The organism is Rhodococcus sp. NCIMB 12038 (assembly GCF_002165735.1).
Classification (GTDB): Bacteria; Actinomycetota; Actinomycetes; order Mycobacteriales; family Mycobacteriaceae; genus Rhodococcus_F.
Map to the genome: position 1 here is coordinate 57,672 of NZ_NHML01000017.1, position 113,968 is coordinate 171,639.

At 68.4% G+C, this 113,968-nt stretch carries 111 protein-coding genes and 1 pseudogene (2 of these 112 only partly in view); 68 read left to right on the plus strand and 44 right to left on the minus strand.

Features of this window, described 5'->3' with window-relative positions; genetic code table 11:
• The 4 genes in view from CA951_RS25315 to CA951_RS25330 are tightly spaced (at most 13 nt apart) and all read left to right on the plus strand, a layout consistent with a single transcriptional unit that may run on beyond the window.
• On the plus strand, nucleotides 1-140 hold the end of the coding sequence (locus CA951_RS25315) for a hypothetical protein (RefSeq protein WP_087559455.1). The gene continues 343 nt to the left of window position 1, outside the view; the window shows 140 of its 483 coding nt (coding positions 344-483); its start codon lies off the left edge, out of view; the stop codon is at nucleotides 138-140.
• Complete coding sequence (locus tag CA951_RS25320; protein WP_087559456.1) at nucleotides 137-1,093, plus strand: MoxR family ATPase; 957 nt, start codon at nucleotides 137-139, stop codon at nucleotides 1,091-1,093. Before CA951_RS25315 ends, CA951_RS25320 begins: the two co-directional genes overlap by 4 nt.
• A 13-nt stretch (nucleotides 1,094-1,106) precedes the next feature.
• Nucleotides 1,107-2,351 (plus strand): DUF58 domain-containing protein, encoded by a 1,245-nt coding sequence (locus CA951_RS25325; protein ID WP_087559457.1) that lies wholly within the window; start codon nucleotides 1,107-1,109, stop codon nucleotides 2,349-2,351.
• Entirely contained in the window at nucleotides 2,348-2,680 is a 333-nt protein-coding gene (locus CA951_RS25330; RefSeq protein WP_087559458.1) for a hypothetical protein, read from the plus strand. Before CA951_RS25325 ends, CA951_RS25330 begins: the two co-directional genes overlap by 4 nt.
• Here the strand turns inward: CA951_RS25330 and CA951_RS25335 are convergent.
• From CA951_RS25335 to kstD, 3 genes are all read right to left on the minus strand, one after another.
• On the minus strand, nucleotides 2,659-3,159 hold the full coding sequence (locus tag CA951_RS25335) for a C40 family peptidase (RefSeq protein WP_012691616.1): 501 nt from the start codon (nucleotides 3,157-3,159) through the stop codon (nucleotides 2,659-2,661). The two genes, CA951_RS25330 and CA951_RS25335, sit on opposite strands and share 22 nt — an antisense overlap.
• A gap of 198 nt (nucleotides 3,160-3,357) precedes the next feature.
• On the minus strand, nucleotides 3,358-4,224 hold the full coding sequence (locus tag CA951_RS25340) for a MaoC/PaaZ C-terminal domain-containing protein (protein WP_087559460.1): 867 nt from the start codon (nucleotides 4,222-4,224) through the stop codon (nucleotides 3,358-3,360).
• Nucleotides 4,214-5,932: a 3-oxosteroid 1-dehydrogenase gene (kstD, locus tag CA951_RS25345; RefSeq protein WP_087559608.1), complete on the minus strand. Its 1,719-nt coding sequence runs from the start codon at nucleotides 5,930-5,932 to the stop codon at nucleotides 4,214-4,216. Before kstD ends, CA951_RS25340 begins: the two co-directional genes overlap by 11 nt.
• A gap of 147 nt (nucleotides 5,933-6,079) precedes the next feature.
• Here kstD and CA951_RS25350 point away from each other — a divergent pair, with 147 nt between their 5' ends.
• From CA951_RS25350 to dmpG, 3 genes are read left to right on the plus strand one after another with little or no spacing between them, the layout of a single operon-like run.
• Nucleotides 6,080-6,865 carry a 2-keto-4-pentenoate hydratase gene (locus CA951_RS25350; protein ID WP_087559461.1) on the plus strand — a complete coding sequence of 262 codons (786 nt, stop codon included), beginning with the start codon at nucleotides 6,080-6,082 and terminating at the stop codon, nucleotides 6,863-6,865.
• Nucleotides 6,866-6,875: 10 nt separating this feature from the next.
• A complete protein-coding gene (locus CA951_RS25355) occupies nucleotides 6,876-7,778 on the plus strand; it encodes an acetaldehyde dehydrogenase (acetylating) (RefSeq protein WP_087559462.1) in 903 nt (300 codons plus the stop codon).
• A gap of 44 nt (nucleotides 7,779-7,822) precedes the next feature.
• Nucleotides 7,823-8,842: a 4-hydroxy-2-oxovalerate aldolase gene (dmpG, locus tag CA951_RS25360; protein WP_087559463.1), complete on the plus strand. Its 1,020-nt coding sequence runs from the start codon at nucleotides 7,823-7,825 to the stop codon at nucleotides 8,840-8,842.
• Nucleotides 8,843-8,881: 39 nt separating this feature from the next.
• Here dmpG and CA951_RS25365 read toward each other — a convergent pair whose 3' ends face one another.
• From CA951_RS25365 to CA951_RS25375, 3 genes are all read right to left on the minus strand, one after another.
• Nucleotides 8,882-9,259 (minus strand): VOC family protein, encoded by a 378-nt coding sequence (locus CA951_RS25365; RefSeq protein WP_087559464.1) that lies wholly within the window; start codon nucleotides 9,257-9,259, stop codon nucleotides 8,882-8,884.
• Nucleotides 9,260-9,399: 140 nt separating this feature from the next.
• A complete protein-coding gene (locus tag CA951_RS25370; RefSeq protein WP_087559465.1) occupies nucleotides 9,400-9,747 on the minus strand; it encodes a hypothetical protein in 348 nt (115 codons plus the stop codon).
• Between the two features lie 2 nt (nucleotides 9,748-9,749).
• Nucleotides 9,750-10,934 carry a Rieske 2Fe-2S domain-containing protein gene (locus tag CA951_RS25375; protein WP_087559466.1) on the minus strand — a complete coding sequence of 395 codons (1,185 nt, stop codon included), beginning with the start codon at nucleotides 10,932-10,934 and terminating at the stop codon, nucleotides 9,750-9,752.
• 190 nt (nucleotides 10,935-11,124) lie between these two features.
• On the opposite strand from CA951_RS25375, the gene hsaA reads away from it, so the two are divergent.
• The 4 genes from hsaA to hsaB are packed head-to-tail and all read left to right on the plus strand — an operon-like array spanning nucleotide 11,125 to nucleotide 14,673.
• A complete protein-coding gene (gene hsaA, locus CA951_RS25380; protein ID WP_087559467.1) occupies nucleotides 11,125-12,300 on the plus strand; it encodes a 3-hydroxy-9,10-secoandrosta-1,3,5(10)-triene-9,17-dione monooxygenase oxygenase subunit in 1,176 nt (391 codons plus the stop codon).
• 8 nt (nucleotides 12,301-12,308) lie between these two features.
• On the plus strand, nucleotides 12,309-13,187 hold the full coding sequence (gene hsaD, locus CA951_RS25385) for a 4,5:9,10-diseco-3-hydroxy-5,9,17-trioxoandrosta-1(10),2-diene-4-oate hydrolase (protein WP_087559468.1): 879 nt from the start codon (nucleotides 12,309-12,311) through the stop codon (nucleotides 13,185-13,187).
• Nucleotides 13,187-14,089, plus strand: coding sequence for an iron-dependent extradiol dioxygenase HsaC (gene hsaC, locus CA951_RS25390; protein ID WP_087559469.1), 903 nt, complete (start codon nucleotides 13,187-13,189; stop codon nucleotides 14,087-14,089). The genes hsaD and hsaC overlap by 1 nt, the downstream gene beginning before the upstream one ends.
• Complete coding sequence (hsaB, locus tag CA951_RS25395; protein ID WP_087559470.1) at nucleotides 14,086-14,673, plus strand: 3-hydroxy-9,10-secoandrosta-1,3,5(10)-triene-9,17-dione monooxygenase reductase subunit; 588 nt, start codon at nucleotides 14,086-14,088, stop codon at nucleotides 14,671-14,673. The genes hsaC and hsaB overlap by 4 nt, the downstream gene beginning before the upstream one ends.
• 7 nt (nucleotides 14,674-14,680) lie before the next feature.
• Here hsaB and CA951_RS25400 read toward each other — a convergent pair whose 3' ends face one another.
• Entirely contained in the window at nucleotides 14,681-16,129 is a 1,449-nt protein-coding gene (locus tag CA951_RS25400; protein WP_087559471.1) for an NAD-dependent succinate-semialdehyde dehydrogenase, read from the minus strand.
• A 115-nt stretch (nucleotides 16,130-16,244) separates the two neighbouring features.
• Between CA951_RS25400 and CA951_RS25405 the strand changes: the two genes are divergently transcribed.
• From CA951_RS25405 to CA951_RS25415, 3 genes are all read left to right on the plus strand, one after another.
• Nucleotides 16,245-17,486 carry an aspartate aminotransferase family protein gene (locus tag CA951_RS25405; RefSeq protein ID WP_087559472.1) on the plus strand — a complete coding sequence of 414 codons (1,242 nt, stop codon included), beginning with the start codon at nucleotides 16,245-16,247 and terminating at the stop codon, nucleotides 17,484-17,486.
• Between the two features lie 69 nt (nucleotides 17,487-17,555).
• Nucleotides 17,556-18,050, plus strand: coding sequence for a DUF3830 family protein (locus CA951_RS25410; RefSeq protein WP_087559473.1), 495 nt, complete (start codon nucleotides 17,556-17,558; stop codon nucleotides 18,048-18,050).
• 3 nt (nucleotides 18,051-18,053) lie between these two features.
• Entirely contained in the window at nucleotides 18,054-18,875 is an 822-nt protein-coding gene (locus CA951_RS25415; RefSeq protein ID WP_087559474.1) for a PhzF family phenazine biosynthesis protein, read from the plus strand.
• A gap of 19 nt (nucleotides 18,876-18,894) precedes the next feature.
• Here CA951_RS25415 and CA951_RS25420 read toward each other — a convergent pair whose 3' ends face one another.
• The 9 genes from CA951_RS25420 to iolC form a co-directional block, all read right to left on the minus strand.
• Entirely contained in the window at nucleotides 18,895-20,055 is a 1,161-nt protein-coding gene (locus tag CA951_RS25420) for an iron-containing alcohol dehydrogenase (protein WP_087559475.1), read from the minus strand.
• A gap of 12 nt (nucleotides 20,056-20,067) precedes the next feature.
• Nucleotides 20,068-21,573 carry a CoA-acylating methylmalonate-semialdehyde dehydrogenase gene (locus tag CA951_RS25425; RefSeq protein WP_087559476.1) on the minus strand — a complete coding sequence of 502 codons (1,506 nt, stop codon included), beginning with the start codon at nucleotides 21,571-21,573 and terminating at the stop codon, nucleotides 20,068-20,070.
• Between the two features lie 11 nt (nucleotides 21,574-21,584).
• Nucleotides 21,585-22,457 carry a sugar phosphate isomerase/epimerase family protein gene (locus tag CA951_RS25430; RefSeq protein WP_087559477.1) on the minus strand — a complete coding sequence of 291 codons (873 nt, stop codon included), beginning with the start codon at nucleotides 22,455-22,457 and terminating at the stop codon, nucleotides 21,585-21,587.
• A gap of 5 nt (nucleotides 22,458-22,462) precedes the next feature.
• A complete protein-coding gene (locus CA951_RS25435) occupies nucleotides 22,463-23,530 on the minus strand; it encodes a Gfo/Idh/MocA family protein (RefSeq protein ID WP_087559478.1) in 1,068 nt (355 codons plus the stop codon).
• A 26-nt stretch (nucleotides 23,531-23,556) separates the two neighbouring features.
• Nucleotides 23,557-24,462 carry a sugar phosphate isomerase/epimerase gene (locus CA951_RS25440; protein WP_072947093.1) on the minus strand — a complete coding sequence of 302 codons (906 nt, stop codon included), beginning with the start codon at nucleotides 24,460-24,462 and terminating at the stop codon, nucleotides 23,557-23,559.
• A 35-nt stretch (nucleotides 24,463-24,497) separates the two neighbouring features.
• Nucleotides 24,498-26,456 carry a 3D-(3,5/4)-trihydroxycyclohexane-1,2-dione acylhydrolase (decyclizing) gene (iolD, locus tag CA951_RS25445; protein WP_179220304.1) on the minus strand — a complete coding sequence of 653 codons (1,959 nt, stop codon included), beginning with the start codon at nucleotides 26,454-26,456 and terminating at the stop codon, nucleotides 24,498-24,500.
• Nucleotides 26,453-27,349 carry a 5-deoxy-glucuronate isomerase gene (iolB, locus tag CA951_RS25450; protein WP_087559479.1) on the minus strand — a complete coding sequence of 299 codons (897 nt, stop codon included), beginning with the start codon at nucleotides 27,347-27,349 and terminating at the stop codon, nucleotides 26,453-26,455. The genes iolD and iolB overlap by 4 nt, the downstream gene beginning before the upstream one ends.
• Nucleotides 27,350-27,370: 21 nt before the next feature.
• Entirely contained in the window at nucleotides 27,371-28,270 is a 900-nt protein-coding gene (locus CA951_RS25455) for an aldolase (RefSeq protein ID WP_087559480.1), read from the minus strand.
• Complete coding sequence (iolC, locus tag CA951_RS25460; RefSeq protein ID WP_087559481.1) at nucleotides 28,263-29,252, minus strand: 5-dehydro-2-deoxygluconokinase; 990 nt, start codon at nucleotides 29,250-29,252, stop codon at nucleotides 28,263-28,265. Before iolC ends, CA951_RS25455 begins: the two co-directional genes overlap by 8 nt.
• Before the next feature lie 203 nt (nucleotides 29,253-29,455).
• Here iolC and CA951_RS25465 point away from each other — a divergent pair, with 203 nt between their 5' ends.
• The 5 genes from CA951_RS25465 (at nucleotide 29,456) to CA951_RS25485 (ending at nucleotide 34,798) form a co-directional block, all read left to right on the plus strand.
• Nucleotides 29,456-30,193, plus strand: a complete 738-nt coding sequence (locus CA951_RS25465) for a GntR family transcriptional regulator (RefSeq protein WP_072947097.1) — start codon at nucleotides 29,456-29,458, stop codon at nucleotides 30,191-30,193.
• Nucleotides 30,194-30,224: 31 nt separating this feature from the next.
• On the plus strand, nucleotides 30,225-31,586 hold the full coding sequence (locus CA951_RS25470) for an MFS transporter (RefSeq protein ID WP_087559482.1): 1,362 nt from the start codon (nucleotides 30,225-30,227) through the stop codon (nucleotides 31,584-31,586).
• 187 nt (nucleotides 31,587-31,773) lie between these two features.
• Nucleotides 31,774-32,772: a substrate-binding domain-containing protein gene (locus tag CA951_RS25475; RefSeq protein WP_087559483.1), complete on the plus strand. Its 999-nt coding sequence runs from the start codon at nucleotides 31,774-31,776 to the stop codon at nucleotides 32,770-32,772.
• 146 nt (nucleotides 32,773-32,918) lie between these two features.
• Complete coding sequence (locus tag CA951_RS25480; RefSeq protein ID WP_087559484.1) at nucleotides 32,919-33,977, plus strand: ABC transporter permease; 1,059 nt, start codon at nucleotides 32,919-32,921, stop codon at nucleotides 33,975-33,977.
• A 5-nt stretch (nucleotides 33,978-33,982) separates the two neighbouring features.
• Nucleotides 33,983-34,798, plus strand: a complete 816-nt coding sequence (locus tag CA951_RS25485) for an ATP-binding cassette domain-containing protein (RefSeq protein ID WP_087559485.1) — start codon at nucleotides 33,983-33,985, stop codon at nucleotides 34,796-34,798.
• 61 nt (nucleotides 34,799-34,859) lie between these two features.
• Here the strand turns inward: CA951_RS25485 and CA951_RS25490 are convergent, their stop codons facing one another.
• Together CA951_RS25490 and CA951_RS25495 are read right to left on the minus strand one after the other, a co-directional pair.
• Nucleotides 34,860-36,260: an MFS transporter gene (locus CA951_RS25490; protein WP_087559486.1), complete on the minus strand. Its 1,401-nt coding sequence runs from the start codon at nucleotides 36,258-36,260 to the stop codon at nucleotides 34,860-34,862.
• Between the two features lie 123 nt (nucleotides 36,261-36,383).
• Nucleotides 36,384-37,061: a TetR family transcriptional regulator gene (locus tag CA951_RS25495; RefSeq protein WP_087559487.1), complete on the minus strand. Its 678-nt coding sequence runs from the start codon at nucleotides 37,059-37,061 to the stop codon at nucleotides 36,384-36,386.
• Nucleotides 37,062-37,171: 110 nt separating this feature from the next.
• Between CA951_RS25495 and CA951_RS25500 the strand changes: the two genes are divergently transcribed.
• Nucleotides 37,172-38,086, plus strand: coding sequence for a shikimate dehydrogenase (locus CA951_RS25500; protein WP_087559488.1), 915 nt, complete (start codon nucleotides 37,172-37,174; stop codon nucleotides 38,084-38,086).
• Nucleotides 38,087-38,121: 35 nt separating this feature from the next.
• Nucleotides 38,122-38,613, plus strand: a complete 492-nt coding sequence (locus tag CA951_RS25505; protein WP_087559610.1) for a metallophosphoesterase — start codon at nucleotides 38,122-38,124, stop codon at nucleotides 38,611-38,613.
• A 73-nt stretch (nucleotides 38,614-38,686) separates the two neighbouring features.
• Here CA951_RS25505 and CA951_RS25510 read toward each other — a convergent pair whose 3' ends face one another.
• The 6 genes from CA951_RS25510 to pcaH are packed head-to-tail and all read right to left on the minus strand — an operon-like array spanning nucleotide 38,687 to nucleotide 44,653.
• Nucleotides 38,687-39,898 (minus strand): acetyl-CoA C-acetyltransferase, encoded by a 1,212-nt coding sequence (locus CA951_RS25510; RefSeq protein ID WP_087559489.1) that lies wholly within the window; start codon nucleotides 39,896-39,898, stop codon nucleotides 38,687-38,689.
• A 34-nt stretch (nucleotides 39,899-39,932) separates the two neighbouring features.
• Nucleotides 39,933-40,730, minus strand: a complete 798-nt coding sequence (locus CA951_RS25515; protein WP_087559490.1) for an IclR family transcriptional regulator — start codon at nucleotides 40,728-40,730, stop codon at nucleotides 39,933-39,935.
• Nucleotides 40,727-41,920 (minus strand): 3-oxoadipate enol-lactonase, encoded by a 1,194-nt coding sequence (gene pcaD, locus CA951_RS25520; protein WP_087559491.1) that lies wholly within the window; start codon nucleotides 41,918-41,920, stop codon nucleotides 40,727-40,729. Before pcaD ends, CA951_RS25515 begins: the two co-directional genes overlap by 4 nt.
• On the minus strand, nucleotides 41,917-43,269 hold the full coding sequence (gene pcaB, locus CA951_RS25525; protein WP_087559492.1) for a 3-carboxy-cis,cis-muconate cycloisomerase: 1,353 nt from the start codon (nucleotides 43,267-43,269) through the stop codon (nucleotides 41,917-41,919). The genes pcaD and pcaB overlap by 4 nt, the downstream gene beginning before the upstream one ends.
• Before the next feature lie 29 nt (nucleotides 43,270-43,298).
• Nucleotides 43,299-43,940: a protocatechuate 3,4-dioxygenase subunit alpha gene (gene pcaG, locus CA951_RS25530; RefSeq protein ID WP_087559493.1), complete on the minus strand. Its 642-nt coding sequence runs from the start codon at nucleotides 43,938-43,940 to the stop codon at nucleotides 43,299-43,301.
• Nucleotides 43,940-44,653: a protocatechuate 3,4-dioxygenase subunit beta gene (gene pcaH, locus CA951_RS25535; protein WP_087559494.1), complete on the minus strand. Its 714-nt coding sequence runs from the start codon at nucleotides 44,651-44,653 to the stop codon at nucleotides 43,940-43,942. Before pcaH ends, pcaG begins: the two co-directional genes overlap by 1 nt.
• Nucleotides 44,654-44,805: 152 nt before the next feature.
• On the opposite strand from pcaH, the gene CA951_RS25540 reads away from it, so the two are divergent.
• The 5 genes from CA951_RS25540 to CA951_RS25560 all read left to right on the plus strand — a co-directional run bounded on the left by CA951_RS25540 (nucleotide 44,806) and on the right by CA951_RS25560 (nucleotide 50,079).
• Nucleotides 44,806-45,555 (plus strand): CoA transferase subunit A, encoded by a 750-nt coding sequence (locus CA951_RS25540; RefSeq protein ID WP_087559495.1) that lies wholly within the window; start codon nucleotides 44,806-44,808, stop codon nucleotides 45,553-45,555.
• On the plus strand, nucleotides 45,552-46,193 hold the full coding sequence (locus CA951_RS25545; RefSeq protein ID WP_087559496.1) for a 3-oxoacid CoA-transferase subunit B: 642 nt from the start codon (nucleotides 45,552-45,554) through the stop codon (nucleotides 46,191-46,193). Before CA951_RS25540 ends, CA951_RS25545 begins: the two co-directional genes overlap by 4 nt.
• A gap of 89 nt (nucleotides 46,194-46,282) precedes the next feature.
• Complete coding sequence (locus CA951_RS25550; RefSeq protein WP_087559611.1) at nucleotides 46,283-46,906, plus strand: GNAT family N-acetyltransferase; 624 nt, start codon at nucleotides 46,283-46,285, stop codon at nucleotides 46,904-46,906.
• A 62-nt stretch (nucleotides 46,907-46,968) separates the two neighbouring features.
• Entirely contained in the window at nucleotides 46,969-47,982 is a 1,014-nt protein-coding gene (locus CA951_RS25555) for an iron-siderophore ABC transporter substrate-binding protein (RefSeq protein ID WP_087559497.1), read from the plus strand.
• A gap of 48 nt (nucleotides 47,983-48,030) precedes the next feature.
• On the plus strand, nucleotides 48,031-50,079 hold the full coding sequence (locus CA951_RS25560) for a prolyl oligopeptidase family serine peptidase (protein ID WP_087559498.1): 2,049 nt from the start codon (nucleotides 48,031-48,033) through the stop codon (nucleotides 50,077-50,079).
• A gap of 30 nt (nucleotides 50,080-50,109) precedes the next feature.
• Here the strand turns inward: CA951_RS25560 and CA951_RS25565 are convergent, their stop codons facing one another.
• Together CA951_RS25565 and CA951_RS25570 are read right to left on the minus strand one after the other, a co-directional pair.
• Entirely contained in the window at nucleotides 50,110-50,370 is a 261-nt protein-coding gene (locus CA951_RS25565) for a WhiB family transcriptional regulator (protein WP_087559499.1), read from the minus strand.
• A gap of 63 nt (nucleotides 50,371-50,433) precedes the next feature.
• Entirely contained in the window at nucleotides 50,434-50,787 is a 354-nt protein-coding gene (locus CA951_RS25570) for an HNH endonuclease (protein ID WP_087559500.1), read from the minus strand.
• A 417-nt stretch (nucleotides 50,788-51,204) separates the two neighbouring features.
• Here CA951_RS25570 and mihF point away from each other — a divergent pair, with 417 nt between their 5' ends.
• The 12 genes from mihF (at nucleotide 51,205) to proB (ending at nucleotide 64,874) form a co-directional block, all read left to right on the plus strand.
• On the plus strand, nucleotides 51,205-51,516 hold the full coding sequence (gene mihF, locus CA951_RS25575; protein WP_005248100.1) for an integration host factor, actinobacterial type: 312 nt from the start codon (nucleotides 51,205-51,207) through the stop codon (nucleotides 51,514-51,516).
• Between the two features lie 152 nt (nucleotides 51,517-51,668).
• The gene (locus CA951_RS25580; protein ID WP_087559501.1) at nucleotides 51,669-52,136 is read left to right on the plus strand and encodes an SRPBCC family protein; all 468 of its coding nucleotides are present in this window, start codon (nucleotides 51,669-51,671) and stop codon (nucleotides 52,134-52,136) included.
• 245 nt (nucleotides 52,137-52,381) lie between these two features.
• A complete protein-coding gene (locus CA951_RS25585; RefSeq protein WP_009474026.1) occupies nucleotides 52,382-52,534 on the plus strand; it encodes a hypothetical protein in 153 nt (50 codons plus the stop codon).
• A gap of 56 nt (nucleotides 52,535-52,590) precedes the next feature.
• Nucleotides 52,591-55,299: a valine--tRNA ligase gene (locus CA951_RS25590; protein WP_087559503.1), complete on the plus strand. Its 2,709-nt coding sequence runs from the start codon at nucleotides 52,591-52,593 to the stop codon at nucleotides 55,297-55,299.
• Nucleotides 55,296-56,723 carry a folylpolyglutamate synthase/dihydrofolate synthase family protein gene (locus tag CA951_RS25595; RefSeq protein ID WP_087559504.1) on the plus strand — a complete coding sequence of 476 codons (1,428 nt, stop codon included), beginning with the start codon at nucleotides 55,296-55,298 and terminating at the stop codon, nucleotides 56,721-56,723. The genes CA951_RS25590 and CA951_RS25595 overlap by 4 nt, the downstream gene beginning before the upstream one ends.
• Complete coding sequence (locus tag CA951_RS25600) at nucleotides 56,720-57,130, plus strand: DUF4233 domain-containing protein (RefSeq protein WP_087559505.1); 411 nt, start codon at nucleotides 56,720-56,722, stop codon at nucleotides 57,128-57,130. The genes CA951_RS25595 and CA951_RS25600 overlap by 4 nt, the downstream gene beginning before the upstream one ends.
• Before the next feature lie 18 nt (nucleotides 57,131-57,148).
• Nucleotides 57,149-57,568, plus strand: a complete 420-nt coding sequence (gene ndk / locus CA951_RS25605; RefSeq protein WP_087559506.1) for a nucleoside-diphosphate kinase — start codon at nucleotides 57,149-57,151, stop codon at nucleotides 57,566-57,568.
• Nucleotides 57,569-58,026: 458 nt separating this feature from the next.
• Nucleotides 58,027-61,335: a translation initiation factor IF-2 N-terminal domain-containing protein gene (locus CA951_RS25610; RefSeq protein ID WP_087559507.1), complete on the plus strand. Its 3,309-nt coding sequence runs from the start codon at nucleotides 58,027-58,029 to the stop codon at nucleotides 61,333-61,335.
• Between the two features lie 206 nt (nucleotides 61,336-61,541).
• Nucleotides 61,542-61,853: a 50S ribosomal protein L21 gene (rplU, locus tag CA951_RS25615; protein WP_005248081.1), complete on the plus strand. Its 312-nt coding sequence runs from the start codon at nucleotides 61,542-61,544 to the stop codon at nucleotides 61,851-61,853.
• Between the two features lie 42 nt (nucleotides 61,854-61,895).
• Nucleotides 61,896-62,159: a 50S ribosomal protein L27 gene (gene rpmA, locus CA951_RS25620; RefSeq protein WP_012688267.1), complete on the plus strand. Its 264-nt coding sequence runs from the start codon at nucleotides 61,896-61,898 to the stop codon at nucleotides 62,157-62,159.
• A 157-nt stretch (nucleotides 62,160-62,316) separates the two neighbouring features.
• Nucleotides 62,317-63,777: a GTPase ObgE gene (gene obgE, locus CA951_RS25625; protein ID WP_087559508.1), complete on the plus strand. Its 1,461-nt coding sequence runs from the start codon at nucleotides 62,317-62,319 to the stop codon at nucleotides 63,775-63,777.
• A complete protein-coding gene (proB, locus tag CA951_RS25630; protein WP_087559509.1) occupies nucleotides 63,774-64,874 on the plus strand; it encodes a glutamate 5-kinase in 1,101 nt (366 codons plus the stop codon). Before obgE ends, proB begins: the two co-directional genes overlap by 4 nt.
• 3 nt (nucleotides 64,875-64,877) lie before the next feature.
• Here proB and CA951_RS25635 read toward each other — a convergent pair whose 3' ends face one another.
• The 9 genes from CA951_RS25635 to CA951_RS25675 all read right to left on the minus strand — a co-directional run bounded on the left by CA951_RS25635 (nucleotide 64,878) and on the right by CA951_RS25675 (nucleotide 74,886).
• Nucleotides 64,878-65,705: an NAD-dependent protein deacetylase gene (locus CA951_RS25635; protein ID WP_087559510.1), complete on the minus strand. Its 828-nt coding sequence runs from the start codon at nucleotides 65,703-65,705 to the stop codon at nucleotides 64,878-64,880.
• A gap of 21 nt (nucleotides 65,706-65,726) precedes the next feature.
• Nucleotides 65,727-66,662, minus strand: coding sequence for a D-isomer specific 2-hydroxyacid dehydrogenase family protein (locus CA951_RS25640; protein WP_087559511.1), 936 nt, complete (start codon nucleotides 66,660-66,662; stop codon nucleotides 65,727-65,729).
• 9 nt (nucleotides 66,663-66,671) lie between these two features.
• The gene (locus CA951_RS25645) at nucleotides 66,672-67,070 is read right to left on the minus strand and encodes an ectoine synthase (protein ID WP_087559512.1); all 399 of its coding nucleotides are present in this window, start codon (nucleotides 67,068-67,070) and stop codon (nucleotides 66,672-66,674) included.
• A gap of 19 nt (nucleotides 67,071-67,089) precedes the next feature.
• Complete coding sequence (ectB, locus tag CA951_RS25650) at nucleotides 67,090-68,352, minus strand: diaminobutyrate--2-oxoglutarate transaminase (protein ID WP_087559513.1); 1,263 nt, start codon at nucleotides 68,350-68,352, stop codon at nucleotides 67,090-67,092.
• A gap of 27 nt (nucleotides 68,353-68,379) precedes the next feature.
• Nucleotides 68,380-68,892, minus strand: coding sequence for a diaminobutyrate acetyltransferase (gene ectA / locus CA951_RS25655; RefSeq protein ID WP_009474013.1), 513 nt, complete (start codon nucleotides 68,890-68,892; stop codon nucleotides 68,380-68,382).
• Between the two features lie 151 nt (nucleotides 68,893-69,043).
• Complete coding sequence (locus tag CA951_RS25660; RefSeq protein WP_087559514.1) at nucleotides 69,044-71,143, minus strand: ATP-dependent DNA helicase RecQ; 2,100 nt, start codon at nucleotides 71,141-71,143, stop codon at nucleotides 69,044-69,046.
• Between the two features lie 56 nt (nucleotides 71,144-71,199).
• The gene (locus CA951_RS25665; RefSeq protein WP_087559515.1) at nucleotides 71,200-72,066 is read right to left on the minus strand and encodes a ribokinase; all 867 of its coding nucleotides are present in this window, start codon (nucleotides 72,064-72,066) and stop codon (nucleotides 71,200-71,202) included.
• A 9-nt stretch (nucleotides 72,067-72,075) separates the two neighbouring features.
• Complete coding sequence (locus tag CA951_RS25670; protein ID WP_087559516.1) at nucleotides 72,076-73,542, minus strand: MFS transporter; 1,467 nt, start codon at nucleotides 73,540-73,542, stop codon at nucleotides 72,076-72,078.
• Nucleotides 73,543-73,785: 243 nt separating this feature from the next.
• Entirely contained in the window at nucleotides 73,786-74,886 is a 1,101-nt protein-coding gene (locus CA951_RS25675) for an NADH:flavin oxidoreductase/NADH oxidase (protein ID WP_087559517.1), read from the minus strand.
• A gap of 140 nt (nucleotides 74,887-75,026) precedes the next feature.
• On the opposite strand from CA951_RS25675, the gene CA951_RS25680 reads away from it, so the two are divergent.
• The 12 genes from CA951_RS25680 to CA951_RS43520 all read left to right on the plus strand — a co-directional run bounded on the left by CA951_RS25680 (nucleotide 75,027) and on the right by CA951_RS43520 (nucleotide 86,111).
• Nucleotides 75,027-76,307 (plus strand): glutamate-5-semialdehyde dehydrogenase, encoded by a 1,281-nt coding sequence (locus tag CA951_RS25680; RefSeq protein WP_087559612.1) that lies wholly within the window; start codon nucleotides 75,027-75,029, stop codon nucleotides 76,305-76,307.
• Nucleotides 76,308-76,353: 46 nt separating this feature from the next.
• Entirely contained in the window at nucleotides 76,354-77,235 is an 882-nt protein-coding gene (locus CA951_RS25685; protein WP_072946578.1) for a MoxR family ATPase, read from the plus strand.
• A gap of 10 nt (nucleotides 77,236-77,245) precedes the next feature.
• The gene (locus CA951_RS25690; RefSeq protein ID WP_087559518.1) at nucleotides 77,246-78,706 is read left to right on the plus strand and encodes a VWA domain-containing protein; all 1,461 of its coding nucleotides are present in this window, start codon (nucleotides 77,246-77,248) and stop codon (nucleotides 78,704-78,706) included.
• Nucleotides 78,707-78,725: 19 nt separating this feature from the next.
• On the plus strand, nucleotides 78,726-79,421 hold the full coding sequence (gene nadD / locus CA951_RS25695) for a nicotinate-nucleotide adenylyltransferase (RefSeq protein ID WP_087559519.1): 696 nt from the start codon (nucleotides 78,726-78,728) through the stop codon (nucleotides 79,419-79,421).
• A gap of 34 nt (nucleotides 79,422-79,455) precedes the next feature.
• The gene (gene rsfS / locus CA951_RS25700; RefSeq protein WP_087559520.1) at nucleotides 79,456-79,902 is read left to right on the plus strand and encodes a ribosome silencing factor; all 447 of its coding nucleotides are present in this window, start codon (nucleotides 79,456-79,458) and stop codon (nucleotides 79,900-79,902) included.
• Entirely contained in the window at nucleotides 79,899-80,558 is a 660-nt protein-coding gene (locus CA951_RS25705) for a histidine phosphatase family protein (protein WP_087559521.1), read from the plus strand. The genes rsfS and CA951_RS25705 overlap by 4 nt, the downstream gene beginning before the upstream one ends.
• Complete coding sequence (gene octT, locus CA951_RS25710) at nucleotides 80,545-81,342, plus strand: diglucosylglycerate octanoyltransferase (RefSeq protein WP_087559522.1); 798 nt, start codon at nucleotides 80,545-80,547, stop codon at nucleotides 81,340-81,342. The genes CA951_RS25705 and octT overlap by 14 nt, the downstream gene beginning before the upstream one ends.
• Before the next feature lie 4 nt (nucleotides 81,343-81,346).
• Nucleotides 81,347-82,213, plus strand: a complete 867-nt coding sequence (locus CA951_RS25715) for a DegV family protein (protein ID WP_087559523.1) — start codon at nucleotides 81,347-81,349, stop codon at nucleotides 82,211-82,213.
• 69 nt (nucleotides 82,214-82,282) lie between these two features.
• Entirely contained in the window at nucleotides 82,283-83,146 is an 864-nt protein-coding gene (locus CA951_RS25720) for a ComEA family DNA-binding protein (RefSeq protein ID WP_087559524.1), read from the plus strand.
• Nucleotides 83,146-84,705, plus strand: coding sequence for a ComEC/Rec2 family competence protein (locus tag CA951_RS25725; protein WP_087559525.1), 1,560 nt, complete (start codon nucleotides 83,146-83,148; stop codon nucleotides 84,703-84,705). The genes CA951_RS25720 and CA951_RS25725 overlap by 1 nt, the downstream gene beginning before the upstream one ends.
• A 52-nt stretch (nucleotides 84,706-84,757) precedes the next feature.
• Entirely contained in the window at nucleotides 84,758-85,723 is a 966-nt protein-coding gene (locus tag CA951_RS25730; protein WP_087559526.1) for a TIGR03557 family F420-dependent LLM class oxidoreductase, read from the plus strand.
• Between the two features lie 217 nt (nucleotides 85,724-85,940).
• Nucleotides 85,941-86,111, plus strand: coding sequence for a hypothetical protein (locus tag CA951_RS43520; RefSeq protein WP_179220305.1), 171 nt, complete (start codon nucleotides 85,941-85,943; stop codon nucleotides 86,109-86,111).
• Nucleotides 86,112-86,117: 6 nt separating this feature from the next.
• Here the strand turns inward: CA951_RS43520 and CA951_RS25740 are convergent, their stop codons facing one another.
• Nucleotides 86,118-86,846: an ANTAR domain-containing protein gene (locus tag CA951_RS25740; protein ID WP_087559528.1), complete on the minus strand. Its 729-nt coding sequence runs from the start codon at nucleotides 86,844-86,846 to the stop codon at nucleotides 86,118-86,120.
• 132 nt (nucleotides 86,847-86,978) lie between these two features.
• On the opposite strand from CA951_RS25740, the gene CA951_RS25745 reads away from it, so the two are divergent.
• Both CA951_RS25745 and CA951_RS25750 read left to right on the plus strand, forming a co-directional pair.
• Nucleotides 86,979-88,529 (plus strand): carboxylesterase/lipase family protein, encoded by a 1,551-nt coding sequence (locus tag CA951_RS25745; protein WP_087559529.1) that lies wholly within the window; start codon nucleotides 86,979-86,981, stop codon nucleotides 88,527-88,529.
• A gap of 48 nt (nucleotides 88,530-88,577) precedes the next feature.
• Complete coding sequence (locus tag CA951_RS25750; RefSeq protein WP_087559530.1) at nucleotides 88,578-89,687, plus strand: glutamate--cysteine ligase; 1,110 nt, start codon at nucleotides 88,578-88,580, stop codon at nucleotides 89,685-89,687.
• Here CA951_RS25750 and CA951_RS25755 read toward each other — a convergent pair.
• Nucleotides 89,680-90,429 carry a hypothetical protein gene (locus CA951_RS25755; protein ID WP_087559531.1) on the minus strand — a complete coding sequence of 250 codons (750 nt, stop codon included), beginning with the start codon at nucleotides 90,427-90,429 and terminating at the stop codon, nucleotides 89,680-89,682. The two genes, CA951_RS25750 and CA951_RS25755, sit on opposite strands and share 8 nt — an antisense overlap.
• A gap of 117 nt (nucleotides 90,430-90,546) precedes the next feature.
• Between CA951_RS25755 and holA the strand changes: the two genes are divergently transcribed.
• On the plus strand, nucleotides 90,547-91,524 hold the full coding sequence (holA, locus tag CA951_RS25760; protein ID WP_087559613.1) for a DNA polymerase III subunit delta: 978 nt from the start codon (nucleotides 90,547-90,549) through the stop codon (nucleotides 91,522-91,524).
• An 87-nt stretch (nucleotides 91,525-91,611) separates the two neighbouring features.
• Here holA and rpsT read toward each other — a convergent pair whose 3' ends face one another.
• Entirely contained in the window at nucleotides 91,612-91,872 is a 261-nt protein-coding gene (gene rpsT, locus CA951_RS25765; RefSeq protein WP_012688238.1) for a 30S ribosomal protein S20, read from the minus strand.
• A gap of 395 nt (nucleotides 91,873-92,267) precedes the next feature.
• Between rpsT and CA951_RS25775 the strand changes: the two genes are divergently transcribed.
• The 5 genes from CA951_RS25775 to CA951_RS25795 all read left to right on the plus strand — a co-directional run bounded on the left by CA951_RS25775 (nucleotide 92,268) and on the right by CA951_RS25795 (nucleotide 97,344).
• The gene (locus CA951_RS25775; RefSeq protein WP_256974076.1) at nucleotides 92,268-93,803 is read left to right on the plus strand and encodes a circularly permuted type 2 ATP-grasp protein; all 1,536 of its coding nucleotides are present in this window, start codon (nucleotides 92,268-92,270) and stop codon (nucleotides 93,801-93,803) included.
• A complete protein-coding gene (locus tag CA951_RS25780; protein ID WP_087559533.1) occupies nucleotides 93,803-94,774 on the plus strand; it encodes an alpha-E domain-containing protein in 972 nt (323 codons plus the stop codon). The genes CA951_RS25775 and CA951_RS25780 overlap by 1 nt, the downstream gene beginning before the upstream one ends.
• A gap of 8 nt (nucleotides 94,775-94,782) precedes the next feature.
• The gene (locus CA951_RS25785) at nucleotides 94,783-95,613 is read left to right on the plus strand and encodes a transglutaminase family protein (RefSeq protein WP_087559534.1); all 831 of its coding nucleotides are present in this window, start codon (nucleotides 94,783-94,785) and stop codon (nucleotides 95,611-95,613) included.
• Nucleotides 95,614-95,677: 64 nt separating this feature from the next.
• Nucleotides 95,678-96,451: an aquaporin gene (locus tag CA951_RS25790; protein WP_087559535.1), complete on the plus strand. Its 774-nt coding sequence runs from the start codon at nucleotides 95,678-95,680 to the stop codon at nucleotides 96,449-96,451.
• Entirely contained in the window at nucleotides 96,358-97,344 is a 987-nt protein-coding gene (locus tag CA951_RS25795; protein ID WP_256974070.1) for an SGNH/GDSL hydrolase family protein, read from the plus strand. Before CA951_RS25790 ends, CA951_RS25795 begins: the two co-directional genes overlap by 94 nt.
• 5 nt (nucleotides 97,345-97,349) lie before the next feature.
• On the opposite strand, the gene CA951_RS25800 is transcribed toward CA951_RS25795, so the two are convergent.
• Nucleotides 97,350-97,913, minus strand: a complete 564-nt coding sequence (locus CA951_RS25800; RefSeq protein ID WP_087559536.1) for a type II toxin-antitoxin system PemK/MazF family toxin — start codon at nucleotides 97,911-97,913, stop codon at nucleotides 97,350-97,352.
• Nucleotides 97,914-97,978: 65 nt separating this feature from the next.
• Between CA951_RS25800 and lepA the strand changes: the two genes are divergently transcribed.
• Entirely contained in the window at nucleotides 97,979-99,871 is a 1,893-nt protein-coding gene (lepA, locus tag CA951_RS25805) for a translation elongation factor 4 (RefSeq protein ID WP_087559537.1), read from the plus strand.
• Between the two features lie 58 nt (nucleotides 99,872-99,929).
• On the plus strand, nucleotides 99,930-100,868 hold the full coding sequence (locus CA951_RS25810) for a nitronate monooxygenase family protein (RefSeq protein WP_087559616.1): 939 nt from the start codon (nucleotides 99,930-99,932) through the stop codon (nucleotides 100,866-100,868).
• Between the two features lie 25 nt (nucleotides 100,869-100,893).
• On the opposite strand, the gene CA951_RS25815 is transcribed toward CA951_RS25810, so the two are convergent.
• Complete coding sequence (locus CA951_RS25815) at nucleotides 100,894-102,849, minus strand: glycoside hydrolase family 15 protein (protein ID WP_087559617.1); 1,956 nt, start codon at nucleotides 102,847-102,849, stop codon at nucleotides 100,894-100,896.
• 77 nt (nucleotides 102,850-102,926) lie between these two features.
• Between CA951_RS25815 and CA951_RS25820 the strand changes: the two genes are divergently transcribed.
• From CA951_RS25820 to CA951_RS25855, 8 genes and pseudogenes are all read left to right on the plus strand, one after another.
• On the plus strand, nucleotides 102,927-103,118 hold the full coding sequence (locus CA951_RS25820; protein WP_179220306.1) for a hypothetical protein: 192 nt from the start codon (nucleotides 102,927-102,929) through the stop codon (nucleotides 103,116-103,118).
• A gap of 87 nt (nucleotides 103,119-103,205) precedes the next feature.
• Nucleotides 103,206-103,334 (plus strand): Ms4533A family Cys-rich leader peptide, encoded by a 129-nt coding sequence (locus tag CA951_RS45180; protein WP_373414344.1) that lies wholly within the window; start codon nucleotides 103,206-103,208, stop codon nucleotides 103,332-103,334.
• Nucleotides 103,335-103,517: 183 nt separating this feature from the next.
• Complete coding sequence (locus tag CA951_RS25830) at nucleotides 103,518-104,549, plus strand: sulfate ABC transporter substrate-binding protein (protein ID WP_087559538.1); 1,032 nt, start codon at nucleotides 103,518-103,520, stop codon at nucleotides 104,547-104,549.
• A 7-nt stretch (nucleotides 104,550-104,556) separates the two neighbouring features.
• On the plus strand, nucleotides 104,557-105,438 hold the full coding sequence (gene cysT, locus CA951_RS25835; protein ID WP_087559539.1) for a sulfate ABC transporter permease subunit CysT: 882 nt from the start codon (nucleotides 104,557-104,559) through the stop codon (nucleotides 105,436-105,438).
• A complete protein-coding gene (gene cysW, locus CA951_RS25840) occupies nucleotides 105,435-106,241 on the plus strand; it encodes a sulfate ABC transporter permease subunit CysW (RefSeq protein ID WP_087559540.1) in 807 nt (268 codons plus the stop codon). The genes cysT and cysW overlap by 4 nt, the downstream gene beginning before the upstream one ends.
• Complete coding sequence (locus CA951_RS25845) at nucleotides 106,238-107,251, plus strand: sulfate/molybdate ABC transporter ATP-binding protein (protein ID WP_087559541.1); 1,014 nt, start codon at nucleotides 106,238-106,240, stop codon at nucleotides 107,249-107,251. Before cysW ends, CA951_RS25845 begins: the two co-directional genes overlap by 4 nt.
• A gap of 25 nt (nucleotides 107,252-107,276) precedes the next feature.
• Entirely contained in the window at nucleotides 107,277-108,656 is a 1,380-nt protein-coding gene (locus tag CA951_RS25850; protein ID WP_087559542.1) for a sulfatase, read from the plus strand.
• Nucleotides 108,657-108,721: 65 nt separating this feature from the next.
• Nucleotides 108,722-109,583: pseudogene (locus CA951_RS25855) on the plus strand (Mur ligase family protein); the annotation flags it as partial.
• Here the strand turns inward: CA951_RS25855 and cysC are convergent.
• The 4 genes from cysC to CA951_RS25875 all read right to left on the minus strand — a co-directional run.
• A complete protein-coding gene (gene cysC, locus CA951_RS25860) occupies nucleotides 109,580-111,463 on the minus strand; it encodes an adenylyl-sulfate kinase (protein ID WP_087559543.1) in 1,884 nt (627 codons plus the stop codon). The pseudogene CA951_RS25855 and the gene cysC overlap by 4 nt on opposite strands.
• Nucleotides 111,463-112,392, minus strand: coding sequence for a sulfate adenylyltransferase subunit CysD (cysD, locus tag CA951_RS25865; RefSeq protein ID WP_087559544.1), 930 nt, complete (start codon nucleotides 112,390-112,392; stop codon nucleotides 111,463-111,465). The genes cysC and cysD overlap by 1 nt, the downstream gene beginning before the upstream one ends.
• Complete coding sequence (locus CA951_RS25870; RefSeq protein ID WP_087559545.1) at nucleotides 112,389-113,192, minus strand: Stf0 family sulfotransferase; 804 nt, start codon at nucleotides 113,190-113,192, stop codon at nucleotides 112,389-112,391. The genes cysD and CA951_RS25870 overlap by 4 nt, the downstream gene beginning before the upstream one ends.
• Before the next feature lie 230 nt (nucleotides 113,193-113,422).
• Nucleotides 113,423-113,968: the 3' portion of a universal stress protein gene (locus CA951_RS25875; protein WP_087559546.1), read on the minus strand. The gene runs 324 nt beyond the window's last position; the window shows 546 of its 870 coding nt (coding positions 325-870); its start codon lies off the right edge, out of view; the stop codon is at nucleotides 113,423-113,425.

Sequence of the window (113,968 nt, forward strand, 5' to 3'; positions counted from 1 at the left end):
CCGCCGCGGCGGGTGAGGTGTTCTTCGGCGACCTGTGGCGGTGGGTCGATCCGGACGGCGTCCAGCGCTTCGACAGGACGGAGCCCGGTCCCGGCCGGGACGTCCTCGACCGGATCCTGCAACGACTGGAGCAGCTGTGACGATGCCCGCCGAGGTCACCACCGCGCGCGCCCACGCCGTGCTGGCGGAGGTCGAACGGGCGGTGGTCGGCAAGCACGACGAACTCACGTCGATCCTGCTCGCCGTGCTCGCGGGCGGACACGTGCTCATCGAGGACCTGCCCGGACTCGGAAAGACGTTGGTGGCCCGCTCTTTCGCCGCCGCTCTCGGGCTCGACTTCACACGCGTCCAGTTCACCCCCGACCTGCTGCCCGCCGACCTGCTCGGCGCCACCATCTACGACATGCCGTCGGGACGGTTCGAGTTTCGCCCGGGCCCGATCTTCACCAACCTGCTGCTGGCCGACGAGATCAACCGCACCCCGCCCAAGACCCAGGCCGCGCTGCTCGAGGCCATGGCCGAGGGGCAGGTCAGCGTCGACGGCACCACCCGGATCCTGCCGCGTCCCTTCGTCGTGCTCGCCACCGACAACCCCATCGAATACGAGGGCACCTACCCGCTGCCCGAGGCGCAGCTGGACCGGTTCACGCTCCGGCTGAGACTGGGGTACCTCACCGAGACCGACGAGCACGAGATGCTGCGCCGACGGCTCGACAGGGGATCCGCCGCCGTCGTCGTCGAGCAGGTGGTCGATGCCGCCGACCTCCTGGCGATGCGGGAGTCGCTCGAGCAGGTGAGTGTTCATCACGACGTGCTCGGGTACGTCGTCGCACTCGCGAACGCCACCCGGCACCACCCGCAGGTCGAGGTCGGGGCCAGTCCCCGCGCCGAACTCGACCTCGTCCAACTGGCGCGGGCACGGGCCCTCCTCGCCGGCCGGGACTTCGTCATTCCCGAGGACATCAAGGCGCTGGCCGTACCCGCCGTCGCGCACCGCATCAGCCTGCGGCCCGAGATGTGGGTGCGCCGCATCCGCAGCGACGACGTCCTCGCGGAACTGTTGCGCCGCCTCCCCGCGCCGAGGGCACGATGACGCCGAGGGAACAATGACGGAGCACCTGCTGACGTGGCGGGCGTCGCCGGCCGCCCTCGCCCTGACGACGTGCGCGGCCGTGGCACTGACTGCGGGTGTCGTGGGGCGGTGGTGGGAACTGATGGTGTTCGCCGCCCCGATGCTGGGCGCGCTCGGTGCGCTGACGTGGTTGCCGCGACCGGCCACCGGAGTGCGGGTCGACAGTTCGGGCGACGTGCTGCGGTGCTTCCAATCCGAGTCGGTGCGGTTCTCGGTGGACGTGACGACGTGCGGCGGCGCCGCGGAACTGGCGGTGGTACCGGCGTCCTCCGACAACTACCGGGTCGAGCAGACCGGTGTCGGCGAGTACCTGGTGTCGGCGGACCGGTGGGGTCGATACGCACCCGCCCTGATCGTCACGGCGCGCGCGGGCGGCGGCCTGCTGACCGCGACGGCGCGGGTTCCGGTCACGGAACTGCGGATCTTTCCGCTCGCACCGCCGATGCCGACGCCACTCCCGCACGCCCCGCTTCCGGACCGCATCGGCGCGCACCGCACCCGACGATTCGGTTCGGGTGTCGAGTGCGGCGACATCCGGCCGCACGCCCCGGGAGATCCGCTGCGCAGCGTCAACTGGCCCGTCAGCGCCCGGCGCGGCAGGCTGCACGTGACCGAACGGATCATGGACCGCGCCGCCGACGTCGTCGCCGTCCTCGACACCACCCCGCAGGCGCCCGGACCGGCGTCGGAGAGTCTGGACCGCACCGTCCGCGGGGTGACGCAGGTGGTACAGACGGCCCTGCAGCGCGGCGATCGGGCGGGCGTCGTCGCCCACGGTCTCCGGCTGCGGTGGCTCGGCGCCGACATCGGGCGCAGGCAGTTCTACCGGATCCTCGACACGGTCCTGGACGCCGGAGGCGCCCCCTCGATCGACGCTGGCGGCGCAGTTGAGGGCACGCTGGTTCCGCGGGTCGCGTTGCCGCCGCGGGCGGTGGTCATCGCGTTCTCCACCATGCTGGACACCGGGTTCGCGCTGTCTTTGCTGGAGTTACGGCGGCGCGGTCACGTGGTCGTGGCCGTCGATGTCCTCCGCGGTCCGCCGTTCGAGCACGAACTCGATCCGATGACCGGCCGGATGTGGCGGCTCGAACGGCGGAACATGTACCGGAACATGGGTGTTCTCGGGGTCCCGGTGGTGGCGTGGGAGGACGATTCCGCACTGGATCTGGCGCTGGCCCTCGCCGACCGGGCCCGCAGGCTGTCGGGAGCGCACCGATGAGATGGGTTGCGGTGCTCGCGGTGCAGGGGGCGCTGGTCGCGCTCGTGCTGGGCGACGCGTCCGCGCCCGCGGCGGCCGCTGCCGGGGTCGCGGCGACGGCATTGCTGCTCGTCGCCTACGTCGGCCCCGCCCGGGGAATCCCGACGCTCTTGCTGGGGGCGGTCGCCGCCGGCGCCGTGGCGGTTCTCGCGGCGGCTCTGCCGGATGTGCCCGCGTGGGCGGCCCTGCTCGGACCGGTCGCGGTGGTGGTGCTGTTCGTCGTCGCGGTGTGGCCGTACTTCGCCGGCCATACCGTCACGGGCGACCGTCAGAACCGGCGGATGCCGTAGATGTGGAACTGCGACAGCGGCGCCAGACCCACCGGCACGCCGCGTCCGTACGCGTTGAAGACCTGGCCGAAGCCCGCGTAGATACCGATGTGGGACGCGTCGTCGTTGAGAACGACGATGTCGCCGGGAGCCAGCGCCCACAGCGGAATGGGGGCGCCGACCTCGGCCTGCTCCCAGGTGGTGCGTGGCAGGTTCACCCCGGCCTGCCGGAATGCCCATTGCACGAGGCCCGAGCAGTCCCACGCGTCGGGACCCGTCCCACCCCACAGATAGGGCTTGCCCGTCTGGGTCGTCGCGGCCGCGAGCGCGGCCAGCCCTGTCGGAGTGGGGATGGGCGTCGGGAGGACGGAAGAACCCATCGAACTGCCGCCGGTGCTGCCGCTGTCGGAACTGCCCGCCACCGGTGCGGCGTTCGCGGGAAGAGCGACGAGAGCTGTCGCACAGAACGCGAGAGCACCGGCAACGGCGGCACGGCGCACGGGACGGAGAGGTCTGCGCTGGGACACGAGGTCCCCCCTTTGTTCGCTACTGCTCGTGAAGAGCCGTGGAACCGCCCCGACCATCGGTTGACACGTCTCGATGAGGTCACGGAAAGCGTACAAAGGGTTGCGGCGTCGTGCCTGGCAATTGCGAATATCCGCCCGAACTGGGCGAATTCGGTCAAGTTTCGGTAACTGTCACCCGCCGGACAGGGTCAGCACCACGTCGGCCAGGGCCGGGGCGTGATCACGCTCGGGGACCGTCGCCGAGATGAGGAGTCTGCCCTGTTCCTTCCAGATCCGCGTGTGCAGGGTCTCGCCGGGGAACACGACGCCGGCGAACCGGACCCGGAACCCCGCGACCTGCGCTGCGTCCGAGTCGAGGACCGCGTCCACGGCCGCCTTGCACACCATGCCGTAGGTGCACAGGCCGTGCAGGATGGGGGCGGGAAACCCTGCGGCGGAAGCGAACTTCGGGTTGGAATGCAGGGGGTTGCGATCACCGCACATCCGGTACATCAGCGCCTGCTGCGGAAGGACGGGGGTGTCGACCTCGGCGTCGGCGGGCCGGTCGGGCAAGGTGACGGACTGGGACGGTCCCCGCTCGCCGCCGAAACCGCCTTCGCCGCGGGCAAAGATGGACGACCGCCCGGTCCAGAGGGGAGTGCCGTCGAGGTCGGTGGTCGCCGATTCCTGCACGATGACGGCGGCCTTGCCCTTGTCCCACACCTCGGCGATGCGGGTGGTGGTGCGGGCCTTGCCCTCCGGGGGAATCGGCCGGTGCACGATCACTTCCTGGGTGCCGTGGACGACCTTGGCGAGGTCGATCTCGACTCCCGGGAACGACACGCTCGGCGCCTCGGTGGCGTGGAAATTCGCCGCGACCGTGGCGAACGTCGGAAGCACCTGCGGTGTCCCGTCGGTCAGGTAGCGCAACTCCTTCTCGTCGAGCGGGCGCGACCCGGCGCCGAGAGCGAGGTGGTAGTGCTGTACGTCGGAACTGGTCCAGGAGAACTCCTGGGTGGGTAGTTCGGCCCCGATGGCGATGTTCGGATCAATGGGCATTGGTGGCGTCTCCGGTCAGTGACGTCGGCGAGTCGGACTGGGCGGACTTCTCGAGGATATCGAGGACCGCGAGGTAGCCGAACGTCATCGCCGGACCGATGGTCGCGCCGGGGCCTGCGTAGGTGTGGCCCATCACCGGACCGCTGGCATTGCCCACCGCGTAGAGGTTCTCGATGGTGCTGCCGTCCTGTCGGAGAACGCGGGCGTTGCGGTCGGTGCGGAGTCCGCCCTTGGTGCCGAGATCGCCCGGAACCATCTTGACGGCGAAGAACGGCGCCTTCTGGAGTGCGCCGAGGCTCGGGTTCGGCTTGTTGCGGGGATCGCCGTAGTAGTGGTCGTATCCGCTCTCACCGCGGCCGAAGTCCTCGTCCTTGCCGCTGCGGGCGAAAGTGTTGAAACGCGAGACCGTTTCGGTGAGCGCGTCGACGGGCACGCCGATCTTCCCGGCCAGTTCGGCGACGGTGCCCGCCTTGACGATGACACCGGCCTTCAGCCAGCGACCCGGGAACGGCGACCGCGGGGTGACGCCGGCGAACGCGTACCGGTCGCGGTACCGCTGATCGAGGACGAGCCAGCACGGGACGTTCTCGGCGGGCCCGTCGCCCTGGCCGTGTGTCCCGCCGTACATCGCATGCGTCGCCTCGACGTACGGTGCCGATTCGTTGACGAAGCGCTTGCCGGATTCGTTGATCATGATGCAGCCGGGCAGGCTCCGCTCGGACAGCGCGAACCACGGTCCGCCGGTCAGCGGGATGGACGGCCCCCACCAGGCGTCCTCCATCAGATCGAGAGCGGCACCGAGCTTTTCGCCGGCCCAGATGCCGTCGCCCGTATTGGCCTTCGCGCCGACGGTCCACTCGGTGCCGATCGGCGCCCGCTGGTACTTCTTGCGGGCCTCGTCGTTGTGCTCGAATCCGCCCGACGCGATCACCACGCCGCGTCTTGCCCGGAACACCTGCGGCTGTCCGTCGACCGTGGCGTTGACGCCCCGGACCACGCCGTCCTCCACGTACAGGTCGGTGAGCGGGGTGTCGAGCAGGATCGGGACGCCTGCGGCCTTCAGCCCGGCCTGCAGTCCGGCGACGAGGGCCTGACCGCGGACGAGCAGGCGCTTGCCGGTGAGTTTGGCGCCGAGGAACCGGAGCCCGACCCGGGCGGCCCGCAGCGGACCGCGCGGGTTGCGCATCAGCAGGTTCAGCCAGCGGTAATCGGCTTGGGTGATCACGAAATTCGACGGGGCCTTGACGTAGTCGGGTTCGAGCTTCGCGAGGTCGGCGCCGAGTTTCCGGCCGTCGAACGGGGTTGGCTCGACGGACCGTCCGCCGAGCCGTCCGCCGGGGGCCTCGGGATAGTAGTCGGAGTATTCGGGCACCCACTGCAGTTTCAGCGGGCTGTTCTTCAACACGAACGACAGCATTTCGGGGCCGCGGTCGATGTAGGCGTCGATCCGGTCCTTCGGGACGACGTCGCCGATGATGCTGTGGAGGTAGGTCCGCGCGGCGTCGGTGGTGTCCTCGACGCCTGCGGCGATCAGGGCCTCGTTGTTCGGGATCCAGACGCCACCGCCGGAGCGTGCGGTGGAGCCACCGAAGTGCGCTGCCTTTTCGAGGATGACGACGCTGAGTCCCTTGTGGGCCGCGGTCAGGGCCGCGGTCATACCACCGGCACCGCTACCGACGACCACGATGTCGTATTCGTGCTTGCTCATGTAGAACACGTTATAGAATGATGGTGTTGTCAGTCCATCCTTTCTGCCAGGAAGTATTACTGACGCCAACGAAGAAGAACGAAACACGTTGCAGTGAAAACCGGTCGGCGTGCGCACGCAAACGAACTTCAGGGAAGGCATCGAACCATGCTCTCGACGCAACTACGCACCGAGTTGGCGGATCAGCTCGACGCCGCGGAACGCAGCCGCGCTCCCATTGGTCCCCTGACCGCGGACCACCCCGACATCGACGTCGTCGACGCCTACGAGATCCAGCTCCTCAACATCCGGCGCCGGCTGCAGGACGGCGCGAAGGTCGTCGGGCACAAGGTGGGCCTGTCGTCGCTCGCCATGCAGCAGATGATGGGTGTCGACGAACCCGACTACGGCCACCTGCTCGCCGACATGGAAGTGTTCGAGGACCAACCCGTCGACACCGCCCGGTTCTGCTTCCCGCGCGTCGAGGTGGAGGTCGCGTTCGTGCTGGGCGCCGATCTCCCCGGCGAGGGCTGCACGGAACAGGACGTCCTCGACGCCACCGTGGCGTTCGCGCCGTCCATCGAACTGATCGACAGCCGGATCACCGACTGGAAGATCACCTTGCCGGACACGATCGCCGACAACGCGTCGTCCGCCGGTTTCGTGCTCGGCAAGAACAGGGTGCGACCGGCGGACATCGACATCAAGGCCATCGACGCCGTCCTGACGAGCAACGGCGAGGTCAAGGCTGAGGGCCGCAGCGACGCGGTGCTCGGCAACCCGGTGACCGCCGTCGCCTGGCTCGCGCAGAAGGTCGAGAGCTTCGGCGTCCGGTTGAAGGCCGGCGACATCGTGCTGCCCGGCTCCTGCACCCGCGCCATCGACGCGCACCCGGGCGATCACTTCCGCGCCGAGTTCAGTGGGCTCGGATCCGTATCCCTGCAGTTCAAGTAGGAGTCTGTTCATGACCAAGGCAAGTGTGGCGATCGTCGGCTCGGGCAACATCAGCACCGACCTGCTCTACAAGCTGCAGCGATCCGAGTGGCTCGAACCGCGCTGGATGATCGGGATCGACCCCGAGAGCGAGGGCCTGGCGCGGGCCCGCAAGATGGGGCTGGAGACGTCCGCGGAGGGCGTCGACTGGTTGCTGAACCAGGCGGAGAAACCCGACCTCGTCTTCGAGGCCACGTCGGCGTACGTGCACCGAGAGGCAGCACCGCGGTACGAGGCCGCGGGCATCCGCGCCGTCGACCTCACCCCCGCCGCCGTCGGACCGGCCGTGGTCCCGCCCGCCAACCTGCGCGAACACCTCGGCGCCCCCAACGTCAACATGATCACGTGCGGCGGTCAGGCCACGATCCCGATCGTGTACGCCGTCTCCCGCGTCGTCGACGTGCCCTACGCCGAGATCGTCGCGTCGGTGGCGTCCGTCTCCGCGGGCCCGGGCACCCGCGCCAACATCGACGAGTTCACCAAGACCACCAGCCGCGGCATCGAGACCATCGGCGGAGCGCAACGCGGCAAGGCCATCATCATCCTCAACCCCGCCGACCCGCCGATGATCATGCGCGACACGATCTTCTGCGCGATCCCCGAGGACGCCGACCGCGCCGCCATCACCGAGTCCATCCACCGCGTCGTCGCGGACATCCAGCAGTACGTCCCCGGCTACCGGCTCCTGAACGAACCCCAGTTCGACGACCCGAGCGTCGTGTCGGGCGGGCAGGCGACGGTCACGACGTTCGTCGAGGTCGAGGGTGCAGGCGACTTCCTGCCGCCGTACGCGGGCAACCTCGACATCATGACCGCCGCGGCAACCAAGGTGGGCGAGGAGATCGCCCAGAAGCTCCTGAGTGTGGAGGCATGAGCACAATGGTCCATTTCGAAGGGGCGAGCGGAGCGACGGGAAATATGCGCAGCAGCTGGGACATCCGCGTCACCGACACCTCCCTGCGGGACGGTTCGCACCACAAGCGGCACCAGTTCACCGGTGACGAGGTCCGGGCCATCGTCGGTGCCCTCGACAACGCCGGGGTTCCCGTCATCGAGGTGACCCACGGCGACGGACTCGGTGGGTCGTCGTTCAACTACGGGTTCTCCAAGGTGCCCGAGCAGGAACTCATCTCGATCGCCGTCGACACGGCGAAGAACGCGAAGATCGCGTTCCTGATGCTGCCGGGACTCGGCATCAAGGACGACATTATCGTCGCCCAGGACAACGGCGCGTCGATCTGCCGCATAGCCACCCACTGCACCGAGGCGGACGTGTCCATCCAGCACTTCGGGCTGGCCCGCGACCGCGGCCTCGAGACCGTCGGCTTCCTGATGATGGCGCACTCCATCCCACCCGAGAAGCTCGCCGTGCAGGCCCGCATCATGGCCGACGCCGGCTGCCAGTGCGTGTACGTCGTCGACTCCGCGGGCGCGCTCGTCCTCGAGCAGGTATCCGACCGCGTCGAAGCGCTGGTGCAGGAACTCGGCTCCGACGCGCAGGTCGGCTTCCACGGTCACGAGAACCTCGGCCTCGGTGTCGCCAACTCGATCGCCGCGGTCCGGGCAGGCGCCAAGCAGATCGACGGCAGTACACGACGATTCGGTGCCGGCGCCGGAAACGCACCGGTCGAGGCGTTCGTCGGGGTGTGCGACAAGATCGGCGTCAAGACGGGCATCGACTTCTTCGCCATCGCCGACGCCGCCGAGGACGTGGTGCGCCCGGCGATGCCCGCCGAATGCCTCCTCGACCGGCAGGCCCTGATGATGGGGTACGCCGGCGTCTACTCCAGCTTCCTCAAGCACGCCGAACGACAGGCCGAACGGTACGGCGTCTCGTCCGCCGAACTCCTCGTCCGCGCCGGCAAACGCAAACTCGTCGGCGGCCAGGAGGATCAGCTCATCGACATCGCGCTCGAACTGCAGCGCGAGCGCCCGTGAGTACTTCTTAACCGCGGGACGTTAACAAGTACTCACGGGTCAGCGGGCGGTCTCCCACAGCCCGACGACGTTTCCCTCGGAATCGGTGAAGTACGCGGCGAAACCCATGTTCCCGACGGCGGTCCTGCCGGTGACGGTCTTCCCGCCGAGGGATTCGATCTTCTCCAGGGCCGCATCGATGCTGTCGACGTCGACGGTGACCAGGGGAGAGGTCACCTCGCCGCGAGCCATCATGCCGCCGTTGATGTACCCGGGTTCGTCGGGCATGCCGCTCTCGCCGACGGGGCCGGTGGTGACCATGCTGTATTCCATGTCGGGGATCTCGGCGATGGCCCACCCGAATGCGTCCCGATAGAACGCTCGTGCGCGGTCACCATCGTCGAAGGGGATCTCGAAGTGCACGATTCGGCCTGTCATGGCACGCCTCCGGTGGTTCGGCTGACGCCGCCGCGTCCGACGGCACATTCCAGCCTAAGCGCCCGATGTGACATTCGTGCAGGTCCTGACAGCACGAATGTGACATCGGGCGATCTACCCGGGCGCGTAGGCGCCGGCGACTATTCGACTCGATCTCGCACGTCGATGAACCCCTCCATCACCGCGTGATCGATGCTGTCCCACAGCCGCGGGCACCCTTCCCGGAGCGCGGTGGACTTTCCCTCGCCGACGGCGTCCCGGAATGTCGGGCACGTCTTCGCGGGGTCGTCCGTCCACTGGACGCTCGTGTGCTTGAGGCTGTTCTTGCGCACCAGCACACAGGTTCCGCACGTACGGCACTCGACTTCGTTCATTCCGTCGTCGAGGTAGGTGGCCTTGTCGGACACCGTCTGTGCATGAATGGCCTCGAGCCGAGCAGGCTGCCCGGCGAAGTCGGGAGCTTTGGCCCATTCGGTCGAGGCACTCATGATCAGACCTGCGCTTCCCTGCTGTCGGACCGCGCCGCGGTCGTGTTCTCGGACCCCTCGGCGGCCTCACGTTCGGCCTTCTGCCGGGCCAGGTTCTCCTCGACCTCGTGCTGCCAGGCCTCGTTGGCCTTGGTGGTGTCGACCTCGAACTCGAAGCGCTGCGTCATCTTGTCGGTGACGTCGGCGACGTCGACGTAGAACTGGTCGTACCAGCGTCGCAGCTGGTAGACCGGACCGTCTTCGTCGCAGAGCAGGGGATTGTCGATCTTGGTCTTGTTCTTCCAGATCTCGACGTCCTGCAGGAAGCCCTCGGCGATGCCCTCGGTGAACTTCGCGGCCAGTTTGTCGGCCGTCACGTCGTCGATGCCGGTCGGCTTCTTGACGGTGACGCCGTACTGCAGCATGAACGAATTGTTCGTCACCGGATAGTGGCAGTTGATGAGGACGCTCTCGACCTCGTACCCGCCATAGCTGTTCCACAGCGGATTGATCATGTAGGACGGGCCGTAGTACGCGGCCTCGGAGCGCAGCAGCGATTCCATGCCGTACTGAGTCGCCATCCCGACGTCGGGGCGGCCCTTCGTGTTGAGGTACTGCGTCGCGACGTGGCCTTCGAAGACGTTCTTGAAGTACGTCGGGAACGCGTAGTGGATGTAGAAGAAGTGCGCCATGTCGACCACGTTGTCGATGATCTCGCGGCAGTTGGAGCCCTCGATCAGCATCGAGTTCCAGGTCCAGTCGGTCCACTCGTCGCTGTAGGCGCCCTCGATGCGGGGGATGGTCACGTTCTCCGGCGGGGGATTGCCCTCCGGGTCGTTCCAGACGAACAGCTGACCGTTCTGCTCGAGCGTGGTCCATGCCCGGGTCCGGGCGATCGGGGGTACCCGGCGTGCGTAGGGAATGCTGGTGCACTTGCCGTTGCCGCCCCAGCGCCAGTCGTGGAACGGGCAGGCCACGGAATCGCCCTTCACGGTGCCCTGCGACAGGTCTCCGCCCATGTGCCGGCAGTACGCGTCCAGAACCTTCAGTTCGCCCTTGCTGTCGGCGAAGACGACGAGTTTGGTGCCGAATGCCTCGATCGAATGCGGTTTGCCGTCCTTGAACGTCTTGGTCAAACCGAGGCAGTGCCAACCACGCGCGAAGCGCGTCTGGACCGTGCCCACATCGATCTCGCGAATCTGCGCCATTGTGCCCTCACATCCCTTCATGCTGTTAGTAGAACACGTTATAGAACTTCGACCCGATCCGCCAGATTTTCGGGGGCTTTGTTCCAGACCCGGGCCGTCAAACAGCACCTTTGCCGGTATCTCGACATAAAAGGGAACGTGTTCTAGTCTCAGAAGACAAGTGAACCATCGAACGAGACAGGAGCGTCCTGTGGGTGACCATGACAGCCACGAGGTGATGCAGCGGCTCGACGCACTACTGCCGACGCTGCGAGAGCGTGCGCAGGAGACCGAGGATCTCCGTCGTATCCCCGACGATTCCATGAAGGCGCTCCAGGAGACCGGATTCTTCCGGTTGCTTCAGCCCGAACAGTGGGGTGGTTACCAGGCGGATCCGGTGCTGTTCTACTCCGCGGTGCGGAAGATCGCGAGCGCGTGCGGTTCCACCGGCTGGGTCTCGTCGATCATCGGTGTCCACAACTGGCACCTCGCGCTGTTCTCCCAGCAGGCGCAGGAGGACGTGTGGGGCAACGACACCGACGTCCGCATCTCGTCGTCGTACGCGCCGATGGGCGCAGGCCAGGTCGTCGACGGCGGATACACGGTCAACGGCGCGTGGGCCTGGTCGTCCGGCTGTGATCACGCCACCTGGGCGGTGCTCGGCGGGCCCGTCATCAAGGACGGCCGCCCCGTCGACTTCGTCAGCTTTCTGATTCCCCGCGAGGACTACCGGATCGACGACGTGTGGAACGTGGTCGGGCTCCGCGGAACCGGCAGCAACACCGTCGTGGTCGAGGACGTGTTCGTCCCGACGCACCGCGTGCTCAGTTTCAAGGCGATGAGCACCCTCACCGCTCCCGGGCTCGAGCGCAACACCGCGCCCGTGTACAAGATGCCCTGGGGAACAATCCATCCCACCACCATCTCCGCGCCGATCGTCGGAATGGCGTACGGCGCGTACGACGCCCACGTCGAGCACCAGGGCAAGCGGGTCCGCGCGGCGTTCGCAGGCGAGAAGGCGAAGGACGACCCGTTCGCGAAGGTCCGCATCGCCGAGGCCTCGAGTGACATCGACGCCGCGTGGCGCCAGTTGTCCGGCAACGTCGCCGACGAATACGCCCTGCTCGTCGACGGCCGGGAGGTCCCGTTCGAGCTGCGGCTGCGGGCGCGTCGCGACCAGGTGCGTGCAACCGGCCGCGCCATTTCGTCCATCGACAAACTGTTCGAGAGTTCGGGGGCCACCGCGCTGGCCAACGGCACGCCGCTGCAGCGGTTCTGGCGGGATGCGCACGCCGGACGCGTCCACGCCGCCAACGATCCCGAGCGCGCCTACGTCATGTACGGGGCAGGCGAATTCGGGCTGCCCATCACCGACACGATGGTCTAGGAGAACACGTGACGACGACCGAAGAAGCCCTCACGTTCGAGTCCACCTCGAAGTTCGCCCAGGTCCGGCCCGACCTGAGGTTGCACTACCACGAGGCCGGCGTCGGCAACGACACCACGATCGTGCTGCTGCACGGTGGCGGGCCGGGTGCGTCGTCGTGGTCGAACTTCGCCAGGAACATCCCGGTTCTCGCCGAGAAGTTCCACGTGCTCGCCGTCGATCAGCCGGGATACGGGTTGTCGGACAAGCCGACCGAGCACCCGCAGTACTTCGTGCACAGTGCGTCCGCGCTGAAGGATCTGCTCGACACCCTCGACATCGGCGGACGCGTCCACCTGCTCGGCAATTCTCTCGGGGGCGGTGCCGCGGTGCGTTTCGCGCTGGACTACCCGGACCGCGCCGGCCGGCTGGTGCTCATGGGGCCGGGCGGGCTGAGTGTCAACCTGTTCGCCCCGGACCCGACCGAGGGTGTGAAGAACCTCGGCAGGTTCGGCTACCAGCCCACCCGGGAGAATCTCGAGGCGTTCCTGCGGATCATGGTGTTCGACCAGAAGTTGATCACCGACGAACTGATCGACGAACGGTTCGCCGCCGCGAGCACTCCCGAGTCGCTCGCCGCGGCAAAGGCGATGGGAAAGTCGTTCTCCTCGGCCGATTTCGAACTGGGCATGCTGTGGCGCGACGCCTACAAGCTGCGGCAGCGGGTGCTGCTGATCTGGGGTCGCGAAGACCGGGTCAACCCGCTCGACGGGGCTCTGGTGGCATTGAAGTTGATCCCGCGGGCGCAGTTGCACGTCTTCGGCGGCTGCGGGCACTGGGCGCAGCTGGAGAAGTTCGACGAGTTCAACCGCCTGGCAACCGATTTCCTCCTGGACGGGGGTAAGTGATGAGTATTCGTTCACTGGCGTACATGCGCATCGAGGCCACCGACATGGCCGCGTGGCGCGAATACGGCCTCAAGGTGCTCGGCATGGTCGAGGGCAAGGGCTCCGACCCGGACGCCCTGTATCTGCGGATGGACGACTTTCCGGCGCGTCTCGTGATCGTCCCCGGAGAACACGACCGGCTGTCGGTGTCGGGCTGGGAAACAGCCAATGCGGCGGAGCTGCAGGAGGTTCGCGACAACTTGTCGGCGGCCGGTGCCGCGTTCAAGGAGGGCACGGCAGAGCAACTGCAGGACCGCCGGGTCGACGAGTTGATCACGTTCGAGGACCCGTCCGGCAACACGCTCGAGGCGTTCCACGGCGCAGCCCTCGAGCACCGGCGGGTGGTCAGCCCGTACGGGCACAAGTTCGTCACCGGTGAGCAGGGTCTCGGGCACGTCGTCCTCTCGACGACGGACGACGACGCGTCGCTGCGCTTCTACCGCGACGTGCTCGGCTTCCGCCTGCGCGACTCGATGCGGCTGCCCCCGCAGATGGTCGGACGGCCCGCGGACGGCAAACCGGCGTGGTTGCGGTTCTTCGGCTGCAATCCGCGTCACCACAGCCTCGCGTTTCTGCCGATGCCCACGCCCAGCGGCATCGTGCATCTCATGATCGAGGTCGAGAACTCCGACGACGTCGGGTTGTGCCTCGACCGGGCGCTCCGCAAGAAGGTCAAGATGTCGGCCACGCTCGGTCGTCACGTCAACGACCTGATGCTGTCGTTCTACATGAAGACGCCCGGCGGGTTCGACGTCGAATTCGGTTGCGAGGGACGCCAGGTCGAGGACGAGAGCTGGATTGCGAGGGAGAGCACGGCCGTCAGCCTGTGGGGTCACGACTTCAGCGTCGGGATGCAGCCGTGAGCGAGGTGACCGAGGACGGGGCCGTCGCGGCCGAGGCGATCGATCCGCGACGGTTCCGTACCGTGCTCGGCCAGTTCTGCACCGGTGTCACCATCATCACGACCGTCGACGACGGCGAACCGGTGGGGTTCGCCTGCCAGTCGTTCGCCGCGCTGTCACTGGAACCGCCGCTGGTGCTGTTCTGCCCGACCAAGGCGTCGCGGTCGTGGGCGGCGATCGAGCGCAGCGGCGTGTTCTGCGTCAACGTGCTCGCCGAAGAGCAGCAGTCGACGTGCGCCCGATTCGGGTCCCGCGAACCGGACAAGTTCGCCGGAATCGACTGGACGGCGTCGCCGCTGGGTTCGCCGATCCTCACCGGTTCGCTCGCCCACGTCGACTGCTCGCTCGAGAGCGTGCACGACGGTGGGGACCACTGGGTGGTGTTCGGCCGGGTCTCCTCCCTGAGCGAGATCAGGGAGGAGCGGCCGTTGCTGTTCTACCGCGGTCAGTACACCGGCATCGAACCGGACAAGACCGTGCCCGCGCCGTGGCGCGACGACCTCGAGGCGTTCCTCACGACGTCGTCGGAAGACACTTGGCTCTGAGGCGATTTCACATCGCGACGCCGATGTATTTGGTTTCGAGGAACTCGTCGATGCCGGTGGTCCCGCCCTCGCGTCCGAGCCCCGATTCCTTGACCCCGCCGAACGGTGCGGCCGGGTTCGACACCACACCCTGGTTGAGCCCGACCATGCCCGACTCCAGTGCCTCGCACACGCGGATGCCGCGCTTGAGGCCCTCGGTGTACACGTAGGCCACCAGCCCGTACGGGGTGTCGTTGGCGCGCTCGACGGCCTCGGCCTCGGTCTCGAACGTGCTGATCGCGGCCACGGGGCCGAAGATCTCGTTGTGGCACATCTCGGCGTCGTCGGGGACGCCCGTCAGCACCGTCGCCGGGTAGAAGTTGCCCGGGCGGTCGAGTGCCTCACCGCCGGTGAGTACGGTGGCGCCGCGGTCGATCGCGTCCGCGACGAGGCTGCCGACCTTGGCGACGGCGGCCTCGTCGATCAGCGGTCCGACGACGACGCCGTCCTCGGTGCCCCGGCCGACGGGCAGGGCAGCCATCCGCTGCGTGAGCTTGCGGGTGAATTCCTCGGCGACGGAACTGTGCACGAGGATGCGGTTGGCGGCCGTGCAGGCCTGGCCGATGTTGCGCATTTTCGCGGCCATGGCGCCGTCGACCGCGTCGTCGAGATTCGCGTCGTCGAACACGAGGAACGGTGCGTTGCCGCCGAGTTCCATGGACGTGCGCATGACGGTGCGGGCGCACAGTTCGAGCAGATGCTTCCCGACCTTGGTCGAACCGGTGAACGACAGCTTGCGGGCCCGGCCGTCGAGGATGAGGGGAGTGATGACCTCGTCGGGGCTGGACGTGGTGACGACGTTGACGACGCCGTCCGGCAGCCCGGCCTCGGTGAGGATGTCGGCGAGCGCCAGGATCGACAGTGGCGTCTGGGCGGCGGGTTTGATGACGGACGTGCACCCGGCGGCGATCGCGGGCCCGATCTTGCGGGTGCCCATCGCCATCGGGAAGTTCCATGGGGTGATGAGCAGGCTCGGACCGACGGGCTGTTTGGTGACGAGGAATCGTGATCCGCCGCTCGGCGCCGTCGTGTAGCCGCCGTCGATGCGGACGGCCTCCTCGGCGAACCAGCGGAAGAACTCTGCGGCATACGCAATTTCACCCCGTGCCTCGGTGAGTGGCTTTCCCATCTCGAGGGTCATCACGAGCGCGAGCCGGTCGACGTTCTCGAGCAGCAATCGGTGCGCGTTCATGAGGATGGTGCTGCGTTCGCGGGGCGTCGTGGCCGCCCACGACGGTTGCGCGGCCACCGCGGCGTCGAGCGCCTCGCGGGCCTCCGCGGCGTCGGCGTCGGCGACCGTGCACAGGAGTTGTCCGGTCGACGGGTCGTGGACCGGCATGGTGCGCGCGCTGTCGCGCCACTTGCCGCCGATGAACAGGCCGGTCTGCACCGATCTGATTGCTGCGTCCTCGAGCATGATTTTTCCCCGTTCTCCGTTGCCGTAGGGACGGTCCCCATGTTATACAGATTGTCAACAATCTGACAATGCACTTGCCGACATCCGAAGGCATCTACGCGTGGGAGGGTTACCCGTGACTCGGCTATCTCCACTGCTCGCTCAGGCCACACCCGTGACGGTCGATCACGGTGAAGGTTGTTACCTCTACGGCACCGACGGCCGGCGCTACCTCGACTTCACCGCGGGCATCGGCGTCACCAGTACCGGGCACTGCCACCCCCACGTCGTGGAGGCCGCCCGCAGGCAGGTCGGCTCCCTGATCCACGGCCAATACACCACGGTCATGCACCAGCCGATGCTCGAACTGGTCGACCGCCTGGGGTCGGTGCTGCCCGAAGGACTCGACTCGCTGTTCTTCGCGAACTCCGGGAGCGAGGCCGTGGAGGCCTCGCTGCGACTGTCCCGGCAGGCGACCGGTCGGCCCAACGTGATCGTCTTCCACGGCGGTTTCCACGGGCGCACCGTCGCGACGGCGACGATGACCACGTCCGGCACCCGGTTCTCGGCCGGCTTCAGCCCGCTGATGGGCGGCGTGCACGTGGCACCGTTCCCCAACGCGTACCGCTACGGCTGGTCCGAAGAGGAGGCCACCGCGTTCGCGCTCAAGGAACTCGACTACATCTTCGCGACGCTCACCGCGCCGAACGAGACGGCCGCGTTCATCGTCGAACCGGTACTCGGCGAGGGCGGGTACGTGCCCGGCAACACCGCGTTCTTCCAGGGACTCCGCGAACGCGCCGACCGCTACGGCATCCTGCTCGTCATCGACGAGATCCAGACCGGATTCGGTCGCACCGGCAAGTTCTTCGGGCACCAGCACTTCGACGTCCGCCCCGACATCATCACCATCGCCAAGGGGCTGGCCAGCGGTTTCCCGCTGTCGGGCATCGCGGCGTCCGAGGAACTGATGTCCAAGGGCTGGCCGGGGTCGCAGGGCGGAACGTACGGCGGCAACGCCGTCTCCTGCGCGGCCGCGGTCGCGACGCTCGAGGTCATCGAGAAGGAAGACCTCGTCGCCAACGCCGCCGCCCGGGGCGCGCAGTTGCTCGACGGTGCCCGCCGGAACGCCATCGACGGGATCGGCGACGTCCGCGGTCTCGGGCTGCTCGTGGGCAGCGAGTTCACCGCCGCCGACGGCGCCGCGGACCGTGCGAAAGCGGCTGCGGCGCAGCAACTGGCAGCGAAGAAGGGGTTGCTGCTGCTGACCTGCGGCGCCCACATGAACGTGGTCCGGATGATTCCACCGCTCATCGTCACGGCAGACCAGATCGAGGACGCCCTGAAGATCTGGTCCGAGGTGCTCGACGAAGTGTGACCAGCACCTGTGAGTACTTGTTAACCGCGGGCGGTTAACAAGTACTCACAGGCGACGAAGGAGGCATACATGGCTCGCTACATCACCATCACCCTGGACAAGCGCGGCGTGACCTGCCGCGCCCGGCTTCTCGACGAGGATGCACCGCTCACGTGCGATGCCGTGTGGAACGTCCTTCCGCAGAGCGGCGACGCGTACCACGCCAAGTACGCGCGCAACGAGGTGTACACGCTGATCCCGCGCATCACGGCGGCCCCGCGACGGGAAAACCCCACCGTCACACCGATTCCCGGCGACGTCTGCCTGTTCGACTTCGAGCCCTGGGAGATCGGCAACTCCGCCTACGGGTACGAGCCCGGCTCCGAGGCGCACGCCGCGCAGGGGGCCACCGACCTCGCGATCTTCTACGGCCGCAACAACCTGCTGCTCAACGGCGACGTCGGCTGGGTGCCCGGCAACGTGTTCGCCGCGATCGAGGAGGGTCTGCCGGAACTGGCGGCCGCCTGCAACGACCTCTGGATGCGCGGCGTCGAGGGCGAGACGATGAGCTTCGCACGGGCCTGACGCATGAGGCTGGACATCCATCAGATCGACGCGTTCGCCGCCGGACCGTTCGAGGGCAACCCGGCGGCGATCATGCCGCTGACCGAGTGGCTGGACGACGCGGTTCTCCAGCAACTCGCCGAAGAGAACAATCTGTCCGAGACGGCGTTCTACACCGCGCGCCTTCCCACGGACGCGACGCCTCACGACCGGGCGCGTCCGGCGTATCACCTGCGGTGGTTCACGCCGGCGGTCGAGGTGGATCTGTGCGGTCATGCGACGCTCGCCGCCGCCGCGCAGATCCTCGAGGACGTGCATCCGGACGCCGACCGGATCCAGTTCTGGACGCGCAGCGGCTGGCTGACCGTCGATCGGGGACCGGACGCCACGCTGGTGATGGATTTTCCGGCCGAGGCGCCGGTGCCGACCGCCGCCGATCCCCGGGTCGTCGCAGCACTCGGCATCCCGGTGCGGGAAAGTCTGAAGGCCACCGACCTCGTGTTCGTCGCGGAATCCGAACACGACATCGCGTCGATGACCCCCGACTTCACCGTGATCAGCCCGCTGAAGGTGCGCGGCGTCGTCGTCACCGCGGCGTCGGACGCGGACGGGGTCGACTTCGTGTCGCGCTGGTTCGGTGCCGCGGCCGGCGTGAAGGAAGACCCGGTGACGGGTTCCGCGCACTCGCAGATCGCGCCGTACTGGGCTGCCACGCTGGGGCGTGGCAGCCTCGTCGGTCGGCAACTGTCGGCGCGCGGCGGAACCGTTCACTGCGACGTGCGCGGCGACCGCGTCCACCTGTCCGGGGCGTACCGGCGGTACCTCAGGGGCACCGTCGAGTTCTAGCTCCGGACGACACCGTTGACTAGGCGAAGACCTCCGCGTACAGCGTCTCGATCTGCTCGGCGGTGGGTGCGATCGGGTTGTTGCCGGGTGACCCGGACGCCAGCGCCTGCTGCGCCATCAGCGGGACGAGGCCGTCCCAGGTACCGCGATCGATCCCGTATTCGAGCGGGGTCGGCACCTTGAGGTCGTGACACAGCGTGCTCAGTGTCTCGACGAGGAACTGTGCGGCGACGGAATCGCCCGCCGATTCCGATGCGGCGCCGAACGCCCGCGCGCAGTCGGCGTACCGGCTCTCCGCCCCCTGCACGGAGAACGCCGTGATCGCGGGAAGCAGCATCGCATTCGACAGTCCGTGTGCGACATGGAAATGCGCACCGATCGGCCTGCTCATCCCGTGGACCAGCGCCACGCTCGAGTTGGAGAACGCCATGCCGGCCTGGGTGGACGCGACCATCATCGCTTCTCGCGCGGTGCGGTTCTCACCGTCCGCGTAGGCCGTGCGGATGTGCTTGCCGATGGTGCGGATCGCGGCGAGAGCGAGTCCGTCGGTGAACGGCTGAGCCTTCTTGCTGACGTACGCCTCGATGGCGTGGGTGAGGGCATCGATTCCGGTGTCGGCGGTCAGCCGCGGCGGCATCGACATCGTGAGTTCGAAATCCACGATCGCGGCGATCGGCAGGAACGACAGCCCCGGACACAGCATCTTCTCGTCGGACGCGCTGTCGCTGATGACGGTGAACTGCGTCGCTTCGGAGCCGCTGCCCGCGGTGGTCGGGATCGCGATGATCGGCAGCGCCTTCCCGGTGTACACGTGAGGTGCCTTGTACGAGCGCATCTCGCCGCCGTTCGCGGACAGCACGGCCAGCGCCTTCGCCGTGTCCATCGGACTGCCGCCGCCGAATCCGATCACCGAATCCGCGCGGTGTTCGGCGACGATCCTCAGCCCGTCCGTCAGGGAATCGGTGGTGGGGTCGGGCACCGTGCCGTCGAACAGGGCCGGGTCCTTGCCCGCCGACCTGAGGAGGGTCATCACCCGGTCGGCCGCGCCGGTGCCGACGAGGTAGGAGTCGGTGACGAGAACCGGTCTCTGCAGGCCCAATTGGTCGACGACCGAGCCGATCTCGTCGACTGCTCCGGCCCCGATGCTGGCGAAACGGGGGAGTGAAAGGTGTGCGCTCATGGGAGAGGCTCCTTACGCGTTCTGGGGGAATCCGAGGTTGAGGCCGCCGTGGCTGGGGTCGAGCCAGCGGGTGGTGACGACCTTGCCGCGGGTGAAGAAGTGCACACCNTCGGCGCCGTGGGCGTGGGTGTCGCCGAACAGGGAGTTCTTCCAGCCACCGAAGGAGTAGTAGGCCATCGGAACCGGAATCGGCACGTTGATGCCGACCATGCCGACCTCGACCTCGTTCTGGAACCGGCGTGCCGCGCCGCCGTCGTTGGTGAAGATGGCGGTGCCGTTGCCGAACTGGCTGGAGTTGACCAGTTCGAGGGCCTCGTCGTAGGAGTCGACGCGGATCACCGACAGGACCGGTCCGAAGATTTCGTCGGTGTACACACTCATGTCGGTGGTGACGTGGTCGATCAGGGTCGGTCCGAGCCAGAACCCGTCCGCCCCGCCATCGGGTTGCACGGTGCGCCCGTCCACGACGATCGTGGCACCGTCCTTCTCGCCGGCGTCGATGTAGGAGGCGACCTTGTCGCGGTGCACCTTNGTCACCAGCGGNCCCATGTCGGAATCTTTGGTGCCGTCACCGATCTTGAGCGTGTTGGTGCGTTCGGTGATCTTCGCGACGAGTTCGTCGGCGATGTCGCCAACTGCGACGAGGGCGGAGATCGCCATGCAGCGTTCACCGGCGGATCCGAAGCCGGCGTTGACCATGGCGTCGGCGGCGAGGTCGAGGTCGGCGTCGGGGAGGACGATGGCGTGGTTCTTGGCGCCGCCGAGGGCTTGGACGCGTTTGCCGTGGGCGGTGCCGGTGGCGTACACGTACTGGGCGATGGGGGTGGATCCGACGAAGCTGATGGCCTTGACGGCCGGGTTGGTGAGGAGTTCGTCGACGGAGGTCTTGTCGCCCTGCAGCACATTGAACACCCCGGCGGGGAGTCCGGCCTCGGCCCAGAGTTCGGCCATCCAGATCGCGGCGGTTGGATCCTTCTCGGACGGCTTGAGCACCACCGTGTTGCCGGTGGCGATGGCGACGGGGAAGAACCACATCGGGACCATGGCGGGGAAGTTGAACGGGGAGATGATGCCGACGGGGCCGACGGGCTGACGGATCGAATGCACGTCCACGTTCGTCGACGCGTTCTCCGTCATGCCGCCCTTGAGCAGGTGCGCGATGCCACAGGCGAATTCGACGACCTCCTGACCGCGGGAGACCTCACCGAGGGCGTCGGAGACGACCTTGCCGTGCTCGGAGGTGATGATCTCGGCGAGTTCACCCTTGCGCTCGTTGAGCAGTTCCCGGAACTTGAAGATGATCTGGGTGCGCTTGGCGAGGGAGGTGTCGCGCCACCCGGGGAACGCCGCCGCGGCCGAGTCGATGACGGCGCGGGCGTCCTCGACACTGGCCAAGGCGACCTCACCGGTGACGGCACCGGTCGCGGGGTTGGTGACCGGGGCGGTGTTCCCGCTGGTACCGGCGAAGCTCTTACCGTCGGACCAGTGTGCGATCTCGCGAGTGATGTTGGTGCTCATGTGTTGTCCTTTCACCGCGTGCGCGCGATGTAATCCTTCATGGTCTTCAGTTGGTAGCGGGAGACGTCGTGTGCGTTCTCGTCCTCGGCGAAAACGCTGGACACCATCACCGTGTCGGGCTTGTCGTAGAAGCCGAGTTCGCCGAGACCGCCGAAAAACTCGTCCCAGTCGAGGTCGCCGTCACCGATCTTGAGGTGCTGATGCACGCGCACCGGGTTGCCGGGCGGGTTGGTGATGTACCGCAAGCCGTGGGAACGGTGGTGATCCATCGTGTCCGCGACGTGCACGAGCCGCAGCATGTCGCCGGCCGCCCGCATGATCTCGAGCATCCCGGCACCCATGTGGTACGAGTGGCACGCAACGAACACCAGCCCGAAGTTCTTGGAGTTGATGCCGCGGATCATGCGGATGGCGTCCAGACCGTTCTCGACGAAGTCGTCGGGGTGCGGGTCGATGCGAACGTCGATGCCTTCACGCTCGATGATGGGGACGAGTTCCTCCATCGACCGGTAGAAGGCGCGCTCCGACTCCTCGGCCTTCTCCGGGCGACCGCTGAACTCGGTGTTCATCACGTTCACACCGAGGTCGACGGTGATCTGGATGGCACGCTTCCAGTACCGCACCGCCGCCTCGCGGGCATCTTCGTCCGGGCCCGACCACCGCAGGACCGGCAACACGGAGGCGATCCCGACGCCCGCGTCGCTGCAGGCCTTGCGGAACTGCCGGACCAACTCGTCGTCGGCCTTCGGGTGGTTGAAGAACGGGATCATGTCGCGGTGTGGGGTGAGCTGCAGGTGCTCGAAGCCGAGTTCCGCGACCACGGAAGGGAATTCGAGAAGCGAGTAGTCGTGGTGGAACGGGGTGGGGTCGAGTGCGATCTTCATCGTGATCAGGCCCCCGGAATGGACGAGCGGTCGACCATCTCGACGGTGACGCGCTCACCCGTCTCCAGTGACTGCACGCCGGCCGCGCACACCGCGGCGGCGGCGTAGCCGTCCCACGCGCCGGGGCCGTCGACGTAGTTGCCGGTCTCCGCACCCGTGCGGACGGCGTTCACCCACCGCTGGATCTCGACGTCGTACGCCTGACCGAAGCGTTCCTTGAACGACGGGGTGATCTCTCCGCCGTACATGCCTGCGCCCGAGCGGCCGGTTCCCGCGCCGGTGCCGTACTTGCGGACCAGTCCGACGTCGAGGCCGATGAACGCCGAACCCTTTTCGGCGACGATCTCGGTGCGCACCTCGTAGGCGACACCGGTGGTCACGAACAGTTCGACGTCGACGTGACGGCCGGACTCGGTGCTGAAGAACGCGATCTGCGGGTCCTGAAGTCCCTCGGGCGCACCGGGGTTCGCGGCGGGCTTGAGGACGTGGACCGACGTGATCTCCTCGTCGAACAGGAAGCGGGTGACGTCGACCTCGTGGACCAGCGAGTCCTTGACGATCATCGAGCTGTCGAAGCTCGGCGGCACCACCGGGTTGCGGTGCACGCAGTGGGCGAGGAGCACCCGCCCGAATGCGCCGTCGTCGATGAGGGACTTCAGTTGCTCGTACTCGTGGTCGAAGCGCCGCATGAAGCCGACCTGGATCAGCTTTTTGCCGAGTTCGGCTTCCGCCTTGACGATCTCGAGGGAGGTGGCGACGTCGGTGGTCAGCGGTTTCTCGCACATCACCGGCTTGCCGTGCTCGAGGCAGGCCAGGAGCTGCTTCTCGTGTGTCGGGCCGGGGGTGGCCAGGACGACCGCGTCGACACCGGGGTCGGCGATCGCGTCGAGCGGGTCGTTGACCACGCGGCAACCGGGAATGCCGGCAGCGATCTCCTCGGCCTTCTCGGTGAAGTAGTCGTTGACGACGGCGACGGTCGCCCCCTTGATGCGGTCGGTGATCCGCGCGACGTGGTCGGCGCCCATCATTCCGACACCCAGGACGGCGATGCGCAGGTCGTTGCTCTCGGACATGGCTGACTAGCTCCTGACGTGGTCGGTTAGACGAACTTGACGGACGGGATCCCGCAGGATCCCAGGTACTTACGGGTGCGCTGGGCGATCGGGAGCGGCACGTCCACGGCGCAGGGGTAGAGATCCTGCTCGACGATCGCGAACACGTCGATGTCGAGCTTCTCGATCGCGGCGAGCAGCGGCGGCAGGTCGGGGATGCCGAGCGGGGGCTCGATCATCGCGCCGAGCTTGACGGCCTCGCCGAACGGCAGGTCCTCGGCCTCGACCTTGGCGCGGACCTCGGGATCGACCTGCTTGAGGTGCAGGTAGCCGATCCGTTCGGGGGCGCGCTCGATGATCGCGAGGTTGTCGCCGCCGCAGTAGCTGATGTGGCCGGTGTCGAGGCAGAGGTTCACGAATTCACTGTCGGTGCCGTCGAGGAAGCGGTACACGTTCTCCTCGGTGTCGACGTGGCTGTCGGCGTGCGGGTGGTACTGCGCCTTCACGCCGTACTGCTCGAACATCTTCTTGCCCAGCTCGTTCATGCCGCCGGTCTTCTTCTTCCACTGCTCCGCGGTGAGGTTGCGGTCCTCGAGCACCTCGCCGGTGCCCGGGTCGCGCCACATCTCCGGGATCACGACCACGTGCTTGCCGCCGACGGCGGCGGTCAGCTTCGCGACGTCCTCGATCTGGGTCCACACGGCATCCCAGGAATCGTCCTGGTGCAGGTGCTCGAAGACGGTGCCCGCCGACAGCTTCAGATTGTGGGCGGCGAGTTCGTCACGGAGTTGCTGCGGGTCGGTGGGCAGGTAGCCGTACGGCCCCAGCTCGATCCACTCGTAACCGGATGCGGACACCTCGTCGAGGAACCGGCCGTACGGGGTCTGCTGCGGGTCTTCCGGGAACCACACGCCCCAGGAGTCGGGGGCCGATCCGACGCGAATTACGCTCATCGGGAAATCCTTTCGAAAGTTCTGCTGGGGGCGGGTCAGTTGCCGGACGGGCGGAGGAACGGACGCTGGATCTTCTTCCACTGCGCGTACGTCTCGTACGCGTTCTGCGTGGACTCGAGGGTGCTGGTCGAGCTGACCGGCACGTCCCACCAGGATTCGCTGTCCGGGGCGGCGATCCGCGGGTCCGTCTCGACGTGGATGACGGTGGTCCTGTCGCTCGCCTTCGCCACCTTGACGGCGTCGGTGAATTCGGCGGCCGTGTTCGCACGGATCACGTCCGCGCCGAGGCTCGCCGCGTTGGCCGCCAGATCGACGGGCAGGATGTCGCCGTCGAGCCGGCCGGAGTCGCCCCGGTAGCGGTAGTCGGTGCCGAAACGCTGGGAGCCGAGCGACTCCGACAGCGATCCGATGGACGCGAAACCGTGATTCTGCACGAGGACCACGATGACCTTGACGTTCTCCTGCACGGCGGTGACGAGTTCGGTGGCCATCATCAGGTAGGAGCCGTCGCCGACCATGATGAACACGTCACGGTCGGGGCACGCCATCTTGGCGCCGATGCCGCCGGCGACCTCGTAACCCATGCAGGAGAAGCCGTACTCGACGTGGTAACCCTTCGAGTCCCGGGTGCGCCACAGCTTGTGCAGGTCGCCGGGCATCGAACCGGCGGCGCACACCACCACGTCGCGCGGGTCCGACAGTGTGTTGGCGAGTCCGATGACCTGGTTCTGGTTCAGGCCGAGCGAGTCGTCGTCGATCTTGTAGACCGCGTCGACGGTGGACTCCCAGTGTGCGGCGAGTTCTGCCGTGCGCGAACGGTACTCGTCGGAAACACGGTAGTCGCCCAGTGCCTCGGCGAGAGCCTCGAGCGTCTCGCGGGCGTCCGCGACGACGCTGACGCCGCCCTGCTTCACCGAGTCGATCGACGCCACGTTGATGTTGACGAACCGCACGTCGGGGTTGTTGAACGCGGTGCGCGACGCCGTGGTGAAGTCGCTGTAGCGGGTGCCGATGCCGATGATCACGTCGGCCTCGGTGGCGAGCGCGTTGGCCGCCGTCGTGCCCGTCGAGCCGATCGCCCCGACCGACTGCGGGTGGTCGTACGGAAGCGAACCCTTGCCGGCCTGACTCTGTCCGACCGGAATGCCCGTCGACTCGACGAACGACGCCAGCGCCGCGGTGGCGCCGGAGTAGATGAGGCCACCGCCCGCGACGATCAGCGGCTTCTTCGCCGACCGGATGACGTCCGCGGCCCGCGCGATCGCCGATTTCTCGGGGAGCGGCCGGGCGACGTGCCATGTGCGCTCGGCGAACATCGACTCGGGCCAGTCGAACGCCTCCGCCTGCACGTCCTGCGGGATGGCGACGGTGGCCGCACCCGTCTCGACGGGGTCGGTGAGCACGCGCATCGCGCCGAGCAGCGCCGAGGGCAACTGTTCCGGACGCCACACACGGTCGAAGTAGCGCGACAGCGGCTTGAACGCGTCGTTGACGGTGACGTCCCCGCTCGACGGAAGTTCGAGTTCCTGCAGCACCGGTGCACTCGCGCGGGTGGCGAACGTGTCGGCGGGCAGCAGCAGGACGGGCAGCCGGTTGATGGTGGCGAGCGCCGCACCGGTCAGCATGTTGGTCGAGCCGGGTCCGACGCTGGCCGACACGGCCCACGTCTGCAGGCGATCCTTCTGGCGGGCGTACGCGACCGCGCTGTGCACCATCGCCTGCTCGTTGCGGCCGAGGACGTACGGCAGTTCCGGATCGGTGCCTGCCTCGACGGCGTCGATCTCGGCCTGCAGCAGTGCCTGACCGAGTCCGGCGACGTTGCCGTGGCCGAAGATGCCGAAGCAGCCGGCGAAGAACTTGGTGCGTTCGCCGTCCCTCTCGACGTACTGATTGGCGAGGAATCGGATGGTCGCCTGAGCCACCGTGAGGTGGACGGTGCCCTCGGCGTTGGGGTTCTTGCTCGCCGACATCGGCGCGGTGGACACCACGGTCATGCTCCTTCGGACGGTGCGTGGAGGGGGAGGCGGGGATCGACGGTCTGGTGTTCCCAGCTGCCGCGCAGCCAGGTGTGTGCCGGGTCGTCGCAGATGTTCCAGGAGCGTTCTTCGCCCGGCCCGGCCATCACGTTCAGGTAGTACATGTGATGTCCGGGGGCGGCGATCGACGGTCCGTGGTAGCCGTGCGGAACGAGGACCACGTCGCCGGATCGCACTTCCTCGAGCACCTCGATGGGCCGCTCGGGAGTGCCGTACACGCGATGGTAGCCGAATCCGGTACCGCCGAAATCCACTGCGGTGTCGCCTGCTTCGGCGATCTCGAAGTAGTAGATCTCTTCGAGCTGGGATTCGACATCGCTGTTCTCGTCGTGCTTGTGGCTGGGGTACGAGGACCAGTTGCCGCCGGGTGTGATGACCTCGCACGCGATGATCGAGTCGGCCTCGAACCGGTCGGCGGTGCCGAAGTTGTGCACCTGCCGGCTGCAGTTGCCGGCGCCGCGCAGTTCGACGGACACGTCCGCGGCCGGAACGTAGCGGAACGGGAACTTCTGCCGGGCGCGGGCGCCGCACAGTGCGAAGCGGCCACCGGTCGCGCTCGCCACCGTGTAGGCGGAGTCCCGTCCCACATAGGCGAAGTCGCTCGGCCCGTCGAACACGGACCGCCGACCGGTGAGTGCGAACTCGGTGCCCTCACTCGACACGGACGCCGACCCGGCCAGCGGTACGACGATGATCTCGTCGTCGCCGGTGGTGAGTTCGGCCGACCCGCCGGGTGCCAGGGTGAGCACCCGAAGGCTCGATTCCGTCCAGCCCGCCGACTCGGGGGTGACCTCGAGGTCGAACGGCCCGGTGGCCGCGGAACCGACCGGCACGTAGTACTTGCTGTTCATCGTGGGCCTCTCCGGCGTGCGTCAGTGAACGAGGGATACGGCGGTGTCGACCGCGGCGGCGACGTCCTCGTCCCGCGGGTACAGCAGGGTGCGACCGACGATCAGGCCGCGGACCGACGGCAGTGCGAGGGCCCTGCCCCAGCTCGCGAACGTCTCCTCGGGCGCCGTCTGCGGGTCTCCGCCGAGCAGCAGCGTGGGAAGCGTCGTCGCATCCATGACGCGTTCCATCTCGTCGACCACAGGAAGCTTCATCCAGGTGTAGGCGGACGTGGAGCCCAGACCCTGGCTGATGTGGATCGACTTGATCACGGCGTCCGCGCTGAGATCGTTCTTGACCTTGCCGTCGACACGCCGCGACAGGAACGGCTCCACCATGGCCATCAGTCCGGCCGCGGCCAGTGAATCGACGGCCTCGGCGCAGGCGGTGAGGGTGGAGAGGGTGCCCGGATCTTCGAGATCGATGCGGCACAGCATCTTTCCGCCGTTCATGCCGGCCTTCGCGGTGCCCGCTGCGGTGTAGCCGGTCATCCGATCGTCGAGTTCGAAGCTGGCGCCGGCGAGGCCGCCGCGGTTCATCGACGAGATGACCACCTTGTCGTCGAGTGCGCCGAGCAGCACCAGATCATCGAGGATGTCGGCGGTGGCGAGCACGCCGTCCACGCCGGGATTGCGCAGCGCGGTGCGGAGGCGGTCGAGGAGGTCGGTGCGACTGTTCATCGCGGTCGGGCGGTCGCCGACCGACAGCGCGCCCCGGGCGGGGTGGTCGGCGGCGACGATCATGAGCCGGCCGTTCCCGCGCACCGTGGGCCGGGCGACGCGGGTCGCCCAGGCGCGGTCGATGGCGGCCGGATCACTGGCGCGTACCTCGGTGACGTCGGCATAGGTCGCGCAGACTGCGCGGTGAGCGAGAGTTTCAGACATTGACAGCCTCCGAAGCGGTGGATTCGGCGAGCTCACGGACCTCGTCGGCCGTCGGCATCGCGGTGGAGCATTCGAGCCGGGAAGCGACGATCGCCCCCGCGGCGTTGGCGTAGCGCAGGATCTTCTCGAGCGGCCACCCGGCGAGCAGGCCGTGGCACAGCGACCCGCCGAAGCTGTCGCCGGCGCCGAGGCCGTTGACGACGTCGACCTCGTTTGGCGGCACCGTGATGGACTGGCTGCGGGTCTTGCCGAGCACACCCTTGGGGCCCTGCTTGACGATGGCCAGTTCGACGCCGAGGTCGAGCAGTGCGTCGGCGGCCTTGTGCGCGTTGGTCTCGCCGACTGCGATCTCGCACTCCTCACGGTTGCCGACCGCGACGGTCACGTGCTGGAGGGCACGCTGCACCTGCGCGGTGGCGTCGGCGGGGGAGGACCAGAACATCGGGCGGTAGTCGAGATCGAGAACGGTGTGGCTGCGACGTCCGCGCGCCTCCCAGGCGGCGAAATGCGCACTGCGACTGGGCTCTTCGGACAGTCCGGTGACGGTCGACCAGTACAGCTTCGCGTCGCGGACCGCGTCGAGGTCGAGGTCTGCCGGCCTCACCTGCAGGTCCGGGGCGACCGGCTTGCGGTAGAAGTACAGCGGGAAGTCGTCCGGCGGGAAGATCTCGCAGAACGTGACGGGGGTCGGGTGGTCGGCGTCGATGCCGACGTAACGGTTGTCGACGCCGAGGTCGGTGAGTGCGGTGCGGACGTAGCGTCCGAACGGGTCGTTGCCGACCCCCGAGATGAGAGCGCTGCGGCAGCCGAGGCGGGCGGCGGCGACGGTGACGTTGGCGGCGCTTCCGCCGAGGAACTTGCCGAACGTCTCGACGTGTTCGAGTCCGACGCCGGTCTGCAATGGGTAGATGTCCACTCCGCAGCGCCCGATGGCGAGGACGTCCAATCCGTTCCGGTTGGGTTGCGTCTGGTTGGTGGTCAAGGCTGACTCCCGAATAGGTCGTTGTGGGTGGTCTGCGCAGGGCGCCGAGGTCTGGTTGAAACTGTGCTCCACATCACCGGCTCCTGTCAAGACTTTGTCCTGACATTATTACTTGAAGTCAATCTAGTGTTAGTGTTCGCATACACTGCCGGAAAGATCGGCGGCGGCGGACGTCGCCACGCGCACGAGGATCGGAGTTGTCCGTGGGTGCACCACTCGCAGTCGAGCTCGACAGATCGAGCCCGGTTCCGCTGTATTTCCAGCTCGCGCAGACGATCGAGAACGCGATCATCGGCGGGGAACTCGCGCCCGGCGACCGCTTCGAGAACGAACTGGCGCTCGCCAAACGCTTGAACCTGTCGCGCCCGACCACGCGCCGTGCCATTCAGGAACTCGTCGACAAGGGGTTGCTCGTCCGCAAGCGCGGCGTCGGCACGCAGGTCGTGCAGAGCGCCGTGCACCGGCCGGTCGAGCTCACCAGTCTCTTCGACGACCTCGCCCGCGCAGGGCAGAGCCCGACCACCAAGCTCCTCGACTACCAGGTCGCCGTACCTGCCGAGGACGTGGCCGCTGAACTCAACCTGCAACCCGGCAGTGAGGTGGCGTCCATCCGGCGCCTCCGCAGCACCAACGGCGAACCGCTCGCGCTGATGACCAACCACATCCCGGTGGATCTCGCGCCGGACCCCGACGAACTCGAGGCGCACGGCCTCTACCACGCACTCCGGGCCCGCGGCGTGCACATTCGCCTCGCGCGGCAACGCATCGGCGCGAAAGCGGCGAGCAAGGCAGAGGCGTCACTCCTCGACGAGAAGACCGGGGCGCCGCTGCTCACTATGAACCGGACCGCGTTCGACGACTCGGGAAGCGCCGTCGAGTTCGGCAGCCATTGCTACCGGGCGTCGCGGTACTACTTCGATACCACCGTTGTCGATCGTTAGGACGGGGCGCGCGACGTCGTTCCCCCGGGGAATGGCCCTGCTGGTTGCGGGCGCCCTCTTCATGGAGATCCTCGACGCGACCATCATCGCCCCCGCCGTCCCGCTGATCGCCGACTCCTTCGGCGTCGACCCCGTCGACGTCAACATCGCGATCTCCGCCTACCTGGTCACGGTCGCAGTCCTCATCCCCGCGAGCGGGTGGGTGGCCGACCGGTTCGGGACCCGCCGGGTGTTCGTGGCCGCCATCACCGTGTTCACCCTGGCGTCCATCGGGTGCGCCGCGAGCGTGTCGTTGCCGATGCTCGTCGCGATGCGGGTGCTGCAGGGAGTCGGCGGCGCCATGATGGTGCCGGTCGGACGGCTCGCGGTGCTGCGGTCGAGCACGAAGGGCGATCTCGTCCGCGCGATAGCCCTGCTCACGTGGCCCGCGCTCGCCGCGCCCGTCATTGCACCTCTGCTCGGCGGCGCGATCGCCACGGTGGGCTCGTGGCGGTGGATCTTCGTCATCAACATTCCCATCGGGGTCCTCGGAATCCTGCTGTCGCTGAAGCTGGTTCACGGAGCCGGCTCGCGGTCGGTGAGGAGGCTGGACTGGCGGGGCCTGCTCGGGGTCGGAACGGGAATCGCGGCGGCGCTGATCGCCCTGGAGAGCATCCGTGTGACGGGCACCGACTGGCGCCGGGTCGCGATCGGGGGAGTGGTCGCGGTCGTCCTGCTGGTCGCGTCCGCGGTCCATCTCGTCCGCACTCCGCACCCGCTCGTCGATGTCCGAGTGCTGCGTGTGCGGACGTTGCGGATCACCGTCACCGGGGGTTCGCTCTACCGCCTGATCGTGACGGCCGTGCCGTTCCTGTTGCCGCTGCAGTTCCAACTCGGCTTCGGCTGGACGCCGTTTCTCGCGGGTCTGCTCGTCGCCGCGCTGTTCGCAGGCAACATCGCGATCAAACCATTCACGACGCCGCTGATGCGGCGTTTCGGGATCAGGCCGATCCTGCTGGTCAACGCGCTGCTGTCGGTGGGCTGCTTCGGGATGCTCGCCGCACTGAGTTCGTCGACCCCGATGCCCGTCATCGCAGGAGTCCTCTTCGTGAGCGGAGCCCTGCGTTCGGTCGGATTCACCGCGTACAACAGTCTCGCGTTCTCGGACGTCGATCGCGCCGACCTCACGCACGCCAACACTCTCAACGCCGCCGTGCAGGAACTGGCGGCCGGACTCGGAATCGCGCTCGCCGCGCTCGCGCTCACCGCATTCACGCCGCTGGCGACGTCGTCCGAGCACGGGTTCGGATCCGAATATTCTTGGACCTTCGTCCTTTTGGGCCTGCTGATGCTCGGCACGGTCGTCGACACGCTGCGTCTGCCGCGCGACGCCGGGGCGTCGGTCACGCGCTGATCGCGTCCCCTTCTTTCGCCATTTCCGCTCGATTTCCGGGCAGGTATCGGTGACGCGTGCGCCCGCGCCTTTGATATGTGGTCCTAATGTCCAGACAAACTATTGACTTTCGGGTGTGACGCGTATTACATCTAAGGCACACGGCCAAGACGTCAACGAGCCGTTCGTCCCCCGAGAGGAAAAACAGATGAACTTCCCCAACCGGCGTCGCGTGGCAGTGCTGGCCTGCGCGAGTGCCCTGGTGATGAGCCTCGCGGCGTGCTCGAGCACCGGCGGCAAGCCGGACAGCAGCGGGTCCGGGATCGGCGCGGGCAGCGCCGACACCCCGCGCATCACGATCGCGATGGTCACCCACGCGGCACCGGGCGACACGTTCTGGGACCTGATCCGCACCGGTGCGCAGGATGCCGCCGACAAGGACAACGTGGAACTGAAGTACTCCTCCGATCCGCAGGCCCCCAACCAGGCCAACCTCGTGCAGACGGCGATCGACTCCAAGGTCGACGGCCTCGCACTCACCCTCGCCACCCCCGAAGCGATGGCGCCCGCCGTCAAGAGCGCGCAGGACGCCGGAATCCCGATCTCCGCGTTCAACGCCGGATACGGCGCCTGGAAGGACATGGGCGTCACCCAGTACTTCGGGCAGGACGAGACCATCGCCGGCCAGGCCGCGGGCAACCGGCTGAACGACGAGGGCGCCAAGCACGTCATCTGCGTCATCCAGCAGCAGGGCCAGATTCAGCTCGAATCCCGTTGCGCCGGGGCCAAGCAGGCGTTCCGCGGCACGTTCGAGACGCTCAACGTCAACGGCGAGGACATGCCGTCGGTGAACTCGACGATCGCCGCCAAGCTCCAGCAGGACCCGTCCATCGACGGCGTGCTCACGCTCGGCGCCCCGATCGCCCTCACCGCCGTCCAGTCCGTCGGTAACGCGGGCAGCCCGGCCAAGGTGTTCACGTTCGACACCAACGCGGCCCTCGTCGACGCCATCTCCGACGGCAGCGTGCAGTGGGCGATCGACCAGCAGCCGTACCTGCAGGGCTACCTGGCCATCGATTCGCTGTGGCTGTACCTGAACAACGGGAACGTCATCGGCGGCGGCGGGCCCACGCTGACCGGGCCGTCGTTCATCGACAAGACCAACATCGACAAGGTCGCCGAGTACGCCAAGGCCGGCACCCGCTGACCGGCGGTCGATTCACATGACAGGACACACGATCCGGACCCCGGTGGGTCCATCTCTCGCACACACAGTCACCGACACCATCGACCCGGTCGCAGGACCGGCCGGCACCGCACAACGCTGAGATCCACCGGCGCGGAGAGGAAATCATGTCCACACAGCAAGATCTGGACCTTGCCAGTCACAAGGTCGTCCACGACGAGCGGGTGAAGGAACAAAAACGCCTGCAACGGCTGCTGGTGCGCCCGGAAGTCGGGTCCCTGTTCGGTGCGATCGCGATCTTCATCTTCTTCATGATCGTCGCACCCCCGTTCCGCAGCCCCGAGGCCCTGGCCACCGTCCTCTACGCCTCCTCCACCATCGGGATCATGGCCTGCGCGGTCGCACTGCTGATGATCGGCGGCGAATTCGACCTCTCCGCCGGCGTCGCGGTCACCACCAGCTCCCTGGCCGCGTCGATGATCGCCTACAACCTGCACCTGAACCTGTGGGCCGGCGCCGCCCTCGCCCTGGTGGTGTCCCTCGCCGTCGGGTTCTTCAACGGCTACCTGGTGATGAAAACGAAGATCCCCAGCTTCTTGATCACCCTGAGCTCGTTCCTGATGCTCACCGGCATCAACCTCGCGGTCACCAAATTGATCACCGGGCAGGTCGCCACCCCCAGCGTGTCGGACATGCAGGGCTTCGACTCCGCGAAGAAGGTGTTCGCGTCCTCCTTCGTCGTCGGTGGGGTGTCCGTCCGGATCACCGTGGTGTGGTGGCTGCTGTTCACCGCGATCGCCACCTGGGTGCTGTTCAAGACCCGGATCGGGAACTGGATCTTCGCCGTCGGCGGCAACCAGGACTCCGCCCGCGCGATCGGTGTGCCGGTCACCAAGGTCAAGATCGGGTTGTTCATGACCGTCGGTTTCGCCGCCTGGTTCGTCGGCATGCACCTGCTGTTCTCGTTCAACACCGTCCAGTCCGGCCAGGGCATCGGCAACGAGTTCCTGTACATCATCGCCGCGGTCATCGGCGGCTGCCTGCTCACCGGTGGCTACGGCACCGCGATCGGCGCCGCGATCGGCGCGTTCATCTTCGGGATGACCAACCAGGGCATCGTCTACGCCGGCTGGAACCCGGACTGGTTCAAGTTCTTCCTCGGCGCGATGCTGCTGTTCGCGGTCATCGCCAACAACGCCTTCCGCAACTACGCCGCCAAGAGGTGACCGGTATGAGTACCACCGAACAGATCCCCGTCGACACCGAACCCGGTGGAGGCGGCAAGATCCCGCTGATCGAACTCAAACACGTCGGCAAGCAGTACGGCAACATCATCGCCCTCGAAGACATCAACCTGCGGGTCAAGGCGGGGGAGGTCACCGGTGTCCTCGGCGACAACGGGGCCGGCAAGTCCACCCTGATCAAGATCATGGCCGGCCTGCACCAGCAGAGTTCCGGGGAACTGCTCGTCGACGGCGACGCGGCCTCGTTCGGGTCGCCGAAGGAGGCCCTGTCCAAGGGCATCGCCACCGTCTACCAGGACCTGGCGGTGGTGGCGCTGATGCCGGTGTGGCGGAACTTCTTCCTCGGCCAGGAACTGCGCAAGGGCCCGCTGCGGTCCCTCGACTCGAACGCGATGCGCGCCACCACCAAGGAAGAACTCCACAAGATGGGCATCGACCTGCCCGACGTCGACGCCCCCATCGGGTCGCTGTCCGGTGGTCAACGCCAGTGCGTGGCGATCGCGCGGGCGATCTTCTTCGGCGCCCGCGTCCTGATCCTCGACGAGCCCACCGCCGCCCTGGGTGTCAAACAGTCCGGGATGGTCCTGCGGTACATTTCCGCCGCCAAGGAACAGGGCTTCGGGGTGGTGTTCATCACCCACAACCCGCACCACGCCTACATGGTCGGCGATCACTTCGTGCTCCTCAACCGCGGACGCCAGAAACTGGACTGCACCTTCGACGAAATCAGCCTCGAAGAACTCACCCAGCAAATGGCCGGCGGCGACGAACTCGAAGCACTCACCCACGAACTACGGCGTTAGGCACCGACACGACGAAGCGCCCGGCTCTCGAACCGGGCGCATCGTTCGTTTTCGGAGCAGATCAGACCTGTGCGCTGGCCTTCGCCCTGGTGAGCGCGACGTCCTCCTTGTCGAGGTCGAGCAGCGGGGTACGGGAGTTCTCCTTGGCGGTGGAGGCGGACGCCGCGGCAATGAGCGCGCAGACGGCGGTGAAGATCGCCACCGGCACCCAGTTCTTGGGGTCGCCGCCGCGGAGAGCCTGGGCGATGGTCGGTGCGAACCCGGCGAGTGCGAAACCGAGCTGAGTGCCGATCGCCATGCCGGAGTAGCGAACCCGCGAGGAGAACATCTCGGCGTAGAACGCCGGCCAGATGGCATTGGTCCCGGCGTAGACGCCACCCATCAGCAGGATGCCCGCGAGGAAGATCATCGCGACGTTGCCTGTGCCGATGGCGGCGAAGTACAGGAAAATCCCGGCGGCCGAACCGATCGCGCCGCCGATGAACACCGGCTTGCGGCCGATCCGGTCGGACAGCATGCCGAACAGCGGCTGCGAGACGAGGGCCACCGCGTTCGCGGCGATCGCGACCCACAGCATGGTGGTGCGGCTCATCCCGATCTCCGGGGTGGTGGCGTATGCGAGGCCGAACACGGAGAACACGGTGCTGACGACGGCGATGAAGGCGCAGAAGACGACGCGCAGAACGTCGCGCCAGTGCGTGCGGAAGAGATCGACGACGGGCAGCGGGGCGGGCGCCTCGTCCAGGGCCTCCTTGTTGGCGATGAAGATCTCGGGCTCTTCGAGCTTGCGACGCACGATGTACGCAACGACGAGGACGAGCAGGCTGCACCAGAACGGGACGCGCCAGCCCCAGCTGTAGAGGGTCTCGTCGGGCAGTGCCGCGACCGGGATGAACGCGAGGCTCGCGACGATGAAGCCGGCCTGGGTGCCGGTGAGCGTCCAACTGCAGAAGAAGCCGCGGCGGTGAGCGGGGGAGTGCTCGAGGGTGAGGGAGCCCGCACCCGACTGCTCGCCCGCTGCGGAGACGCCCTGGCAGATGCGCAGGAGCACCAGCAGCGCCGGGCCGACCATCCCGGCAGTCTCCGAGGACGGCAGACAGCCGATGAGGAACGTGACGACGCCCATGAGCACCAGGCAGAACATCATCACCTTCTTGCGCCCCGCCCGGTCGCCGAAGTGTCCGACGAACACGGCGCCGATGGGACGCGCGATGTAGGAGATGCCGAACGTCGCCAACGACAGCAGCAGCGGGTTCTTCGCGCCCTCGAAGAACACGTGCGGGAACACCAGTGCGGCAGCCGAGGCGAAGATGTAGAAGTCGTAGTACTCGAGCAGGCTGCCGAAGAAGGCGGCCTTCGCGGCCTTCTTCGCGTTGGTGGGATCAGCGTTGGGGTCGACGGACGAGCGGCCTGTGCCGTCACCGTTGCGACCGGAGGCGCCGGTGCCGTAGTCGATGGTCATCGATACTCCTGGGGAGCGAGGAATGTGAACACTGGCCGCTCGAAATGAGCAGGTGTTCGTAGGTCGTAGAAGCAAGGTAACCCAGGTCACAGGCTCGAGTCAATAATGGTCGAAATGGTTAGTTCATACTTTTCCGGGTTGCTGCAGGTAGGCCAGGACGACGTCGCCGATCATCGCGCGCAGGTGGGGACGGTTCTCCGCGCCGGTGAGATCCCAGTCGAACAGGGCCTTGAACGTGTACCGATTCGCCACCCGGAAGACGCAGTACGAGCTGATGAGCATGTGGATGTCGAGCGCCGTCGTGTCGGTGCGGAAGATGCCCGCGTCCTGCCCTCGCTGGAGGATTCGATCGAGCGTGCGGATCGCCGGCGCCTGAGTCTCGGGGAGGCCCTCGGCCTGGACGAGATTGACGCCGCGATTCGTGTTCTCGATCGCGACGAGGCGGATGAAGTCGGGGTGCGCCTCGTGATGGTCGAACGTCAGCTCGGCGAGCGCCCGGATGGCCTCGGCCGGCTCGAGGTGGTCGACGTCGAGCTGGGACTCCTCGTAACGAATCTCCTCGTAGGCGCGCTGCAGGACCGCCCGGTACAGGCCGTCCTTGTCGCCGAAGTAGTAGTAGAGCATCCGCTTCGTGGTGGCGGTCTTCGCCGCGATCTCGTCGATGCGGGCCCCGGTCAGGCCCTTGTCGGCGAACTCCGTCATCGCCACCTTCAGGATGTTCTCCCGGGTCTTCTCGGGATTGCGCGTGCGCTTGGCCGCCTGCTTTTCGGCGGGTGCGCCCGTGGTCTCGCTTCGTGTCATTCCTGAAACTCCTGCCTGTGCTGTCTTCCGCGCGATATGGACGTATGCTACCGTGACATAACTCACTAGATAGTTAATTAGTTCTCGCACCCTTCCCGGAAGTGATCCCCATGACCTCTCGTGACCTCGATGCCCCCAACGCCCGCCCGTCCTACCTGTGCGGTCTGATCGGCACCGGGATCTCGAAATCGCTGACCCCGCCGCTTCACGAGGCGGAGGGTCGTGCGCAGGACGTCGGGTACGTCTACCGGATCCTCGACCTCGACACCCTGGGCATGGGCGTCGAGGCACTGCCGCGGCTCCTCGACGCCGCCAAGCTCCTCGGGTTCAACGGGCTCAACATCACGCACCCCTGCAAGCAGGCGATCATTCCGCTGCTCGACGCCCTGTCCGACGACGCCCGCAAACTCGGCGCGGTCAACACGGTCCACATCGACGGCGGACGCCTCATCGGCCACAACACCGATTGGTCCGGATTCGCGCGCAACATGGACGAGGGCCTCGAAGGTGCGCCCATGAACCGTGTCGTGCAACTCGGGGCGGGCGGGGCCGGTGCGGCCGTCGCCTACGCCGCACTGACCCGGGGCGTCGGACACTTCACGATCATCGACGCCGACGCCACGCGCTCGGCCGCTCTGCGTGACTCGCTCGCAGCGCTGTTCCCGGACCGGGAGATCGTGGCCGGCGACCTCGCCGCCGTTCCCGCCGCGGTCGGTGCCGCCCAGGGCCTCATCCACGCGACGCCGCTCGGCATGGCGCACCATCCCGGCATGGCGCTCGACGCCGCGCTGCTGCGCCCCGACCTGTGGGTCGCGGACGTCGTCTACCGTCCGGCCGAGACCGAACTCCTCCGCCGCGCCCGCGAGATCGGCGCCCGGACACTCAGCGGAATCGGCATGACCATCGGTCAGGCCGTCGACTCCTTCCGGATCTTCACCGGCCTCGAACCGGACGCCCAGCGGATGCGTGAGCACATGGGTCTGCTGTTGGAGGCGGAGGACGCCGCCGCGCTCGCGGGCGCGTAAGGCTCATGCGTGCCACCGTGGCGCAGACTGTCACGGTGAGGTTATTGCTGCTGGCCGACACTCATGTCCCGAAACGGGCGCGAGACCTGCCCGCCCGGGTGTGGGACGAGGTCGACCGCGCCGACGTGGTGATCCACGCCGGCGACTGGGTCGATCTCCCCACGTTCGAGGCGTTACGGTCGCGCTCGGCGCGGCTCGTGGCGTGCTGGGGCAACAACGACGGCGACGACCTGCGCGCCCTGATGCCGGAGCGGGCCGACGTGACCCTGGACGGAGTGCGCATCACCGTCGTGCACGAGACCGGAGCCTCCACCGGCAGGGAGAAACGGATGTCGGCCGCCTACCCGGACACCGACGTCCTGATCTTCGGGCACAGCCACATTCCTTGGGACACCACCACCGAAACCGGTCTGCGACTGCTGAACCCGGGATCGCCGACGGACCGACGCCGTCAGCCGCACTGCACGTACATGACCGCCACCGTCCGCGACGGGGAACTCGGCGACGTGGAGTTGCACCGGCTGTGACCGGCCCCGGACGCACATCGGCGAGCAGGCCCGGAGCCTGCTCGCCGATGCGCGTGTGCTGTGAGCTGCCGAATCAGACCCGCTCGAACACTGCGGCCAGGCCCTGGCCGCCGCCGATGCACATGGTCTCGAGCCCGTAGCGGGACTCGCGACGGTCCATCTCCCGCAGGAGGGTGGCGAGGATGCGACCGCCGGTGGCGCCGACGGGGTGCCCGAGCGAGATGCCGGACCCGTTGGGGTTGAGGCGTGCGTCGGTGGGGTCGAGGTCCCAGCTGCGGAGAACGGCGAGGGTCTGCGCGGCGAAGGCCTCGTTCAGTTCGATGACACCCATGTCGGACAGCGACAGTCCGAGCTGACCGAGGGCCTTCTCCGTCGCGGGCACCGGGCCGATGCCCATCGTGCGCGGCGGGACGCCGGCGACGGCCCACGACGCCATCCGGGCGAGGGGCTTCAGTCCCAGTTCCTTCGCCTTCTCGGCGGTCGTCACGATGCACACGGCGGCGCCGTCGTTCTGGCCGCTCGCGTTGCCTGCGGTGACGGTGGAGGCGGAGTCGATCTTGGAGCGGATGGCGCGGAGCTTCGACAGCGACTCCAATGTGGTGTCGGCGCGCGGGTGCTCGTCCTTGTCGACGACGAGCGGGTCCGACTTGCGTTGCGGAACCGTCACTCCGACGATCTCCTCGGCGAAGCGACCCGACTCCTGCGCGGCGACGGCACGCTGGTGCGACTGCACGGCGAGCGCGTCCTGGTCCTCGCGGCTGATGTCGAACTCGGCCCGCAGGTTCTCGGCGGTTTCGATCATGCCGCCGGGCACGGGGAAGTTCGCGCCGCCGGCGGTGACGCGCGCGCGGGCGAGCCGGTCGGCGAGTTGCACCCCTTCTCCCTTGACGCCCCAGCGAATGTTCGGGTTGGTGTAGAACTCGGCCTGGCTCATGGATTCGGCGCCGCCGGCGAGCACGAGGTCGTTGCCGCCGGACGCCACCTGCAGCACGGCGGTGATGACGGCCTGCAGACCGGATCCGCAGCGACGATCCACCTGCATGCCGGGGACGTCGATGCCGAGTCCGGCGTCGAGGGCCGCGATCCGGCCGATGGCCGGTGCCTCTCCGCCCGGGGACGCCTGACCGAGGATGACGTCGTCGATCTGGCTGCCGTCGATGCCGGTGCGTTCGACGAGCGCCGTGATGACGGTGGCGGCGAGGCTCTGGGGAGTGAGGTCCTTGAACACTCCACCGAACCGCCCGACCGGCGTCCGGAGGGGCTCGCAGATGACGACGTCACGCATGAAAAGGCCTTTCGTGAAGAATCCTCGGACAACGTCAACGGTTGACGGTGGCGAGGTCCTGTTCGATGTCGGTTGCGGTGATCCGCAGCGACGGGATGAGATCGGAATGCAGATCCTCGAGGCTGTACCGTGCGGCCGGCGTCGAGATGTTCACCGCGGCGACGGTGAGCCCGGAGGCGTTGCGGATCGGTGCGGCCATCGACCGCAGGCCCGCCTCGAGTTCCTGGTCGAGAACGCAGATGCCGTCCGCGCGGACCGCGAGAATCGCGGCCTTCAGGTCGTCGCGGGCCGTGATCGTGCGCTCGGTGAGGCGCTGGATATCGAGTTTCTCGAGGTACGCGTCGAGTTCGTCGTCGGGCAGTCCCGCCAGCAGGACGCGGCCCATCGACGTCGCGTACGCCGGCAGCCGGGTGCCGATGGTGATGCCGACCGTCATGATCCGGCTGACGGGCACACGGGCGACGTACACGATGTCGGCGCCGTCGAGGATCGACACCGAAGACGACTCGTGGACCTTGTGGCTCAACTTCTCCAGGTGCGGCTGCGCGACCTCCGGAAGCGACAGGCTCGACAGGTAGCTGTACCCGAGTTCGAGGACCCGCGGCGTGAGCCAGAACGCGGAACCGTCCGTGGCCACGTAGCCGAGTTCGACGAGGGTGAGAAGGAACCGGCGCGCGGTGGCGCGGGTCAGTTCGGTGGCGCGGGCGACGTCGCTGAGTGTGCGCCGCTGGTTCCGGTTGTCGAAGCAGCGGATCACGGCGAGGCCCCGGGCCAGCGACTGCACGTAGTCGGGGGACGGGAGGATCTTCTCCGTCGGTTCGGTAGCTGTCATGTCTGCGAATCCTCCACTGTCGACTCGGCGGCCAGGTCGGCGAGGGCCTGCTTGCCGAGGGCGAACCCGAGATTGCTGTTGGGGACTCCCGCGTAGACGGCGGTGTGGAGGAGTACCTCGCCGATGGTGTCGGCGTCGACGCCCGCGCGGAGGGCGGCCTGGATGTGCATGTCGAGTTCGTGCTCGTTACCGACCGCGGTGAGGACGGCGATCGTGAGCAGTCGGCGCAGTTCGTGGTCCAGCGCGGGACGCGACCAGATGTCGCCCCATGCGGTTCGGGTGATGAAGTCCTGGAACGGTGCCGTGAAGTCGGTGGTCCCCGCGACGGAGCGGTCCACGTGGGCGTCGCCGAGCACCGAGCGGCGCACCGTCATGCCCTGTGCGTGCGCGGCGCGTCGTCCGCGCGCGTACCCGCCGCCGGCGATGTGTTCGCGCAGCAGTGCCGTGACGTCGCCCGCCTGCTCGAGGTTCGCGACGTGGGCGGCGGGGGAGAGCACCTCGAACCGGGCGCCGGTGATGCCGTCCGCGAGGATCTGCATGACCGACGGCGGGGTGGACGGATCCTCCTCGCCCGCGATCACCAGCGTCGGTGCGCTGATGCGGGAGAGGTCGGCGGTGAAGTCCCAGTCGGCGAGGGCGTCGCAGCACGCGGCGTATCCCTCGGGCGACGTCGACGCGATCATGTCGCGGTAGTGCCGGACGAATTCCGGGTCCCGCTTGGCCAGTCCCTCGCTGAACCACCGTGCGACGACGGCATCTGCGAGCGACTCGGGACCGTCGGCGCGCGACGCGGCGGCCCGCTCGATCCATCCCTGCGGTTCGCCGAATTTCGCGGCGGTGCACAGCAGCGACAGCGACAGCACCCGCCGCGGGGTGTGCGCGCCGAGCCACTGGGCGATCGCGCCGCCCATGGACAGTCCGACGAAGTGGGCGGCGTCGACTCCGAGGGAGTCGAGCAGGGCGAGAACGTCCTCGGACAGTTCGCGGACGGAGTACGGGCCGTCCGGTGCGGGCGACTCGCCGTGGCCCCGCTGATCGACGGCGACGACCCGGCATTCGTCGGACAGCGCCGCGATCTGCGGGTCCCACATGGACCGGTTGGAGCCGAGCGATCCGAGCAGGACGACGACGGGGGCGTCCGCCGCGCCGTTGCGGGGTCCGGAGATTTCGTGTGCAAGTGCGACTGTCATCGCGTTCCTTCCCGGCCGCGGGCCACTGTCTCCAGTGCGCGGTCGACGATGTCGTGGGCGTGGCCGAGGTACCCGGCAGGGTCGAGCAGGGCGCGGATCTCGTCCGCAGGCAGGTATTCGAGGAGCCCCGGATCCTCGTCGAGACGGTGTCCGCTCCGGCAGGCGGCGGTGACCAGGTCACGCGCATTGTCGGTGTGGGCGGACAGGGCTCCGGTGACCCGTTCCGCGAGGAGCAGGCCACCGGTGATGTCGAGGTTGCGGGCCATTGCGTCGGGGTGGACGTTCAGTCCGCCGAGCGAATCGGCGATCCGCGCGACGGCGCCACCGGTGAGGCGCAGCAGGTCGGTGAGGGTTTCCCACTCGGCATGCCAGGCGCCGGCGGCGCGTTGCTGTTCGTGATCCATCGAGCCGAGGATCGTCGCGACGAGTCCCGGTGTGCGGCGGGCCGCGGCGCGGGCGGCGATCGCGGCCACCGGATTCCGTTTGTGCGGCATGGCCGAAGAACCGCCGGGTGATCCTTCGCTGACCTCGCCGACCTCGGTGGACGACAGGAACACGAGGTCGGTGGCGATCTTCGACACCACGCCCGCGGCCGTTCCGAGCGCCGACGCGAGCAGTGCGATGCGGGTGCGGTCGGTGTGCCAGGGCACGTCCTGGCGTGCAAGTCCGAGTTCGTCGGCGAGCACGTCGGCGATGTCGAGGCCGTGCGGGTAGAGCGCGGCGGACGTTCCGGCCGCGCCTCCCAGTTGCACGGGAAGGCCGTCGAGTGCGTCGAACAAGGCGCGAGAAGCCCTGTGCAGCGCGGTCATCCACCCGGCGGCGAGAACGCCGAACGTGGTGGGCAGGGCCTGCTGGCCGAGGGTGCGGCCGGCGATCGGGGTGCCGCGCTGGGCCCGCGCGAGGGCCTCGGCGCACAGCGCCGCCTCGTCGAGGGACGCCAGCACGTGTGCGCCCGACCGACGGCACAGCAGCATCAGGGCGGTGTCGAGAATGTCCTGACTCGTGGCGCCCTTGTGCACGTGGCTTCCGGGCACCCCGGAATCGGCGGCCGCGACCTCGCCGCGGAGCAATTTCACCAGCGGGATCACCGGATTGCCGCCCGCGGCGGCCGCGTCGCCGAGCGCCGCGACGTCCACGGAGCCGTCGGCGACGATGCGCGCGAACACCGAGGAGATCGCGTCGGCGGACGCGGCGGGGATGACGCCGCACTTCGCCTCCGCCCGGGCCAGTGCCCCCTCGACCTCGACCATCGCGGTGACCCACGCCCGGTCGGAGAGCAGCGCCGACAACTCGCCGGCACCGAACGTCGGATCGAACAGGGCACCCCGGGAGGTCTCCGGAGAGTTCACACGCGACACCTTTCTGGATTTGCGGCCGATTACAGGGCGAAGAACGGGGTTTCCCGTCCGTCCGTATCCTGCACGTGAATCGTCAGGTGGTAACCGCGATCAGTCTTCTCCGCGATCAGCTTGGGGCGGTCGGCTTCCGGGACGACGGAGAGCACGGGGTCCGAGGCGTGGGCGTCCGTGTCCTCGGGGAAGTAGAGACGCGTGTAAAGGCGCTCGAGCATGCCGCGGGCGAACAGTCCGACGTTGATGTGCGGGGCCTCGACTGCGCCGTCCTCGGCGGGGAGGGTGCCCGGCTTGACGGTGTGCACCACGATCGTGCCGCTCTCGTCGGCGAACACGCGTGCCAGGCTGCGGAATCCGGCGGGGGTCGCCTCGGCGGCACCGCGCGGATCGGCAGGACTGTCGAACCGCCCCGCGGCGTCGGCCTGCCAGGTTTCGATCATCGCGTCGCCGATGGCCTGACCGGCGCCGTCGATGACGTTGAAGGACACGGTGATTCGTCCGGGAGCATCCTCGGGGACGGCGTCGCCGCTGTTCTCCCACGTGGGGAACAGGCCGATGTGGACGTACGGGCCGACGGTCTGGGACGGGGTGACGCCGAACGGCACCTCGTCCTGGCTCCTGGCGAAGACCGGGTACCGCGGGGCGTCCGGGTTCTGGGTGTCGATCATCAGTGGCCTTCCGCATCTTCGAACGGGGTGGCGTCCTGGCCGCGCAGGACGATGTCGAACTTGAATCCGACGGCCCAGTTCTCCCGGGTCTGGTCGTAGTCGAACGTGCTGATCATCCGCTCGCGCGCCGCTTCGGGCACCGAGTTGTAGATCGGGTCCTGGAAGAAGAACGGATCGTCGGGGAAGTACATCTGCGTGACCAGGCGCTGGGTGAACGCCTGACCGAAGAGCGAGAAGTGGATGTGCGCGGGCCGCCACGCGTTGTGGTGGTTGCCCCACGGGTACGCGCCGGGCTTGATCGTCGTGAACTCGTAGTGGCCCTGCTTGTCGGTCAGGCAGCGCGCGACACCGTTGAAGTGGGGGTCGAGCGGCGCGGGCCAGGAGTCGTTCTTGTGGCGGTAGCGGCCGCCGGCGTTGGCCTGCCACACCTCGATGAGGGTGTCGGGGATGGGCTTCCCGGCGCTGTCGAGGACCCGGCCGTGGACGATGATGCGCTGACCCTGGGCCTCGCCGCCGTTGGCGTGGGTCATGTCGTTCTCACCTGTGGTGACGTCGGCATCACCGAACACCGGACCGGTGCTCTCGCCGAGTCGCTGCGGGATCAGGATCAGGTCGTTCTTGGGGCTGCGCAGCCGAGTCGTCTTGTACTCGGGGAACAGCAGCGGGGCATTGGCTTCGTGCCCGGCTTGGTAGTGGGCTGGCAGATGCAGCATGGAAGAAGATCCTCACGTTCTCGATGTGAACAGTCGGCCGCTATTCGCACATAGTAGTCGCGTTCTGTGATGGGGCCAACAGGCGGTGCGCGATTTGTTCGCAATGTGGATGGGTGTTCACTACTCGAACATTTTGCGGTAGCCTGGGTCACATGGTCAACAAAGTCTTCGCAACGGCGGCCGAGGCCGTTGCCGACGTCCCCGACGGAGCGTCCCTCGCGGTGGGTGGCTTCGGCCTCGTCGGTATCCCCTCGGTCCTCATCGACGCCCTACTCGCACAGGGTGCGACCGATCTCGAGACGGTCAGCAACAACTGCGGCACCGACGGATTCGGTCTGGGTCTGCTCCTCGAGCAGCACCGGATCCGGCGCACCATCAGCTCGTACGTCGGCGCCAACAAGGAATTCGCGCGGCAGTACCTCAGCGGTGAGCTCGAGGTCGAGCTCACCCCGCAGGGCACGCTGGCCGAGCGCATGCGCGCAGGGGGAGCGGGCATCCCCGCCTTCTACACCCCCGCCGGTGTCGGAACGCAGGTCGCCGACGGCGGTCTGCCGATTCGCTACGACGGCAAGGGCGGCATCGCTGTCGCCAGCAAGCCCAAGGAGACCCGCGAGTTCGACGGGGAGGCCTTCGTCCTCGAACGCGCCATCCGCACCGACTTCGCACTGGTCCACGCGTGGAAGGGCGACCGGCTCGGCAACCTCGTGTACCGGGAGACGGCCCGCAACTTCAACCCCGACGCCGCGGGCGCCGGTCGCATCACCATCGCGCAGGTCGAACATCTCGTCGAGCCCGGCGAGATCGACCCCGCCGAGGTGCACACCCCCGGCATCTTCGTCCAGCGAGTGGTCGAGGTCGGCAAGCAGGAAACGGGAATCGAGAACAGGACGGTGCGGGCATGAGCTGGACGCGTGACGAGATGGCGGCCCGGGTCGCGGCCGAACTCGAGGACGGACAGTACGTCAACCTCGGCATCGGCATGCCGACTCTGATCCCCGGTCACATCCCGGCGGGCAAGGACGTCATCCTGCACTCGGAGAACGGCATCCTCGGAGTCGGGCCGTACCCCGCCGACGACGAGGTCGACCCCGAACTGATCAATGCGGGCAAGGAAACCATCACCGTGGTTGCGGGCGGCGCGTTCTTCTCCTCGTCCGACTCCTTCTCGATGATCCGCGGCGGCAACGTCGACGTGGCCGTTCTCGGCGCGATGCAGGTCAGCAGTCACGGCGACCTGTCCAACTGGATGGTCCCCGGCGCCATGGTCAAGGGCATGGGCGGCGCGATGGACCTCGTCCACGGTGCGGGCAAGGTCATCGTGATGATGGATCACGTCACCAAGAAGGGTGAGCACAAGATCCTCGAGGAGTGCACGCTGCCGTACACCGGCAAGCGCTGCGTCCAGAAGATCGTCACCGACCTCGCCGTCATCGACGTCACCCCCGACGGCCTGCGGCTCGTCGAGACCGCACCCGGTCACAGCGTCGAGGACGTCCAGGCGGCGACCGGCGCGAAACTCCTCGTCGACGCCACCGTCTAGAACAGGCCACCCGTCCCCGCCCGACACGAACCGCGGGCGGCGGCCGGTCGTTCCCGCGCACAATGATGGCGGGCCCGTACCCTCTGGGCATGGGTGTGAGCGTGCGGGCCGCGATCAAATCCGACATCCCCGAACTGACGCGGGTCCTCGCCGACGCGTTCTTCGACGACCCCGTCATGGTGTGGATGTGGCCGGATCCCGAGCGCAGGCGGCGCGGCCTGCCGAGGCTGTTCGGGGTGGAGATCCGCCACCACCATCTCGCCGGCGGCGGTGCCGAGGTGGCCGAGGACGGGGACGGCGTGATCCGCGGCGCCGCCATGTGGGATCCGCCGGGCGGCTGGAAGGAGTCGACCTGGTCGTCGCTCGTCAGCCTGCCCGGTCTGATCCGGGCGTTCGGTCCGCGACTGGGCGTCGGCGCCACGGTCAGCGGAACCGTCGAGGACGCGCACCCGGTCGATCCCGTGCACTGGTACCTGGCGACCATCGGAACGTCGAGAGCGGGACGGGGCGGCGGCTACGGGACGGCGCTGTTGCGGTCGCGGCTCGACCGGTGTGATGCCGAGGGAATCCCGGCGTACCTGGAGTCGAGCAAGAAGGACAACATTTCGTACTACCAGCGGTTCGGCTTCGACGTCACCGGTGAGATCCGGATCCCGGACGGCGGGCCGACACTGTGGGCGATGTGGCGGGAGCCCGTCCGCGCGAACCCTTAGGCTAAGCTCGGCAAGCCTTACCTAAGTGGATCGGAAAACCTGGTAGACGAGAGGGTCGCCGCATGAACGTGGGACAACAGAGGATCGGCGTCAGCCGACGCGGATTCCTCCTGGGTACCGGGGGAGCGCTGCTCGCGTTCGCCGCGGCCTGCAGCAGCCCGGACGGCGGCGACAGTGGCAACGGCGGCGAGCCCGACGGCCCCGTCGTCGCCCACAAGTACGGCGAAACCCAGGTGCCCACGAACGCGCAGCGCATCGTCAGCGTCGGCTACAACGACCAGGACACGATCCTCGCGCTCGGCGGCCCGCTGGCAGGCACGTTCGACTGGTACGGCGACTACCCCTACGGCGTGTGGCCGTGGGCGCAGGACCTCCTCGGCGACGCGAAGCCGGAGATCGTCGGCACGGCGTCCACCAACATCGACTTCGAGAAGGTCGCGGCCGTCGCCCCGGATCTGGTGGTCGGCACCTACTCCGGCCTCACCCAGGCCCAGTACGACAAGCTCAGCGCCATCGCGCCGACGGTCGCGCAGCCCAAGGAGTTCGCCGACTACGGCGTCCCGTGGCAGGACCAGACGCGGATTCTAGGCGACGCACTCGGCAAGAAGGACAAGGCCGCCGAACTGGTGTCCGGTGTCGAGACGCAGTTCGCCGACGTCCGCGCCGCCAACCCGGCGTTCGCGGGCAAGACCGTCCTCGTCGGTGCGCTCAAGGGGCCGGGACAGTTCGGTGTGTACGGCCCGGAGGACCCGAAGGTCCGCTTCTTCACCGAACTCGGTTTCGTGAACCCCCCTGTGACGGAACAGATCACCGGCAACTTCGCGGAGATCAGCACGGAGCAGCTGTCGCTGGCGAACGTCGACCTCCTCGTCTGGTATGCGGGCGGCGGTTACGGCGACAAGCTGCGCGCGGAACTCGACAAGACGCCGATCTATCAGGAACTCGACGTGGTGAAGGCCGGCCGCACCATCACGCTCGAGGACGCCGCCGCCGAGGCGATGGCGTGGAGCACCGTACTGAGCCTGCCGTATGCGTTGAACGAGATCCCGCCGCGGGTCGCGCCCCTGCTCGCCTGAGACGCGGATGTCCGACGGCGTGAGCCCGGTTCGTGATACCAACGACTCGTGACCGCCATTCCTGAACTCCACGCCGGAACTCCGTTCGATGATCTCGACGACTATCTCGCGCTCGGTCGCGTCGGCGGCCTCGCGCTGTCGGCGGACGGGCGCAGGCTCGTCGTCGCGCAGTCGACGCTCGACGAGAAGTCGACGAAGTACGTCACCGCGCTGTGGGAGATCGATCCCACCGGCGAGTTCGCGGCGCGCCGGCTCACCCGGGGTCGCACCGGGGAGTCCAACGCGACGTTCACCAGCGACGGCGACCTGCTCTTCACGTCTTCCCGGCCGACGCAGGACGAGGACGATCTCCCCGACGACCTGTGGCGACTGCCCGCGCGGGGCGGCGAAGCGGTGATCGTCGCGCGACGCGGCGGCGGCATCACCGGGGTGCGTGCCGCACGGTGCGCACCGCGGTTCGTCGTCACCACCGGCGTTCTCGGTGGATCCGGCGACGCCGCCGACGACGAGCGGGTGCGCGCCGAGCGCAAGGAGAAGAAGGTCTCGGCGATCCTGCACACGGGCTACCCGATCCGCTACTGGGACCACGATCTCGGTCCCGACGTGCCGCACCTGCTGTCCGCCCCGCTGGACGCGCTCGCGGAGAACGGGCAGGAGCCGCAGCTCACCGATCTCACGCCGATGCCGGGTCCGGCGCTGCGGGAGGCGAACTACGCGCTGAGCGACGACGGCGCGTTCGTCGTGACGTCGTGGACGGTTCCCGGTCCGCTGGCGTCGATCCGGAACGTCCTGGTGCGCGTCGACACCGAGACGGGGGCGCGCACCGTCCTCGTCGACGACGGCGACGCCGACCTGTCGGACCCGGTGATCTCCCCGGACGGACGGCACGTGGTGTTCACGCGGGAATCGCATGCGACACCGGACTCCGCGCCGCGATTCACGCTGCACCGGTACAGCTTCGACACCGGCGCCGTCACGGACGTGGCGCCCGGGTGGGACCGGTGGGCCACGTCCGTGGTCTGGTTGTCCGATGGCTCGGGTCTCCTCGTGACCGCCGACGACCGCGGGCGCGCGCCGATCTTCCTCCTCCGCGACGGCGCGGACCCCACGCCGGTCACGACCGACGACTCCGCGTACACCGACCTGCAGGTCGCTCCGGACGGGTCCACGGTGTTCGCGCTGCGGGCGTCGTACGCGGCGCCGCCGCACCCGGTGCGCATCGACATCACCACCGGCGCCGTGTCGCTGCTGAAGGCGCCCGCGGACCTCCCCGAACTCCCGGGCACGCTGACGGAGGTCGAGACGGTCGCCGCGGACGGCGCAGCGGTGCGGGCGTGGCTCGCGGTGCCGACCGGTGCCTCCGCCCACGCGCCGGTGCCGCTCGCGCTGTGGGTGCACGGTGGCCCCCTGGGTTCGTGGAACACCTGGTCGTGGCGGTGGAACCCGTGGCTGCTGGTGGCGCGGGGATACGCCGTCCTGCTGCCGGATCCGGCCCTGTCCACCGGCTACGGGCAGGAGTTCGTCGAACGCGGCTGGGGCAAATGGGGCAAGGCGCCGTTCACCGACCTCATGTCGATCACCGACGCCGCGGTGGCGCTGCCCGAGATCGACGAGAAGCGCACCGCGGCGATGGGCGGATCGTTCGGCGGATACATGGCCAACTGGATCGCCGGGCACACCGACCGGTTCAAGGCGATCGTCACCCACGCGAGCCTGTGGGCGCTGGACCAGTTCGGCCCCACCACCGACGCCGCCTGGTACTGGCAGCGGGAGATGACGCCCGAGATGGCGGTGGAGAACTCGCCTCACCTGTACGTCGCGGACATCGTGACGCCGATGCTGGTCATCCACGGCGACAAGGACTTTCGCGTCCCGATCGGCGACGGGTTACGGCTGTGGTTCGAGCTGCTGTCGGAGTCGGGGTTGCCCGCGGACGACGACGGGGTCACCGACCACCGCTTCCTCTACTTCCCGGATGAGAACCACTGGATCCTCACCCCGCAGAACGCGAAGGTCTGGTACCAGGTGGTGCTGTCGTTCCTCTCGGAGCACGTGCGGGGCGAGGACGTCGCGCTGCCCGAGATCCTGGGCACGTAACCGGTTCGCAGGGGCCGCGCCGAGGCGGAGTCACGCCCGCCTCTCGCGGCCCCGGTCGAACTCCTTGCCGCCCCACACCCCGGACTGAGCGGTCGCCCTGGCGAAGAGCTCACAGCGGATCCGCAGCGCGCAGTGGCGGCACACTTCGCGCGCGTACGCGAAATCCTCGGTCGGGAAGGGGAACCACCGGTCCGGCTCGGGGTCGTCGCGGCACGCGGCGTCGACCCACCCGGCGGGGTCGTCGGAGGCGGGCAGCAGCGTGGACAGGGTCGTATCCAGGACGTCGGTCATCGGGAGATCTCCCCTTTCCGGGTGAAGTCGGTCGGTGGAGGCGGGATGCCCGGGATCTCGCGGCTACACCGCTGCGAGATTCCGCCAGATCTGCCGTTGCGCCTTCTCGATGTGCCGCGGCGCCTTCGGCTCCCACAGGAGCGGCATTCCCGCCTCCTCCGGCGTGCGGTCGGCCTTCCGCTGGTTGCAGGGGGCGCAGCACGCCACGAGGTTGGCCCACGTGTTCGGGCCGCCCCGGGTCCTCGGCTCCCGATCGGCCACCGTCTCGGCCGCGCCGACACGGATCAGCACTACTGCGCGTTCCGCGGGAATCTCACAGAGCGCCTCGTATGTGACGTTGAGGACCAGCACGGCGGCACGCGACCAGGTGCGGGCGTCGAGGATGGTCGAGGAAGGGTTCCGGGAGAAGTGCCTCACGGGTGTGCTCGGTTCTGTCGTCGGTTCGCGGCGGTCGAGGCACGCCGGGCGACGGTCGTCGATGCGGGCGTGTCAGGCGGTGCGGTGGGGCTTCGCGGCGGCCATGATCCCGCGTTCGCCTTGCCGGCCGACGGGGAAGGAAGGGGCGTCGCCCGTGCGTGACGGGCGCAACGCCACAGCGTAAACAGTGGGCAGTGCGCGCATCGCTACTTCCTTCCTGGAGTCGACGTGGGAACCGATCGGAACCCGTCGAGCATGGCACACGGCTGCGCCCGCGTCCTGGCATTTTCCGTGCCGCGGGACCCGCGAACTGGGGCCCTTCTATCGGACAGGATGCGCGACACGTCCGATGGATGCGGTGAAGTGGCCGTTCAATCGCTACGGTGTTCGATACGTACCCCGAATGAAGGAGACATCGTGGCACTTCCCCAGCTCACTGACGAACAGCGGGCAGCAGCTCTCGAGAAGGCCGCCGCCGCTCGTAAGGCACGCGCGGAGCTCAAGGACAAGCTCAAGTCCGGTGACATCACCCTCAAGCAGGTGCTTTCCAAGGCTGATGTCGACGACATCATCGGAAAGACCAAGGTCAGCGCCATCCTGGAAGCCCTGCCGAAGATCGGCAAGGTCAAGGCCCAGGAGATCATGGCCAACCTCGAGATCGCGCCGACCCGCCGCCTCCGTGGCCTCGGTGACCGTCAGCGCGACGCCCTGCTGGCTCACTTCAGCTGACACGTTTCCCGGGTGCCCGCCCCACGCCGTCCGGCGTCGGGGAGGGCACCCGGATGCGTTTCCCCTCCGCCTTTCCATCGAGTGCAACCTGAGGGTTGCGCAAGGAACCGCCGATATGCAACCGTGGGGTAGCACATCGTCGAGAGGTGAGGATGATCATGAGCGTTCCGGATGCGTCCCAGGACAGGATCGAGCGCGAGATCCAGATCGACGCCCCCATCGAGCGGGTGTTCCGGCTGGTGAGTGAACCCGGCTGGTTCATCGGCGACGGAGATCCCGGCAAGACCACCACCACACGCGAAGGCGACGTCTTCGTCGTGGAGTTCGCCCCATACGGACGCTTCCCGATTCTTCCGGTGAAGTCCGACGCGCCCCACTACGTCTCGTTCCGCGGCGGAGACGATCCCGCGCAGCCGCTGGTGGAGGGCACGTCCACTCTGGTCGAGTTCTTCCTGTCCGAGCGGGACGGCGGCACCCGCCTGCGTGTCGTCGAGTCCGGATTCGCCGCCCTGTACCCGAGCGCCGAGCGTCGCGCCTCCGCTATCGAGGGCAATGTCGAAGGCTGGGAGATTCAACTCGCGTTCGCCAAGCGGGACGCAGAAAGCGGCCGCGGCGAATAGTTCGGCGGCTGATGTGTCGACCTCGCTGACCGCAGTCGGGAGTGCGAACTCGGGTCGTTGTGACTCGGATCCATTGGTGAGCAACGGGTCTGGGGTGCGGCCCGAGCGTTCCCTGGTCGTGGTTCTGACCGGTTACGGCCGGGTGTGAACAGCGTGTCGCCGCCGATGGGCGGGTGTTTCGATGCATACTCGATATTCTCGAGTGGTTGCCGCATCGGATGCGGCAGACGAACCGGAGGAATCCCTTGAACGACCACCACGTGCAGCTCTTCTCCGAGCTGCACAGCACCGCAGGATCCCAGGCAGGCGGAGAAGACGCCGGCGAGGCGCTGCGTCCCGTCGACCCGGAGCACCGCACCGCCACCGAGGTGCACCGCGCACTGTTCAGCGACCAGTAGCCGGGCCGCACGGTAGCCCCGTCGTGGGTCGTCGGTGCGTTCATTAGACTCGACGGGTGACCAGTGCAGCTCCAGAAAATCCCCAGAACCGTGCCGATGCCCTCCCGAAGAGCTGGGACCCCAGTTCCGTCGAGGACGATCTGTATCAGGGCTGGGTAGACGCCGGTTACTTCCGCGCGGACCCTCACAGCGAGAAGCCGGGCTACTCCATCGTTCTGCCGCCGCCCAACGTGACCGGCAGCCTGCACATGGGTCACGCTCTCGACCACACGTTGATGGACGCACTGAGCCGCCGCAAGCGGATGCAGGGCTTCGAGGTGCTGTGGCTGCCGGGCATGGACCATGCGGGCATCGCGACGCAGACCGTGGTCGAGAAGCAGCTCGCCGTCGACGGCAAGACGAAGGAAGACTTCGGCCGCGAACTGTTCATCGACAAGGTGTGGGACTGGAAGCGGGAGTCCGGTGGCACCATCGGCGGCCAGATGCGCCGCATCGGTGACAGCGTCGACTGGAGCCGCGACCGCTTCACCATGGACGACGGGCTCTCGCGCGCCGTCCAGACCATCTTCAAGCGCATGTACGACGACGGTCTGATCTACCGGGCCGAGCGGCTCGTCAACTGGTCGCCCGTGCTGCAGACCGCGATCTCCGACATCGAGGTGAAGTTCGAGGACGTCGAGGGTGAGCTGGTCTCCCTGCGGTACGGCTCACTGAACGACGACGAACCGCACGTCGTGGTCGCCACCACCCGTGTCGAGACGATGCTCGGCGACACCGCGGTCGCCGTCCACCCCGACGACGAGCGGTACAAGCACCTGATCGGGACCACGCTCGAGCACCCCTTCACCGGCCGCGACATCCCGATCATCGCGGACGAGTACGTCGACCCCGAATTCGGCACCGGCGCCGTCAAGATCACTCCGGCTCACGATCCCAACGACTTCGAGATGGGCCTGCGGCACAACCTGCCGATGCCGACCATCATGGACAAGACCGGCAAGATCGCCGACACGGGAACGCAATTCGACGGTCTCGACCGCTTCGAGGCGCGGGTCAAGGTGCGGGAGGCGCTCGCCGAGCAGGGGCGCGTTGTCGCGGAGAAGCGGCCCTACCTGCACAGTGTCGGGCATTCCGAGCGCACCGGCGAGTCCATCGAGCCGCGCCTGTCGCTGCAGTGGTGGGTGAAGGTCGAATCCCTCGCGAAGGCGGCGGGTGACGCGGTCCGCAACGGTGACACCGTCATTCACCCGGCAAGTCAGGAACCGCGATGGTTCGCCTGGGTCGACGACATGCACGACTGGTGTATCTCGCGTCAGCTGTGGTGGGGTCACCGGATCCCGATCTGGTACGGCCCCGACGGCGAGGTCGCGTGCTTCGGACCGGACGAGACCGCGCCCGAGGGCTGGGTGCAGGACCCCGACGTCCTCGACACCTGGTTCTCCTCCGGGTTGTGGCCGTTCTCGACCATGGGCTGGCCCGAGAAGACGCCGGAGCTGGAGAAGTTCTATCCCACAAGCGTTCTCGTCACCGGTTACGACATCCTGTTCTTCTGGGTGGCGCGGATGATGATGTTCGGTACGTACGTGTCGGAGGACGACGCCATCGCGGGGCGGGGCGAGCGAAGCGACGGGGTGTTCAGCGAAGGCAAGTCCGGACCGCAGATGCCGTTCCAGGACGTGTTCCTGCACGGCCTCGTTCGCGACCAGTTCGGCAAGAAGATGTCGAAGTCGCGGGGTAACGGCATCGACCCCCTCGACTGGGTCGACCGCTTCGGCGCCGACGCGCTCCGCTTCACGCTGGCCCGCGGCGCCAATCCCGGCAGCGACCTGTCCGTCGGCGAGGATCATGCACAGTCGTCCCGGAACTTCGCGACCAAGCTGTTCAACGCGACCAAGTTCGCTCTCATGAACGGGGCCGCACCCGCGCCGCTGCCCGCACGAGGCGAACTGACCGATGCGGACCGGTGGATCCTCGACCGCCTCGACCGGGTGCGCGGCGACGTCGACGCAGCCTTCGACCGGTACGAGTTCAGCAAGGCGTGCGAGGCGCTGTTCCACTTCGCGTGGGACGAGGTCTGCGACTGGTACCTCGAGCTTGCCAAGGTGCAGTTCGCCGAGAACGACACGGTCGCGGCGAATACGAGGGCCGTGCTCGGCAACGTTCTCGACGCGCTGCTGCGCCTGCTCCACCCGGTCATCCCGTTCGTCACGGAGACCCTGTGGAAGGCGCTCACCGGAAACGAGTCCGTCGTCGTGGCGCAGTGGCCGCAGGCGGGGGATGCCGCCGCGGATGTGGTTGCGGCGCAGCGTGTCGAGGACATGCAGCGACTGGTGACCGAGGTGCGCCGGTTCCGCAGCGATCAGGGTCTCAAGCCGTCGCAGCGGGTGCCCGCGCGGATCAGCGGGATCACCGAGGCCGATCTGGACACCCAGCTCGCCGCCGTCACGTCGCTGGCTCGGCTGACGGACCCGGAGGACGGTTTCGCCGCGTCGGCCTCGGTGGAGGTGCGCCTGAGCAAGGCGACCGTCACCGTCGACCTCGACACGTCCGGCAACGTCGACCTCGGCGCCGAGAAGGCGCGGTTGGAGAAGGACCTCGCGGCCGCGCAGAAGGAACTCGCCGGGACCACCGCGAAACTCTCCAACGAGGCGTTCCTGGCCAAGGCCCCCGACGCCGTCAAGGACAAGATCCGGACGCGTCAGCAGATCGCGACAGAAGAAATCGAACGCATCACCAAGCGATTGAAGGAGCTGGAAGGCGCGTGACCTCGCCCGACTTCACGCCGGAGGAAGTCAGTCCGGTCGACCTCGCAGAGTTGACGCTGGTCGAGGCGGAACTCGACAAGCGGTGGCCCGAGACGAAGATCGAGCCGTCGCTGAGCCGGATCGCGGCGCTGATGGACATCCTCGGGTCCCCGCAGCACGGGTACCCGGCGATCCACGTCACCGGCACCAACGGCAAGACGTCGGTGACGCGGATGATCGACGCACTGCTCACCGCGCTGCACCGGCGCACGGGCCGCACCACCAGCCCGCACCTGCAGCTCGCCACCGAGCGGATCAGCATCGACGGACGCCCGGTGTCGCCGCGCCGCTACGTCGACACGTACCGGGAGATCGAACCGTACGTCCAGATGATCGACCAGCAGTCGCAGGCCGCGGGCGGCCCGGCGATGAGCAAGTTCGAGGTGCTCACCGCGATGGCGTACGCCGCGTTCGCGGAGGCGCCCGTCGACGTCGCCGTCGTCGAGGTGGGCCTCGGCGGGCGTTGGGACGCAACCAATGTCATCGACGGGCAGATCGCCGTGATCACCCCGATCAGCCTCGACCATGCGGAGTATCTCGGCGACGACCTCGCCGGGATCGCCGAGGAGAAGGCCGGCATCATCAAGAAGGGCCGCGAGGACGCTCTCGTGCCCAGCGACACGGTCGCCATCCTCGCCCAACAGGCGCCGGAAGTGATGGACGTGCTACTTCGCCGTGCCGTCGAGGTGGATGCCGCGGTCGCGCGGGAGGGCTCCGAATTCACGGTGCTCGCCCGGCAGATCGCCGTCGGCGGCCAGCAGTTGGAACTGCAGGGCCTCGGCGGGGTCTACACCGACATCTTCCTGCCCCTGCACGGGGAGCACCAGGCGCGCAACGCGTCGCTCGCGCTCGCGGCCGTCGAGGCGTTCTTCGGTGCCGGCCCGGAACGGCAGCTCGACCAGGACGCGATCCGGGAGGCGTTCGCGTCCGTCGTCAATCCCGGCCGGCTCGAACGCGTGCGCAGCGCCCCCACCGTCTTCCTCGACGCCGCACACAATCCGGACGGGGCCCGTGCGCTCGCCGCCGCCCTGACCGCCGAATTCGACTTCCGCAAGCTCGTCGGCGTCGTCAGCGTCATGGGGGACAAGGACGTCGACGGCATTCTGTCGGCGCTGGAACCGGTGTTCGACGAGCTCGTGGTGACGCACAACGGTTCGGCGCGGGCGATGGACGTCGAGAATCTCGCCAACCTCGCGGTCGCCAAGTTCGGCGACGAACGCGTCGTGGTGGCGCCGACCCTCGCGGACGCGCTGGAAACGGCGATCGGACTGGCCGAGGAGGTCGCCGAGCCCGGTGAGGCAGTATCGGGAGCGGGCGTCGTGGTCACCGGATCCGTCGTGACCGCCGGTGCGGCCCGCACCCTCTTCGGAAAGGACCCAGCGTGAGCGAGCAGGACCCCAGTACTTCGGAACCGGAGTTCGGCCCGCCGACCAAGGACCCGTGGAAGGGCTTCCGCGGCGTGGTCGCGGGATCCCTGATCCTGGAAGCGATCGTGGTGCTTCTCGCCCTGCCGGTCGTAGCGACGGTCGGCGGCGGACTCACCTGGTGGTCCGGAACGTACCTGGTGGGGCTCGCGGTGCTCATGATCCTCGGGGCCGGCCTGCAGGGCCGCCCCTGGGCGATGAAGTACAACCTGTTGTTGCAGGTGGGGCTCCTGCTCGGATTCTTCCTCCACGTGTCGATCGGTTCGGTCGGAGTGGTCTTCGCGATCCTGTGGGGCTACCTACTCTACTTCCGGCGCAATGTGCGTCAGCGAATGGAGCGGGGCCTGCTGCCGGGTCAGCGCGGCTGACCATTTAGGCTGTGCGCCGTGACTGAGCGCACCCTTGTCCTGATCAAGCCCGATGCCGTTGCCCGCGGATACGTAGGAGAAATCCTCGGTCGTATCGAGCGGAAGGGTCTCACGATCTCCGCGCTCGAGCTGCGCACCGCTCCCGGCGACATAGCCGCCGCCCACTACGCCGAGCACGAGGGCCGCCCGTTCTACCCCGGCCTGCTGGAATTCATCACCGGCGGCCCGCTCGTCGCGGCCGTCCTCGAAGGTCCCCGGGCAATCGCGGCCTTCCGTCAGCTCGCCGGCGGCACCGACCCGGTCGAGAAGGCCGTTCCGGGCACGATTCGCGGTGACTTCGGGCTCGAAGCTCAGGAGAACCTCGTCCACGGCTCCGACTCGGTCGAGTCCGCCGAGCGCGAGATCGCCCTCTGGTTCCCCCAGCTCGCCGCCAACTGACCCACCCTCTCCACCCACCCCTCGATCCACCGACCTGCCCTCCGGGCCGGCGGCGCCATCGTGAACGGAACCTGTTCCAGAACGATACGTGCGCCGCTGGCACGGACCGCGGCACACGTGTGGGATACTGAGGGTGGTCGGACCGCAATTTGTGCACCACGTGGCTTCGACCGGATGACACCACGGCTCGATGCCCTTCATCGCTGCCCCTGCGTCAACAGGAAATACCTGGGCGTATCGGCACGCTGGATGATCAGGCGCTCGCACCGCGGACCACGGCCATCCGCAAGGCACTACATGGGTGTGCAGTGAAAACGGACACTGCACGCGCTGTGTGGAGCGAGACCAGACAATCTCGCGCTCACATTTGGGGCGCGAGTACACATAATGCGCCCTCGCGTGGCCGCGTGACATTCCCTGACAGGGGAGTGGACGCGCCCGGGGGCTGAGGAGACTACGTGGCCGATCAAGCGCCGCCCACAAATTCAGAGCCGAACGATACGGCCACCGCCGGGAGCGCGGTTCCCGCTCTTCCGGAGAAGATTCGCGTTCACGCCCTCGCGAAGTTGCTGGGCGTCACGAGCAAGCAGGTTCTCGCCGAGGCCGCGGCCCTCGGACTGGAACTGCGCAGTGCGCAGTCGAGCCTGCAACGCGAGATCGCCGAGCGGGTATACGCAGGATTCACCGCTGCGGAGACCGCTCCCGCCGAGGTTGCACCGGAGGCTCCCGTCGAGCAACCCGAGGCTCCCGTCGAGGAAGCCCCCGCCGAGCAGGCTGCGGAACCGGAAGCCCCCGCCGAGGAAGCCCCGGCCCCGGAAAGTCCGGCTCAGGAAAGCCCGGAACCTGTCGCCGAGGAGGCCGCGGTTTCCGAACCCGACCTCGGGCGCGACCTGTTCACCACCGCCGCCTACCAGGCCGAGGCGCCCGCTGCCGAGGAACCGGCCGAGACTTCCGCCGTGTCTCAGGTCCCGCTCTTCCTGCAGCCCGACCTCGCGGCGGTCGAGACGCCGCCGCGTCGCCGGCGCAGTCGCCGGGACGCCGGGACGCCGGAACCCACCACCGAGCAGCCGCCCGTCGCCGAGGCGCGCGAGGACGTCGCCGAGCCCGCTAAGGCCACGGACACCGGCACCGCAGACACCGAATCGGACGAGTCCGACGTCGACGGCGATCAGCCGCGCCGACGCCGTCGCGGCCGTCGCGGTCGTGGCCGCGGACGGGGCGAACAGCTGAACGAGCAGGACACCGATACCGACACCGAGGGTGCCGAGGCCGAGGAGTCTGCGCGCGAGGGCCGTGAAGACAAGGGCACCGAGAAGGGCGCGGAGACCCCGAGCCCGGAGCCCGAGGAGAAGCCGAAGAAGGAGTCCGAGGAGAAGCCCGCGGACGCCGAGCAGGCGGAAGCGGAATCCGGGGACGAAGAGGCCGGCGAGGGTGACTCCGACGGTTCGAGCCGTCGTCGCCGCCGTCGGCGCCGTCGCAAGTCCGGTGGCGAGGGGTCGGGAGACGCCACGTCCGAGGACGATCCGCCGAACACCGTCGTCCACGAGCGTGAGCCCCGCAACAAGAGCCGCTCGAAGGACGAGGTCCAGGGCATCACCGGTTCGACGCGGCTGGAGGCGAAGCGTCAGCGTCGCCGCGACGGCCGCGATGCCGGTCGTCGCCGTCCGCCGATCCTCACCGAGTCGGAGTTCCTGGCACGCCGCGAGGCCGTCGACCGCGTCATGGTCGTGCGCGACCGTCTCGCCGCCGGGCAACCGCACGCGACGACGCAGGTCGCCGTGCTCGAGGACGGTGTCCTCGTCGAACACTTCGTGACCACGTCGGCGTCTGCCTCGATGGTCGGCAACGTGTACCTCGGACGCGTCCAGAACGTGCTGCCCAGCATGGAAGCGGCGTTCATCGACATCGGCCGCGGCCGCAACGGCGTGCTGTACGCGGGTGAGGTCAACTGGGAGGCCGCCGGCCTCGGTGGCAACTCCCGCAAGATCGAGCAGGCGCTCAAGCCCGGCGACCAGGTGCTGGTCCAGGTCAGCAAGGACCCGGTCGGGCACAAGGGTGCGCGGTTGACCACGCAGATCAGCCTCGCGGGCCGGTTCCTCGTCTACGTGCCGGGCGGCACGTCCACCGGGATCAGCCGCAAGCTGCCCGACACGGAACGCAAGCGCCTCAAGGACATCCTGCGCGACATCGTGCCCTCGGACGCCGGAGTCATCATCCGGACCGCGTCGGAGGGAGTGAGCGAAGAGGAACTCGCTCGCGACGTGACGCGCCTGCAGGAACAGTGGGCCGGGATCGAGGCGCAGGCCGCGAAGGCGGAATCCGGCAAGTCCGGCAACCCGCAGGCCCTCTACGAGGAGCCCGACCTTCTCGTGAAGGTCATTCGCGACCTGTTCAACGAGGACTTCTCCAAGCTCGTGATCGAGGGCGAGAAGGCCTGGTCGACGGTCGAGTCGTACATCAAGTCCGTCGCGCCCGACCTCATGCCGCGGCTCGCGCAGCACACGTCGGACAACGGTGTCGACGTCTTCGAGGCGCACCGCATCGACGAGCAACTGGCGAAGGCACTCGACCGCAAGGTCTGGTTGCCGTCCGGCGGCACGCTCGTGATCGACCGCACCGAGGCCATGACCGTGGTCGATGTCAACACCGGCAAGTTCACCGGTGCCGGCGGAAACCTCGAGGAGACCGTCACCCGGAACAACCTCGAGGCTGCCGAGGAGATCGTCCGGCAGATGCGTCTGCGGGACATCGGCGGCATGATCGTCGTCGACTTCATCGACATGGTGCTCGAGTCGAACCGCGACCTGGTGCTGCGACGCCTGACCGAGGCCCTGGGCCGCGATCGCACCCGCCACCAGGTGTCCGAGGTCACGTCGCTGGGGCTCGTGCAGATGACCCGGAAGAAGCTGGGCACCGGCCTGGTCGAGGCGTTCTCCACGACGTGTGAGCACTGCCACGGCCGCGGCATCATCGTCCACGCCGAGCCGATCGAGGTGAAAACCTCCGATGACACCGGTGCACGCGGGTCTTCCCGCGGCGGCGACTCCGGCGGCTCCCGCAAGAAGCGGGGACGCGACAAGTCGTCCGGCGGGGACGCCCCGCAGGCTCCCGCGCACGAGGAGACCCCGACGGTGGACGCCACCGTGAAGCGGGCTCACCCGGTCGCTCTCGCGATGGCACACCACCATCACGAGGAGGAGGAGGCAGCACACAAGGCGGAGGCTTCGGCCGCGGACGAGGCGCAGCTGCCCGGGATCGAGGAGGCCGTGGCCGAGGCGCCCGCAGCGGTGGCTGCGGAAGCCGTCGTGGCGCCCGAGGCCGAGGTCGCCGTCGTCGAAGAGGCTGTCGTCGAGGAAGCCGTGGAAGCTGCGGCCGAGGCGCCTGCTGTCGAATCGGCACCGGCCGAAGCGGCACCGGTCGCCGAGACCCCGGAACCCGTCGTGGAGCGCGCACCCGAGCCCACCCCGGAACCCGAGCCCGCACCGGAGCCGGTGGCCCCGACGCGGCGCAGGAGTCGCCGGGTGTCGAGGGCGGCGGCAGCGCCGGTATCCGAAACCCCCAGCGCCGGGACCGTGTTCGTGATTCCGACGCCGGAGCCCGGCGCGGAGCACGCACCGGAACCGGAGCCGGCCATGTCGGCCTCGACCGTGAGCGGACCGGCGGCGTCCTCGTCGGACGGCGCCGATCCGCAAGCAGCGCCGCGCAAGCCGCGTCGTCGCCGGGCCGCGGCACGTCCGGCAGGCCCGCCGGTCGACGCCGACCACTGATCAGGGAACGCGGGAAGGCAATCGACGCCGGTTTGTACGGAACGGTTGCCTTCCTGTAACCTTGACCAGTCGCTACTCGGCGATGAAGGTCAGCTGTGCCCTCACCTGTGAAGGCTGCGCGATCTCGACCGAGCTAGCCGTCACACCAGACCAGTCGCGCACACTGTGGCGCGAGCAAGTTCGAAGAAGCAAGGGGTAGCCCTCCGATGGCAACGTACGCGATCGTCAAGACCGGCGGAAAGCAGTACAAGGTCGCTGTTGGTGACCTCGTCAAGGTCGAGAAGATCGAGGGTGAGCCCGGCACTGCTGTCTCGCTTGCTCCCGTTCTCGTCGTCGACGGATCCGACCTGACGACCGACGCCGACAAGCTGGCCAAGATCTCGGTCACGGGTGAGGTCGTCGAGCACACCAAGGGCCCGAAGATCCGGATCCACAAGTTCAAGAACAAGACCGGTTACCACAAGCGTCAGGGCCACAGGCAGAAGCTGACGGTCCTCAAGGTCACCGGCATCAAGTAACTAGAGCTTCAGAGCTGATTTCACCCGAGGAGGGTCAAGAACATGGCACATAAGAAGGGTGCATCCAGCTCCCGTAACGGTCGCGATTCAAATGCTCAGCGACTCGGCGTGAAGCGTTTCGGCGGCCAGTCCGTCAGCGCCGGCGAGATCCTGGTGCGTCAGCGCGGAACCCACTTCCACCCCGGCGTCAACGTCGGTCGTGGCGGCGACGACACGCTCTTCGCTCTCTCCGCCGGTGCCGTCGAGTTCGGCACCAAGCGTGGACGCAAGACCGTGAACATCGTTCCGGCGGCGGCAGAGGTCTAGTCCTGCCGCGAGTATGCATCGTCCCGTGAGGGACGTTTCAAGCTCCCAATAGGGGCGGACCTGGGTCGAGATACCCGGTCCGCCCCTATTGTTTGTTTCAGAGTTGTTTGCTTCAGAGTGAGATCAACACAATTGACTGAGGAAGGATCCGGCAGTCATGTCCCGATTCATTGACCGCGTCGTGCTGCACGTCAGCGCCGGAAAAGGCGGCAATGGCTGCGCCTCCGTACACCGGGAGAAGTTCAAGCCGCTGGGCGGCCCGGACGGCGGCAACGGCGGGCGTGGCGGTGACGTCGTGCTCGAGGTGGACGGCAACGTCCACACCCTCCTCGACTTCCATTTCCACCCCCACGCGAAGGCCACCAACGGCAAGCAGGGGATGGGAAGCAACCGCGACGGCGCCCAGGGCGACGACCTGATCCTGAAGGTCCCCGACGGCACCGTCGTCCTCGACAAGGACGGCCGGATCCTCGCCGACCTCATCGGTGTCGGCACCCGCTTCGAGGCCGCCCAGGGCGGCCGCGGCGGGCTCGGCAACGCAGCCCTCTCGTCGAAGGCGCGCAAGGCACCGGGCTTCGCCCTCCTCGGTGAAGAGGGAGTCGAGCGGGAACTGGTCCTCGAACTGAAGTCCGTGGCCGATGTCGGTCTCGTCGGATTCCCGTCGGCGGGCAAGTCCTCGCTCGTGTCCGTGCTGTCGGCGGCGAAGCCGAAGATCGCCGACTACCCGTTCACCACCCTCGTGCCGAACCTCGGCGTCGTGTCGAGCGGAGACACCACGTTCACCGTGGCCGACGTGCCCGGGCTGATCCCCGGCGCGAGCGACGGCCGCGGACTGGGACTGGACTTCCTGCGCCACCTCGAGCGGTGCGCCGTGCTGGCGCACGTCGTCGACTGCGCGACCCTGGACCCGGGCCGCGACCCGATCTCCGACATCGATGCCCTCGAGGCGGAACTCGCCGCGTACAAGGGTGCGTTGTCCGGGGACACCGGCCTCGGTGACCTCGCGGACCGCCCCCGCATCGTGATCCTCAACAAGGCGGACGTACCGGAGGCGGCCGAGTTGGCCGAAATGGTGACCCCCGACCTCGAGGCCCGCGGGTGGCCGATCTTCACGATCTCGGCGGTCAGCCGAGAGGGGTTGCGCCCGTTGACGTTCGCGCTGGCGAAACTGGTTGCGGACTACCGTGAGGCACATCCGAAGGCCGAGCCGAAGCGTCAGGTGATCCGCCCGGTGATCGCCAACGAGAACAGCTTCAGCGTCGTCGCCGATCCCGAGATCCCCGGTGGGTTCATCGTCCGTGGCACGCGGCCGGAACGCTGGGTGCGGCAGACGCAGTTCGACAACGACGAGGCCGTGGGCTACCTCGCCGACCGCCTCGCGCGGCTCGGTGTGGAAACCGAACTCGTCAAGCAGGGTGCGGAGCCCGGCGCGTCCGTCACGATCGGCAACGTGAGCTTCGACTGGGAGCCCCAGACACCCGCCGGTGTCGATCTCACCCGCACCGGCCGCGGCACCGACCCGCGTCTGGATCAGGTGGAGCGCATCGGCGCGACCGAACGCAAGCACGCATCCAGGGTCCGTCGCGGTCTCGAAGGCCTCGACCCCGAAGACCAGTGAGCGCCACCCGGCGCACGGTCGCGTCGGCGGGCAGCATCGTCGTGAAGATCGGATCGTCGGCGCTGACCAGTCTGGTCGGCGGGCTCGACGTCGGTCGGCTCGACGCGCTGGCCGACGCGATCGAGGCACGGATGCGTGCCGGTTCCGACGTCGTGGTCGTGTCGTCCGGCGCGGTGGGCGCGGGTCTGGCCCCGTTGGGGCTGACCAGGCGGCCGCGGGACCTGGCGACGAAGCAGGCCGCGGCGAGCGTCGGCCAGCTGGCGCTCGCCCACGCCTGGGGCACCTCGTTCGCCCGGTACGGGCGCACGGTGGGGCAGGTGCTGCTCACCGCGGACGACATCGCCCGCCGCGCGCAGCACCGCAACGCGCAACGCACCCTCGACCGTCTGCGCGCCCTGCACGCGGTCGCGATCGTCAACGAGAACGACACCGTCGCCACCGCTGAGCTGCGATTCGGTGACAACGACCGGCTCGCCGCGCTCGTCGCGCACCTGGTCGGCGCGGACGCGCTCGTGCTGTTGTCCGATGTCGACGGGCTGTACGACGGCGACCCCCGCAAGGGCAACGCGACGCTGATCCCCGAGGTGAACAGCCCCGAGGATCTCGACGGGGTGGTCGCCGGCTCGGGCGGCGCTCTCGGCACCGGCGGGATGGCGTCCAAGCTGTCCGCGGCGCGCCTCGCGGCCGATGCCGGTGTGCCCGTGCTGCTCGCCGCCGCCTCGGACGCCGGCGCGGCGCTGCGGGACGCGAGTGTGGGGACGGCGTTCGCGGCCCGGCCGTCCCGGTTGTCCGCCCGCAAGTTCTGGGTGCGGCACGCCGCGGACGAACAGGGCATCCTGCACATCGACGAGGGCGCAGTCCGGGCCGTCGTCACCCGGCGGCGGTCGCTGCTGCCCGCGGGCATCACTGCCGTGTCGGGACGGTTCTACGGCGGCGACGTCGTGTCACTCCTCGGACCCGAGGAACGTCCCGTGGCCAGGGGAGTGGTGGCATACGACTCGGCGGAGATCAACGACATCCTCGGCAAGTCGACCCAGGAACTGCCTGCCGAGATGCAGCGGCCCGTGGTCCACGCCGACGACCTGGTGCCGCTCTAGAGGTCAGGCGGGTAGGGCGGACGACGCGTCGAGCAACGCGGTGAGGGCTTCCGAGCAGCCCGCGTGCACGGTGAGGGTGGCGAACTCGTCGCCGCGCGTCGCCCCGCGGTTGACGATCGCGATGGGGATGCCGCGTTTGGCGGCGTGCCGGACGAACCGCAGTCCCGACATGACGGTGAGCGAAGAGCCGGCCACCAGCAGCGCCTCGGCCTCGTCGACCACGTCGTAGGCGGCCGCGACCCGCGGCTTCGGGACGGACTCACCGAAGTACACGATGTCGGGTTTGAGCATGCCTCCGCACGCCTCGCAGTCGACCATCCGGAAATGCTCGGTGCTGGTGACGACCGCGTCGGCGTCCGGTGCGATCTCCACTCCCTGTGCGGCGGCGACGGTCTCGGCGAAACCCGGGTTCGCGCGCTCGAGTCGGTCGGCGAGCGTCGCCCGGGAGATCAGTGCGTTGCACGTCAGGCACCGGACCTGGGCGTACGTGCCGTGCAGGTCGATGACCCGGCGACTGCCGGCCTTGGTGTGCAGGAGGTCGACGTTCTGGGTGACGACCGCACACGCGACCCCGGCCCGTTCGAGCCCGGCGAGGGCGCGATGGCCGGTGTTGGGCCGAGCGGCGTCCATGTGCCGCCAGCCGAGGTGGTTCCGCGCCCAGTAGTGGCGGCGGAAATCGGGGTCACCGGTGAACTGCTGATACGTCATGGGAGTGCGCGGGGGTGAATCCGGGCCGCGGTAATCGGGGATCCCGGAGTCCGTCGAGATGCCGGCGCCGGTGATCACACACAGGCGCCGGCCTCCGAGTACGTCGATCAGTGGGGCGAACACGCACTCCAGAATAGCGCCGGTTCAGTACCCGACGACGGGATCGATCAGGGCGGTGAGATTCTCACCTGCGACGAAGCGGGTGACGTTCAGCGCCACGTGCTCGGCGAACGCCGGGGGACGGACCGCAGGCGGGTTGGAATCGTGCGGAGTGATGATCACATTCGGCAGATTCCACAGCGGGTGACCGTCGGGGAGCGGTTCGGGATCGGTGACGTCGAGTCCTGCCCCGCCGATCGTGTTGTCCCGCAGCGCTTTCACCAAGGCGTTGGTGTGGACGAGTGAGCCGCGCGCGACGTTGATGACCCACGCGGTCGGCTTCATCTGCGCGAACTCCGCCGCCCCGACCAGATGATGGGTGGCGTCGGTGGCGGGCGCCCCGATCACGAAGTGGTCCGCGCGGGCCCACACCTCGCCCAGCCGGGTGGTGGGGAGCGTCTCGATCGCGCCCGGCACTGGGCTTCCGGAACGATTCACCGCGATCACGTCGGCGCCGACACCCGCGAGCATCGGGATCAGCGCCCGGCCGATACCGCCGGCACCCACGATCGCGACCGTGCTGCCGCGCAGGGTGCCGACCTTCGAGAAGAACTCCTGCTGGCGCCAGGTCTTCGCCTCGAGGTGCTCGGGCAGTGCTCGCACGCCTGCCAGCAGCAGCGTCAGCGCGTGCTCGGCGACGGTCGCGGCGAACGCGCCCGCCGCCGACGTCCACAGCACGGTGGAGTCGGGTCTGATCACCTTCGCGGCGAACCACTCCTCGACACCCGCGGAGTTCAACTGCACCCAGCGGATGTTCTCGGGAAGCGGGTCCGGGAACCCGATCGGACCCGTCGTCCAGACCAGGGCGTCCGCGGACTCGAGGGGTGCCACACGGGCACCGCCCCGGCGCACCGCATCCTCGAGGAGCGGGTCCGGGGCGGGTCCGATGGCTATAGCTGGAACAGCAGCGTCGTCGGCCATGGGTCGAACTTACGCGGGAACCTCGATCAAGGGGTAGACACCATTCTCGTCGTGGACCTCACGACCGGTGACGGGCGGGTTGAACACGCACAGCATGCGCATTTCCGTCTCGGGTTCGACACGGTGACGCTCGTGACCGTTGAGCAGGTACATCGAACCGGGGCCGAGTTCGTAGACCTTGTCGTTGTCGAGGTCGATCAACTTGCCGGTTCCCTCGACGAGCCAGACGGCCTCGACATGGTTGGCGTAGTGGAACTCGTTGACCGAACCCGCTTTGATCGTGGTCTCGTGGAACGAGAAACCCACTTTGTCGCCGCCGAGGACGATGCGCTTGCTGCGCCAGTTGCCGTCCTCGCTGGTGATGTCGCGCTCGGTGTCGGTGATTTCTGCGGTGGTGCGAACGATCATGTGTGTGTCAGTCCTCTCTCTAGCTGCAGACCTTGCCGGTGGCGTCGGCGAGAATGGCCAGGCCGTGGTTCAGTTCCTCGTCGGTGATGGTGAGCGCCGGCAGGAGCTTGACCACCTCGTCGGACGGTCCGGACGTCTCCGCGAGCAGTCCCTCGTCGAAGGCGAGCTTGCAGACCTTGCCCGCGTGCTCCGGCTCCTCGAACACGAGGCCCTGGACGAGGCCGCGACCGCGGGTGGAGACGGAACCCTCGAACTGGTTCGCCAGCTCGGTGAACGCCTGGTGGATCTTCTCGCCCTTGGCCAGTGTCGACTTGTGCAGGGTGTCGTCGGACCAGTAGTGGTCCAGGGCGACCTTCGACGTGACGAACGACGGGTTGTTGCCGCGGAACGTGCCGTTGTGCTCACCCGGGCCCCACACGTCCAGCTCACGCTTGAACAGGGTCAGCGCCATCGGAAGGCCGTACCCGCCGATGGACTTCGACAGGCAGACGATGTCCGGGGTGATGCCTGCGATCTCGAAGGAGAAGAACGGCCCGGTGCGTCCGCAGCCCATCTGGACGTCGTCGACGATCAGCAGGATGTCGCGCTCGGCGCACAGATCCGCGAGGGCGCGCAGCCACTCGGGGCGGGCAACGTTGACGCCGCCCTCACCCTGCACCGTCTCGACGATCACGGCGGCCGGACGGTTCAGGCCACTGCCCGAGTCGTCGAGCACCCGGGAGAACCAGTGGAAGTCCTCGGTGACGCCGTCGAAGTAGTTGTCGAACGGCATCGGGGTGGCGTGCACCAGCGGGATTCCGGCGCCGGCGCGCTTCATCGAGTTACCGGTGACCGACAGGGCGCCGAGCGTCATGCCGTGGAAGGCGTTGGTGAAGTTGATGATCGACGAACGACCCGTCACCTTGCGTGCCAGTTTCAGGGCGGCCTCGACCGTGTTGGTGCCGGTGGGTCCGGGGAACTGGACCTTGTAGTCGAGACCTCGCGGTTTCAAGATCTTGTCCTGGAAGGTCTCGAGCAGGTCGCGTTTGGCCACGGTCGACATGTCGAGACCGTGAGTGATGCCGTCGCCGACGATGTAGTCGACGAGCGCCGACTTCAGGACCGGGTTGTTGTGGCCGTAGTTCAGCGAACCGGCGCCGGCGAAGAAGTCGAGGTAGTCGCGGCCGTTCTCGTCGCGGATCCACGATCCGGACGCCGACTCGAAGACGGCGGGCCAGCCGCGGCTGTAGCTGCGAACCTCGGACTCGAGGCTCTCGAAAATGTTCGTATCGAAATTAGTCATGTTGCTGCATTCCTCCGGGGCATGCTCTTAGCCGATCGTGTACAGATCTTCGGCTTCGTGTCCATCGGGAAAATCGTTAGGGGAGAACAGTTCCTGCTTGTTGATCGCCGTATCTCGGCGACGCGCCAATGCTGTGAACAGCGCGATCGAAGCCTCGTTGTCGGGGCTGATCGTCGTTTCGAGATGGGTAATCCCTTCGGGTGCAAGTCGATCGAGCAGCGCGCTCAACATGCGACCTGCAATTCCCTTGCCGCGCTGGTCGGCGTCTACGGCAACCTGCCAGACAAACAGCGTTGCAGGGGATTCTGGGCGGATGAAGCCCGATACGAACCCTACGACGCGCTCGTCGACAACTGCGACGACCGACGATCGGCTGAAATCTCTACACCACAACAGGTATGCGTAGCTCGAATTGAGATCGAGCACTTCCGTGTTCCTGGCGATCTCCCAGAGCCGGACTCCGTCAGTGATCTCTGGACTTCTGAACAACACCGCGTCCGGCGCGGTGGTCGGGATGGCACTCTTCTGAACAGGCGTCATTGGAAATTCGAACCTAACAACCATCCCCTTCGATTTCACGTGCCTCGCGAAATTGGACAGTTCAGGCGGCAGAGCTTTGCAGGTGAGACGTGCAAAGTGATGCTCATCACATTATGTAACTTTTGGGTGAACCGCAAGCGACACACTTCGCCTATTTGAGACTCGCGAGCGCGAAGGGGAGAACCGACGCGGCACCCGCCGCGCGGACCGTCCGGGCAGCCATCGTGAGGGTCCAGCCGGTGTCGGTGAGGGTGTCGACGAGCAGCACCGGTCCGGTGCCCTCGGGAACACTCGGGGCCTCCCAGGCGTCGACGAGCCCGGCCACCCGGTACGCGGAGTTGGCCGCGGACACCGGCGGATGCTCGGGGCGCAGCCGCAGAACCCCCAGGTCGGTGAGGCGTCCCACCGTGGCCAGCTGCCCCGCGATCGACGCCGACAGCAGCGGGTGGGTGGCCGATTCGACCGCCATCACCGCCGTGGGCCGCTCGGCCCAGTCCCAGGACGCCAGCACCTGGATGCAGGCCTTCAGGACGGCGTCGGGCGCCGGTCCGTCCGGTTCGTCGAGCAGGGAGCGCAGGCGCTGACCCCAGCCCAGATCGGACAGCCGGCCCAGCACGCGACCCGGCTCGGGGCCGTCGGAAATCTTCCCGGACAGCTTCACACCGAGCTTCGCGAGGCCCGTCGGCCACTGTTTGCGGGGCGCCAGATCCACGCCTGGGCGCTCGAGACGGGCTCTGGTCTGTTGCACCGCCTCGGCGTCGACAGTCGCGTCGTGGCGCTCTCCGGTGCAGTTGTCGCACCGCCCGCAGTCCGACGTGCCTGCCGCCAGGCCAGGGTCGTCGAGCTGCTCGCGCAGGAACGCCATCCGGCACGTGGTGATCCGCTGGTAGTCGATCATCGCCTGCTGCTCGGATTCGCGGGCTCGCTCGAGGCGCTCGTACCGGTCGGCGTCGTACGTCCACTGCTCGCCGGTGCCCACCCAGCCGCCGCGCACCCGGCGCACGGCGCCGTCCACGTCCAGGACCTTCAGCACCATCTCCAGCCGGGTGCGGCCGAGCTCCACGAGTGGCTCGAGCGCCTGCGTGGACTGCGGCCGGTCGGTGTCGAGGACCTCGATGACCCGGCGCACCACGTGCTCGCGGGGGAACGCGACGGACGCGAAATAGCTCCAGATCTGCTTGTCCTCGGATCCGGGCAACAGGATCACCTCGGCGCGGTCGGTGGACCGGCCTGCACGCCCGACCTGCTGGTAGTAGGAGATCGGCGACGACGGCGCACCGAGGTGCACGACGAACCCCAGGTCGGGTTTGTCGAACCCCATCCCGAGCGCGGACGTGGCCACCAGCGCCTTGACGCGGTTGCCGAGCAGGTCCTGCTCGAGGGTCTCGCGCTCGCCGGCGTCGGTCTGCCCGGTGTATGCGGCGACCGTGTGCCCCTGCTCGGACAGCAGGCTCGCCAGATCCCGGGCCGCCGACACGGTGAGCGCGTAGATGATGCCGGAGCCGGGCAGGCTGTCGAGCTTCTGGGCGAGCCATGCGGCCCGGGCGGTGGTCTCCGGAATCTGCACGACCGACAGGTGCAGCGACTCACGTTCGAGGCCGCCGCGCAGCACGAGGGTTTCCGCGCCGCCCACCCCGAGCTGCGTGGAAACGTCGGAGACGACGCGATCGTTCGCCGTGGCCGTGGTGGCCAGCACGGGGATGCCCTCGCCCAGCTCGGCGATCAGCGTGCGGATCCGCCGGTAGTCGGGGCGGAAGTCGTGACCCCAGTCGGACACGCAGTGAGCCTCGTCGACCACGACGAGGCCGGCGTCGGCGGCGAGGGAGGGCAGGACCTGGTCGCGGAAGTCGGGGTTGTTGAGGCGCTCGGGGCTGACCAGCAGCACGTCGAGTTCGTTGTCCGCGACCCGTGCGTGGATGTCGTCCCACTCGGTCACGTTCCCGGAGTTGATGGTGGCGGCACGCACACCGGCGCGCTCGGCGGAGGCCACCTGGTTCCGCATCAGCGCCAGGAGCGGCGACACGATGACCGTGGGACCGTGCCCGTGTGCCCGCAGCAGCTTCGCCGCGATGAAGTAGACCGCCGACTTGCCCCAGCCCGTCCGCTGGACGACGAGCGCCCGCCTGCGGCCCACGACGAGCGCCTCGATCGCCGTCCACTGGTCGTCGCGGAGGGTGGCGTGCTCGCCTGCCAGCTCGCGGAGCAGCCGTTCGGCCTCGTCACGGAGTGCGGGTTCGGTGGCGGTCGTCATGCCCCCATGGTGCACGACCGGGGTGACACGAAGGATCCAGGCGAGCGCCTGGGTGCTCAGCCGGGAAGTGCTGCCTCGATCTCGGCGAGGGTGGGCGAGGACGTGGAGGCGCCGCGGCGGGTGGTCGCGAGTGCGCCCGCCGTGCACGCGAACGGGACGGCGGCAACGGGGCCGCCGCGCCACGACACGCTGAGGGCGCCCGCGAAGGCGTCGCCCGCGCCGGTCGTGTCGACCACCTCGACCGCCGGGGAGTCTGCGTGGAGCACGGTGCCGTCGCGGCTCGCGTAGTCTGCGCCGGACGACCCCAGTGTGGTGACGACGTGGGAGACGGCGCCGGTGACCTCGGCGCCGAGTTGCGCGGCCTCGGTCTCGTTCACCAGCAGCACGTCGATCAGCTCTACGAGCTCGGGCGGAAGTGGCTGCACCGGTGACGGATTCACCATCACGACGGTGCCGTGGGCCGCGGCGTGTGCCGCCGCGGCCACCACGGTGCCCAGAGGTATCTCGAGTTGGCAGAGCAGGACGTCGGCGTCCGCGACCGTCGCGAGTTCGGCGGGAGTCAGATCCATCACGGTGCTGTTGGCGCCCGGGACCACGACGATGCTGTTCTCGCCCGCGGCGTCGACGGTGATCGCCGCGATCCCGCTCGGCCCGTCGACCTCCCGCAGGTACCGGGTGTCGACCTCGGCGTCGACGAGGGCCTGCCGCAGGTCGAGGGCGAACACGTCGGAGCCGACCGCCCCGATGAACGTCACGGCCCCGCCCGCCCGCGCCGCGGCGATCGCCTGGTTGGCGCCCTTGCCGCCGGGGGTGGCGGCGAAGGCGCTGCCCAGGATCGTCTCTCCGGGCCCCGGCAACCGCTCGGTCGCCGTCAGTAGATCCATGTTGACGCTGCCGACCACGGCGACCCTGGGAGCGGACATATCCCGAGACTAGCCCGCGTCGGCGGCCGCCGTCTCCTGCGCGGACGCGGCGGATGCCTCGCCCTTGCGGCGGAGGCGCTTCAGGATGCGCCGGGCCTCGGCGTCCGTGGACACGGCGGGCGGTGAACCCTCGAGGGGCTTGCGGGCGGTCTCCGAGATGAGGAGCACCGCGATCCCGCCGACGACCGCCGCACCCATCATGTACATCGGCGCGACGAGGTCGCTGCCCGTCGCGTCCTGCAGCGCCGTGAGCACCAGGGGAGTGGTGCCACCGAAGATCGACACCGCGAGGTTGTATCCGATCGCCAGGCCGCCGTAGCGGATCCCGGTCGGGAACAGCGCGGGAAGGACCGACGGGAACACGCCGACGAACAGCAGCAGCAGACCGCCGAGCATCGCCAGGCCGAGGAAGACGGTGACGTAGTGGCCGACCCCGATCAGCAGGTACGCCGGCAGCGACAACGCGAAGAACCCGACGAAACCGGCCAGCAGCAACGGTTTACGACCGACCCGGTCGGACAGTTTTCCGACGAAGCTGATCGCCACCATCATGATGAGCATCACGATGATCATGAGGACGAGACCGTGCGATTCGTCGTAGCCGAGCGTGTTCGACAGGTACGTCGGCATGTAGCTGAGCAGACCGTAGTGGGCGATGTTGTAGGTGGCGACCAGGATCACGCACAGCACCAGCGGACGCCAGTTCTCCACCAGCGTCTCGCGCAGCTTGCGTCCGGTGGATTCGTCTGCGAGCGAACGCTCTTCGGCCTGCTCCATCTGCTGGAACGCGGGCGTCTCCTCGAGTCGCAACCGCAGGTACAGGCCGATCAGCCCCAGCGGACCGGCGAGCAGGAACGGAATCCGCCACGCCCAGTCGACCAGGGCGTCGGCGCTCACCACGGTGCTGATGATGGTGACCAGTCCCGCGGCCGCCACATACCCGGCGAGGGTGCCGAATTCCAGGAAGCTCGCGAAGAACCCGCGGCGCTTGTCCGGTGCGTACTCGGCGACGAACGTGCTCGCGCCGCCGTACTCGCCGCCCGTGGAGAATCCCTGCACGAGCCGGAACAGCACCAGCAGGATCGGTGCCGCGAGCCCGATGGATCCGTAACTCGGGATCAGGCCGATGGCGAACGTGCTGCCCGCCATCAGGATGATCGTGGTGGCGAGCACCTTCTTGCGGCCGATCCGGTCGCCGAGCGGACCGAAGAACAGTCCACCGAGGGGGCGGACGACGAAGGCCGCGGCGAAGATCGCGAACGTCGACAGCAGCTGTGCGGTGCCGCTGGCCTCGGGAAAGAAGACCTTGCCGATCGTGGTCGCCAGGTAGGCGTACACGCCGAAGTCGAACCACTCCATGGCGTTACCGAGCATGGTGGCCTTGACGGCGCGTTTGACGGAGGCTTCGTCGGTGACCGTGACATCAGGCGATTCGGCCACCTCGGCCGACGTGATCGAGTGATCTGGTGCATTCATGTCTTGCGCTCCCCAGCGCAGTTATCACCCGCACGGGGCACGTACCTGATGCACGCATCTTTTCGTCGCCCGCACGGCGATTGCTGGTCGGGTTCGGCAACCCACGGCCCTTCGGCGCGATGCGGCCCCCGCCGATCGGCTCTGGCTCGTCGGTCGGTCCCGCTCCACCGTCCGGGGTGCGGGACTACCAGCTGTAAGAGCGATTACCGTAGCAAAGGATGTGGGGACTTGTCGGCCCGAGACTCAGAACGCGCGGGCGTATTGCGCCGGAATCTGCGGTGTCACCTGGGCATTCAATGTGCGTGCCGCTTTCCGCGGCCAGTACGGGTCGCGCAGCAGTTCACGTCCGAGGAACACGGCGACGGCCTCTCCCGACTCCACGATCTGCTCGGCCTGCTCCGGTTCGGTGATGAGCCCCACCGCGGCGGCGGGGAGCAGGGTCTCGTTCTGGATGCGGCGGGCGAACGGGACCTGGTAGCCGGGGCCGACCGGGATCCGCGCGGACGCGACGCCGCCGCTGGAGACGTCGACGAGGTCGACGCCCAGATCGGCGAGCGTCTGCACGAGGGCGACGGTCTGGTCCGGCGTCCAGCTGTCCGCGTCGAGCCCGGGCTCCTCGGACAGCCAGTCGGTGGCCGACACCCGGACGAAGACCGGCAGTTCGGCCGGCCACACGCCGCGCACCGCCTCGACGACCTCCAGCAGGAGACGGATGCGGCCCGCGAAGCTGCCGCCGTACTCGTCGGTGCGGTGATTACTGACCGGCGAGAGGAACTGGTGCAGCAGATAGCCGTGTGCCGCATGAATTTCCACCACCTTGAAGCCTGCGCGCGACGCCCGCTCGGCGGCGGCGGCGAAATCCGCGACCACCTTCCGGATGTCCTCCGCCGTCGCCGCCGCGGGCAGGGTGTGGTCGCCGAAACCGATCGCGCTCGGCGCCACCGTCCGCCACGCCAACCGATCGGCGTCGTCGAGGCTGCCCCCGCCGCGCCACGGGACGTGCGCGGACCCCTTGCGCCCGGCGTGCCCGAGCTGGATGCCGGGTACCGCGCCGAAGTCCTCGAGCTGCGCGTTGATCTGCGCGAAGGCCTCGGTCTGGGTGTCATTCCAGAGGCCGAGGTCGGCCGGGCTGATGCGGCCCTCCGGGCTGACGGCCGTCGCCTCGGTGAGGATCAGGCCCGCACCGCCGATGGCCCGCGTCACGAGGTGCGTCCGGTGCCAGTCGTTCGGCACCCCCACGTCGCTGCCGGTCACGTCGGCCGAGTACTGGCACATCGGCGCCATCCACACTCGATTGGGGACGGTGACTCCGCGGAAGGTGATGGGTTCGAACAACACGCTCACTGCAGCACTCCTACCTCTGATGGTCTCGACCAGTCGCAACCCGTCCGGGGGATGAAATCATTCCCGCCCTTCCCGCTCCGCGCGGTGGCAGGGTCCTTCCCGCTCCGCGGGGTATCCGGCCCTGTATATAGGCTGTGTTCATGACTGCAGTGACTTCCACCTCGTCGGCCGGTGCCACGGTGGATACCCGTGAAGCCGTCCACGCAGCGGCCCGTCGCGCCCGCACCGCGTCGCGGGTCCTCGCGCTGCTCACCACCGCGCAGAAGGATGCGGCGCTCCACGCGGCGGCCGACGCCGTGCTCGCCGCGTCCACCGACATCCTCGCCGCCAACGCCGCCGACATCGAGGCGGCGAAGGCGTCGGGCACCGAGGACTCCCTGCTCGACCGGCTGCGGCTGACCGCGGAACGGGTCGAGGGCATCGCGTCCGGCCTGCGTCAGGTGGCCGGCCTGCCCGACCCGGTCGGTGAGGTGGTGCGGGGCTCCACGCTCCCGAACGGTCTCGAACTGCGTCAGCTGCGGGTTCCGCTCGGCGTGGTGGGCATGGTGTACGAGGCCAGGCCCAACGTCACCGTCGACGCGTTCGGGCTGGCCCTGAAGTCGGGCAACGCGGCCCTGCTGCGCGGCTCCTCGTCCGCGGCGAAGTCGAATGCGGCGCTGGTCGTGGCGCTGCGGGCGGCACTGGCCGCGCAGCAGTTGCCGGAAGACGCGGTGCAGTTACTGCCGAGCGAGGACCGCTCCAGCGTGACGCACCTGATCCAGGCCCGCGGGCTGGTGGACGTCGTGATTCCTCGCGGCGGGGCCGGCCTGATCAGCGCCGTGGTGCGCGACGCGACTGTTCCGACGATCGAGACGGGCGTCGGCAACTGCCACGTCTACGTCCACGCGGCGGCCGACCTGGAGATGGCCGAACGGATCCTGCTCAATTCCAAGACGCGGCGGCCGAGTGTCTGCAACACCGCGGAGACCGTGCTGGTCGACGCCGCGATCGCCGAGACGGCGGTGCCGAAGCTGCTGCAGGCCCTGCAGATGCACAGTGTGACCGTGCACGGGGACCTGCCCGGGCTGGTGCCCGCGACGGAGTCGGACTGGTCCGAGGAGTACCTCACGCTCGACGTGGCTCTCAAGGTCGTCGACGACCTGAACGCCGCGGTCGAGCACATCGACCGCTACGGCACCGGCCACACCGAGGCCATCGTGACGTCCGACCTCGCGGCCGCCCGCGAGTTCACCGCCCGGGTCGACGCCGCCGCCGTCATGGTCAACGCCTCCACCGCCTTCACCGACGGTGAGCAGTTCGGATTCGGCGCCGAGATCGGGATCTCCACGCAGAAACTGCACGCCCGCGGCCCGATGGGGCTGCCCGAACTGACCTCCACCAAGTGGATCGTGTGGGGAGACGGGCACACGCGCCCGGTCTAGACCCCCGCCGGACTCCCTTCCTCAAGCCCCTCTGAAAGGAGCGAGCGTGGACCGCGCACTGCCCACCACGAAGCCGTTCTTCGCCAGCGTCGACGACGTCATCGCTCGGCTCGCCGAAACCGGTTACCTGTCCGACAAGGGCACCGCGACCGCGGTGTTCCTCGCCGACCGGCTCGGAAAGCCCCTGCTCATCGAGGGTCCCGCCGGAGTCGGCAAGACCGAACTCGCCCGCGCCGTCGCCGAGACCACCGGCGCCGAACTGGTGCGGTTGCAGTGCTACGAGGGCGTCGACGAGGCCCGCGCCCTGTACGAGTGGAATCACGCGAAGCAGATCCTGCGCATCCAGGCGGGCAGCGACCACAGCTGGGACGCCACCAAGGCGGACGTCTTCTCCGAGGAGTTCCTGCTGTCGCGGCCGCTGCTGACCGCCATCCGGCGCGAAGACCCGACGGTGCTGCTGATCGACGAGACCGACAAGGCCGACGTCGAGATCGAGGGCCTGCTCCTCGAGGTACTCAGCGATTTCGCGGTCACCGTCCCCGAACTGGGCACCATCACCGCCACGCGCAAGCCGTTCGTCGTCCTCACCTCGAACGCCACCCGCGAACTGTCGGAGGCGCTCAAGCGCCGCTGCCTGTTCCTGCATCTCGACTTCCCCGACGCCGAACTCGAGCGGAGGATCCTCGCGAGCCGGGTGCCGGAACTGCCCGAGGCGGTGGCCGAGCAGCTGGTCAAGACGATCCGTGTGCTGCGCGGCATGCAGCTGAAGAAGCTGCCGTCGGTGGCCGAGACCATCGACTGGGGTCGCACGCTGCTGGCGCTCGGGCTCGACACCCTCGACGACGACGCCGTGCGCGCGACGCTGGGTGTCGTTCTCAAACACCAATCCGACCAGCTGCGGGCCGCTGCCGAGCTGCGACTGAACTGAAGGACTTCCCATGGCTGCTGGTGGTCCCCTCGCGTCCCGGTCGAAGCCGGGCGGTCGCGCGGCGCCAAACGGGCTGCCGGGGCATCTCGTCGACTTCGTCGAAGCGCTACGGCGGCGCGGGATCACGGTCGGACCGTCCGAGACGGTCGACGCCGGACAGGTGATGTCGGTCCTCGACCTGCTGGACCGCGAATCCCTGCGGGAGGGCCTGGCGTGCGCGTTGCTGCGGCGGCCCACCCACCGGCCCACCTTCGACGCGTTGTTCGAACTCTGGTTCCCGGCGGCGGTCGGGAACCGGGCGGCCGGGGCGATCGACACGAGCCTGCCGCGGAACGCGAAGGGTGACATCGACTACGAGGCGCTGCGCGAGCTGATCGTCGACCTGCTCACCGACGGGTCGCCGGAGGCGATCGAGCTCACCGAGTTGCTGACCGCGCAGATGGTCGAGGAACTGGGGCAGTACCAGTCGGCGAACGGCCCGTCGTTCTCCGCCTACCAGGCGCTGCGGGACGTCGCACCGGAAACTCTGCTGAAGAAGATCCTCGACGGACTCCTCGGCAATCAGCAGGACACCGGGGCCCGGACGACGGAGAGCTACGAATCCGAGGTGGCCAAGCGCACCGCCGCCCAGCGGATCGCCGACTTCCGCAAGATGATCGAGAAGGAGACACGGCGCCGGTCGGCCGAGAACCTCGGCAAGGAACGGGTGGCGTCGTACGGCGTCCCCCGACTGGCCGAGGAAGTCGACTTCCTGCGCGCCTCGGACGCCGAGCTGACCGCGCTGAAACGCAACGTCACCCCGCTGGCGAGGCTGCTCGCCAGCCGCCTGGCCGTGCGACGCAGCCGGGCGAGTGCCGGTTCGATCGACCTGCGCCGGACCCTGCGCAAGTCGATGTCCACCGGCGGCGTGCCCATCGACCTCGTCCAGCGCAAACCCCGGCGGGCCCGCCCCGAACTCGTCGTGATGTGCGACGTGTCGGGTTCGGTCGCGGGATTCAGCCACTTCACGCTGCTGCTCGTCCACGCTCTGCGCGAACAGTTCTCCCGGGTGCGGGTGTTCGCGTTCATCGACACCACCGACGAGGTCACCCGCTTCTTCGACGCGGGAGCCGACCTCGGCAGCGCCATGTCGCGGATGATCCGGGAAGCCGACCTGGTCGGCTACGACGGGCACTCCGACTACGGCAACGCGTTCGGGGTGTTCGCCGAGCGGTTCACCCAGAGCATCACGTCCCGCACGTCCCTGCTGGTGCTCGGCGACGGTCGCAACAACTACCGCGACCCGAACCTGGAGGCACTCGCCCGACTCGTGTCGGTGGCGAAGCACGCGCACTGGCTCAACCCCGAGCCCCGCGGCCAGTGGGGATCGGGCGACTCGGCGGCCAAGGTGTACAACGAGGTCATCAGCATGCACGAATGCCGATCCGCTCAGCAGCTGGCGTCGGTGGTCGCCGGATTGCTGCCGGTGTGAACACGTAAGCTCGACACTCGTGGAACAGGGAACAACGGGCGCGCGTCGGCGCCGCCTGGGAGTCATGGGCGGCACCTTCGACCCCATTCATCACGGTCACCTGGTGGCCGCCAGCGAGGTGGCCGACCGATTCAGCCTCGACGAGGTGGTCTTCGTACCCACCGGCAGGCCGTGGCAGAAGCAGGGCAAGGGCGTCAGCCCGGCCGAGGACCGGTACCTGATGACGGTCATCGCCACCGCGTCGAACCCGCGGTTCTCGGTCAGCCGGGTGGACGTCGACCGCGAGAAGGTCACCTACACCGTCGACACCCTGCGGGATCTGCGCAGCTACCACCCGAACGCCGAGCTGTACTTCATTACCGGTGCGGACGCCCTGGCGAGTATCCTGTCCTGGCAGGACTGGGAGGAACTGTTCTCGCTGGCGAAGTTCGTCGGGGTGTCGCGTCCGGGATTCGATCTCAACACCGAACATCTGGCCGGGCACCTGGATGCGTTGCCGGAGGACGCGGTCACGCTGATCGAGATCCCGGCTCTGGCGATCTCCTCGACGGAATGTCGGCGGCGCGCCAGTCGCCATCGTCCTGTGTGGTACCTCGTGCCGGACGGTGTGGTCCAGTACATCTCCAAACGGAACCTGTACCGGCCACCGGACTCCGAGCGCCTCGACGGCGCGACGACGATGTCCGAACCGGCCCCGGACAAGACCAAGAGTTAGACAGCACTTTCCGAACGAACTGGGAGAACATCGCGTGAGCGCAACGACCGAAGCCATCGAGATGGCACGCATCGCGGCAGTGGCTGCCGACGAGAAGCTGGCCTCCGATGTGGTGGTGCTCGATGTTTCCGAGCAGCTGGTCATCACCGACTGCTTCGTCATCGCCTCCGCCCCCAACGAGCGCCAGGTGAACGCGATCGTCGAGAACATCGAGGATCGGCTGCGTGAGGCAGGTCACAAGCCGGTGCGGCGCGAGGGCACCCGCGAAGGCCGTTGGGCACTGCTCGATTTCGTGGACGTCGTCATCCACGTCCAGCACAACGAGGAACGCAACTTCTACGCCCTCGACCGGCTGTGGAAGGACTGCCCGGCCGTGCCGGTGGAGGGTATCGGCCAGCACGGCCCGGCCGGCGCGAACGGTGCGGGCGCCCCCGAGGCTGCCGGTGCGGGCGCCGCAGAGACTGGGGAGTCCGAGCTGTGACGGATGCTCCCCGTGCCCCGCGGCGGCTGATACTGCTCCGCCACGGACAGACCGAGTACAACGCCGACAACCGCATGCAGGGCCAGCTCGACACCGAACTGTCGGAGCTGGGGCGGTCGCAGGCGCGCGCCGCCGCCACCGCGCTCGTCGGTCGCCGACCGATCTCCATCGTGTCCTCCGATCTGCGGCGGGCCTACGACACCGCCGTGGAGGTCGGCGACAACGCCGGACTGCCGGTGCAGATCGACGAACGCCTCCGTGAGACGCATCTCGGCGACTGGCAGGGGCTCACCCACCTCGACGTCGACGCGCGCGCACCCGGCGCCCGCGCCGCATGGCGCGGCGACGCGACGTGGGCACCGCCCGGCGGCGAGAGTCGCCTCGACGTCGCCCGCCGCAGCAAGCCGGTGGTCGCGGAACTGGTCGAGAAGCACGAGGACTGGGCCGAGAAGCCGGTGGTCCTGGTTGCTCACGGCGGATTGATCGCCGCGCTGACCGCCGCTCTGCTGGATCTGCCCGTCGACCGCTGGCCGGTGCTGGGCGGGCTGGGCAACACCAGCTGGGTGCAGCTGAGTGCGTACGGGAACCCCGATTCGCTCAGCTGGCGGCTCGACGTGTGGAACGCTTCCGCGAGTGTGGCCAGTGACGTCCTCTGAGATGGATGCCGGTTCCGGGGAACGCCCCGTCCTGCTCGTGCTCGCCGACTCGCTGTCGTACTACGGACCCAAGGGCGGTCTCCCGTCCGACCACCCCGACATCTGGCCCAATATCGTTGCCCGCCAACTCGGCTGGGATATCGAGCTGGTGGCGCGGATCGGCTGGACCAGTCGCGACGTGTGGTGGGCGCTGACCCAGGACCCACGGGTGTGGTCCGCGGTTCCCCGCGCCGGCGCCGTGGTGTTCGCCGTCGGCGGCATGGATTCGCTGCCGTCCCCGCTCCCGACGGCGTTGCGGGAGCAATTGCGCTACGTCCGCCCGCCTGCGCTGCGACGCGTCGTGCGGAGCGGCTACCAGTGGCTTCAGCCCCGGCTCGCCCCGCTGGGGTGGCCGGTGGCGTTGCCGCCGCGGCTGAGTGTCGAATACCTGGAGAGCTCACGGGCGGCGCTCGAGTACATGCGCCCCGAATTGCCGGTCATCGGAACCCTGCCGTCGGTGCACCGCAGCGAGGCCTACGGCAAGGTCCACGCGGGTCGTCCCGGTGCCGTCGCGGCAATCACCACGTGGTCGGAGGAGAAGAACGTGCCCCTCGTCGACCTCGCGGAGGCGGTGCGCGCCAACGTCTTCAGTGATCAGGGCAACCCGGACGGCATCCACTGGGGCTGGGACGGACACACCGAGGTGGCCGCGGCGATGCTGACCGCGATCCGCGCGGCGGCCGTCGTGCCGGACTCCGCCGAGGGCGCGGTTCCGGCCGACCCCGTGTCGAGCGGAGCCGAGTAGTCCGATGCCCGTCGTCGTCGTCACCGATTCTTCGGCATCGATCCTGCCCGAGCACCTCGAGCAGTACGGGATCCGGGTGGTCCCGCTCCACGTCCTCAGCGGCGGCCGGGACTTCCGGGAGGGGATCGACGAGGTCCCCGAGGATCTCGCCGGCGTCACCACGTCGGGCGCATCGCCCAGCGAGCTGTCCGAGGCCTACGCCGAAGCGCTGGAACTGAGTGAGGGTGCAGGCGTTCTCGCGGTGCACATCTCGCGGCAGCTGTCCGGCACGTGGGAGGCGGGCCGTCAGGCGGCGCAGGAGTTCGACGGCCGCGTGCGGATCGTCGACTCCCAGTCCGCCGGAATGGGATTGGGGTACCCGGTCCTCGAGGCGGCGCGGGCCGCGAAAGACGGTGCGAACCTCGAGGCGGTGTACCGGCGGGCGGTGGACGTCGCGAGCCGCGGGCGCTGCCTGATCGTCGTCGACCGGCTCGACCAGTTGCGCCGCGGAGGGCGGATCGGCACCGCCGCCGCACTGCTCGGCACCGCACTGGCGATGAAGCCGGTGCTGCATCTCGTGGACGGCAGACTGGTGCTGAAGGAGAAGACGCGGACCTCGACCAAGGCCATGGCCAGGATGGTCGATGCCGCGGTGGAGCAGGCCGGTCTGGACAGGACGGCTGTCGCTGTGCATCACATGCACGCCCGGCAGCGCGCCGAGGCGGTGGCGCAGCAACTGAAGGACCGGATCCCGCAGGTCAGCGATCTCGTCGTCACCGATTTCAGCTCGGTGATCGGTGCCCACGTCGGGGCAGGCGCCATCGGCATCGTGCTGTGCCCGGAACCCGCACTGCAGGACGAAAATCACGATTCATCCACAACTTCGCACTGATCCACAGGCCGATTCGAATGCCGGGTCGGCGCGGCGATCCTGGGGGCGCCGCACTCTAACGTCGCGTCCATGGGCATCAGGGAAGAACGTTCGAGGGGCCGGACCCGGCTCGCGTTCCTGACGTCGGGGGAACGCGACGTGCTGCCGCCCGACACTCCGGCGGCGCCGGACTGGCTGGCCGAGCCGGATGAGGCCGGCCTCGACGGCGACGAGACGTGGTCCGCCGCCCGGCGCCGAGTCTGCTTCTCGCTGCCCGACCGGTGGCGGGACGCACGATTCGACCCCGGGCGGTACGGGGCGATCGTGCTGATCGTGGTGGGAATCGTCGTCGCCGCGGCCACCGTGCTGGCGGTGCGCAGCGATCGGCCGGCGACGCAGGCCGTTCCGTCACTGCCCACAGCGGGTGTTCATTCCCTGAATCCGGCGCCGGAACCGACAACTCCAGCCGCCGCGGCGCCTGCACCCGCACCGGCGGAGGAGATCGTCGTGAGCGTGGTGGGGCTCGTGACCTCGGCAGGCCTCGTCCGGCTGCCACCGGGCGCCCGGGTGGCGGACGCGCTCGCCGCCGCCGGGGGAGTGCGCGCCGGTGGTGACACCCTCGGATTGAATCTGGCGCAACAACTTTCGGACGGCGATCAGGTGCTCGTGGGCGCCGCGACCACCCAGGCGCCACCGAGTGCGGTGGGCGGCACCTCCACGGGATCGCCGGGAACCGCGGGTGCGGCGACCCCTGCGGCCGGTGGACTGGTGAACCTCAACACGGCGACGGAGACGGAACTCGACGCGCTTCCCGGTGTCGGACCCGTCACGGCGGCTGCGATCGTGGCGTGGCGCACGACGAACGGCAAGTTCACCGACATCGCACAACTGGGGGAGGTGGACGGGATCGGGCCGGTGCGGCTGGAGAAGCTGCGCGCCCAGGTCACCCTCTGATGCCCGAGAGCGAGCCGCGGCTCCTCGACCTCCGGCTGCTCCCGTTCGCCGGGATCTGCTGGGCGGCAACGCTGATCGGCATCCTCGGAGGCTCCCGCGCGGCATGGATGCTCTTGGCGACCCTGTCCGGGGCGGCCGTCCTTCTCGCCGCCGGCTGCGCGCTGCGGTCTCCGCGGCGATGGACGGCCGGAACGCTCGCGCTACTGCTGTTCGGATCGTGCTGCACTGCAGGGGTGGCCTGGCGGGTTCAGGCCGTGGAACAGCACCCGATGACCGAACTCGCCCGGAACGAGACGTGGGTGACGCTCGTCGTCACCCCGGTCGACGACCCCAGGGAGATCGCCGGCTTCGGACGGCAGGTCCTCGTGAACGCGAACGTCGTCGAGATCCGCCGCGCCGGTGAGACGATCCACGCGGGCGGTGCGGTGGTCCTCCTCGCCCCGGCGGACGGATGGCTCGGGCTCCTGCCGGGGCAGGACGTGCTGCTGCGCGGGCAGCTGAGCCCACCGCGGCACCGGGACCTGAGTCTGGCGACGGTCCGGGTGTCCGGACCGCCGGCGGAGGTCGGTCCCGCGCCTGTGCACCAGCGGTGGGCCGGAGCCCTGCGCAGCCGGTTCGCCGCGGCCGCCGCGGTCCTGCCCGCCGACGAGGCCGGACTGCTGCCGGGGCTGGTGGTGGGCGACACCTCGGCGCTGTCCCGGGAGGTGAAGGACGACTTCACCGCGACCGGACTGACACATCTCACGGCGGTGTCGGGGGCGAACGTCAGCATCCTGCTGGGTGCGGTGCTGCTCCTGGTCCGAGGGGTGGGGCTTGGCCCGCGGGCAGGCGCGGCGCTGGCCGCCGCCGCACTGATCGCGTTCGTGGTGGTCGCGCGACCGTCACCCAGCGTGCTGCGTGCCGCCGCGATGGGCTCGGTCGCCCTGCTGGCGCTCGTCACGGGACGGCGGAAACAGGCGATGCCCGCGCTGGCGGCGGGCGTGATGGCCCTGTTGGTGTGGGCGCCGGAACTGGCGGTGAACTTCGGTTTCGTTCTCTCCGCGACGGCCACCGCCGGGTTGATCGTGATCGCGCCCGTGTGGGTCGACGCGCTGGTGGACCGCGGGTGGCCACGGGCGGTGGCGGAAGCGGTGGCGGTGTCCGTCGCCGCGTTCGCCGTGACGGCGCCGATCGTGGCCGCGATGGCAGGCACCGTGAGCCTGGTGTCGATCTGCGCGAACATCCTGGTGGCACCCGTGATCGGAGTGATCACCGTGACGGGCGCGATCACCGCGCTGATCGCCGGCCTCAGCGTGCCCGTCGCGGGAGTGGTGGTGCGCCTGACCCAGTGGCCGCTGTGGTGGCTGGTGACCGTGGCCGAGCGGGGCGCGCGGATCCCCGGCGCTTCCGTTCCGGTGCCCGCGGGGCCCGCCGGTGCGGTCCTCGTCCTCGGTGCCGTGCTGGCGATAGGTGCGGCGCTGCGCAGCCCCGGAACCCGGCTGGTAATGGTGGGAATCGCGATCGGGGTGCTGGTGCTGTGGGCGCCGATCTGGCCGCCGTGGCTGGGTCGCCTTGTGTGAATGCGCCCGAATCCGGGAAACCGTCGCAGAACGCGAGGGAAGGGACGACGACATGCAGGTGGGGTTCAAGCTGATGGCCGAGACGTTCGATCCGCGGGAGATCGTGCGGCAGGCGGTGGAGGCCGAGCGGGCCGGCTTCGACTTCGTCGAGGTGAGCGATCACTACCACCCCTGGCTCTACAGTCACGGTCACTCGGGATTCGTGTGGTCGATGCTCGCTGCCGCCGCGGCGCGGACCGAGCGGATCGGTCTCGCCACCGGTGTCACCTGCCCGTTCGTTCGGTACCACCCCGCGATCGTCGCGCAGGCCGCGGCCACGACCGCCGTCCTCAGCGACGGCCGGTTCACCCTGGGCCTCGGCTCGGGGGAACGGCTGAACGAACATGTCGTCGGCGGTGGCTGGCCGTCGGTGACCGTCCGGCACCAGATGCTGCGTGAGGCGATCGACATCATCCGCCTGCTGTGGTCGGGCGGCTACCACTCCTACGAGGGCAAGCACCTCACCCTCGACGACGCACGCGTCTTCGATCTCCCCGATGTGCCCCCGGCGATCGCGGTCGCGGCAGGCGGCACGCAGGCCGCCGACATCGCCGCGGAACTCGGTGACGGACTCTTCGCGACCGAACCCGACCCGGATCTGGTGCAGGCCTACACCGCGGCCGGTGGGTCGGGCCCGAAATACGGGGAAGTGCCCCTCGCGTGGGCGCCCGACGAGGAATCCGCAGTCGAGTCGGCGCACCGATTGTTCCGGTTCGGGTTGACCGGATGGAAGGTTCAGGCGGAACTGCCGAATCCGATCAACTTCGAGGCCGCGTCGTCGTCGGTCCGCACCGAGGACGTCCGGAATGCGATGGCGTGCGGGCCGGACGTCCGGCGGCACCTCGAGGTGGCGGGCCCGTTCGTCGATGCCGGGTTCGATCGTCTGGCGCTGATCAACGCGGGACCGGACGTGGACGGGTTCTTCGCGTTCTTCGCCGACGAGCTGAGCGAGCCGCTGCGGGCGCTGACGCCGGCGTGACACCCGTTGCAGTACAGCCACTTTCGTGACCAGCTTCCGTTGAAGGATGGGTGAGAGGGCGGCCGGCGGCGCGCTCTCCGGACCGGGCAGGGGCGATTTCTGTATCGTTTCGAATTCGATTCCCGATGTGCATATGAGACACCCGAACACCGACTACCATCCGGTGGCAGATGTCGAGGGCGAACGGTCTTGGAACACACCCGCGTTGGAGGGCGAGATGTCGGAATCGGAGCGGACGGATCTCGACGTGGACGACGAACTCGACGCCGGACAGGTGTGGAGAGCGCAGCGGGTCGTCGCTGCTCAGTCACTCGACGCCGAAGACTGCCGCATGCTTCTGTCCATGCTCGGTATCGCGGGTAACCCCGATTCGCCGGGGCCGGACTGACAGCGGTCAGGTCAACTTCCGATGATGGTGCGCGACGATTTCCTGTGCCACCGTCGCCAGTTTGATGTTCATCTCCTGTGAGGTGGTGCGGAGAATCTCCATCGCCTGGGTCTCGGGAATGTTGTGGAACGCCATCAGCAGCCCCACTGCCTTGCCGATCTCACGGTTGCTCACGAGGCCGGCCCGCAGCGTCTCGGCCTCGAGGTGCTCGTGCACCGCCGCCAGTGCCACCGCCGCGAACGACGCGAGCATGATGCCCTGCTCGACCGACGTGGTGTTCAGGGCTCCCGGCGTGTCGGAGAACAGATCGAGCGCGCCGACCTTGCGTCCCAGGATGACGAGGCGGAAGCCGGCCGCCCCGCGCACCGGTGTCTCGGCCAGCACCCGCCGCGAGAGCCGCGGCCATTGCGACGACGTGGACAGGTCCGTGTCGAACTGGGGGGTGTCGCTGACGATGGCGTCGACGCACGGACCCTCGTTCTCGACGCGCTCGAACTCGTCGACGCGGGCGGCGACGTCGTCGCTGGCCGCCACCGTCACATAGCCGGACCCCTGCCGGAGCATCAGGCTCGCGTGCTGACAGCCCTCGACGAGTAGCGGCGCGGCATCGCAGATGGCTTGGTGGACCTGCCCGAAATCCTGGCCCGCGTAGAGAAGGTCGGCGAGTGTCGCGAACGTCACGGCAGACTTGCCGACAGCCTGCGAGCGCGTCGTATCGGGCACTGTGTCTCGCATCGGTTCCTCCAGCGTGCGGGCATGGGCCCGCTCACTGATTCAGTCTGCCAGAGCGGGCGGTCGTCGCCGCTCCGAGCCGGAAGAATTCACGAACGGACTCCGGGTGCGGCCGGCCCGGGTGAAGATGGCCGCATGGTTTCGCACACCGAGAACCCACTCGTGTCCGTCGACCAGGGCATGCTGCGAGGCGTCCACGCGGGCGGCGTTCTGTCGTGGAAGGGCATCCCCTACGCCGCGCCCCCGGTCGGCGAGTGGCGGCTCCGCGCGCCGCGCGCGCCCGAACCTTTCGACGGGGTGCGCGACTGTTCCCGGTTCGGTCCGATCGCGCCGCAGAACGAGCACGGGCCGCTGCCCATCGATCCCGGTCTGAGCATCGACGAGGACTGCCTCACCCTGAACGTCTTCGCGCCGGCGGCGGATGCGGGGCAAGCACGGCCGGTGATGGTGTGGATCCACGGTGGGGCCTATTACCTGGGTTCGTCCGGGCAGCGCATGTTCGATCCGGCTCGGCTGGTGGAGCGCGGCGACGTCGTGGTGGTGGCGTTCAACTATCGGCTCGGTGCGCTGGGGTTCCTGGACTTCTCCGCGTTCTCGACCGGCGAGCACCCGTTCGACACGAACCTCGGCCTGCGCGATCAGATCGCGGCCCTGACCTGGGTCCGGGACAATATCGCGGCGTTCGGCGGCGACCCGGCCGACGTCACCCTGTTCGGGGAGTCCGCCGGCGGTGGCTCGGTCACCACGCTGATGACGTCGCCGCAGGCGGAGGGGCTGTTCCATCGCGCGATCGCCGAGAGTTCGCCTGCGACGTCCGTGTACGGCAGTGCGCGAGCCGAGAGCATCGCCGAGTCGTTCCTCGAACTGCTCGACATCGCGCCCGCCGACGCGGGCCGTCTCCGCGACCTGCCCGTCGACGTGCTGACGAAGGCGTGCTTCGAACTCGTCCAGCAGGTGCCCGCGCGGGTCCCCGGCACCCTGGCTGTTGCCCCGACCGTCGACGGGGACGTGGTCCCGCACTACCCGGTGGCGGCGTTCCGCAAAGGCCTCGCGCATCGAATTCCGCTGCTGATCGGGACGAACAAGGACGAGGCGTCGATGTTCCGGCTGATGAAATCGCCCCTGATGCCGATCACCCCGGACGCCGTCCATCAGATGTTCGTGGCGATCGCCGCCGACCATCCGGACCTTCCCGCCGACGAGGAGCAGGAGGTGGCCGCCGCGTATGCCGACTACCCGAAGAAACGCTCGGCGATGGAGATCTCGCGGGACGCCGCGTTCCGGATGCCGACGCTGTGGATCGCGGAGGCACACAGCCGGGTCGCGCCCACCTGGCTGTACCGCTTCGACTACGCCACGCCCTTCCTGCGCGCCGCACGGATCGGTGCCACTCACGGCACCGAGGTGCCCTACGTCTTCGGCAACTTCGGCGTCGTCCCGCACGACCCCACGTTCAAGCTCGGTGGGCACCGCACCGCCGGTCACGTGTCGGAGCGGATCCAGCGCCGGTGGCTGTCGTTCGCGACCGACGGCACCCCCGACGGGACCGATGCGGAGGTCGACTGGCCGCGGTACGACGAGGCGGACCGCACGACGCTGCTGATCGGCCGCTCCGACGCGGTCGTCGACGATCCGGACCGGGAACTCCGCCGGGCGTGGGGTGAGGAAGTCATCGGCTTCACCTGAGCGGCGGCGCCCGGTTTCGGCTCCGCGGAACTCGGGGATACCTGCTGAATGAGCGCTGCAGCAACGGAATCGGATCGCGACCTCAGTGTGGGGGTCGAGGAGGAGTTCTTCCTCGTCGACGAGTCCGGTCACCTCGCCTCCGGCGGACCCGACGTGGTCGCGGAGGCCGGCCACGACATTCACGGGCTCCAGCGTGAGCTTGCCCGGTGCCAGATCGAGACGGCGACGGGCGTGTGCCACACCGGGGAGGAACTGCACGAGGAGTTGCGCAGCCTGCGACGCCGGCTGGTGAAGGCCGCCGCGGGCCGCGACCTGCTGCTGGTGCCCAGCGGAACCTCCCTGATCGCCGAGGGATTGCCCCCGGCGATCACCCCGAGCCCGCGGTACGAGGAGATGGCCCGCCACTTCGGGTCGATCGTGGACACGGTGACCACGTGCGGCTGTCACGTGCACGTGAGCATCCCGAGCCGCGACGTGGGTGTGCTGGTGAGCAACCAGGTGCGCAGCTGGCTCCCGGTGCTCCTCGCGCTCGCCGCGAACTCGCCGTTCCACAGCGGACACGACACCGGATACCACAGTTGGCGGCACATCATGTGGTCGCGGTGGCCGTCGGCGGGACCGCCGCCGCACTTCGATTCCGCGGACGAGTACGAGTCGTCGGTCGGTGCCATGATCGGGACCGGCGCTGCCATGGACCGGGGAATGATCTACTGGCACGTCCGGCTCTCCGACAAGCAGCCGACCATCGAGGTCCGGATCGCGGACGTCGCCATGACCGCGGCGCACGCGGCGCTCTACGCGGTGGTGGTGAAGGGTCTCGTCGGGTGGGCGCTGCGCTCGATCAGGGACGGCCACTCCGTGCCGTGGCTGCGGGTCGAGTTGCTGCGGGCGCAGTTGTGGCGTGCGGCCCGGGACGGGCTCGACGGGGAATGCACGAGTCCGGCGACCGATCGGTCCCTGCCGATCCGCAGGCACCTGGAGTTGCTGAACGAGTGCGTGGCCCCGGGACTCGGCGCGAGCGACCGGGCCTTCCTCGAATCGGGCCTCGACACCGTGTTGCGGGACGGCACGGGCGCCGAGCGGCAACGGGCCGAGTTCGCGCGCGTCGGCACCCTGGCGGCGGTCGTCGACCTGCTGACCCGCGAAGTGATCAGCTGAGCGGTGGTGGTGGAGTCAGCTCGGTGAGACCGGCCGCGGTGGTGGAGCCGAGGTAGCCGGGGTGCAGGAGCCCGGTGGATCCGGGTCCCGCGAGGAGGGTGCCCGCGCTGGAGTCGGGTCCGGTGCGCAGCGGACCGGGGTCGTCGATCAGCGCCTCCACGGTCGCGGGGTCGGCAAGGCTGAGATCGATGCGCTGCCTCTCGGGCTGATACACGGCGAGGACGACCGGTTCGGGATAGTGGGCCGCGGTCCGGCGCATCACCTGGAATGCGGGATCGGTGCCCAATGCGAGGACGGTGACATTCGCGAACGACGCGAGGCGGTCGGCGACCGCGCGACCGGAGTCGCTGCGCCACGTGCGCCCGTACAGGCTGAGCGCATCGGACAGGTGACGCTGGTCGGTGTCGGCTCGCGGGCTGCCGCCCGCCGGGTCGAGGAGCGACCGCCACTGGTGTTCGTAGACGCCGCACGCGGTCTCGAAGTCGTCGTCGGCGCCGTTCGCCGTGCCCACTCCGAGGACCGGCTCGAGGGCGGATCGGCCACCGGCGAACACGGCTTCGGCGTGCCCCGAGACCGAGCAGCGGGCCACCAGTTGTACCGACCACCGCAGAAGCAGCCCGTCGCGGCAGGTGTAGCGGAAACTCAGTTCGTACCGTTGCCCTGCCGCGCGGTCGTCGTCGAGGTCGATCGTGTGCGCGAAGTCCTCGCGGGTGACGCCGTCCACCTCGGATTCCGCGGTCATATCATCGAGTGTCCACCGCCGACGCCCTCGCCGCGCGGGGATCGCCGGTGTTCGGCGTGCCCGGGCCGGTTCCGGGGTGTCGGCGAACGTGTCCGCCCCACGTGGCACGATCTTCGCGTGAGCACTCCAACTCAGCTCGAACAGCTCCATCTGGTCCTCGGTGACGAGGAATTCCTCGTCGAACGCGCGGTCGCACACGTCGTCGGCCAGGTCCGCGCGAGCGCGAACGTGGCCGCAGGCGCGGACCTTCCCGTCAACCGATTGCGGGCGGGCGACGCCGGGGCGGCCGAACTCGCCGAACTGCTCAGCCCCTCCCTGTTCGCCGAAGACCGCGTGGTGGTGCTCGAGGCCGCCGCCGAGGCAGGCAAGGATGCGGTGGCACTGGTCCTCGACGCAGCGGGCGATCCCCCTCCGGGCGTCGTCCTGGTCGTCCTGCACTCGGGCGGTGGACGTGCGAAAGCGATGACCGGGGCGCTGGAGAAGCTCGGTGCCGTGGTGCACCCGTGCGCCAAACTGAAGTCCGGCGAGCTCATCGGATTCATCCGCGGCGAGTTCCGCACCCTCGGGGTCCGGGTGTCGCCGGACGTGGTGCAGAGCGTGTTCGAGGGAGTCGGCTCGAATCTGCGCGAACTGGCCGCCGCGTGCTCGCAGCTCACGGCCGACACCGGCGGGAAGATCGACGTCGCCGCCGTGCAGCGGTACTACTCGGGCAAGGCCGAGGTGAGCGGATTCGACGTCGCCGACAAGGCCGTCGCCGGCGACACCGCGGGCGCGATCGAGGCGCTACGCTGGGCGATGCTGCGGGGCGTGCCCCATGTGCTGCTCGCGGACGCACTGGCCGATGCGGTGCACTCGATCGCCCGGGTCGCCCCGGCCGGACGGGGCGACCCGTTCCGGATGGCGTCGGAACTGGGCATGCCGCCCTGGAAGATCAAGAAGGCGCAGGCCCTCGCAAAGGGGTGGACACCCACGTCGGTGGGGGAGGCGCTGCGCATCGTCGCCGCGCTGAACGCCGATGTCAAGGGCGCGGCCGCCGACGCGGACTACGCCGTCGAGAGTGCTGTGGGACGCGTCTCCCGGCTACGCCAGATCTGACGTCGCCACAAGAACTACGGAGACACGACAACAGCCGCTCGGTCCGAGAACCGAGCGGCTGTTGGAGAGCCTACGACGGAAGAACCGTCAGATCTTGTTGACAGCCTGCGCGAGAGCAGACTTCTTGTTGGCAGCCTGGTTGGCGTGAATGACGCCCTTGCTGGCTGCCTTGTCGAGCTTGCGGCTGGTGGCGACGAGGAGCTCGTTGGCCTTGTCCTTGTCACCGGCCGCCGCAGCCTCGCGGAACGAGCGGATCGCCGTGCGCAGCGAGGACTTCACCGACTGGTTACGGAGTCGGGCCGCCTCGTTGGTACGGATCCGCTTCACCTGGGACTTGATGTTGGCCACGCGTAAAATCCTGTCGTCTTAAGCTGGTTACGGTCGAGAAAGCTCTGGGCGCACACATATGCACCGACAGGCGAGATTACCAGTGATCGTGGTCCGATCTCAAACCGGCGCCGGACGCGCCGACAAATCCTGCGGCTGTGCTGCTGAACGGGGGTACATGTAGCAGCATGTCTGGGATGACGCCCCCAGCATCGAAGTCGTCAACAATAGTGAAGACGTCGGCAACCTCGAAAGCCCCCGGCCGAAAATCGGGGGGCAGCACACAGCCGGGTGCGAAGGCTGCGGGAACCCCGCCGCGGACCCGGGTGACCACCCGGCCACGCAAGCCCGCGGAACCCGCCCACGTGTTCGACGGGTACACCGACATCGGGCGCTACGGGCTGGCGTTCGACGAGATGTTCGACCGTGACGGCACCGTCCGCCCGCCCTACAAAGGGGTCTTCAAGGCGCTCGAGCCCGCGGACCGGGCCGACCTCGCCGCCCGATCCGACGCACTGGGGAGGGCGTTCATCGACCAGGGCGTGACGTTCTCGCTGTCCGGTCAGGAACGGCCCTTCCCCCTCGACCTGGTGCCCCGCGTCATCGCGGCGGCGGAGTGGACGCGTCTCGAGAAGGGCATCAAGCAGCGGGTGCAGGCGCTCGAGATGTTCCTCGACGACGTGTACGGGGAACAGCGCATCCTGCGCGACCACGTGCTGCCGAAGCGGCTGGTCACCTCGTGCGAGCACTTCCACCGGGAGGCTTCCGGGATCGTCCCGCCGAATGGGGTGCGGATCCACGTCGCCGGAATCGACCTCGTCCGCGACGAGAACGGGGTCTTCCGCGTGCTCGAGGACAACCTGCGTTCGCCGTCGGGAGTGTCCTACGTCATGGAGAACCGCCGCACGATGGCGCGGGTGTTCCCCGACCTGTTCATGTCGCATCGCGTGCGGTCCGTCGGGGACTACGCCTCGCACCTGCTGCGGGCGCTGCGCGCGTCCGCCGCTCTCAACGAGGCCGACCCGACCGTCGTCGTCCTGACCCCGGGTGTCGCGAACTCCGCGTACTTCGAGCATTCGCTGCTCGCCCGCCAGATGGGTGTCGAACTCGTCGAGGGCCGCGACCTGTTCTGCCGCGACAACATGGTCTACATGCGCACGACCGAGGGTGAGCGCCAGGTCGACGTCATCTACCGGCGCATCGACGACGACTACCTCGACCCCATGCACTTCCGGCCGGACTCGGTGCTCGGGGTGGCGGGCGTGCTGAACGCGGCCCGGGCGGGCAACGTCGTCATCTCGAGTGCCGTCGGGAACGGAGTGGGCGACGACAAACTCGTCTACACCTACGTCCCGCAGATCATCGACTACTACCTCGGGGAGAAACCGCTGCTCGCGAACGTCGACACGTTCCGCTGCTGGCTCGACGAGGAATGCGAGGAGGTGCTGGACCGGGTCGACGAACTGGTGATCAAACCGGTGGAGGGGTCCGGTGGCTACGGCATCGTCTTCGGCCCCGACGCGTCACCGAAGGAGCTGAACACGATCACCAGGAAGATCAAGGCGGACCCCCGCGGCTGGATCGCGCAGCCCGTCGTCCAGTTGTCCACGGTACCGACCAAGGTCGGGGACGAACTGGTTCCCCGGCACGTCGACCTGCGTCCCTTCGCCGTGAACGACGGCGACGACGTCTGGGTGCTGCCGGGCGGCCTGACCCGCGTGGCTCTGCCCGAGGGATCTCTCGTCGTGAATTCCAGCCAGGGTGGCGGCAGCAAGGACACGTGGGTGCTCGCGAGCAGGAGCTCCGACGAGGAGCGGGAACTCGCGGGTGAGGAGCTGGTGGCCGAACCGGCGCAGTCCGCCGAGGCCGAGCAGGGGCCCGAACTCAGCACGACCCAACTGCAGCAACAACAACAGCAACAGCAGCAACGGGGCCGGGGAGGTGATCGCTGATGCTGGCCAGGAACGCCGAATCGCTGTACTGGATCGGCAGGTACGTCGAGCGGGCCGACGACATGGCCCGCATTCTCGACGTCGCCGTCCACCAGCTCCTCGACGACGCGTCGGTGGACCCGGACCGCACGTCCCGGTTGCTGCTGCGGGTGCTCGGCATCGAAGCACCCGACACCGAACTCGACGTCCGGTCGGTGACCGAACTGGTGGCGTTCAGCCGCAACCAGGTGGGCTCGATCATCGACTCCCTCGCCAGCGCCCGCGAGAACGCGCGCGGAGCCCGCGAGGTCACGTCCAGCGAGATGTGGGAGTGCCTCAACACCACGTACAACGGCCTCGCCGAACGGGAGCGGGCGTCCAAGCGTCTCGGCCCGCACGAGTTCTTCCGCTACGTGGAGGAACGCGCGGCGATGTTCGCGGGACTGGCCGACTCGACCATGAGCCGCGACGACGGGTACCGCTTCCTGCTGCTCGGCCGCTCGATCGAACGCGTCGACATGCTCGCGCGGATGCTGCTGTCCCGTGCCGGCGACCGCCCGTCCTCGCCCGCGTGGGTGACGGTGCTGCGCTCCGCGGGAGCCCACGACACGTACCTGCGTACGTACCGCGGCGCTCTGGACGCCAACCGGGTGGTCGAGTTCATCCTGCTGGACCGGCTGTTCCCGCGATCGGTGTTCCACGCCATCCGGCAGGCGGAGCTGTGCCTCGCCGAACTCGACCACCAGCCGGACAGCCGCGTCGGACACCGGGCCGAGGCGCAGCGCCTCCTCGGCAGGGCGCGGAGCGAACTCGAGTTCCTGCCACCCGGCGTGCTCCTCGAGGACCTCCAGGATCGGCTCGCGGGACTGCAGGAAACCTGCCGTGAACTCGGAGAAGCCATCGCGCTGCAGTATTTTCACGCCGCGCCGTGGGTGGCGTGGACCGATGCACGGGCCGTCGGCGGCGAATCCGTCGTGGAGGGAGAGCTGTGAGCTGGCGAATGAGAGTCGTGCACACCACCGGGTATGCCTACGATGCACCGGTCACGTCCTCGTACAACGAGGCGCGACTCACCCCCCGCGGTGACAGCAGGCAGACGGTGATCCTGAACCGGGTGGAGACGACGCCGGCGACGCGGTCGTACCGCTACACCGACTACTGGGGCACCGCAGTCACCGCGTTCGATCTCCATGCGCCGCACAAGGAACTCGAGGTCACCGGACTGTCCGTCGTCGAGACCGAACCGTTCTGGGAGCCGGAGGAGAAGGCGGACTGGGACGAACTGGCGAGCCCGCCGCTCACCGACCGGTTCAACGAACAGCTGAGCAACACCACGTTCGTGCCGCGCAGCCGCAAGCTCGACACCATCGCGCGGGACCTGCGCAAGGGACGTACCCCCCACGAAGCCGTTGTCGCGGCGGCGGACTGGGTGCACCGGGAGATGGACTACGTCCCGGGGACGACCGGCGTCCACACGTCCGCGGTCGACGCCTGGGCCGAACGGCAGGGCGTGTGCCAGGACTACGCGCACCTCACGCTGGTTCTGTTGCGCAGCATGGGAATTCCGAGTCGCTACGTGTCCGGCTATCTGCACCCGAAACCCGATGCGGCGGTGGACGAGACGGTGGCGGGGGAGAGTCACGCATGGGTCGAGGCGTGGACCGGGGCGTGGTGGGGATACGACCCGACCAACGCCGTGGCCGTGAACGAACAGCACGTGTCGGTGGGCATCGGACGGGACTATGCGGACGTCCCGCCGCTCAAGGGCATCTTCTCCGGTGGCCGGGCAACAGATCTCGAAGTCGTCGTGGAGATCACACGCCTGGCGTAAAGTGCCACCCAGATCTATCCGTGGAAAGCAGGACTAACGATCCATTTCGACGAAGGTGGGTTCAATGTCTCCAACCGCACAGGAATACGTAGAAGTCGAACCGATCTCGGATCTCAAGAAATACGCAGCAGAGGCGGTCGGTACGTTCCTACTGGTCTTCGCGGCGGTGGGCACGGCGGTCTTCGCCGGGGCAAAGGTCGGGAACCTCGGTGTGGCACTGGCATTCGGACTGACCCTGCTCTTCCTCGTCTACGCCATCGGTCCCATCTCGGGCTGTCACGTCAACCCTGCCGTCACGGTGGGGCACCTCGCGCTCGGCCGGTTGTCCGTCGCGAAGGCGGGCTTGTACATCGTTGCCCAGGTCATCGGTGGTCTCGTCGCCGGTGTGGTGGTCTACACGATCGCGCAGAGCCTGCCGTCGTACAACCGGGCGGACGACGGTCTCGGCGCCAACGGCTGGGGCGCACACAGCCCGTCCGCCATCAAGGGCCCGCTCGGCGGGGTCATCGAGAACGGTTACGGCATCGGCGCCGCGATGATCGTCGAGATCCTCCTCACCGCGCTGCTCGTGTTCGTGGTCCTCGCGTCCACGGACCAGATCTCCGACGTCCCCCTCGCCGGGGTGTCGATCGGATTCACGCTCGCCGTGATCCACCTCGTATCGATCCCGATCGACAACACGTCCGTCAATCCGGCCCGCAGCCTGGCCGTCGCGCCCTACCAGAACGGCGCACTCGCGCAGGTGTGGTTGTTCATCGTGTTCCCGCTGATCGGCGGCGCGGTGGGCGCGCTGGTCTACCGGTCGCTGTTCGGTCGATACGACCGACTGCAGAGCTGAGCACCGACCGACCCGGGCCGGGTGCCCGGGGCCTGCGGGCCGCAATTCTCACGTGCGCGGTCCTCGCGCTCACCGGAACGGTCCCCGCGACCGCGACCGCCGAGGACGCACCGCGGCCGGGACCGACGTATGTCGCCCTCGGCGACTCCCGCGCGTCCGGGCCGCTCATCGAATTCTCGGAGCACCGCGACCTGTGCCTGCGGTCGCCGGACCTGAACTACCCGGCGAAGCTGGCGCGCCTGATCGGCGCCGCCACGTTCACCGACGTCACGTGCTCCGCCGCCACACCCGCCCACGTGATCAGCACCGCGCAGTTCGTGGGGACGCACTTCGCCCCACCGCAGATCGATGTCCTGCGCGCGGACACCGACGTCGTGACGCTCAGCATCGGCGGCGGCGGTTCCAACCACCTGCCCGTGTCGATACGCTGCGGCGCCCTCGTCCCCGGCGCGGACGCCGGGTGCCGCGACAACCCGCGGGCGGAACAGCTCACGGTCGAGGGGATCGCGAAGATGGCGCCGCAGGTCGACGCGGTGGTGGCCGCGATCGTGGCGAAGGCCCCGCACGCCGAGGTCTACCTGATCGGGCACGGCGGTTCCGTCGGCCGACGCGGCTGCTGGCCGAATCTGCCCGTGTCCGACGCGGACGCGGTCTGGCTCAACCGGTACTTCGAACGGTTCAACCAGATCTACGTCGACGCCGCCGCCAGGTACGGAGTGCACTACATCGATATCGCGAAGGCCGCCGTGGACGGCGGGCACGACGCGTGCGCGCCGACGGGGCAGCGGTGGTTCGAGGGGATGCTGCCGCAATCACCCGCCGAACCGGCACATCCCAACGCTCTCGCGATGACCGCGATCGCGGAGATGGTCGCCGAAGATCTGGGCCGGTGACCGCGTCACTGCCAGCTGAAGTCCGTGCGCAGACGCTGCGCGACGATCTCGAACTTGTCCCGGTCCATGACGGCGCCCTCGCGGCGGATCCCCGCCTCCGGCACGTCCAGCACCCGGTCCAGCCGGATCCAGCTCGCACGGCCCTCCGCGTCCCACGACCCCGAGCCGACCGCGATCCAGTCCCGGTCCCCGTCGTGCTTGCTCTGCGAGGACAGCATCAACCCCAGCAGGGTGTCGCCGTCGCGCCCGACGACGAGCACGGGCCGGTCCTTGCCCTGGCTCGCGTCCTCCTCGTACGTCACCCACGTCCAGACGATCTCGCCCGGATCCGCGCGACCGTCCAGGTCGGGGGAGTACTCCACCTTCCGTGCCCGATGGGCGGTCGGGGCGGAGTCGGCGGTGACCGGACGGCCCGGCGCCGGCTTCGGCGCGGCGGCCGTCGACCCGGTCAGGACACCGGCCGCGCGGTCCAGCGCGCCGGACTTCTGCAGCTGCGCCAGAAGCTGCGGCCCCTTGTCCCGCGCAAGTCGGCCCAACGTCTTCCCGATGCTGCTCCACGTGCTCGCCATGGCCGCCGAGCTTAGTGCGTGTATGCCGCAGCAGCCGCAACGCGGTGGCTTGGATATCCTGACAGGTGACAGTGGCCCGGAACCGGGCCGGTGCCGGTCCAGGTAAGGGGTCCCCCATCAGCAGCTTCGCCGACAAGACGTTCACGGATCCTGCCCGGATCCGGAATTTCTGCATCATCGCGCACATCGATCACGGCAAGTCGACGCTGGCCGACCGCATGCTCCAGCTCACCGGTGTGGTCGAGGAGCGGCAGATGCGTGCCCAGTACCTCGACCGCATGGACATCGAACGCGAGCGCGGCATCACGATCAAGGCGCAGAACGTCCGGCTCCCGTGGAAGGTGGGCGACGACGAGTTCGTCATCCACCTCATCGACACCCCCGGGCACGTCGACTTCACGTACGAGGTCTCCCGCGCACTCGAGGCCTGCGAGGGCGCGATCCTGCTGGTGGATGCCGCGCAGGGCATCGAGGCGCAGACCCTCGCCAACCTGTACCTGGCGATGGAGAAGGACCTCACCATCATCCCGGTGCTCAACAAGATCGACCTGCCCGCCGCCGATCCCGACCGGTACGCCGAGGAGATCGCGCACATCACCGGGTGTGAACCGGGTGACGTGCTGCGCGTGTCCGGCAAGACCGGCATGGGCGTGAAGGAACTGCTCGACGAGGTGGTGCGGCAGATCCCCGCCCCCGTCGGCGACCCCGACGGTCCGGCGCGCGCCATGATCTTCGACTCCGTGTACGACGCGTACCGCGGCGTCGTCACGTACGTCCGCGTCGTCGACGGCCGGATCTCGCCGCGCGAGAAGATCACCATGATGTCGACGGGCACCACCCACGATCTGATCGAGGTCGGCATCATCTCGCCCGAACCGAAGGCCAGCATCGGTCTCGGCGTCGGCGAGGTGGGTTACCTCATCACCGGCGTGAAGGACGTCCGGCAGTCGCGTGTCGGCGACACGGTCACCGCCGCCCGCGGCGGTGCGACGGAACCCCTCGTCGGTTACCGCGACCCCAAGCCGATGGTCTACTCCGGCCTCTACCCGCTCGACGGCTCGGACTACCCGGTGCTGCGCGACGCCCTCGACAAGTTGCGTCTCAACGACGCCGCCCTCGCCTACGAGCCGGAGACGTCGGTGGCGCTCGGGTTCGGATTCCGGTGCGGCTTCCTCGGACTGCTGCACATGGAGATCACCCGCGACCGCCTCGAGCGCGAGTTCGGGCTCGAACTGATCTCGACGTCGCCGAACGTGGTGTACCGGGTGGTGATGGAGGACGGCGCCGAGCACGTCGTCACCAACCCGTCGTACTGGCCGGAGGGCAAGATCCGCGAGGTCTACGAGCCGATGGTGAAGTGCACGGTGATCGCGCCGAGCGAGTTCATCGGCGCGATCATGGAGCTGTGCCAGAACCGGCGCGGGGAACTCGGCGGCATGGACTACCTGTCCGAGACCCGGGTCGAACTGCGCTACGAGATGCCCATGGGCGAGATCATGTTCGACTTCTTCGACGCCCTGAAGTCGCGCACCAAGGGGTACGCCAGCCTCGACTACGAGGAGGCCGGCGAACAGCAGGCCGACCTGGTGAAGGTCGACATCCTGCTGCAGGGTGAGGCCGTCGACGCGTTCTCGTCGATCGTGCACCGGTCCGCGGCAGGCGCGTACGGCGGGCGGATGACGTCGAAGCTGCGGGAACTGATTCCCCGCCAGCAGTTCGAGGTGCCGATCCAGGCGGCGATCGGCTCGAAGATCATCTCGCGTGAGAACATCCGCGCCATCCGCAAGGACGTGCTGGCCAAGTGCTACGGCGGCGACATCAGTCGTAAGCGCAAGCTGCTCGAGAAGCAGAAGGAAGGCAAGAAGCGGATGAAGACCATCGGCCGGGTCGAGGTTCCGCAGGAGGCCTTCGTGGCGGCGTTGTCGTCCGAGTCGGTCGGGGACAAGCCGAAGAAGTAGGCACCGCGACCTCCGTTGTTTCTCCTCCGTCGAGTCTGATCGAAAGTAGGTGCGGCACGTGGCCCTCGAAACCTGGTTGACCCGGACACTGGGAATCGAGGTGCCGATCTTCGGCGCCCCGATGGGCGGACGGGCCGGCGGGACTCTCGTCGGCGAGGTGTCGAAGGCGGGCGGGCTCGGCCTGCTCGGCGCGGCCCGCTACGCCACCCCGGAGTGGGTGGCGAAGGAGACGGCGGTCGCGCGGGGCATCGGCGGCGACGCGTTCGGGATCGGGTTGATGACCTGGGCGCTCGATGATGACGACGCTCTCCTCGGCGCCGCGCTGGCGGAGAACCCGCGGGTCGTGTCGCTGTCGTTCGGCGACCCCGCCCCGTACGTGGAGCGGATCCACGCGGCGAGGGCGCTGGTGGTGTCGCAGGTGAATACGATCGACGACCTGCGGGTCGTGGAGGATGCGGGCGTCGACTTCGTCATCGCGCAGGGCGCCGAGGCGGGCGGCCACACCGGCCGGATCGGGACGTTGCCGCTGCTGCAGGAGATCCTGGACGCCACCGCGCTGCCCGTGCTCGCGGCCGGCGGCATCGCGACCGGCCGCGGTCTCGCCGCCGTTCTCGCTGCAGGCGCGGAAGGCGCGATGATCGGGACCGCGTTGCTGGCCAGCCCCGAAACCATCGGACCGGAGTACGCCCGCGGCAGGCTGATCGCGGCGGGCAGCGCCGACACCGTGTACACGTCGGTGTTCGACCAGGCGCGCAGCCAGCCGTGGCCGGCCCGGTGGGGTGGGCGGGCCCTGAGCAACGATTTCACGTCCCGCTGGCACGGCGCACACGCCCCCGACACCGAACTCGCCGCCGCCTACGACCCCGCGAATCCCGACCTCGGTGTCGTGTACGCCGGGGAGGCGGCTGGTCTCGTCACGTCGGAGCGGCCGGCCGGTGTCGTGGTGCGGCAGATCGCGGCCGACGCGGAGCGGTTGCTACACCGTTTCGCGGAGTAACCGCAGTCGCAGGTCCTCGGCCTGATCACACCGCGTAGTGGGCAGGGTGGAAGCCGCTCGCCGCGGCCTCCTCGGCGCGGATGACGTGAACGACCGCGTTGATCAACGCCAGATGGGTGAACGCCTGCGGGAAATTGCCCAGGTGCCGTCCCGACCCGGGATCGATCTCCTCCGCGTACAACTCGAGGGGGCTGGCGAACCCGAGGAGCCGCTCGCACAGGCGCTTCGCGCGGTCGAGCTCACCGATCTCCACGAGCGCCGACACGAGCCAGAACGAACAGATCGTGAACGTGCCCTCCTTGCCCGTCAGCCCGTCGTCCGTGGTCTCCACCCGGTAGCGCAGCACCAGCCCGCCCTCGGTCAGCTCGTCCGCGATGGCGAGCACGGTCGCGCGGATACGCGGGTCGTCGGCGGGCAGGAACCGCAGGAGCGGAGCGAGGAGGAGTGAGGCGTCGAGTTCGTCGCTGCCGTACCGCTGGGTGAGGACTCCGCGTGCGTCGACGCCGTGCTCGAGAATGTCGGCCTTGATCTCGTCGGCGAGTTCGGCCCACTGGTCCGCGTAACTCGTCTCGCCCTGCTGCTCGGCGAGTTTCGCGCCCCGGTCGAGCGCCACCCAGCACATGATCTTCGACGACGTGAAGTGCTGTGGTTCGCCGCGCACCTCCCAGATGCCGCGGTCGGGGAGCTGCCAGTGCTCGATCGCCTCCTCGACCTGACGTTTGAGCATCGGCCACAGCGTTTCCGGCACCCGCTCGCGCGATCGCACGTGCAGGTACACGGAATCGAGAATCGTTCCCCAGATGTCGTGCTGATCCTGGTCGTACGCGCCGTTTCCGACCCGGACCGGACGCGCGCCGTCGTAGCCGGACAGATGCGGCAGCTCCTCCTCGACGAGGGTCCGCTCGCCGCCGACGGCGTACATCACCTGCAGCGGACGGTACTTGCCGTCGTCGGCACTGGACACGTCGTAGAGGAACGCGAAGAAGTCGTTCGCCTCCCGGTCGAGTCCGAGGCTGTACAGACCCCACAGCGCGAACGTCGAATCGCGGACCCACGCGTAGCGGTAGTCCCAGTTCCGTTCACCCCCGGGGGTTTCCGGAAGCGACGTGGTCGACGCGGCGAGCAGCGCGCCGGTGGGGGCGTACGTCAACCCCTTCAGGGCCAGGGCGCTGCGCTGCAGGTAGCCACGCCACTTGTGGTCGGGGAAGCGGCCGGTCGTGATCCATTCCCGCCAGAACTTCGCCGTCTGCCACATCTTCTCGGCAGCCTCGTCGTACGTCTGCGGCGCAGGCAGGTGCGACCAGGACAGTGCCACGAACACGTTGTCGTCCTCGACCATCCGGGTCCGGGCGCGGGCCTCGCGCCCTTCCAGCCCGAGCTTCATGTTGCTGGTCAGCCGGAGTGTCGGATGGTCGCCCGGACCGCTCGACGTGCAGGTGGCGGTGGCTTCCTCGTAGACCTTGCCGGTGTACTCCCACACTGCGTCGCCGCGGTGGTAGTCGAACGCGGGCTCGCAGCTCATCTCGAGGTCCACGGTGCCGTTCACGCATTTGACGGTCCGCAGCAGGATGTGTTCGGCATCCCAGTCCGTGGGGGTGCGGCGGCGGGAGCGGGACCGCTGCTCCACGTTGTGCCACGGGCCGAGCACGAGTGCGTCGCGGACGATGAGCCACCCTGTCGGGGTCTGCCACGTCGTCTCGACGATCAGTCCCCCGGGCAGGTAGCGGCGGGCGGCGGGCACGTTCTGCCCGTACGGTGCGATCCGGAAGTGGCCGGCGCTGCGGTCGAGGACGGCGCCGAAGACGCTGGGGGAGTCGGGCCGGGGGATACACATCCACTCGACCGCGCCGTTCCGTGCGATCAGGCACGTGTTCTCGCAGTCCGACAGGAATGCGTAATCGTCGATCGGCGGAAACGCGCGACGGTGACGATGCGCGGCGGAGCGGGGCTGGTCGTCCGAGTGCGCATCGAGAGACACCATCTGCTTATCATCGGCTGTCGTCGTCGCGGCGTCCACCTGTGCGCCGACTCGGTGCCGGCGAACGATAGGGTGGCACCGTGGACCGGATGGCGAGTTGGTGGGACGGCTTCGAGCTGTGGATCGCCGGACTCCCGTTCGTTCCGCAGGTCGCTCTCGTGCTGCTGGTCATGGTGCCGGTGTGCGGGGGACTGGCGTGGCTGCTCGATCGTGGGCTGGCCGCAGTCTTCGTTCTGCTCAGGCGGGACGTCTCGAAGGTGGAGGAACACTGATGCCGCGCTCACGCGTCACACTCGCGCTGCTCGCGCTGATCGTCCTCGTCGTCGTCGCCTGGCTGCTCACCCGGTAAATCCTGTTCGATGTGGGAGGTTGGTTCAGCCTCTGCTACATTTCACGGCGTGTCTGAAGCCGCTGTACACCAGGTCCGCCATGAATTGGCGTTGATCGCTGTCGGCATGCTTGCAGTCGCCGACATCGACTGTTGTTGATTCTTCCTCGCACACAGCCATGCGCCCGGGTGGCACCGCGCACGCTCGACCCCCCTCGCGGTGGTGATTTTCGTCCGCATTCCCGATTCCGCCCGGGCGATCCCTGCGTTCTTCCCCTCTGCACCACCTCTCTCCTTGTTTCGCACCACCACTCTGTGTCAGATCCCCAGGAAGGTTTCTCCCATGAAACGCCGTTCTCGCAGTCTTCTCACGGCCCTCGTGACGCTCGGAGCTGTTGCGCTGACCGCGTGCAGCGGCGGCGCCAGCGACACGGCCGGCGGCGACTCCGCCGGTGCCGACGGCAGCGCGGGCACCATCAACCTGTACGCGTACGCCGTGCCGAAGCCGGGCTACGACAAGCTGATCCCCGCGTTCAACGCCACCGACGAGGGCAAGGGCGTGGCCTTCCAGCCGTCCTATGGCGCCTCCGGTGACCAGTCCCGCAAGGTCAAGGACGGCGCCGAGGCCGACTTCGTCAACTTCTCCGTCGAGCCCGACATCACCCGCCTCGTCGACGCCGGCCTGGTGGACAAGAGCTGGAACCAGGACGCCTACAACGGGATTCCGTTCGGTTCGGTCGTCACCATCGTCACGCGCGAGGGCAACCCGAAGAACATCCGCGACTGGGACGACCTGCTGCGTCCCGACGTCGAGGTCGTGACCCCCAACCCGTTCAGCTCCGGATCCGCGAAGTGGAACCTGCTCGCGCCGTACGCCGCGAAGAGCAACGGCGGCCAGGACCCGGCCGCCGGTCTCGACTACATCACCGCGCTGGTGAACGACCACGTGAAGATTCAGCCGAAGTCGGGCCGCGAGGCGTCGGAGGCATTCCTGCAGGGCACCGGCGACGTGCTGCTCAGCTACGAGAACGAGGCGCTGTTCATCGAGGGCAACGGTGATCCCGTCGAGCACGTGACCCCGCCGACGACGTTCAAGATCGAGAACCCGGTCGCGGTGCTGTCGAACAGCAAGAGCCTGGAGAAGGCCAACGCGTTCAAGGACTTCCTGTACACCACCGAGGGCCAGAAGCTGTGGGCCGAGGCCGGGTTCCGTCCGGTCGATCCCGCGGTCGCCACGGAGTTCGCCGACAAGTTCCCGGCGCCCGCAAAGCTGTGGACCATCGCCGATCTCGGCGGCTGGGCCAAGGTCGACTCCGAGGTGTTCGCCAAGGACACCGGGTCCATCGCAGTGATCTACGACAACGCAACCAAGTAAGACCGACGTGAGCGACATATCGACGACGACGGGCGGACGCGGCATCACGGTGCCGCCTCCGCCCGTTCCGCCTGCGCGCAAGAAGGTCGCCCGGGTCACCGGTGCCGTGGGACCGCTCGGCATCGGCATCGCGACCCTGTGGCTGAGTGTCATCGTGGTCCTGCCGCTCGCCGCGCTCACCGTGGCCTCGTTCGGCGACGGGATCGCCGGCTTCGTCGACGCGATCACCTCCCCGGTGGCGGTGGCGTCCCTGCGGGTCACCGTCGTGGTGTCCGTGGTGGTGGCCGTGATCAACGTGATCATGGGCACGCTCATCGCGTGGGTTCTCGTCCGCGACGAATTCCCCGGCAAGCGGGTCGTGAACGCGCTGATCGACCTGCCGTTCGCGTTGCCGACCATCGTCGCCAGCATCGTGCTGTTGTCGCTGTACGGCCCGGAGAGCCCGATCGGCGTCCACCTCAACGCCACGCAGCCCGGCCTGATCGTGGCGCTGGCGTTCGTGACACTGCCGTTCGTCGTCCGCTCGGTGCAACCGGTGCTGATCGAGGTGGACAAGGAAGTCGAGGAGGCCGCGGCCTCCCTCGGCGCCGACAACGTGACGATCTTCCGCAGGGTGGTGCTGCCGACCCTGACTCCGGCGATCATCAGCGGCGCGGGGCTCGCGTTCGCCCGCGCGATCGGCGAGTACGGTTCCGTCGTCCTGATCGGCGGAAACATTCCCCGGGAGACTCAGGTCGCTTCCCAGTACATTCAACAGCAGATCGAAATCGACAGGCCGGCCGCCGCGGCGGCCGTGTCGGTGGCCCTCCTGGCCATCGCGTTCGTGACGTTGTTCGCCCTCCGGGTCTTCGCCAGCCGGGGGCAGCGTCGTGAGGAGCAGGCGGAATGAAGCTCTCTGGGTCCACCCGGATCACCCTGCGCGCGGTCGCGCTGCTCTACCTGTTCGGCCTGCTGGTCGTGCCCATCGTCATCATCCTGTTCCGCACGTTCGAGAACGGGATCGGCGCCTTCGTCGATTCGATCAGCACACCGGCTGCGATCTCCGCGCTCAATCTGTCCCTGCTGATCGTGGCCATCGTCGTCCCGGTGAACGTGGTGTTCGGGATCGTCACGGCCCTCGCGCTGGTGCGGGGCCGGTTCCCGGGCCGCGGTCTGGTGCAGGCGGTGGTCGACCTCCCGTTCGCCGTCTCACCCATCGTGGTCGGTGTGTCACTGATCCTGCTGTGGGGCGCCAACGGCTGGTTCGGCGGGCTCGAATCGCTCGGGTTCAAGGTGATCTTCGGGCTCCCCGGCATGGTCATCGCCACCCTGTTCGTGACGTTGCCGTTCGTCGTGCGGGAGGTGGAGCCCGTCCTGCACGAGATCGGCGAGGAACAGGAACAGGCCGCCGCGACACTCGGCGCGAGCCGCTGGCAGACGTTCTGGCTGATCACCCTGCCCGCTATCCGCTGGGGCCTCACTTACGGCGTGGTCCTGACCGTCGCCCGTTCGCTGGGCGAATTCGGTGCCGTGATCATGGTGTCCTCGGGCTTCCCCGGGGTGTCCCAGACCCTGACCCTGCTCGTGCATTCGCGCTACATCGACGACCACAACACGTTCGGTGCGTACTCCGCAGCCACCCTGCTGATGGGCATCGCGCTGATCACCCTGCTTCTGATGACTCTGCTCGACCGCAAGAGGAGCACCACATGATTACCGTGACCGGCGCCCGGAAGAACTACGGGTCCTTTGCTGCTCTCGACGACGTCTCCATCGACATCCCCTCGGGTTCGCTGACCGCGCTCCTCGGGCCCAGCGGGTCGGGCAAGTCGACGCTGCTCCGCTCCATCGCCGGCCTCGAGGCCCTCGACTCCGGCACCGTGGTGATCGGCGGCAAGGACGTCACCGACATCTCCCCGCAGAAGCGGGACATCGGCTTCGTGTTCCAGCACTACGCGGCGTTCAAGCACATGACGGTGCGCGACAACGTCGCGTTCGGTCTGAAGATCCGCAAGCGGCCGAAACCGGAGATCGACAAGAAGGTCAACGAGCTTCTCGAGATCGTCGGCCTCGACGGCTTCCAGCACCGCTACCCGGCGCAGTTGTCCGGCGGTCAGCGTCAGCGGATGGCGCTCGCGCGAGCACTGGCGGTGGACCCGAAGGTGCTGCTCCTCGACGAGCCGTTCGGCGCCCTCGACGCGAAGGTCCGCACCGACCTGCGCACCTGGCTGCGCCGGTTGCACGACGAGGTGCACGTGACGACGGTGCTGGTCACCCACGACCAGGAGGAGGCGCTCGACGTCGCCGACCGGATCGCGGTCCTCAACAAGGGCCGGATCGAGCAGATCGGGGAACCGGAGGACCTCTACGACCGTCCCCACAACGACTTCGTGATGTCGTTCCTCGGGTCCGTGGCCAAGCTCAACGGGCAGTTGGTCCGGCCGCACGACATCCGCCTCGGCCGCGACCCCGACCTGGCCCTCGCACAGCAGGCGGGGACGGCCGAATCGCTCGGTGTCACGCGGGCCACGGTGGAGCGCGTGGTGCACCTCGGATTCGAGGTGCGGGTGGATCTGCGCAACGAGGCCACCGGCGAACCGTTCTCCGCCGAGGTGACCCGCGGCGACAGTGCGGCGCTCGGCCTGCGGGAGGGCGAGACCGTCTACGCGCGGGCGACGCGGGTACCCGAACTCCCGGAGGCCGAAGTTCCGGTCTCCCTGTAACTCCCCGCCGATGTAGGAGGCGACTGTGGCGACCCCGGTGAATCCCGTCCGTGACAACGTTCTGATCGTGCACTGGCACGATCTGGGCCGTCACCTCGGGTGTTACGGCGCGTCCGGGGTTCGCAGTCCGAACCTCGACCGGCTCGCCGCGGAGGGTGTGCTGCTGACCGACGCACATGCGGCGGCGCCGCTGTGCTCACCCTCGCGCGGTGCCCTGTTCTCGGGCCGGTACCCGCACAGCAACGGACTGATCGGACTTGCGCATCACGGCTGGCAGTACCACGACGACGTCCGCACGCTGCCGTCCCTGCTGGCGGAGGCGGGGTGGTACACGGCCCTGTTCGGGATGCAGCACGAGACCGCGTATCCCAAGCGGCTCGGCTTCCACGAGTACGACGTGTCGAACTCGTACTGCGAGTACGTCACCGATCGGGCGTCTCGGTGGCTGGCGCGGTTCCCTCCGCACCCGTTCCTGCTGACCGCAGGTTTCTTCGAGACGCACCGCCCATATCCGGTCGACAGGTATGCGCCCGCCGACCCCGAGGGTTTCGACGTGCCGCCGTACCTGCCCGACCGTCCGGAGGTCCGTGAGGACCTGGCCGGGTTCCACGGGTCGATCGAGGTGGCCGACGCCGCTGTCGGCAGGCTGCTGCAGACCCTGGAGGACGAGGGGTTGGACGACAGCACGTGGGTCGTGTTCCTCACCGACCACGGCGAGGCGTTCCCCGGCGCGAAGTCGACGCTGTATGCGCGGGGCACCGGAATCGCGACGATCATCCGCCCACCGCGACGGCTGCGGGCGGCGCCCCGCGTCTACGACGACCTGTTCAGCGGGGTGGATCTGGTTCCCACCCTCCTCGAACTGCTGGGTGTCCCGGTCCCTGCGGCCGTGGAGGGCGTCTCCCACGCCGCGCAGTTGCTGGGCCGGTCGGAGGCGACCGCGCGCGACGTCCTGTTCACGGAGAAGACGTTCCACGACAGCTTCGACCCCATCCGCGCGGTACGCAGCAAGCGGTTCAGCTACATCGAGAACTACGCGCCGCGGCCCAGGCTCGACCTGCCCCTGGACATCGAGAACAGCCTGTCCGGTGCGGCGCTGGGCACCGAGCATCTCCTGCCGCGCCCGAGCCGGGAACTCTACGACCTGCTCGCCGATCCCGGTGAACGCGACAATCTCGCCGACACCGAGGACTTCGCCGGGACGCAGGCCGAGTTGGCGCTCGAACTCGCGACGTGGCGTCGGGCGACGGGCGACTCGATCCCGAGCGAGGAGGAGGGAACGGCGTACGCCCGGAAGGCGATGCAGGAGTACCTCGCCACCCTCGGCCGGGTGCCGGACGTGCGTTCGGCCTACAGCGAGGAACGCGGAATCCTGGACGAACCCCGGAGCGGTGTGGAGGCGTAGCAGCGTCGAGACGCAGGGCGCCGCGGGTGGATGATCGCGTTTCCGTCGCCGTGACCTGCACGCCAGTCGGCGCCGTCGCGATGGAGGCGTCGAGCTACGGTCTCGCTCTGCACCGGATCGACGGGACGTCCTTCCGGGTGGGGGTGTTCACGAATCTCGCCCGCGACCATCTGGACCTCACCCCGACATGGACGCGTACTTCGCGGCGAAGGCGAGATTGTTCGACCCCCGGCACTGCGCGGCCGCGGCCATCGGCATCGACGACGAATTCGGACGCCGTCTCGCCGCCACCGTCACCGTGCCCCGGCTGACGTTCTCGTCGAGGACGACGGTGGCCGACATCCACGCGTCTCGTGTGCGCGCGGACGAGGGCGGCACGACGTTCACGCTGCACGGCGCCGGGGACCGGGAATCGGTGCGGCTCCGGTTGCTCGGCGTGCACCAGGTGGACAACGCGCTCGCCGCGACCTCGGCCCTGGCCGTCCGGGGCGTGGACCTCGACACGGCGATCGCGGGGATCGAGAACCTCGACACCATCCCGGGACGCCTGGAGGCCGTGGACGCGGGTCAGCCGGCCGGGTCATCGCCGTCGTCGGGGCGACCGGTGAGCGCGACCCCGGCAAGCGCGCCCCGCTCGGCGCGACGGCGGCCCGTTTCGCCGACATCGTTATCGTCACCGACGAGAGCCCGTACTCCGAGGACGCGTAGCGCCTGCGGGAGGACGTCGCGTGCGGAGTGCGCAGCGGCGGCAATGCGGACGTACTGGTCGTCCCCGACCGCGCCGAGGCGGCGGTCACGCTCGCCGCACCGGGCGATGTCGTGGTGATCGCAGGACGTGGGCACGACGGGGTCCAGGCGTACGGTCCGCGCCGGCGTGTGTTCGACGACCGGATCGCGCTCCACGAGGCACTGCTCCGCCTGAGCTAGGCCCGCAGCCCCTCGTGCCGAGCGAGTTCGGTGAGAATCCGGGCGACCAGGTCGTCGAGGTCGGCGCCGGTGGTGTCGAAGGCGAGGTCCGGGTTCTCGGGCGCCTCGTACGGGGCGTCGATCCCGGTGAGGCCGCGGAGTTCGCCCGCGCGCGCCCGGGCGTAGAGCCCTTTGGGGTCGCGTCGCTCGCACTCGGAGACCGGGGTGCTGACGTGAATCTCGAGGAACGGCAGGTCCGCGGCCTCGTTCAGGGCGCGGGCGATCGCGCGGTCCGAGCGGAGCGGCGAGACCATCGACGCGATGGCGACCACCCCGGCGTCGGCGAACAACCGGGTGAGGTGACCGACGCGGCGGATGTTCTCGGCCCGGTCACCGGGTGAGAACCCCAGGTCGTCCGAGATGCCGTGCCGGACGTTGTCGCCGTCGAGGAGGTAGGCGGTCCGGCCTGCGTCGACGAGCGTCCGTTCGAGCGCGACCGCGACGGTCGACTTCCCGGACGCGGGCAGCCCGGTGAGCCAGATGGTGGCACCCCGCTGCCCGGTCGCGGACCAGCGCCGATCCCGCCTCAGCGACGACGGGTGCCATTTGATGTCGTTCCGGGTCTGCTCGCCGGGAACCACTTCCCGGGTGGCGCTGACGGTTCCGGCGCCGACGGTGTCGTTGCTCTGCTCGTCGATGAGGATGAACGCGCCGGCGTCGCGATTAATGGCGTAGGGGTCGGCGAGCACCACGGTGCTCGTCCGGAGCGTGATCCGGCCGATGTCGTTGAGGGCGAGTTCGCTGGGGGAATCGTGTTCTTCGAGGGTTTCCGGGTCGAGCCGGGTGTGCAACTCCTGCACCGTGGCGCGCACGGTGCGGCTGGTGTGCTTGAGTGCCACCCGGTCGCCCGCCCGCAGCGGCGTCTCGCTCAGCCAGCACACGGTCGCGTCGATTTCGCGGGCCGGGACGGGTGCGGTCGCATCGGTGGCCGCACTCACCACGAGGTCGCCGCGGGCGACGTCGACGTCGTCGGCGAGTTCGAACGACACCGACAGCGGCGCGACCGCGACGGCCCGGTGCGGATCGAGGGTGTCGAGGGCGGTGACCGTGCTGCGGGAACCGGCAGGCAGCACCAGCACTTCGTCCCCGACGGACAGGGTGCCCGCCGACAGCCGGCCGGTGTAGCGGCGCCGCTGGTGGTCCGTGGGACGCGCGACCCACTGGATGGGAAGTCGGAGTTCGGATGCGACGGCCGACGGCGCGGCGAGTTCCACCGCCTCGAGGTACTCGAGGAGCGTGGGCCCGGTGTACCAGGGTGTCGAATCCGACCGCGTGACCACGTTGTCTCCCCGGGTGGCGGACACCGGGATCACCGTGACGTCGCGGCCGCCGAGGCGTTGCGCGAGCAGGCCGAGTTCGGATTCGACTTCCTTGAACCGGGTCTCGTCGAAGTCGACGAGGTCGATCTTGTTGACCACCGCGACCAGGTGCGGGACGCCGAGGAGGTCGGCGATCCGGGCGTGGCGCCGGGTCTGCCGGAGCACGCCCGTCCGCGCGTCGACGAGCAGCACGGCCACGTGGGTGTTCGACGCACCGGTGAACATGTTGCGGGTGTACCGTTCGTGCCCCGGCGTGTCGGCGAGGACGAAACTCCGCGTCGGCGTCGAGAAGAAGCGGTAGGCGACGTCGATGGTGATGCCCTGCTCGCGTTCGGCCCGCAGTCCGTCGGAGAGGGCGGCGAGATCCGCCTCACCGTCGGCGTTCGTCACCGCCTCGAGATGATCGGTGGGCAGGCTTCCGGTGTCGTGGAGGAGGCGGCCGATGAGGGTGCTCTTCCCGTCGTCGACGCTGCCCGCGGTGGCGAGTCGCAGCAATTGGCGAGGCCGGCCTGTGGTGGTCATCAGAAGTACCCCTCGCGCTTGCGGTCTTCCATCGCGGCAACGGAAGTCCTGTCGTCGGCCCGGGTTTCCCCGCGTTCGGAGACCGTGGCCGCGGCGATCTCCTCGATCACGCCGGCGACGTCGTCGGCGTCCGAACGCACGGCGCCGGTGATGGTGAGGTCCCCGACGGTGCGGTACCGCACCCGGAGTCGTTGCACCAGTTCGTTTTCGGTGGGCAGCGTGTACTCGGACAGTCCGAGCAGGATGCCGTCGCGCTCGAACACCTGCCGTTCGTGGGCGAAGTAGATCGACGGCAGTGCGAGCTTTTCGAGTTCGATGTAGCGCCAGATGTCGAGTTCGGTCCAGTTGCTGAGCGGGAACACCCGGACCTGCTCGCCGCGGCGGATCCGCCCGTTGTACAGCGACCACGGCTCGGGGCGCTGCGAACGCGGATCCCACTGCCCGAACTCGTCGCGGAAGCTGAGCACCCGCTCCTTCGCGCGGGCGCGTTCCTCGTCCCGGCGCGCACCACCGAAGGCGGCGTCGAAGCGGTGCTCCTCCAGGGCGTCGAGCAGGGTCCGGGTCTGCAGCCGGTTCCGGGACGTGCCGGGACCACCCGTTTCGGTGACGCGGCCCTTGTCGATCGACTCCTGCACCGACGCGACGATCAGACGGTGACCGTCCTCGGCGAGCCGTCGATCGCGGAAGTCGATCACCTCGGGGAAGTTGTGCCCGGTGTCGACGTGCAGGACGGGAAACGGCAACGGGGACGGCCGGAACGCCTTCTCCGCCAGCCTCAGCAACACGATCGAATCCTTGCCTGCCGAGAACAGCAGCACCGGTCGCTCGAGTTCCGCGACCACCTCGCGGATGATGTGCACGGCCTCCGCCTCCAGCGCGCGGAGTTCGTCGACGTGTGCGTCCGTGTCGGCGGACGGTGCGACGGTCACAGCGGAAGTCCGTTCGCGGCGGCCTCGGACCGGTATCGCTCGACCCACTCCTTGGAGCGGCCGTCGCTCTGCCGTTTCAGCGGCGGAGGGGGCGCGAGATCGGCATCGAGGCCGAGTTCGACGAGCACCTTCGCCGCCGTCGCCTGCGGGGCCGCGACGAGATCGTCGAAGCTGATGTCGATGTGGTCGAGGTCCTCCGTCTCGAACCAGTTGCGCCACTGCACATCCTGATCGCGGAGAATGCGGACGAGATGGGCGATGCCGTCCGCGTGGTATTCGGCGCCGTCGTGCGGGGCGGGCGGGGTGGCGTCGTCGCGCCAGACCTGGGTCTGCACCGCCCGCCACATCGACACCGCCTGCGCGACGACGTCACGCCGGAAGACGTGGATGAAGACGAGGTCGCGGTCCAGGATGTCGTCCAGAGCGGACCGGAGGTCGTCGCCGGAGCGGTCCGGGAGTCCGGCGGCGCGATCGAGGACGAGCGGCACCTGGTTCCACATCAGCTTGCCGCCCCACACGCCGTTGGGGGTGCGTCCGAGGTTGAGCAGTTGATCGCGCCACTGCTCCGCGGTGCGGGTGTCGGCGGTTCCCGGTTCGAGCGGGGCGAGCAGGGAGAGCACCGTCTCGTCGGTGACCGACTCGAACCACTGCCGTGGCTGCGGTGACCGACTGGTGGACGGCAGGTATTGGAAGAACTCCTCCGGGTTGCCTGCCACGGTCGTGGCACGGAGGGATTCGACGAGCAGCGTGCTGCCGCTGCGCTGCGACGCGCAGACGAGATATGAGCGTGGCTCCGACATGCCGGAAACTATAAGGGCGAAATTCGGTGCCGAAATCGGGAGGAAATCGAATTAGCGTGATCGAAACACTTGCTTTTTTACTACCGATGATCGGGGAAAATTCAGGGCGCATGGCAGGGTGAAAAGCGCCAGTTCAGGGCGGTTTTCGAGCAGTTGCAAGCGGGGTGCTCGTCGCCGGCGGAATTGTCGCGCGACGGGCGAATATGAATCAGGCTGATCGAAACCCGCGGTCAGCCTTTTCGACAGATGAGAACCGGGCACCGGGCGTGGTGGATGAGGCTCTGGCTCGTCGAACCCACGATCGAGGCGGTGAACGGATTTCTGCCGTGACTGCCGACGGCGATCAATTGCGCGCCGAAGGAGTACTCGAGGAGCACCTTCATCGGCCCACCGCGTTCGAGGCAGCGTGTGACCTCGACATCGGGATACTTCTCGCGCCACCCGGCGAGGCTCTCGGCGAGCCACGCCTCCTCGTGCTGCACCAGGTCGGACCAGTCGGTGAAGCGGCGTTCCTCCGAATACCACGCACCGAGGGTGGAATGCTCGGCCCACGTGTGCACTGCCACGAGGGGAGCGCCGAAGAACGCCGCGAACTCGAACGCATGGGCCACCGCCATGTCGCTCAGTTCGCTTCCGTCCACACCGACCACGACGGGACGCGTCTCGCTGACCTCGTGGCCCTGGATGCCGCGCCAGACGACGACGGGGCACTCGGCCCGATTCGACACCCGGACCACGTCGGAACCGGCGACCACGGATTTCATCTCACTCGTGGC

Bases quoted from the DNA above. Each gene is read 5' to 3' on its own strand.
- cysW (WP_087559540.1), top strand. From the start codon at position 105,435: ATGAAGCTCTCTGGGTCCACCCGGATCACCCTGCGCGCGGTCGCGCTG.
- CA951_RS25780 (WP_087559533.1), top strand. From the start codon at position 93,803: ATGCTGGCCAGGAACGCCGAATCGCTGTACTGGATCGGCAGGTACGTC.
- CA951_RS25640 (WP_087559511.1), bottom strand. From the start codon at position 66,662: ATGGCCGACGACGCTGCTGTTCCAGCTATAGCCATCGGACCCGCCCCG.
- CA951_RS25815 (WP_087559617.1), bottom strand. From the start codon at position 102,849: ATGGTGTCTCTCGATGCGCACTCGGACGACCAGCCCCGCTCCGCCGCG.
- CA951_RS25365 (WP_087559464.1), bottom strand. From the start codon at position 9,259: ATGACAGGCCGAATCGTGCACTTCGAGATCCCCTTCGACGATGGTGAC.
- pcaG (WP_087559493.1), bottom strand. From the start codon at position 43,940: ATGATCGACACCCAGAACCCGGACGCCCCGCGGTACCCGGTCTTCGCC.
- CA951_RS25490 (WP_087559486.1), bottom strand. From the start codon at position 36,260: ATGACCATCGACTACGGCACCGGCGCCTCCGGTCGCAACGGTGACGGC.
- CA951_RS25340 (WP_087559460.1), bottom strand. From the start codon at position 4,224: ATGCCCATTGATCCGAACATCGCCATCGGGGCCGAACTACCCACCCAG.
- CA951_RS25410 (WP_087559473.1), top strand. From the start codon at position 17,556: ATGGCTCGCTACATCACCATCACCCTGGACAAGCGCGGCGTGACCTGC.
- CA951_RS25330 (WP_087559458.1), top strand. From the start codon at position 2,348: ATGAGATGGGTTGCGGTGCTCGCGGTGCAGGGGGCGCTGGTCGCGCTC.
- CA951_RS25540 (WP_087559495.1), top strand. From the start codon at position 44,806: ATGGTCAACAAAGTCTTCGCAACGGCGGCCGAGGCCGTTGCCGACGTC.
- ectB (WP_087559513.1), bottom strand. From the start codon at position 68,352: ATGACTAATTTCGATACGAACATTTTCGAGAGCCTCGAGTCCGAGGTT.
- CA951_RS25745 (WP_087559529.1), top strand. From the start codon at position 86,979: ATGGTTTCGCACACCGAGAACCCACTCGTGTCCGTCGACCAGGGCATG.
- CA951_RS25720 (WP_087559524.1), top strand. From the start codon at position 82,283: ATGGGCATCAGGGAAGAACGTTCGAGGGGCCGGACCCGGCTCGCGTTC.
- CA951_RS25510 (WP_087559489.1), bottom strand. From the start codon at position 39,898: ATGCGTGACGTCGTCATCTGCGAGCCCCTCCGGACGCCGGTCGGGCGG.
- hsaC (WP_087559469.1), top strand. From the start codon at position 13,187: ATGAGTATTCGTTCACTGGCGTACATGCGCATCGAGGCCACCGACATG.
- CA951_RS25435 (WP_087559478.1), bottom strand. From the start codon at position 23,530: ATGTCCGAGAGCAACGACCTGCGCATCGCCGTCCTGGGTGTCGGAATG.
- CA951_RS25375 (WP_087559466.1), bottom strand. From the start codon at position 10,934: ATGGCGCAGATTCGCGAGATCGATGTGGGCACGGTCCAGACGCGCTTC.
- CA951_RS25355 (WP_087559462.1), top strand. From the start codon at position 6,876: ATGACCAAGGCAAGTGTGGCGATCGTCGGCTCGGGCAACATCAGCACC.
- CA951_RS25830 (WP_087559538.1), top strand. From the start codon at position 103,518: ATGAAACGCCGTTCTCGCAGTCTTCTCACGGCCCTCGTGACGCTCGGA.
- dmpG (WP_087559463.1), top strand. From the start codon at position 7,823: ATGCGCAGCAGCTGGGACATCCGCGTCACCGACACCTCCCTGCGGGAC.
- CA951_RS25480 (WP_087559484.1), top strand. From the start codon at position 32,919: ATGTCCACACAGCAAGATCTGGACCTTGCCAGTCACAAGGTCGTCCAC.
- CA951_RS25670 (WP_087559516.1), bottom strand. From the start codon at position 73,542: ATGAATGCACCAGATCACTCGATCACGTCGGCCGAGGTGGCCGAATCG.
- CA951_RS25660 (WP_087559514.1), bottom strand. From the start codon at position 71,143: ATGACGACCGCCACCGAACCCGCACTCCGTGACGAGGCCGAACGGCTG.
- iolD (WP_179220304.1), bottom strand. From the start codon at position 26,456: ATGACCGTGGTGTCCACCGCGCCGATGTCGGCGAGCAAGAACCCCAAC.
- CA951_RS25740 (WP_087559528.1), bottom strand. From the start codon at position 86,846: ATGCGAGACACAGTGCCCGATACGACGCGCTCGCAGGCTGTCGGCAAG.
- rplU (WP_005248081.1), top strand. From the start codon at position 61,542: ATGGCAACGTACGCGATCGTCAAGACCGGCGGAAAGCAGTACAAGGTC.
- CA951_RS25790 (WP_087559535.1), top strand. From the start codon at position 95,678: ATGTCTCCAACCGCACAGGAATACGTAGAAGTCGAACCGATCTCGGAT.
- CA951_RS25665 (WP_087559515.1), bottom strand. From the start codon at position 72,066: ATGTCCGCTCCCAGGGTCGCCGTGGTCGGCAGCGTCAACATGGATCTA.
- iolB (WP_087559479.1), bottom strand. From the start codon at position 27,349: ATGAACAGCAAGTACTACGTGCCGGTCGGTTCCGCGGCCACCGGGCCG.
- CA951_RS25715 (WP_087559523.1), top strand. From the start codon at position 81,347: ATGCCCGTCGTCGTCGTCACCGATTCTTCGGCATCGATCCTGCCCGAG.
- obgE (WP_087559508.1), top strand. From the start codon at position 62,317: ATGTCCCGATTCATTGACCGCGTCGTGCTGCACGTCAGCGCCGGAAAA.
- CA951_RS25370 (WP_087559465.1), bottom strand. From the start codon at position 9,747: ATGAGTGCCTCGACCGAATGGGCCAAAGCTCCCGACTTCGCCGGGCAG.
- ectA (WP_009474013.1), bottom strand. From the start codon at position 68,892: ATGACGCCTGTTCAGAAGAGTGCCATCCCGACCACCGCGCCGGACGCG.
- rpmA (WP_012688267.1), top strand. From the start codon at position 61,896: ATGGCACATAAGAAGGGTGCATCCAGCTCCCGTAACGGTCGCGATTCA.
- CA951_RS25580 (WP_087559501.1), top strand. From the start codon at position 51,669: ATGATCATGAGCGTTCCGGATGCGTCCCAGGACAGGATCGAGCGCGAG.
- CA951_RS25725 (WP_087559525.1), top strand. From the start codon at position 83,146: ATGCCCGAGAGCGAGCCGCGGCTCCTCGACCTCCGGCTGCTCCCGTTC.
- pcaH (WP_087559494.1), bottom strand. From the start codon at position 44,653: ATGCTGCATCTGCCAGCCCACTACCAAGCCGGGCACGAAGCCAATGCC.
- CA951_RS25755 (WP_087559531.1), bottom strand. From the start codon at position 90,429: ATGACCGCGGAATCCGAGGTGGACGGCGTCACCCGCGAGGACTTCGCG.
- CA951_RS25645 (WP_087559512.1), bottom strand. From the start codon at position 67,070: ATGATCGTTCGCACCACCGCAGAAATCACCGACACCGAGCGCGACATC.
- CA951_RS25870 (WP_087559545.1), bottom strand. From the start codon at position 113,192: ATGTCGGAGCCACGCTCATATCTCGTCTGCGCGTCGCAGCGCAGCGGC.
- CA951_RS25440 (WP_072947093.1), bottom strand. From the start codon at position 24,462: ATGAGCGTAATTCGCGTCGGATCGGCCCCCGACTCCTGGGGCGTGTGG.
- CA951_RS25430 (WP_087559477.1), bottom strand. From the start codon at position 22,457: ATGAAGATCGCACTCGACCCCACCCCGTTCCACCACGACTACTCGCTT.
- CA951_RS25800 (WP_087559536.1), bottom strand. From the start codon at position 97,913: ATGGCGAGCACGTGGAGCAGCATCGGGAAGACGTTGGGCCGACTTGCG.
- CA951_RS25515 (WP_087559490.1), bottom strand. From the start codon at position 40,730: ATGACAGCTACCGAACCGACGGAGAAGATCCTCCCGTCCCCCGACTAC.
- CA951_RS25775 (WP_256974076.1), top strand. From the start codon at position 92,268: ATGTTCGACCGTGACGGCACCGTCCGCCCGCCCTACAAAGGGGTCTTC.
- CA951_RS25455 (WP_087559480.1), bottom strand. From the start codon at position 28,270: ATGTCTGAAACTCTCGCTCACCGCGCAGTCTGCGCGACCTATGCCGAC.
- CA951_RS25325 (WP_087559457.1), top strand. From the start codon at position 1,107: ATGACGGAGCACCTGCTGACGTGGCGGGCGTCGCCGGCCGCCCTCGCC.
- CA951_RS25680 (WP_087559612.1), top strand. From the start codon at position 75,027: ATGACTGCAGTGACTTCCACCTCGTCGGCCGGTGCCACGGTGGATACC.
- CA951_RS25845 (WP_087559541.1), top strand. From the start codon at position 106,238: ATGATTACCGTGACCGGCGCCCGGAAGAACTACGGGTCCTTTGCTGCT.
- CA951_RS25400 (WP_087559471.1), bottom strand. From the start codon at position 16,129: ATGCTCGAGGACGCAGCAATCAGATCGGTGCAGACCGGCCTGTTCATC.
- CA951_RS43520 (WP_179220305.1), top strand. From the start codon at position 85,941: ATGTCGGAATCGGAGCGGACGGATCTCGACGTGGACGACGAACTCGAC.
- CA951_RS25500 (WP_087559488.1), top strand. From the start codon at position 37,172: ATGACCTCTCGTGACCTCGATGCCCCCAACGCCCGCCCGTCCTACCTG.
- CA951_RS25550 (WP_087559611.1), top strand. From the start codon at position 46,283: ATGGGTGTGAGCGTGCGGGCCGCGATCAAATCCGACATCCCCGAACTG.
- CA951_RS25690 (WP_087559518.1), top strand. From the start codon at position 77,246: ATGGCTGCTGGTGGTCCCCTCGCGTCCCGGTCGAAGCCGGGCGGTCGC.
- CA951_RS25495 (WP_087559487.1), bottom strand. From the start codon at position 37,061: ATGACACGAAGCGAGACCACGGGCGCACCCGCCGAAAAGCAGGCGGCC.
- pcaD (WP_087559491.1), bottom strand. From the start codon at position 41,920: ATGACAGTCGCACTTGCACACGAAATCTCCGGACCCCGCAACGGCGCG.
- CA951_RS25415 (WP_087559474.1), top strand. From the start codon at position 18,054: ATGAGGCTGGACATCCATCAGATCGACGCGTTCGCCGCCGGACCGTTC.
- CA951_RS25750 (WP_087559530.1), top strand. From the start codon at position 88,578: ATGAGCGCTGCAGCAACGGAATCGGATCGCGACCTCAGTGTGGGGGTC.
- CA951_RS25475 (WP_087559483.1), top strand. From the start codon at position 31,774: ATGAACTTCCCCAACCGGCGTCGCGTGGCAGTGCTGGCCTGCGCGAGT.
- CA951_RS25730 (WP_087559526.1), top strand. From the start codon at position 84,758: ATGCAGGTGGGGTTCAAGCTGATGGCCGAGACGTTCGATCCGCGGGAG.
- CA951_RS25350 (WP_087559461.1), top strand. From the start codon at position 6,080: ATGCTCTCGACGCAACTACGCACCGAGTTGGCGGATCAGCTCGACGCC.
- kstD (WP_087559608.1), bottom strand. From the start codon at position 5,932: ATGAGCAAGCACGAATACGACATCGTGGTCGTCGGTAGCGGTGCCGGT.
- CA951_RS25555 (WP_087559497.1), top strand. From the start codon at position 46,969: ATGAACGTGGGACAACAGAGGATCGGCGTCAGCCGACGCGGATTCCTC.
- cysC (WP_087559543.1), bottom strand. From the start codon at position 111,463: ATGACCACCACAGGCCGGCCTCGCCAATTGCTGCGACTCGCCACCGCG.
- CA951_RS25545 (WP_087559496.1), top strand. From the start codon at position 45,552: ATGAGCTGGACGCGTGACGAGATGGCGGCCCGGGTCGCGGCCGAACTC.
- CA951_RS45180 (WP_373414344.1), top strand. From the start codon at position 103,206: ATGTGGGAGGTTGGTTCAGCCTCTGCTACATTTCACGGCGTGTCTGAA.
- CA951_RS25785 (WP_087559534.1), top strand. From the start codon at position 94,783: ATGAGAGTCGTGCACACCACCGGGTATGCCTACGATGCACCGGTCACG.
- CA951_RS25420 (WP_087559475.1), bottom strand. From the start codon at position 20,055: ATGAGCGCACACCTTTCACTCCCCCGTTTCGCCAGCATCGGGGCCGGA.
- CA951_RS25565 (WP_087559499.1), bottom strand. From the start codon at position 50,370: ATGACCGACGTCCTGGATACGACCCTGTCCACGCTGCTGCCCGCCTCC.
- CA951_RS25470 (WP_087559482.1), top strand. From the start codon at position 30,225: ATGGCCCTGCTGGTTGCGGGCGCCCTCTTCATGGAGATCCTCGACGCG.
- CA951_RS25485 (WP_087559485.1), top strand. From the start codon at position 33,983: ATGAGTACCACCGAACAGATCCCCGTCGACACCGAACCCGGTGGAGGC.